Below are 91,636 nucleotides of genomic sequence, written 5' to 3'. Positions count from 1 at the left end.
TCAATTTCATCGCCAGCCCCGGGGCCAACGTACAGGGTCGTATCCGTGTTCCGGGCGACAAATCCATTTCCCACCGCCCAGCCTTGCAGCACAAGAAACCCAAGATCCTGGGCACCCAGACCGCCGTGGTCACCGGCCCCGCAGGTGAAGATATCCACTGCGACGCCCAGGGCCGCATCAAGGTGCAGTTCCACTGGGACCGCGAAGGCCAGGCCGACGCCCACACCAGCTGCTGGCTGCGGGTGGCCAGCAGCTGGGCCGGCAACCAGTGGGGCAGCATCGCCATCCCGCGTATCGGCATGGAAGTGCTGGTCAGCTTCCTGGAAGGCGACCCGGATCAGCCGCTGGTCAGCGGCTGCCTGTACAACAGCGCCCATCCGGTGCCCTACGAACTGCCAGCCCACAAGACCCGCAGCCTGTTCAAGAGCCAGAGCAGCCCCGGCGGGGAGGGCTTCAACGAACTGCGTATCGAAGACCGGGCCGGCGAGGAACAGATCTTCATCCATGCCCAGCGCGACTGGGACCAGAACATCCAGCACGACCAGAAAATCCGGGTCGGCAACGAACGTCATGAGCGTATCGAAGCCAACCGCTACACCGAAAACCTGGCCGAGGAGCACCACACCACCCACGCCGACCGCAGGACCGAGATCAAATCCGACGACCACTTGACCGTCGGCAACAACCAGCACATCAAGCTCGGCACTGCCCACCTGAGTGAAGCCGGTCGCGAAATCCACCTCAAAGCCGGACAGAAAATGGTCATCGAAGCCGGCAGTGAACTCACCCTCACTGCCGGCGGAAGCTTTGTCTGCATTACCCCTGGGGGAATCAATCTGGTCGGCCCAGCCGTCAAGCTGAACGCTGGAGGTAGCCCGGGGAAGGGGGCGGGCGCGGCACCGTTAGGGGCCGAAAGAACAACAATCTTCGACGCCGCTATGGCGGGAAGAACGTTGATTTCTGCAATACCGAATCAGTCAATGGAGCCAGTCACTGAAGAGCGTGAACAATTCCTGATCGCTGACGTGTGGGGCGACCCTGATTGGAGTTCCCGAATTGAAGTGATTGAGCCGGAGAACAAGGAATGACTGACTTTGTTGATGAGTCGCTGGAGCACGGAGTACGCAAACGTGCCGAGTATCGCAGCTCCCAGAATGCCACCATGGTACTCAACATTCCCCGTACTGATGGCGGCATGCTGCAGTTGCCGGTTGAATCCAACATGCGCAGTCATCAGGAAGAACAGGAGATACAACAGAACACCTTCATTACCATTGTTCCTCTGGGACGGCTGCCTGGACGCGATGGCTTGGGTGACTCGCCGCGTGGTAGCACTTTGCGGGAAGGGTATCTGTATATTTTCTGGCGCAATAAGCTGTGGCGCGAATTACATAGCGACGGTAAAGGTGGGTTCTCCGATGTGGACGTCGCCGATTGGCGTGAACGAGCCAGTGCAGAGATGGCGGGAGCGATGCGTCCGGCGGTAGGAGTAAAACAACATACGCTGGTGCTTCCAGCCATGTTGCAAGGCGCCCACGTGGCCGACGATGTCTGTCTTGCCTATAGCGAAATGCCGTGGCCATGGAAATACATAGAATGGCTGGAGGGGAGCCCGGCGCGTATTCACGCCCGTACCCAGACGCTGCGCCCGGCTTGGGCCGCTGCTGTGATTGATCCCCAGCATTGGCAGCCCAGCCAGACCGTTCCTGCCTTTCAGCTCACGCAGAACACACGGGGCTTGTGCGCACGGGATCTGCATCTGGAGACACTGCTCGAAGATCCTTACCAGCTTACCCACACGCTTGCCGAGCTGCCTGCAGATTGTCTACTACGTCAATTGCACCAACGCAAGCAGGAGCTGGCATCCAACACGGGGGAGTCCACCCCCGAGCCGTTACCTGGAATTGCCGGCTTCAGTGACACGCTGAGTGAATACAAGCTGCGCGGTTATCCGCGCCTTGTTGGTTTTATTCTGAGCGATCCGCTGTTCACTGTGCGACATGCCGTTGCCCAATCACGTCTGGCGGCGGAGCACTTGCAACTGTTGAATGCACTGGTTCCTTACCAACCCTACGGACATTATGCTGAGCTTTTATATCAGGGTGCTTACGCTCCCAACGGGCCGCTGACGTCATATTCCCATCACATCGACCGTCAGGCCTTGCGTGCCGCCAACCTGCATGATGAGCGCAAGCGCGCTCGGGACTACCTGGCGTTGCTACAACGGAGAGTGCTGGAGCTGCTCCGGCATGAAATGGCCGTGGTTTACCGTGACTGGCAGTTTTGTGAAGACGAGTTGTTACTCGAGCCTTATGCACTGCTAGTGGAAATGCTCGAATTGCTTAACCGCTCGCCAGCAGCCTGTGATCCACGCTGTGTGGATAGGCCAGATACCCGTCTGGCAACTGATACGCTGGAGCAGGCTAAGCGATTGGTGGCTGGTACCGATCCGATCAGTCAGGCGCTTTTCCGGGTGCAGAACGATGGTGCTTTGGTAACTCTGGCGGCACTCGAGGCTTTGCAGGAACAGGGGGACGCAGATCCAGCGAAAATGGGGTTAAGCACTTTGTCGCTGCTGAGTTTCTCGTCTGCCAGTCAAAGCCTGTCAGCGGCGCTCGATGAGGTCATCAACCATGTGGCTATCGTCAGCGCTGGTGTGGTCAAGCGCCTGGCGCAAAGTGATTCGGTAACTCAGGTCGAGTTACACCGGCATTTCGCACCGACGCTTAACCTGGCCAACCGGCTGCATACTCAGGCGGCGAACCTGCGATTCATGCCTCAGGGCGAGGCGCTAGCAAAAAACATGGTGGTATTGGGAGTTCACGGAGGCGGGTACAGTTTTGGCTTGAGTGCAGCTGAGCGTCAGACGTTGACGCGGCAGAATTACCTGTATGCCAATCTCGAGAGTAAAGGCGGCCGGACTGTGGCTACCAGCAGCGGCAAGGCCGCGGAACGCATGGGGTTTGCCAGCCGTGAGTTGGGTAAAATCATGGTGGTGGCGGCGGAAGCCAATGATCCCTTGATCGATGAGTATCGGCAATGGCGTCAGGGTGCGGTACGTCAACAGGCATTGAATGCGGTGTCACGTAGCGCGGTATTGCCGGGTATTGCGACGGCGGCAGCGTTGGTGAGCTTGTATGTAAACGTCCATGAGACCATTACCAGTAAAAATGGTCGTGACTTGGCAGATGACGTTAAAGCCGGGATAGCTTTTACGGACTTGGTTGTTGCCGCGAATAATCTGTCTCTAAGGATTCTGAACAACATTAATGGTCAGTCTGTTTGGCATGTTTTCTGGGAAAAAGGGCGTTTTCAGACCTCTGGCTTCTGGGCAAAAAACCTTGTAGAGCGCACCGGAAGTAGCTGGCTAAATTGGACAAGAGTTGGCTCCACTGCCGCGCTAGGGTTGAACGCTTTGCTATTTGCTTGGGACTCGGGACGGGCATTCAGAATAGGTGATGATGCGGCAGGGCTGGGTAACCTCGTGGCCATGAGTGGTGCCGGGATGTGGGCCCTTTATACTGTTGGTCTGTTAGCTAGCCCTTGGGCGCTAGCTATTGGTTTGGCTTTGGTTATCGGTGGGGCATCAGGTGCTGCAATACTGCGTGCGGGGCAGGTGGAGCAAGCCATAATGCACGGCCCTTTTGGCAAGGCGCGCCGTCTACCTCATATGGACAACCCGCTAACAGCCTACCAACAACTGCTTGGCAGCATGGGCCAATCCAGGGTAACAATCGAACGTATGGCTGACTGGTGGAGTAGCGCCAACACGCGGGATCAGATAGCACTGAATCTGGCGCGAGGGGAAGCTAGGATCACGTTGTCACCGAGCGACTGGGTGGTGGAACTCTATTGTCCGCTGCTGAGCCAGTTCGAGGATGGTAGGTATATACAGCTGCAGGCAAGGGAAGTGCAGCGCACCAGGTCCCATTCTAGTGGTTGGAATTACAGTTACCGCCGTGTGCAAGGTATCCGTTTGAACGCGGTGGTACTGGATGCCAATCGTCTACTATTCGTATTGCCAAGCGCGTTTGATTTGCCTGGTGCAGGTGATTATCTGCGTCTACACCAGACCTTTGAACATGGTTTGCGTATTTTCGCCCAATTCCAATTGGGCGAGCCCGGTTGTAGAGTCGGTGATGCCTTTCCCGGTTACGGGCATATTGTTCTTCCGCAACCGGAACCCCGCGAATGGCAAGCGTATTCACCCTCTGATCGTCCGGCGGAGCGTAATACATCCTACCCCTATTGGCTGATTGAACAGTCCGAATTTTTTAAAGCATGAATAGCGAAGAATCCAAGTATTACAGCAGCTCCGCCTATCGCAGCAATGCGATACCTACGCAGCCGCCGCATCGCTGGCAGGAAGAAGGACAGCGGGGTGAACTGCGCCGTATACCACTGAAATGGGGAAGCTATGTCTATAGCGAACCCTGGCAGTTGCTTGATATGCAACTGCAACCTGAGGCGCGTTTCTTGTTGGATGAGGCTGGCGAAGACAAGTGTTACCTTACCCATAAGATATGGCGTTTCGAAAACAGCAATAAGTTACTGATGCTACACCCGTATCTAAAATACATCGCCATTCTTTTTGGTCCATGGATTTGGTGGCTGATTGCGCTTGCTTCTTTGAGTGAAGCTCTTCTGAGTATAAATATTCAGTTTCAGAATATAGTTCGTGGTATTTTTTTTCCGCTATGCATGGTCACATTAATTGGCCTCAGCTTCTGGCATATCGGTTCCGAACCCCCCAGGTACAAACGCTACTTCATCCAGGCTGGACTAACCGGCGGTATTGCGCTGCTCGGTGTGATCATCGCCTATCCTGCCCCGGAAGCCATCACCGCCCTCTGGTGCATTGGCGGCATGCTGCTGAGCATCTTCATGGGCTTTATTGGTTGGGACTTCCTGTTCGATCGCTATCTTCGGTGGTCTCAGCACGACGGTAGTGGCTTCAATCGGCAGACTGGGATGGTGACTTTCCACCGTCGCTTTGCCGGTACTTTCAGTGCCCCTTTCTATGAGTTCGATGCGAGCCTGGAGTACCGGCCCGGCCCTCATGGCAGTGGCGGCTTTTCGCTCTGGCTGCATCATCGCTATGCTTATGGGGAGCTGTTTCTGGGTGGCAAGTTGCATGGACTGGATATGGCTCAGGAGGAGGCCATGGCGTTATGGGATACCCTGCAGCGCTATATGGATGTGACCCAGCCGCTGCCCGATCTGCCGATCCTGGAGCAGTTCCGCCATCTGGACCCGACTACCGCCGAACATGACCGCAAGGTCGGGCGTGATCCGCAGACATGGCGCAAGACTACCTACAGGCGCTGGTCACGCTTGGAGCGTCCGGAGCTGACCAGGCGCCATCGTGAGATGAAGTGGCAGCAGCAGCCGTGCATCCTGCGGGCGAAGATCGATCCGAGTCTGAACAGGCAGGACTACTATGCGATGCAGGAGGCCAAGGGTATCGTCATGCAGGGGTGAAAGGGTTGGCTGGGGCCTGCATGAAAATGGGCAAGCCCCTTTCTGAGCTGCGATCACTACATCAGCTAGGCTCAATTGCTCAGCCCGAGATAGCCGCCAACGCCTGTTCCAGCCGGCCAACTGCCCCGTCGATATCACGCAGCTTGTCCAGCCCGAACAGGCCGATACGGAAGCTCTTGAAGCCTTCCGGCTCATCGCACATCAGGGGCACGCCGCTTGCGGTCTGCAGGCCTTGCGCGCCGAAGGCGCTGCCGCTGTGGATGGCATCGTCGTCGGTATGGCTCACGACCACGCCGGGTGCCTGGAAGCCGGGGGCGGCGACGCTGGCAAAGCCCTTGCTCTCGAGCAGCGAGCGCACTGCCTTGCCGAGCGCCAGCTGCTCCTGCTTGAGCTTGCCGAAGCCGTACTCACGCATGTCCAACATGGTGTCGCGGAATTTTTTCAGCGCATCGGTGGGCAGGGTGGCATGGTAGGCGTGGCCGCCGTTTTCATAGGCGCGCATGATCTGCAGCCATTTCTTCAGGTCGCAGGCAAAGCTGTTGCTGGTGGTCTGCTCGACGCGTTCCAGCGCCCGGGCGCTGAGCATCACCAGTGCACAGGAGGGGGAGGCACTCCAGCCCTTCTGCGGGGCGCTGATGAGGATGTCCACCCGGCAGTCGCGCATGTCGACCCATAGAGTGCCGGAGGCTACACAGTCGAGTACGAACAGTCCACCCACCGCCTGGACTGCTTCACCGACGGCACGCAGGTAATCGTCGGGCAGCAGGATGCCGGAGGCGGTTTCCACATGGGGGGCGAATACCAGGGCGGGTTTCTGCGCGTGAATGGCTGCCACTACTTCCTCGATCGGCGCCGGAGCGAAGGAGGCCTGCGCGGTATCGGAGGTCGGCCTGGCCTTGAGCACGATTTCCTCGGCGGGCAGTTCGGTAGCGGCGAAGATCTGCGACCAGCGGTAGCTGAACCAGCCATTGCGCAGCACCATGCAGCGTTGATCACGGGCAAACTGCCGGGCAACCGCTTCCATGCCGTAGGTCCCGCCACCTGGCACCAGGGCGACGCCGTCGGCACCATATACCTCGCGCAGGGTGGCGGATATGTCGCGCATCACCTGTTGAAACTCGGCGGACATGTGGTTCAGCGAGCGATCGGTGAAGACGACGGAATATTCGAACAGGCCGTCAGGGTCGATGGTGGGAACCAGGCTGGACACGGGCAATTCTCCTTGGCAGGAAGGGTCGCCGGCAAAGCCGGCGGATTATAGAACCCTATCCCAATACTGGCCGATTGCAAGTGCCGGTCATTCCCGGGTCAGATGGAAGAAGAAGTCGGCAGGCTTGCCCTTGATGTCGCCGAGGCCGATAACCACATCCTCATTGACCTTGCGAAAGTAGTCCATGATCGGCTGGCTGTCATAGATCAGCGCGGCGGATGCCTTGCCATCAAACTCGATATGGCGCATCTGTGCCGCGCCGAGCCGATCATAGGTGACCACCTCGCCATCGGCATTGGTCACCAGCAGCGGCTCGACGTCGGTGAGGGAGGTGAAACGCTTGCCATACCAGTTGATCGGGTCGGGCTCGGCGCCGCCGTCGAACTTGCCGCCTTTCCAGGTGCCGACCATGAAGTCGGTATCCACCGGTTCAAGCTGCTTGAACAGCGGCATCAGGGTCTCTGCCGAATAGGCTTTACCGCTGGCGATCATCTCCAGCCATTGTTGTTCCACATCGCTGGCCAGGCTCTGGCCGGCGATCAGGCTTGTCAGGCCGAAGGCGGCCAGGGTTCGGGGTAGAATCCGCATCTTGTTCATCCTCATGATGATGTTGGAGTACGGACAGTCGGATCAACCGGTGCACAGGTCCCAGCAAGCGTCACGGGCGGCGGCTATGTCCTCCTCGGTCAGACTGATATGCCCATCACGCTCGGACTTGATCAGGTTGACGAAAGCGCCCCACACCAGCGCCATCAACACCTCGGCGCGGATGTCGCTGCGGAACACGCCGCGGTACTGCAGCGTGCGGTACTGCGCGACCACCGGTGCCAGTGCCTCATGCTCCAGGGTGCGGCTGGCTTCATCCAGATAGGGACGATGGTCCTGCAGCTCCATGAAGCGGTAGGCCTCCGGCGCCTGGCGGGTAAACAGCACCATGCGCTGCCACAGTTCGGCGAACAGCTCGCGGGGCGGCCGCTGCAGATCGAGGTCCTGGTACAGGCGCTGGTTCATCGCCAGCTTCTGCTCGCGAAACAGCTCATTGACCAGCAGCTCCTTGCTTGCGAAGTAGCGATAGATGGTCCCCGTGCCGACATTGGCCTGCTGCGCCACCACCGGCATGGGTACGCCATTCACGCCACCCTCGGCAAATACCTTGAGTGCGGCGCGCAGGATGGCGCTGCGCTTGTCCTTGATCCTTGGCCGGACGGCTTTCACCGGGGCCTGTGCTTGGTTGTTGGCGGTCTTGGAATGATTGTTCATTGCTGCATTCTAACCGCTTCCGACTGTCTGTACAGAGCTTCGTGTTTCAGGTGTAGAAAGTCTGGTATGGCTGGAAGATAGAGATATCGGTGCCGCTCATGTTGTGGTCCTCTGTTATTGTTTTACCAAAGAATGAATGTTCATTCACATTTGTAGGGTAACGCCATGCAGGCAGGATTGCCAAGCGGAAAGTGCGGAGCGGAAGAAATCCACAGGAGCCCGTGTCGGTTGGGCCCCTGTGCCAGGTCAGCGGGGCTGGTCGCCCGCGGTGGCCTTCCAGCGCGGCTGCTCCTCATCCGGCGGCGGCATGCGACTGCGGCGGTCGGCCCGCCGGGCGACGAGCCAGATCAGCAGGGTGAGCAGCGACACGGCCAGCAGGATGATACTGGCAATGGCATTGATCTCGGGCTTGACCCCCAGGCGCACCGCGGAAAAGATCTCCATCGGCAGGGTGGTCGAACCGGGCCCGGAGACGAAGCTGGCCAGTACCAGGTCATCCAGCGACAGGGTGAAGGACAGCAGCCAGCCGGCGACGATCGAGGGTGCGATCATCGGTACGGTGATCTGCAGGAAGGTCTTCCACGGCGGGGCGCCCAGATCCAGGGCTGCCTCCTCGATCGACTGGTCCAGTTCACCCAGACGGCTGCTGACGACGATGGCGACATAGGCTACCGAGAAGGTGGTATGCGCAATCCAGATGGTCAACATGCCGCGGTCGAATACCACCCCGAGCAGTGATTCGAGTATCTGTGCCAGCGCCACGAACAGCAATAGCAGGGACAGGCCGGTAATCACCTCGGGCATCACCAGCGGCGCGGTGACCATGCCGGAGAACAGCGTGCGGCCGCGAAAGCGGCTGATGCGGGTCATGGCGAAGGCGGCCAGGGTGCCTAGCGCCACCGCGGCGGTGGCGGTATAGAAGGCGATCTGCAGGCTGCGTTTGACGGCATTCATCAGCTGGGTATTGTCCAGCAGGCCGACGTACCAGTGGACCGACCAGCCACCCCACACCGTGACCAGGCGTGAGGCGTTGAACGAGTAGATCACCAGGATCACCATCGGCAGGTAGATGAACAGCAGGCCCAGCCACAGCACTACGCTGGAGAAGTCGGGACGCCTCATGCTTTCTTCTCCATTTCCCGGGCCTGGTTGTAATGGAACAGGGTGATCGGAATCAGCAGCAGCGCCAGCATGACGATGGCCAGCGCGGAGGCCACCGGCCAGTCGCGGTTGTTGAAGAACTCCTGCCACAGTACCTTGCCGATCATCAGCGTTTCCGGGCCGCCGAGCAGTTCCGGGACGACGAACTCGCCGACTACCGGAATGAACACCAGCATGGAGCCGGCGATGATACCGGAGCGGGACAGCGGCACGGTCACCTTCCAGAATGCCTGGATACGCCCAGCGCCCAGGTCCAGCGCTGCCTCCAGCAGGGTCTGGTCGTGCTTGACCAGGTTCGCGTACAACGGCAGGACCATGAATGGCAGATAGGCATAGACCACGCCGATATACACCGCGGTATCGGTATTGAGAATCTGCAGCGGCGTATCGATCAGCCCCAGCGATTGCAGCATCGAGTTGAGCAGGCCGTTGCTGCTGAGAATACCCATCCAGGCGTAGACCCGGATCAGGATCGCGGTCCAGGTCGGCATCATGATCAGCAGCAGATAGATCAGCTGGCGTTCACGCGGGGCGCGGGCGATGGCGTAGGCCATCGGGTAGCCGAGCGCCAGGCATACCAGGGTGGCCACCAGGGCGATCTTCAGCGAGCCGAGGTAGGCGGCCACATACAGGCTGTCCTGGGTCAGGAAGATGTAGTTGCCCATGTTCAGGACAACCGTCAGCGCCTGCTCGGCGTACTGGAAGATCGGCTCGTAGGGCGGGATGGCGATGGCCGCCTGGGAGAAGCTGATCTTCAGTACGATGGCGAAGGGCAACAGGAAGAACAGCAGCATCCACAGGTAGGGGATGCTGATTACCAGGGCTTTGCCGCTGGGCAGGCGCAGGCGTTTTCTCATGTCGGTAGTACCACGCCGCCGTCGTCATCCCAACTGACGTAGACCTGGTCCTCCCAGGTCGGGCGCGGCAGCCGGCGTTCGGAGTTGGCGAAGAAGGCCTGCACCATCTTGCCGCTGTCGAGCTTGATGTAATACACCGAATGGCCGCCGAGGTAGGCGATGTCATGCACCACGCCGTGGGCCCAGTTGTAGGGCTGCTCGGGCTGCTCTGTGGTGACGAAGACCTTTTCCGGGCGCAGGGCGTAGATGGCGCTCTTGTCCTGGGCGCGGGTAGTAACGCCGTGGCCGACGTAGATCTGCCGGTCCAGCTGTGGGCACTGGATCATCGCGTGGTCTTCCATGTCGGCGACGATCTCGCCCTCGAAGATGTTCACGCTGCCGACGAACTCGGCGACATGCCGGCTGACCGGGCTTTCGTAGATATCCACCGGGGTGCCGACCTGGACGATCCAGCCCTGGTCCATGATGGCGATGCGCTGGGCCATGGTCATGGCCTCTTCCTGGTCGTGGGTGACCACGATGCAGGTCACGCCGACCCGCTCGATGATTTCCACGAGTTCCAACTGCATCTGCGAGCGCAGTTTCTTGTCCAGCGCGCCCATGGGCTCATCGAGCAGCAGCAGTTTGGGGCGCTTGGCCAGGGAGCGGGCCAGGGCCACGCGCTGGCGCTGGCCACCGGACAGCTGATGCGGCTTGCGCTTGGCGTACTTGCTCATCTGCACCAGCTTGAGCATTTCTGCCACGCGCTCGGCGATTTCGCTGCGGCTCAGCTTGTCCTGCTTCAGGCCGAAGGCGATGTTCTGTTCCACGGTCATGTGCGGGAAAAGCGCATAGGACTGGAACATCATGTTGATCGGCCGCTTGTGCGGCGGCAGGTCGGTAATATTCTGGCCGTCGAGCAAGACCCGGCCTTCACTGGGCTTTTCGAAGCCGGCCAGAATCCGCAGCAGGGTGGATTTGCCCGAGCCGGAGCCGCCCAAGAGGGCGAAGATCTCGCCCCGGTTGATGGTGAGGGTTACGTCATCCACGGCCAGAGCGTCATCAAACTGTTTGCTGATGCGCTCGATCTTGACGAATTCGACCGGTTCGTTCTTGGCCATGGCCTGTTTCATGGCCCCTGCTGCGCCCACCATAGACTATCCCCTCTGATCAGATATCCAATACCGGTCATTGCGAGTCGCGCAGCGACGCGGCAATCCATCAACACCCGGCCCGACGCTGGATGGCCAGTCCCGTGGATTGCCGCGCCCTTCGGGCTCGCAATGACGGCGTTTTGCTTCAGCAATGACGGTGCTTGCTTCAGCGTCCCGATTTGATCCTGTTCCAGGCGCGGGTGATGATCCGTTGAGATGCCAGCGGACGCGGTTTGGCCACAAACAATTTGGCCATGACTTCCTCTGTGGGATAGATCGCCGGGTCGTTCAGCACCTCCGGGTCGACAAACTCGTTGGCCGCCAGGTTGGGGTTGGCGTAGGCCACATAATCGGTGATCGGCGCAACCACTTCAGGGCGCAGTATGTAGTTGATGAAAGTGTGCGCGTTGTCGGCGTTCGGCGCACCTTTGGGAATGGCCATCATATCGAACCACAGCTGGGTACCTTCGCTGGGGATGCTGTAGCCGATATTCACTCCATTCTTCGCTTCATCAGCCCGGTCGGCGGCCTGGAATACGTCACCGGAAAAGCCCACAGCGACGCAGATCTCGCCGTTGGCCAGGTCGGAGATATAGCGTGAGGAGTGGAAGTAGGTCACATGCCCACGCACGCTCATCAGCAGCTCCTCGGCCTTTTTCAGGTCGTCGGCGCTGTTGCTGTTGGGGTCCAGGCCCAGGTATTGCAGGGCCGAGGTCAGCATGTCGTCACCGGAATCGAGCATGGAAATACCGCAACTGGCCAGCTTGGCGGCAACCTCCGGCTTGAATACCAGATCCCAGGAGTCCAGCGGGGCGTCATCACCGAGGATGGCCTGCACCTTGTCGATGTTGTAGCCGATACCGTTGGTGCCCCACATGTAGGGAATCGAGTACTCGCTGCCCGGGTCGATGCTTTCCATCTCGTCCATCAGATCGGGGTTGAGGTTCTTCATGTTCGGCAGCTTGCTGTGGTCCAGCTTCTGGTAAACGCCGGCCTCGATCTGCTTGGTCAGGAAGTGGTTGGACGGTACGACTATGTCGAAGCCGGAGCGGCCGGTGAGCAGCTTGGCATCCAGTACCTCGTTGGAGTCGTATACATCATAGGTCACCTTGATGCCGGTTTCCTTCTCGAAATTGGCGATGGTGTCCTCGGCGATATAGTCCGACCAGTTGTAGATTTTCAACTGTCCGGCAGCCTGCGCTGCGCCAGCGAACAGTCCGGTCACTGCCAAAGCCAGCAACGTCTTGTGCATTGTCGGTTTCATGCTCTGTCTCCTGTTACAGACGCCGTCCCTGGGGCTGGACCGGTCTGTTCTGTCATTGGCCGGACGCGCCAGCCGCCATCGGTTGATCGATCAACGCCCGGAGGTGATCCGGGTTCCGCTTTGCTACGAACGCTCCCTGTCGGCAGGCAGTTCGGCCAGCCGGGATAGTGTATGCAAGGTCTCTGCGCACGGATAGAGCACGCGGCGGCCTAGATCAATTCCTGCGCCGCCATGTTCAGGCTGCGCCAGGCCTTCTCGAACAGTTCATCGATCTCCTCCGGCTGAATGATCAGGGGAGGTGACATGATCATGCTGTCACCCACCGCACGCATAACCACCCCGTTGCTGATGCACAGGTCGCGGCACAGGGAGCCGGCAGCACCCTTGCCCGGGAAACGCTCGCGGCTGGCCTTGTCACGCACCAGCTCGAAGGCGCCGAGCATGCCAACACCGCGCACCTGGCCAACCAGCGGATGCTCCGCCAGCGCGGCGATCCTGTTCTGCAGATAGGGTGCGGCTTCGTTACGAGCATAGTCGACGATGTGCTCGTCGCGCAGGATACGCAGGTTTTCCAGACCGACCGCTGCCGCCACCGGGTGACCGGAATAGGTATAGCCATGGAAGAACTCGCCGCCACTCTCGATCAGGCAGGAGGCCACGCGTTCACCGACGATCACTCCGCCCATCGGCAGGTAGCCGGAGGTCATGCCCTTGGCGATCGGCATCAGATCCGGCTGCAGGTTGTAGTACTGGCTGCCGAACCATTCGCCGGTACGCCCGAAACCGCAGATCACCTCGTCGACCACCAGCAGGATGCCGTACTTGTCGACGATGCGCTTGATTTCGGGCCAGTAGGTCGGCGGCGGAACGATCACCCCGCCGGCACCCTGGATCGGCTCGGCGATGAAGGCGGCAGCCTTGTCGGTGCCGACCTGCAGGATCTTCTCCTCCAGCTGGCGCGCCGCCCACAGGCCGAATTCGTTCTCGCTCATGTCGCCGCCTTCGCCGTACCAGTACGGCTGGGGGATATGCACTATGCCGGGGATCGGCAGGTCGCCCTGCTCGTGCATGGCGCTCATGCCGCCGAGGCTGGCGCCGGCGACGGTGGAGCCGTGGTAGCCATTGATGCGGCCGATCACCACTTTCTTCTGCGGCTGGCCCTGCAGGTCCCAGTAGCGGCGCACCATGCGCAGTACGGTGTCGTTGGCCTCGGAACCGGAGCCGGTGAAGAACACATGGTTCATGTGCGCCGGCGCCTGCTCGGCTATCGCGCTGGCCAGCTGCACCGCCGGTGGGTGGGTGCACTGGAAGAAGCTGTTGTAATAGGGCAGCTCCAGCATCTGCCGGTAGGCGGCATCGGCCAGCTCGGTACGGCCATAGCCGATGTTGACGCACCACAGCCCGGCCATGCCGTCGAGCAGGCGATTGCCGTCACTGTCCCACAGATACACCCCTGAAGCGCGCTCGATGATGCGCGCGCCCCGGCTGCCCAGATCCTTGTGATCGGTAAAGGGATGCAGATAGTGGGCTGCGTCCAGTGCCTGCAGTTCAGCTGTGGTGGGTTTGCCTGCTCTGGTCATGGTCGGTACTCCTGTGATCCGCTGTGTTACCGATGGGCGCGCGGCCCGGCGCTATACGCTCAGCAATAGAAACTCCCGTTCCCAGGAACTGATGACGCGCTTGTAGTTCTCGTTTTCCACCCGCTTGACCGCGATATAGCCGCGGCAGAATTTCTCGCCCAACACCTCCTGCACATCCTGGCACTGTTCCATGCGCTCCAAAGCCGACTCCAGCGAGAACGGCAAGCGCAGGTTGCGCCGTTCGTAGGCGCGGCCCTCTACCGGAGCGGTGGGGGCGATACGGTTGATCATGCCCAGGTAGCCACACAGCAGGCTGGCGGCGATGGCGATATAGGGGTTGGCATCGGCGCCCGGCAAGCGGTTCTCCAGGCGCATGTTCTGCGGGCTGGAGTCGGGTACGCGCAGTCCGGCGGTGCGGTTTTCCAGCCCCCACTCGACGTTGACCGGCGCCGAGGTGTCCGGCAGGAAACGACGGAATGAGTTCACGTTGGGCGCGAACAGCGGCAATACATCCGGGATATAGCGCTGCAGGCCGCCGATATGGTGCAGGAACAGCTCGCTCATGCTGCCGTCCGGGTTGGAAAAGATATTCTCCCCGGTTTTGACGTCGACGATGCTCTGGTGCAGGTGCATGGCGCTGCCTGGCTCGTTGGTGATCGGCTTGGCCATGAAGGTGGCAGCCACATCATGCTTGAGCGCCGCCTCGCGCATGGTGCGCTTGAACACCAGGACCTGGTCGGCCAGGTGCAGCGGATCGCCATGGCGGAAGTTGATCTCCATCTGCGCGGTGCCTTCCTCGTGGATCAGGGTATCCAGATCCAGGCCCTGGGCCTCGCACCAGTCATACATGTCCTCGAACAGCGGATCGAACTCGTTGGCAGCATCGATGGAGAACGACTGGCGTCCGGTTTCCTGGCGTCCGGAACGACCGACCGGTGGTTGCAGGGGCAGATCCGGGTCGTCGTTGCGCTTGGTCAGGTAGAACTCCATCTCCGGAGCCACCAATGGCTTCCAGCCTTTTTCGGCATACAGCCGCAGGATCTTCTTCAGCATGTTGCGCGGCGACATCTCGATCGGCTCGCCCTGCTTGTCGTAGCAGTCGTGGATGATCTGCGCGGTGGGCTCTATGGCCCAGGGCACCAGATAGATACCGTCGTCATCCGGCTTGCAGATCATGTCGATGTCCGCTGGGTCCAGCAGGTCGTAATAGATGTCGTCATCCACGTAATCGCCGGTGACCGATTGCAGCAGGATGCTTTCGGGCAGGCGCATGCCCTTTTCCGACATGAACTTGGCGGTCGGTGCGATCTTGCCCCGGGCGATGCCCGTAAGGTCACTGACCATGCATTCGACCTCGGTGATTCTGTGTTCCTTGAGAAAGGCTTCAATCTTGTTCATACAGTCCTCTTGGGCCGGGCCATGTGCGCCCGGCAGGCGTCACCAAACGCCTTGAATATACGCAGGTAGAACGGGTTTTCCATTACCTTCCACTCCGGGTGCCATTGCACACCAAGAGCGAAGCCGCTGGCCGCGGTAACGGAAAAGGCCTCGATGAGTCCGTCGGGCGCCGTCGCTTCGGGCTGCAGACCGGGGGCCAGACGATCGACGCCCTGGGTATGCAGGGAGTTGACCTGTGCCGAGCTGCAGCCGCTGACGCGGTCGAGCAGTCCTCCAGGTTCGATGCGTACCCCATGTGCGGGGCCATATTGCACATCCACCGGCTGGCTGGTGTCTTCCCGGTGTTCAATAAAGCCGGGCACGTCATGCAGCCGCTGGTGCAGGCTGCCGCCAAAGGCCACATTCATTTCCTGAAAACCGCGGCACAGGCCCAGCACCGGCACGCCACGTTCGATGGCGGCGCGGATCAGCGGCAGGGTAGTGGCGTCGCGCTGGGGGTCGTGGAGGGTGCCGGGTGCGCTGGCGGGCCCGGCATAATGATGCGGCTCGACGTTGGATGGCGAGCCGGTGAACAGCAGGCCGTCGAGGGTGTCCAGCAGTTGATCGGGTGGCAACTGCGCACCCAGCGCCGGGATCAGCAATGGTAGCCCATCGGCTCCCTGCAGTACGCCGAGAATGTACTTCTCACCGGCCATGTGAAACGGATGGGGGCCGAAGGTGGTGGTACAGCAGGAAATGCCGATCAACGGCTTGCGGGTCTCGGGCATGATGGCGTCTGCGCGGGTAGCGGCTTGCAAAGTGTATTGTTCAATTTTTCATACAATAGCAACAAAAAATACTAACCACAAAATGATGATGATCTGATGATGGCAAGGGTGGGGATACACCTTCGCAAGGTCGTCGCAATGGTCATAGAGGGTGCGCTGCGCCCTGTTTTGGGGCGCTTGGGGTTCTATTGACTCACCGGGGCCTTTCGGATTTACTCTCAGACAAGAGAGACATGATTGATATATTTTACAAATAACAGGTGAAGAACATGCCCTCCCCAGCCGATGTCACGGGCGTCGGTACCGAGCCCGCCAAGGTCATTACCATTGACGCTGCCGATACTGTTGCAGCTCCCGTCTCAGTACGGGAAGCCGAAACCTTTCTTGCTGCCTATCCCGAGGTTCACTTCATCGATCTGCTGATCGCCGACATGAACGGCATCGTCCGCGGCAAGCGGATCGACCGCTCAGCGCTGGTCAAGGCCTTCGAGCGCGGTATCGCCCTGCCGGCATCGGTATTCGCCCTGAATATCCAGGGCACTACCGTGGAGGAAACCGGCCTCGGTGTGGAAATTGGCGATGCCGACCGCATCTGCCTGCCGATCCCCGGTACGTTGTGCATGGAGCCCTGGCAGAAGCGCCCGACCGGGCAGCTGCTGATGACCATGTACGAACTGGACCGCAAGACGCCGTTCTTTGCCGACCCGCGCTATGTCTTGCAGCGGGTGGTCGAGCGTTTCACCGAGCTGGGCCTCAAGCCGGTGTCGGCCTTCGAGCTGGAGTTCTTCCTGATTGACCAGGAAAACATCACCGGCCGCCCACAGCCGCCGCGCTCACCGATCTCCGGCAAGCGTCCCAACTCGGTGCAGGTCTACTCCATGGATGACCTGGACGAATACGCTGAATTTCTCGAGGACGTCATCGAAGCTGCCCACGAGCAGGGCATCCCCGCTGACGCCATCGTCGCCGAATCGGCCCCCGGCCAGTTCGAAGTCAACCTCCACCACGTCGATGATCCGGTCAAGGCCTGCGACTACAGCGTGCTGCTCAAGCGGGTGATCAAGAGCGTCGCCTACGACCATGAGATGGATACCACCTTCATGGCCAAGCCCTATCACGACCAGGCGGGCAACGGCATGCATGTGCATATCAGCCTGGAGCGCGACGGCCAGAACACCTTCGCCCCGAATGCCGATGGCGAGCTGTCCGAGACCCTGCGCTGGGCCATCGGCGGATTGCTGGAAACGTTGCCGCAGTACATGGCCTTCCTGTGTCCCAACGTCAACTCCTACCGCCGTTTCAGTCCGGGCTTCTTCGTGCCCTGTGCACCCACCTGGGGCATCGACAACCGTACTGTGGCGGTGCGCGTGCCGGGCGGTGAGCCGGAGGCCATGCGCATCGAACACCGCCTCGGCGGCGCCGATGCCAACCCCTACCTGTTGATGGCGGCATTGCTGTCGGCCGTCCACTACGGCATCAGCAACCGCATCGAGCCGCCACCGATGACCGAGGGCAACGCCTACGAACAGCATGAGCCGTCGCTGCCGACCAACCTGCGCGATGCGTTGCGCGAACTGGAAGGCTCGGCGGTGATGAAGGAATACATCGGCGAGGAATACCTCGATGTCTTCGTGCTGTGCAAGGAGAGCGAGATGGAGGAGTTCGAGCGGACCATCTCGGATCTGGAGTACATGTGGTACCTGCACACGGTGTAGCGGCTAGGGCACTACCTGGCTTGTCTGGCTATTAAAGTTGCGCCGATAACTGGACGGTGAGGTTCCCAGTTGCGCTGCAAACTGTTGACGCAGCGCCAGCGGCGTGCCGAAGCCGGCCTCTGCAGTAATGAGCTCGATCGACAGATCGGTGGTCTCCAGCAATTGCTGGGCTCTGGCGACCCGCTCGGTATTCAGCCATTTGCTCACCGTGGTACCGGTGGCCTCGCGGAAGCGGCGAGTGAAGGTGCGCCGACTCATTTTCGCCACCTCGGCGAGCGCATCGACTGACAGCGTTTGCGACAGGTTCTCGCGAGCCCATTCCAATACGCCGGGCAAGCGATCGTCATTCGCGCAGCGGGGCAGTGGCCGTTCGATGTACTGCGCCTGGCCACCGGCCCGGTGCGGTGGTGTGACTAACAACCGGGCGACGTGATTGGCCGCCTCGGAACCGTGGCGCTCGCGCAGCAGATGCAGGCAGCAATCGATGGCGGCCACCGTGCCGGCGGAGGTGATGATGTTGCCATCGGCGACATACAGCACATCGGGCCGAAACAGGGTGTGAGGGAAGCTCTGGGCAAACATCTCGCGCGCTACCCAGTGGGTGGTGGCCTCCCGTCCGTCCAGCAGGCCCGCATGGCCGAGAGCGAAAGCGCCCAGACACAAACCCACAATCAGCTTGCCTTGCTCATTGGCCTGTCGCAATGCGGCGGTCAGCTCGGGGGATGTCGGTTCTCCAGCATCACTCCAGGCCGGAACGATGATGATATCGGCGTCCGCCATGACATCGAGGCCATGGGGTACCTCAATTATCACGCCCTGGTCGCTGCGAATCTGACCGGGCATCTGCGCGCAATACAGTACTTCATAGCGAGCCAGAGCGGGGCCATCACTCGCACCGAAGACCATACCGGGGACAGAGAGGTGGAACAGGCTCACGCCCTCAAAAGTCAGGATAACCACACGGATGACAGACATTGCATGCCTCGAGGCTGAAGGAGAAGCGCTGGACGAACCCTATCCTGCCCAAAATTAACGTATGTATGGATTCGGGTCAAAATTAAGGTAGCGAGTACCAGAAGAGGAATGGCCCATTTATAACTAATATTGTCATTCAGGCCACTTTAAACAGGGATGGGTCAAGCCGACAATAGCGGCTCACTTTCATTGGCTATTCCCAGGAGATGCACATGACCATGAAAACCCTTGCCAGCTCGCTCGCCGTGGCGCTGAGTCTGAGCATCGCTGCGACCTTTGCCCAAGCACAGCCTGCTAGCGTTGACGCCACCGCACCCGCTGCTACCGAGGCAGTGCAGCTGCAACAGATCCGCAATGCCACAGTGAAGATTACCTACGGTGACACCACTTTCCTGGTCGACCCGATGCTGGCGAAAAAAGGCACCTACCCCGGCTTCGAAGGCACCTATCGCAGCAACCTGCGTAACCCGCTGGTAGATCTGCCGATGTCCGAGAAAGAAGTCCTGGCTGGTATCGACGCCGTGATCGTCACCCATACCCATTTGGACCACTGGGATGATGCGGCACAGGAGTTGTTGCCGAAGGACATCCCGCTTTTTGTACAGAACCTGGCTGATGCATTGATGATCCGTGGGCAGGGTTTTACCAATGTTCGCGTTCTTTCCAGGGCCGAGTTCAATGGAGTGACCCTTAGTCAGGTTGGCGGTCAGCATGGCACTGACGAAATGTATGCTGTTGCGGAACTCGCTACTGCACTTGGAGAGGCCATGGGTGTGGTGTTCCAATCACCTGGTTACGACACACTGTACCTGGTGGGCGACACCATCTGGCGTGATGAAGTCGATATGGCGCTTGAGGACTACGGCCCGCAGATCGTCTTGATCAACGCAGGCTATGCGATGATGAATGGGTTTGATGGCTCCATCATCATGGGCAAGGAAGATGTGCTGCGCGCATCCCAGGCAGCTCCGGATGCGACCATCGTTGCCACGCACATGGATGCCATCAACCACATGGCTCTGACCCGCGAAGAGCTGCGCGAGTATGTGCAGGAACAGGGCATCGCAGATCGTGTCGAGATTCCTGAAGACGGTGCGACGCTCAACTTCTGAATGCTGAGCCCTGAATATAGAGCCAGGCTGCTGTTACCACAGCGGCCTGGCTTTTTGCGTTTGCAGATTAGCGGCCTGGCTTTTTGCGTTTGCAGATTAGCGGCCTTGACGCCTCTCTCAGTTAGCAGTGGCTTCCTGCATTCTGCTGCGCTTTCCTCGTGTGGCCACCCAGCACAGGATGGAACCCACACAGACCATGGCCGCGCCCTGCCAGAACGATAGCGATAGCGGTGTTTGCAATACCAATGCCGCCAGCGCCGCCGAGATCACCGGAATGAAATACGAAGCGCCGGCGAGCACGGTGACGTTGCCGTGCAGAATGCCGACGTTCCAGGCTGCGTAACCAAAACCCATTGCGGCCGCAGCCAGCACCAGGTAGACGATGGCCTGCAGGCTGAAGTGCATTGGCTCGCCGCCGATAAACAGGTACTTCAGCCACAGCACCAGCGCAGTGAGCATGAAGAACAGGGTGATGCCATTGTTACCCTCGGAAATCCGCGCGGTTACCGTGCAGTAAGGGGTCCAGATAAGTGCGCCGCTAAAGGCCAGTCCATAGCTCCGCGGGTTGTCCTGGATATTTGCCAGCATGCTCGGCAGATGCAGCCCCTCGTCACCGCCCAGCACCCAGCAGATACCGAGAATGGCCAGAACAAAGCCGGGTATCAGGATCAGCAGGTTGGCTCGTTGCCTATTGAACAGGATGGCAGCGGCCATGACGAAGGCCGGCCACAGGTAGTTCACCATGCCGACCTCGATGGCCTGCCTGCTGGAGTTGGCATAGCCGATGGACAGGGCCAGGCACAGCTCATAGGTCACGAACAGCAGACTACCCCAGAACAGATAGCGTTTGGGGAATCGACTGACCCGGGTGGGACCCACGGAAAACAATAGAAAAACAGCTGCCACGGTATAGATCATGGCCGCGCCACCGGTCGCGCCCAGGTGTTCGCTTACACCCCGAATGAGCCCCACGATCGAGCTCCATAGCAGGATGGCGATCAAACCTATCAGGGTGGCGTTGTTGCGGGTCATGACTTTCCATCAGGGTTGAGGAAACAGCGGCAGAGCAGAATGGCCAGTCGCAGGGGAGGATGTCAAACTCAAGGCATGCCTGGAACGCACGGGTTTATCGGTGCGATTCGGAGTCAGTGTCATTGTTCTTGTCGAGTCGGGAGGAGAGAGTCATCGTAGCCAAGTTGAATGCGCCCGCTGCTTCGGGCTGGTGGCAGCGTCTGCGTTACTGGCGGGAAGATCGCCAGCTACGCCGACTAGCGGTTACCTCCGCGCAATGGCATGCCGCACTGGGCGACTGGACGGTGTATCAGCGCTACCCGCTGGAGCAGCAACAGCGCATCCAGCAACTGGCCCTGCGCCTGCTGCTGCGCAAGCATCTGGTCGCCATCAATGATGCTGAACTGGACGACCGGCTGCGCCTGCGCATCGCGGGGATGGCCGCCGTTCCGGTGCTGGAGCTGGGCCTGGACTGGTATGACGGCTGGCGGACGCTGATTCTGTATGACGGGCCCTTCGTTGCCGAGCATAGCTGGGAAGATGAGTTCGGTATTGTCCATCAGGAAGTCAGCGAGCGCAGTGGCGAAGCCTGGGAGCGCGGGCCGGTGGTGTTGTCGCTGGAGGATGTCTGGCATTCGGGGCAGGGCGACGGCTACAACGTGGTCATTCATGAGCTGGCGCATACCCTGGATATGCGTGATGCGTCGGCCAACGGTGCGCCACCCTTGCATGCGGGTATGGATGCTGCTGCCTGGAAGCAGGATATGCAGGCGGCCTGGGATGATCTGGCCAGACGCGCCGAGCAGGGCGAGCCGCTGCCGGTGGATGAGTACGCGCTGGAAGACCCGGCGGAGTTCTTCGCGGTGCTGTCGGAAACCTTCTTCGAGCAGCCCGAGCCGCTGCAGGCCGCCTGGCCTGGGGTATATCGGCATCTGGCGGACTTCTATCGGCAGGACCTGCTGCAGTCATAAGGGGCTCGGGGTGTAGCGCGCCTGCGCTACGCCTGCAAAGTCGCAGTGGGTGCGTAGCTTGTCGGCGAGCAGGGGCTCGCCAACCCGGGTTGCACCCGTCGGTAGCGCGATTTCACTCGCCTTTACTCTGCATCAACTCGATCAACGCCCGGATCACCTTGGGCAGCGCCTGCAGATCCCGTACCAGAATGCTGCGCTCGCGTACCCGCCAGGGTTCGTCCAGTTCGATCACCGACAGGCTCATGGTGCGCTGGTGGCGGCGGGCCGAGGAGTCCGGCAGCACAGCTATGCCCACACCCGCTTCGACCATCCGGCACATGGCTTCGAAGCTGTAGACCTTGATGCGCATGTTCAGGCTGTGCCCATGCAGCGCCACCTGTTCCTGCAGGAAGCGCAGCAGGGTGGTGCCCTCGTGCATGCTGATATGCGGGTAGCCCAGGGTGTCGAGCAGCTTGAGGCTCTGGCGGCTGGCCAGCGGATGATCCAGCGGGGTGGCCAGCACCAGGCGGTCGGTGCTGAAGCGGATCACCTGTAGGTTCTGGGCTTCGACCGGCCCGGCGATGATGCCCAGGTCGGTGGAGCCATCCAGCACCCCGCGCACGATATCCCGGCTCAGGCGCTCCTGCAGATCCACCGTTACCCCCGGCCGTTCGGCGAGAAAACCAGCCAGCACATCAGGCAGGAACTCGGTGGCGGCGGTGGTGTTGGCGAAGATGCGGATATGCCCGGCGGCCTCGGCACCGTATTCGGTGAACTCGCTTTTCATGTAATCCACCTGGCGCATGATCAGTCGCGCATGCTGCAGAAACAGCTGACCTGCGGGAGTCAGCTCGACGCCGCGGCTGTCACGGTACAACAGCCGGCTGCCAAAGCTGGTCTCCAGGCTCTTGATCCGCACGCTGGCTGCCGCCGGGGAGATGAAGGCCTTGCGCGCGCCCTGGGTCAGGCTGGGCGATTCGGCGATGTGGATGAACAGGCGAAGGTCGGATAAATCGAAATGCATGGATAACTGTTTTCCGCGTGGATACTGGCGTCCGGGTTGGCGTTAATCAGAACCGAACGCACCCTTGCTGAAATGCAGATTCACAGATCGCCGGCTCCTTGGCAAGGTTGCGACACAACAACGCAGCCACGGGGATGCATACCGATGAGCGATACTGCACTGTCCGCCTGGGTCGGGCGCAGCGAAGATATCCATGACCACCTGAGCCTGAACCTGATTCAGCGCATTGCCGCCACCTTCGGCGAGGCGGCGCCACAACCGGGCGAGCCCCTGCCGCCCCTGTGGCAGTGGTGCTTCTTCCAGCCGGCGGTGGCCGAGTCCGGTCTGGGTGGTGATGGGCATCCGGCCCGGGGCGGGTTCCTGCCGCCGGCGGACAACCGCAACCGCATGTGGGCCGGTGGCCGCGTGGAATTCCATCAGCCGCTACGGGTGGGTGCCGAGGCCAAGCGCGTGTCCACCATCCTCAAGATCGAGGAAAAGGCCGGCCGCACTGGCTCGCTGCTGTTCGTCACCGTGCAGCACGATTATCTGCAGGACGACCTACTGGCGATCCGCGAGGAGCAGGATATTGTCTATCGCGAGCCGAGCCCGCCCAAGCTGTCCGCCGGCGTGGCCTTGCCGGAGGCCGACTGGCAGGAGCCGGTCACGCCCACCCCGACCCTGTTGTTCCGCTATTCCGCGGTGACCTTCAATGGCCACCGTATCCACTATGACTGGCCCTATGTCACCGAGACCGAAGGTTACCCGGGCCTGGTGGTCCACGGCCCGTTGATGGCCACACTGAATCTGCGCGCCTTCTGCCGGGCCAACCCCGAGGCCCGCCTGCGGCGCTTCGCCTACCGCGGACTGCGGCCGCTGATCGCGCCGCAGCCCTTCGTGGCCGGTGGCCGCATTGTCGAGCCGGGCAAGGCCGAGCTGTGGACCGGCAATGCCGACGGCATGGCGCAGCAGGCTGACGTGCAGTTCGACTGAGCATTCAAGCAACCGTGATGACCAGCTGCGGCGCGGGCTGCCGCTGATGAGAGGAACCGAGATGAATCCGTACCTGAATGACGAATACAACGCCATCCGCGAGGGTGTGCGCGCCCTGTGTGCCGAGTTCGACGGCGAATACTGGCGCAAGATCGACGAGGCCAAGGGCTTCCCCGAGGCCTTCGTCAGCGCCCTGACCCAGGCCGGCTGGCTGTCGGCGATGATTCCCGAACAGTACGGCGGTTCCGGCCTGGGCCTGGCCGAGGCCTCGATCATCCTCGAGGAGGTCAATCGCTGCGGTGGCAACTCCGGCACCGTGCACGGCCAGATGTACAACATGTTCACCCTGCTGCGTAACGGTAGCGACGAGCAGAAGAGCTTCTACCTGCCCAAACTGGCCAGCGGCGAGCTGCGCCTGCAGTCGATGGGCGTGACCGAGCCGACCACCGGCACCGACACCACCAAGATCAAGACCACGGCGGTGAAGCAGGGCGACAAGTATGTGATCAACGGCCAGAAGGTGTGGATCTCGCGTATCCAGCACTCCGACCTGATGATCCTGCTGGCGCGCACCACGCCGCTGGCCGAGGTGCAGCGCAAGGCCGATGGCATGTCGATCTTCCTGGTCGATCTGCGCGAGGCCATCGGCAACGGCATGACCGTGCAGCCGATCGCCAACATGGTCAACCACGAGACCAACGAGCTGTTCTTCGACAATCTGGAAATTCCCGCCAGCAGCCTGATTGGCGAAGAGGGCAAGGGCTTCCGCTACATCCTCGACGGCCTGAATGCCGAACGCACGCTGATCGCTGCTGAATGTATCGGTGACGGCCACTGGTTCACCCAGAAATCCACCGAGTATGCCAGGGACCGGGTGGTGTTCGGTCGGCCGATCGGCCAGAACCAGGGTGTGCAGTTCCCGATTGCCGAGGCGCATATCGAGATCGAGGCGGCCGACCTGATGCGCTGGCGCGCCTGTGAGGAATACGACGCCGGACGCAACGCCGGCGCGGCGGCGAACATGGCCAAGTACCTGGCGGCCAAGGCGTCCTGGGAAGCGGCCAACGCCTGCCTGCAGACCCATGGCGGCTTCGGCTTCGCCAACGAATACGACGTCGAGCGCAAGTTCCGCGAGACCCGGCTGTATCAGGTGGCACCGATCTCCACCAACCTGATCCTGTCCTATGTCTCCGAGCACATTCTCGATCTGCCGCGCAGCTTCTGATCGTCTCCGGGCAACTACAAGGAAAACAGCATGAGTCAGCATACCCAGGCACTTACCGAGTTTCTTGCCGGCCTGAGCTACGAGCAACTGCCCGAGGCCGTGGTGCGTCGTACCGAAGAGTTGTTCCTCGACTGGCTGGCCTCGGCACTGGCCGCCCAGGGCGCGCACCCGATCCCGCTGTTCGAGCGTTATGCCGAGCGCATGGGGCCGGCCAGTGGCAAGGCGCAGATCCTGGTCAATGGTCGTTCCAGCTCGGCCTACTTTGCCGCGCTGGTCAACGCTGCCAGCTCGCACCTGGTCGAGCAGGATGACCTGCACAACAGCTCGGTACTGCACCCGGCCACGGTGGTATTCCCCGCCGCGCTGGCCGCCGCCCAGGACTTGGGCAAGAGCGGGCGCGAACTGATTCTGGCCTCGGTGGCCGGCTACGAGGCAGGTATCCGCATCGGTGAATTCCTTGGCCGCTCGCACTACCGCATCTTCCACACCACTGCGACCGTCGGCACCCTGGCCGCCGCCGTGGCCGTGGGCAAGCTGCTGGACTTCGACCAACAGCAGTTCACCAACCTGCTCGGCAGTGCCGGGACCCAGGCCGCCGGCTTGTGGGAGTTCCTTCGCGATGCGGCGGATTCCAAGCAGTTGCACACCGCCAAGGCCGCTGCCGATGGCCTGCTGGCCGCCTACCTGACCGCTGATGGTCTGAGTGGTGCGCAGAACATTCTGGAAGGGGAGCAGGGCATGGCCGCGGGCATGTCCAGCGATGCCGATCCGAGCAAGCTGTCCGACCGGCTGGGCAGCCGTTGGGCGCTGCCGGAAACGTCGTTCAAGTTCCACGCTTCCTGCCGGCACACCCACCCGGCGGCCGATGCGCTGCTGCAGCTGATGCAGCGCGAGCAGCTGCAGGCCGAGGAAATTGCCGGCGTGGTGACCCGCGTGCACCAGGGCGCGATTGATGTGCTGGGCCGGGTGGTGGTGCCGCAGACGGTACACCAGGCCAAGTTCTCCATGGGCACGGTGCTGGGCCTGATCGCCATCTACGGCAAGGCCGGGCTGCCGGAGTTCGAGCAGCACAGCCTGACCGATGCGCGCATCGGAGTGTTCCGCGAGAAAGTCGAGATGCAACTGGATCCGGAAGTGGACGGCGCCTATCCGCAGCGCTGGCTGGGTCGGGTGGTGGTCAGTACCACCGATGGTCGCACCCTGCATGACAGCATCGATGAGCCCAAGGGCGATCCGGGCAACACCCTGAGCCGCGCCGAGCTGGAGGACAAGTTCCGCCGGTTGGTGGCGTTCTCCGGTGCCTGCGATGAGCCGCAGGCCAGCCGCTTTATCGAGCAGGTCTGGAGCCTGCATGCGCTGGATGATCTCAATACATTGGTCGGCGTTGCGCCGCGGGAGAGCCGCGCATGAACAAGGTGACAGACAAGCCCCGTCCACTGGACGGCATCACCGTGGTCAGTCTGGAGCACGCGATTGCCGCGCCGTTCTGCACCCGTCAGTTGGCCGATCTGGGCGCGCGGGTGATCAAGGTCGAGCGTCCTGGCTCCGGCGATTTCGCCCGGGGTTACGACGAGCGGGTCAGCGGCCTGGCCTCGCACTTCGTCTGGACCAACCGCTCCAAGGAGAGCCTGACCCTGGACGTCAAGCAGCCGGGCGCCGATCAGGTGCTGGAGCGCCTGCTGGCCCAGGCCGACGTGCTGGTACAGAACCTGGCACCGGGCGCAGCGGCGCGCATGGGGCTGTCCTTCGAGGCGCTGCATGCGCGTTTTCCGCAGCTGATCGTGTGCGATATTTCCGGCTACGGCGAGGGCGGCCCCTACGAACAGAAGAAGGCCTATGACCTGCTGATCCAGAGCGAGGGCGGTTTCCTGTCGGTCACTGGCGGACCCGGTGACGACGACATGGCCAAGGCCGGCTGTTCGATCGCCGATATCGCCGCCGGCATGTATGCCTATACCGGGGTGCTCTCGGCGCTGATGCTGCGCGACAAGACCGGGGTCGGCAGCCGGGTCGATGTATCCATGCTGGAAAGCCTGGTGGAATGGATGGGCTTCCCACTGTACTACGCCTATCAGGGCGCGACGCCGCCACCGCGTGCCGGTGCCGCGCACGCCACCATCTACCCCTATGGTCCGTTCCCTGCCGGCGACGGCAAGTCGGTGATGCTCGGTCTGCAGAACGAGCGCGAGTGGCAGGCGTTCTGCGACAAGGTTCTGCTGCAGCCGCAGCTGGCCAGCGACGAACGCTTTGCCAGCAACTCCCGACGCTCGGAAAACCGCGCGGAACTGCGCGCCATCATCGTCGAGGCGTTTGCCGCGCTGAGCTCCGATGAGGTGATTGCCCGCCTGGATGCCGCGCCGATCGCCAATGCCCATGTCAACGACATGGCCAGCGTCTGGGCCCACCCGCAGCTCAAGGCGCGCCAGCGCTGGGTCGAGGTGGACAGCCCTGCGGGCATGCTGCCGGCGCTGCTGCCACCGGGTCGCAATGCCGCCTTCGAACCGCGGATGGATGCGGTGCCGGGGCTCGGCGAGCATACCGACAGCCTGCTGGCCGAACTGGGCTATGCGGCGGGCGATATCCAGCACTTGCGCCAGCAGGGGGCGGTATGAACGCATCCATCATCCGCAGCGCGCTGTTCGTTCCGGCGACCCGTCCCGAGCGCATCCCCAAGGCCCTGGCCAGCGGCGCCGACGCGGTCATCGTCGACCTGGAGGACGCCGTGGCGGACAACCTCAAGGCCGAGGCGCGGGCCAATCTGGATTCCTTTCTGGCCAGCCATCCCGACGCCCGGGTACTGGTGCGCATCAACGCTCCGCAGCACCCGCAGCAGGCGGCCGATATCGAACTGTGCGCTCGCTACGCCGGTGTCGCCGGCGTGCTGCTGCCCAAGGTGGAAACCGCCGAGCAGGTCGCCGCGGTCGCGGCCTGCGGCAAGCCGGTGTGGCCGATCATCGAGAGCGCCCTGGGGCTGCAGGCATTGCCGAGCATCGCCGCCGCCGACGGCGTCGAGCGCCTGAGCTTCGGTGCGCTGGACCTGGGCCTGGATCTGGGGCTGGCCAGTGGCACGGCCGCCGCCGGGCGGATTCTCGACCAGGCGCGCTACGCCATCCTGCTGCACAGCACCCTGGCGCAGCTGGCCCCGCCGCTGGACAGCGTGTTTCCCGACATCGGCAATACCCAGGGCCTGGCCCAGGTGGTGAGCGATGCCCGGGACATGGGCTTTGGCGGTCTGCTGTGCATTCATCCCCGCCAGGTGGCGGTGGTGCACGACACCCTGATGCCCGACAGCCAGGAGCTGGACTGGGCGCAGCGGGTGCTGGCTGCCGGGGCCAGCGGTGAAGGGGTCTTCGTGGTCGATGGGCAGATGGTCGATGCACCGGTGATCGGCCATGCCCGGCGTCTGTTGCAGCGGGCGGGCCAGCCTGTGGGCTGAGAGCTGCGGCCACCGCCAAGCCGGTCAAGTGAAAACGAGCGATACCAGAAACATAACAACAAGAGGTTACCAACCCATGTTCAAGCACCTACTCAAGGCACTGCTCTGCGCCTTGCCACTGTTCGCCGGACTGGCTCAGGCTGACAGCCCGGTGGTCATCAAGTTCGCCCATGTGGTGGCGGACAACACACCCAAGGGGCAGGGCGCCCTGCTGTTCAAGAAGCTGGCCGAGGAACGTCTGCCGGGGCGGGTCAGGGTCGAGGTCTATCCCAACTCATCACTGTTCGGCGATGGCAAGGAAATGGATGCGCTGGTGATGGGTGACGTACACATGCTGGCACCGTCGCTGTCGAAGTTCGAGCATTATGCCAAGGCGCTGCAGGTGTATGACCTGCCGTTCCTGTTCGATGACCTGGCGGCGGTGGACCGTTTCCAGCAGGGGGAGCATGGCCAGCAGCTGCTGCGCTCCATGGAGCACCACAATATTCTCGGCCTGGCCTATTGGCACAACGGCATGCGCCAGATGTCCGCCAACAAACCCCTGCAGGAGCCTCGTGATGCCCGCGGTCTGAAGTTCCGGGTGCAGGCATCGGCGGTGCTCGATGAGCAATTCAAGGTGTTGCGCTCGATCCCGCGCAAGATGAGTTTCGCCGAGGTCTACCAGGGGCTGCAGACCGGCGTGGTCAATGGCACCGAGAACACCTGGTCCAACTACGAAAGCCAGAAGGTGCATGAGGTGCAGAAGTACATCACCGAGTCCGATCATGGCGTGATCGACTACATGGTGATTACCAATGCGCGTTTCTGGAACCGCCTGCCCGAGGATATCCGCAGCGAGCTGGAACAGGTCATGGCCGAGGTTACCGTCGAGGTGAATCGCCAGGCCGAAGAGCTCAACGAGCTGTCCCGCCAGCGCATCCTCGCCGCCGGCACCACCGAGATCATCAACCTGACCCCCGAGCAGCGCGCCCTCTGGCGCGAGGCGATGCAGCCGGTATGGCAGAAATTCGCCAGGCATATCGGTGACGAGCTGATCGCCGCGGCGCAAGCCAGCAACCCCTGAAGACATTCTGGCGCAGCCGGCAGTGATGCCGGCTGCGGGCTTTCCGTTTCCATTTTCCGGAGTAACCACCATGCACGCACTGCGTCTGGCCTGGGACCACATCGAGGAGGGCATCATCGTCCTGCTGCTGTCGGTCATGACCCTGGTGACCTTTGTCTACGTCATCATCAACAACCTGTACAACGTGTTCTTCATCATCGGTGACCAGTTCGAGGGCAGCAGCGAGGGCATCACCGCCTTCTTCTACGGCATCGGCGACTTCATCATCGGCCTTGCCCAGGACATGACCTGGGGCAATGCCCTGGGCAAGGCGCTGTTCGCCTGGCTGATCTTCTTCGGTCTGGCCTACGGCGTGCGCACCGCCGGGCATATCGGTGTCGATGCGCTGGTCAAGTTGACCAGCCAGCGCACCCAGTGGGTCATCGGCATCATCGCCTGCCTGATCTGCCTGGGGTACGCCGGGCTGCTCAGCGTCGCTAGCTTCGACTGGGTCTCCGCACTGCTCGGCACCGCCGTGCATGCCGAGGACCTGGACCAGTTCGGCATTCGCCAGTGGCATATCGCGCTGGTCGTGCCGCTGGGCTTCGCCATGATGTTCATCCGTTTTGTTGAAATCCTGATCCGTATCCTGCGTCACGAACAGACTGGCCTGGGCCTGGCTGACGAGGCCGCTGATGCCATCAAGCTGGCCGAGGAAGAGGAGCGCCACCAATGACCATTCTGTTCCTGTTCGTCGCCCTGTTCGCGCTGATGCTGATCGGCGTGCCGGTCGCCGTATCCCTCGGCCTGGCAGGCTCGCTCACCATCATCCTGTTCAGTCCCGACTCGGTAGGCTCGCTGGCGATCAAGCTGTTCGAAACCTCCGAGCACTACACCCTGATGGCGATTCCGTTCTTCCTGCTGGCGGGGGCCTTCATGACCACCGGCGGTGTGGCGCGGCGGTTGATCGACTTCGCCAATGCCAGTGTCGGGCATATCCGTGGTGGTCTGGCGATCGGTGCGGTGATGGCCTGCATGCTGTTCGCGGCGCTGTCCGGTTCTTCCCCGGCCACGGTGGCGGCGGTCGGCTCGATCGCCATTGCCGGCATGGTGCGCTCAGGCTATCCCCAGGCCTTCGGTGCCGGCATCGTGTGTAACGCCGGTACCCTCGGCATCCTGATTCCGCCGTCCATCGTCATGGTGGTATACGCAGCGGCTACCGAGCAGTCGGTGGGCAAGCTGTTCATGGCCGGGGTGATTCCGGGCCTGATGCTGGGATTGGCGTTGATGGTGGCGATCTACATCATCGCCGTGAAGAAGAACCTGCCGGCCTTGCCCAGAGCCAGCTTCCGCCAGTGGTTGTCCACCGGACACAAGGCCATGTGGGGACTGTCGCTGATGATCATCATCCTTGGCGGTATCTACTCGGGCATGTTCACGCCCACCGAGGCGGCTGCGGTGGCGGCAGTCTATGCCTGGTTCGTCGCGGTATTCATCTACAAGGACATGACCCTGCGCGAATGCCCCAAGGTGATTCTCGAGGCGGGCAAGCTGAGCATCATGCTGATGTTCATCATCGCCAACGCCATGCTGTTCGCCCACGTGCTGACCACCGAACAGATCCCCCAGGCCATCACCGCCTGGGTCACCGCCATGGAGCTGTCGCCCTGGATGTTCCTGCTGGTGGTCAACATAGTGCTGCTGATCGCCGGTGCCTTCATGGAGCCCTCGGCGATCATCCTGATCCTGGCGCCGATCCTGTTCCCGATCGCCATGCAGCTGGGCATCGACCCGATCCACCTGGGCATCATCATGGTGGTGAACATGGAGATCGGCCTGATCACCCCGCCAGTGGGCCTGAACCTGTTCGTCACCTCGGCGGTGACCGGCATGCCGGTGACCTCGGTCATGCGCGCCGCTGCGCCCTGGCTGATGTTGCTGCTGTGCTTCCTGGTGTTGATCACCTATGTGCCGGCGATTTCTCTGGCGCTGCCGGGATGGCTGGGGATGTAGATATAGAGGTCAAGTATGTCATCTGTTCCAAGGGCGGGTTGATTTCATTTATAGTATCGACTTGATGCGTTCCGCTTTTTTGTCTATGTCTTGTAGGGCCGGGAAAAATCTTCCCGGCTCGCTGATTACAAGAACAATGAGGCAGAACATGACAACCAACAATGCACTTCGCAGCGCGGCGGGACGCTTGCCGCTGCTGCTTGCCATCCTTGCCCTGGCAGCCAGCCAGACCGGTTGCTTTGACGGAGGCGGCGGTAGCAGCAAGCGCCACGACACCCGCACCGGGGTATTTGTCGACAGTCCGGTTTCCGGTTTGCGTTATGCGACCGATAGCCAGGATGGGGTGACCGACAGTCAGGGCACCTTCGAATATCGACACAACGAAACCGTCGCCTTCTATCTGGGCGATCTGAAACTGGGGGAAGCGAACGGAGCGGAGGTGATCACACCACTGGATCTGGTCGCGGATGCCGACGATCACACCGATGAGACAGTGACCAATATCGCCGTCTTGCTGCAGACCCTGGATCAGGATGGCAATGTCAGCAATGGGATCACCATTACCCCCGAGATAGCCGAACGGGTGTCCGACTACGCGGACCGTCTGGCCTTCGACATGGATTACGCCGCCTTCAGCGCGTCATTGGCCGATTTGCTGGCGGATCTGAACAGCGCCGAGCCACCGCTGTTCACCGATACCTTCCCCGGCCCGCGAGCAGTGGTGGCCGAGGCGGAGGCACAGGAGCATCTGGGCCGTGCCATTGCGCCGCAGAAGGTGGTCGATACCGAATACGGCAAACTGTCGGGCTTCCAGCATCCGGACGGTACCTGGGCCTGGTATGGGGTGCCCTATGCCAAGCCCCCAGTGGGCGAGCTGCGCTGGAAACCGCCAGTCAAGCCAGAGGCCTGGGAGGGCGTGCGCTGGGCCACCGGCTGGGCTGACCAGTCGGCACAGAACCCGGCCTATGCCGCTTTCGGTGAAGGGGGGATGAGTGAGGACAGCCTGTACCTGAACATCACCGTGCCGGATGGGCATGATGGCGAGAAACTGCCGGTGATGGTCTGGTTCCATGGGGGCGGCTTCGCCATCCTCACCGGCAACACCAAGGCCTTCAACAACACCTCCCTGCCGCAGGAAGGCGTCGTGGTGGTCACGGTCAACCACCGTCTCGGGCCGTTCGGCTATATGGCGCATCCGGCACTGACCGCCGAGTCGCCGGACAGCACCTCGGGCAACTACGGGCAACTGGACCTCATCGCGGCGCTGGAGTGGGTGCGTGACAACATCGCCGGCTTCGGCGGCGACCCGGATAATGTCACCATCTTTGGTGAGTCCGGTGGCGGCGGCAAGGTACTGTCATTGATCAACTCACCCATGGCCAGCGGGCTGTTCCACAAGGCCATAGTGCAGAGCGGCATGGCCGGGCCCGATGATCAACTGATGCCGATCAAGAACCTGCTGGCGGCGGAAGAGGCCGATGGCGTCGCTGTTGCCGAAGCGCTCCAGGTGCAGGATGCCGAGGACGTCGCCGCGGCATTGCGCGCCGTTCCCTGGCCTGAATTGGCGGCCGTGGCGGACAGCACCGGTCGGCTATTCTCGCCGAACGTGGATGGTATTTACATGCTGGGCGGCATCCGCGAGAGTTTTGAGGCCGGGGCACACAATGATGTACCGGTCATCGCTGGTGCCAACCAGGGCGATACACCTGGCCTGATCGATGGCCTCAAGTGGTACATGCCGTGGATGGCTGATAACAACGCGTCGGCGGTCTTCACCTATGTATTCGATCATCTGCCGGACAACTGGTCGAGCCAGGGCGCGCTGGCCTATCACGGTGCCGAGCTGGTGTACGTATTCGACTATCCGGACAGCTTCCTGTCCCATTACCTGCTGGGGCTGACCGGCCTGCAGGACCCGGTGGGGGGAGATACGCCGACACCGGAAGGCTTCTTCATGAACCACCCGGGCTGGAACCCGAATGATGAGGCGGTAACCGACAACATGCGTGCCATGTGGGCCAACTTTGCCCGTAGCGGTGACCCTTCCATCGAGGACTTCGAGTGGCCGGCGTATACCTCGGAGAACGACACTTACATACGCATTGCCCAGAGTCTGACCATGGAAACGGGCCTGGAGGAGGCGTTCCCGGAATCGGATTAAGCTGTTGGATGCACGCGTATGGAGCTGGAGCGCCGTGTCATACTGACACGGCGTTTCTTATTCTGCCTTCATTTCCTATTGCACTGAACGATTTCATATTGCACTGCTGACCGAGCAGCCATGTCGATCCACTGTTGTCGAAGCCACACTTCCTAAAGGCTGGAGTCGATTTGTCCACACTTGGCCGCCTTATTGCATTGGTATCCGGAACAACAATAAGTAGGCGCTTCCGAGGAAAGCCAGAGCGCCGGGAAGGAGACATCATGACATACCGTATCAAGGTCATCATCCCGATCCCCATGGATCAGGCCGGTGCAATGAATCGTGCTTCGCAGTTACCTGACAGTTTGATCCTGCCTGGCTTTCATCCCGAGTTTGTCCCGGTAGCTCGCGGAGCCTCGCTGGCTGATAGTGCCTATGACGTCCTGCTGATGGATTTCTCGGTGGTCGAGGCGGGCATACGTGCCCAGGATGAAGGTTATAGTGCGGTATGTATTGATACCGTCAGCGACTCCGGGCTGGCTGCCCTGCGTTCCCGTCTGGATATTCCGGTAATCGCGCCAGGTATGTCGGCGTTCTATATGGCCTGCATGCTGGGCAAGAAGTTCAGCGTCATCACCATGTGGGATGAGTGGTTCCCCCTGTATGAAAAAACCCTGACCGAGTACCGCTTGTGGGATCGTGTGGCATCACTGCGCTCGATCGATACCCGGCCAGATCTCAAGGAGCTGCTTGGTGGCAAGGAAGATGTGGTGTTTGCCAAGCTGGAGGCGGAGGCGCGCAAGGCCATGGACGAAGATGGCGCGGATGTCATCGTCCTTGGCTCGACCACCATGCACCAGTCCCACGCTTACCTGACTGAGCGATTGCCGATTCCGGTAATCAATCCAGGCCAGGTGGCCTACAAACTCTGTGAATTGATGTTGAGCCTGGGGTTGAGCCACAGCCGCAAAGCCTACCCTGCGCCGGAAAACCCGAATGATGCGGCCTATCACGCATTCGTTAACTGACAATAATAATCAGGAGAGTGACATGACCCGTTTGACCCGCGAACAACTGACCGAGCTGGCGACCCTTTCATACTTCGGTAATGTTGATAAGAAGAATATGCAGCAAGTGCTGGACTGCTGTCATGAAGATGTCGAGTTCACCATTCAGACCGACAACCTTACTCACAGTGGCCATGTTGGTGTGCGCAAGATGTTCGAGAACCTGTTTTCCGGTTATGAAGAGATCTGGCATGGCGACTTTGAAGTGGCGGCCGATGAAACTACACAGACTGTCTGTGCACGATTCAATGTTTATCTCAAGGATTATCAGGGTAACGAAACCCGTCTGCGAAACTGCAACTTCTGGTATGTCGAAGAAGGCAAGTTTCGCCGGGTATTCGTTTTCATGAGTGGTGAGAATGTACTGCGCTGATCTTCACCTATGACAACGGGTCGCTCAGGTGGAGGCAACGATAGCCCCTGAGTCCTGGCGACCCCCTGCCTGATGCAAAAGAATAACAAAGGATAAGGCAAGATGACCCAACCCAGACAACCAGGGGAGCTCCGCTATCCCTCGATTTTCTCGCCCCTGAAAATCGGCAACGTCACGATTCGCAACCGCTTGATGCAGACTGCGCATGCCAAGGGTTTTGCCTCGGCGGACGGCCTGACCAATGACCGTGATATCCACTACCAGGCCGAGCGTGCCAAGGGTGGCATTGGCCTGATCGTGACCGGCGCGCGGCATGTCCATCCGCAGTCCACCGGGCCGAATCGCTCCCTGGCGCGGGGTGATCGCAAGGAAATGATCGAGCGTGATGCGCAGATGGTGCAGGCGGTGCATGCCTTTGGCGGCCGCATTTTCGCTCAACTGATCCACTTCGGCCCACAGGGGCGTAGCGGTGCCCTCGATGACTACCGTCTGCTCATGGGGCCGTCCACCATGAAGTCGCCGGCCTACAACGAGTGGGCCAAGGAAATCACCCAGGCCGAGATGGAAGAGGTCTCGGACTACTTTGCCCTGGCCGCCAGCAATGCCAAGGCGGCTGGCTTCGATGGCGTGGAGCTGCACTATTCCCATGGCTATCTGCACCAGCAGTTCCTGTCCTTTGTCTACAACAAGCGCACCGATGAGTACGGCGGCAGCCTGGACAATATCGTACGTTTCCCGATCGAGACCATGCGCCGGGTACGTGATGCGGTTGGGCCGGATTTTGTGGTTGGCATCCGCGTTTCCCTGGATGAGTGCACGGTCGACGGGATGCAGGCCGATACCGCCATCGATATGACCCGCAAGATGGTGGAGACCGGTTTGATCGACTACGTCAGTGCCACGGCTGGTACCTACGCAGCGCATGCGGATCAGATTCCGCCGGGCGACTATCCGGAAAACTGGCTGGTGGAGGATGGCGCCCGGTTGCGCGCGGCGCTACGGCAGGTCAGTGATATTCCCGTTTTCATTGTCGGTCACATCGTTGACCCGGCCAAGGCCGAGGCCCTGGTCGCCGAAGGTGCCACCGATATGGTGGCCATGACCCGCAGCCAGATAGCCGATCCCGAGTTCTGCAACAAGCTGCTCGAAGGCCGCGAGGACGAGATCACCCACTGCATCCGTTGCAACCAGGCCTGCATTGCCCGCCTGATGGCGGGCAATGCCATCTCCTGTGTGGTCAACCCGGCAGCCGGGCGCGAGCAGCGTTTCGGCCTGCATACGCTGCAGGAGACTGAACGGCCAGCGAACTGGTTGGTGGTCGGCGGCGGCCCGGCAGGCATGAAGGCCGCACTGACCCTGCGCCAGCGTGGTCACCGGGTCACACTGGTGGAGCGTGGCGAGCAGCTTGGCGGGCAGACGCTGCTCGCCGCCCAGTTGCCACGTCGGCAGAAGTTCGGCTTTATCGCACGCGATCTGGAGCGCCAGTTGCGCAAGGCCGGGGTGGAGATTTGCCTGAATACCGGGCTGGATGCCGAGGCCATCATGGGCTGGGGCGCTGATGGCGTGATTCTGGCCACCGGCTCGACTCCCTTGAAGACCGCGTTTACCTCGACCCGGCCGGCAGTGGATCGAGTGCCGGGCACGGAGCAGGACAATGTGCTCAGCGTCATCGAGGTACTGCAGGCACCGGAGCGGGTCGGCAAGCGGGTGGTGCTGTTCGACGAGGATGGTGGGCGTTATGCCCTGGGAACCGCGGAATTCCTGCTTGACCGTGGCCATGAAGTCCATCTGGTCAGTCGTTTTACCGCACTGGCACCGAACCTGGCGCTCACTCTGGATCTGCCGGTGAATTATCGGCATGTCTTCGCCAAGGGGCTGCGTTACACGATCAATAGCTGGGTTCGGCGCATAGAGGGTGAGCGCGCCCAGTTGCTCAACCTGTTTACCGACGAGGACAGCGAGGTGCTGGAGGCGGATAGCTTCGTCATCGCCGCCGGGCACCAGCCGGAGGATGCACTCTACCGCCAGTTGCAGGGGCGGGTCGCCCGGCTGTATTGCATCGGTGATGCCAACCTGCCGCGCCCGCTGCAGGACAGTATCTACGAGGGCATGCTGGCCGGTCGTGAGCTGCTGGGCGATCCGGCGCGCTTTATCGAGCAAGGCGAGCTGGAAGGCTTCGGTGCAGACTGGCGCAGCGCCATGGGCGCCCCGCAGGCCTGATCAACCATAACAAGATATCGGGCCAGCGCTGGCGCGCTGGATCCGGAGGATAATCTGATGACCGTCGAGCGCTATCCCCACCTGTTTTCGCCGCTGAAGATCGGCAACATCACGGTGCGCAACCGCATCATGCAGTCGGCCCACGCCATGGCCTTCAACTCGCCTGAAGGCCTGACCACCGATCGCGATGTCTATTACCATGCCGCCCGGGCCAAGGGTGGCATTGGTCTGATGATCACCGGCAACCGCCTGATCCATCCCACCTCCAATACCTTCTGCCGTGGTTACTCCTATGGTTACCGTCCCGAGATGGTCGAACGTGACCGTGCGCTGACCGATGTGGTGCATGGTTTCGGTTCCCATATCTTTGCCCAGCTCAACCACTTCGGGGTGATGGGCGAGACCCATGCCATGGACGACTACCGCGTGCTGTGGTCGGCATCCAACATCAAGTCGCCCGTCTTTGGTGAAATGGCCAAGGCCATGGAGCGTAGCGACATGGATGAGGTGATCGACGGCTGGGTGCTGTCGGCTGACTATTCGAAGCAGGCAGGGTTCGATGGCGTCGAGGTGCACCTGGCGCACAGTTACCTGTTGCATCAGTTCATTTCACCGCTGTTCAACAAGCGCAACGATGAATATGGCGGTAGCTTCGAGAATCGCATGCGCTTTCCGCTCGAAGTGATACGGGCAGTGCGTGAGCGGGTTGGGCCGGATTTTGTGGTCGGCATTCGTCTGTCCATGGACGAGATGGTGCCCGGCGGCATGGAAATCGGGGACTGGATCGAGGTCGCACGCACGGTCGAGGCCACGGGGGATATCGATTACATCATGGCCACTGCGGGAGTGTACCAGTCCGCCACCTACATCATGCCGCCATACGATGTACCCAATGGCTGGCTGGTCGACCCGGTTGCGCGGCTGAAGCGGGCGGTACAGATCCCGGTATTCTGTGTCTCCGGTATCGGCAGCGCCGGTGAGGCAGAGGCGATCCTGGCGCGTGATGGGGCGGATATGGTGGCCATGACCCGTGCCCAGATCGCTGACCCGGAGTTCGCCGTCAAGACCGCGGAAGGCCGGGAAGATGAGATCTATCACTGCCTGCGCTGCAACCAGGGCTGTGTCTCGCGACTGTTCCATGGCACTTCCATGACCTGCCAGATCAACCCGGCTACCGGCCGCGAGGAAGTGTTCGGTCCGCAGACACTGGAACTGGCCCCGATCAGGAAGCACTGGGTGGTGATAGGCGGTGGGCCCGCGGGCATGAAAGCAGCGGAAGGGCTGGCCAAGCGCGGCCATCAGGTGACCCTGCTGGAGAAAGGTGCCGAGCTGGGTGGCCAGGTCAATCATATTATCCGACTGCCGCGGCGGGATTCCTTTGCCTGGATAACCGAGGATCTGAAGGTCCACATGGCCAAGCACGGCGTCCAGATCAAACTCAACTGCGAGGCCGATGTCGAGATGATCCAGGCATTGAATCCGCACGGGGTCATCGTCGCTACCGGTTCGTTACCTGATCGCAGCGGCTACTCCGACATCAACCCGTTGGTGGACAAGGTGCCAGGCCTGGACAGCGGCAGGGTACTGACTGCGCTGGATGTGCTGGCGCACCCGGAAAAAGTCGGCAAGCGCGTGCTGGTACTGGATGAGGAGGGCAACCGCTATTCCGCCGGCATTACCGAGCTGCTGGTGGACAACGGCCACCAGGTTCATGTGCTGACGCGCTGGAATGCGCTGTTCCATCGCCTGGGAACCACCCTGGATCAGCCGGTGGTCTACGCCAATCTGTTCAGCCAGGGGCTGACCTATACCCTCAATGCCTGGGTCAGCCAGGTGCGTGACAGTGAGGTTGACATATTCAACCTGTATACCGGTGACGAGGAAACATTATCGGGTTTCGACAATATCGTCCTGGCGGTGCGCCACCTTCCCCAGGATGCGCTGTACCACCAGTTGAAGGCGGCTTTGCCGAACGTCCACCGGGTTGGCGATGCGGTTGTTCCGCGCAAGACCGATCATGCGATCTTCGAAGGATTTCTGGCTGGCCGGGAAATTTTCGATAACTGGAAACGCTATATCGAGCCGGGCTCCATCGAGCAGTTCAGTGGCCCGATGGAGATGGCTAGATTCATGTAAAGACTGCTCCGCCAGTAGGCGTTGCCGGCACCTCCGGGTGCCGGCTTTTTTTTGCCCGCCAGAAACCTGCCAGGCCCCGCGCATGCGCCACATAACCGGGTTGGATTCCACGCTTTTGTTCAATGTGAAACTGGTATTTCAAGTTGCAATCGGGGCGCTTCAGTTTATGCGATCGGGGTGCGTTGGCTGTTTATTTATACCTTATAAAACAACTGGTTATGTGTTCTTAAGGTGGTTGGCAAGGTACTTGCTATCAAGTCTGTAGAACTCAATAAGTATAAAGAGAAAAAACCATGAGCAAACCTTTAGAGGGAATTCGCATCCTCGATCTGACGCATATGTTGTCCGGCCCTTACGCCGGGATGCTTCTGGCGGACCTCGGGGCCGAGACGATCAAAGTTGAACCTCTTGCGGGTGAAGGTACGCGGGCGTTGCTGGCTGGTGATCCGAGGCACTCATTCAAAGGCATGGGGGCCTATTTCCTTACGCTCAATCGTAACAAGCAGAGCGTCTGCATCGACTTGAAAAGCGAGCAGGGTCTGGCGGTGTTCCATGATCTGGTACGTCAGGCGGATGTCGTTCTGGATAACTTCAGCGCCGGTGTGCCGAAGAAGCTGAAGATCGATTTTGAACACCTCAAGCACATCAACCCGCGCATCATTACCTGCTCGGTATCCGGCTTTGGGCAGGATGGGCCCAACTATCTGCGGCCCGCCTTCGATCAGGTGGTCCAGGGCATAGGCGGCGGCATGTCGATCACCGGTCTGGATGCGAATACGCCCATGCGTGCCGGTATACCCATTGGTGACCTGGGCGGTGGCATGTTTGCGGTCATGGGCGTATTGGCTGCGCTGCAGGCCCGGCACAGCAAGGGCCACGGCCAGCATGTGGATATCAGCATGCTCGATTGCCAGGTCAGCATGCTGAACTACATGGCGACCATGCACCTGCTCAGTGGCGAGAACCCGGAGCCTTTAGGTAACGGTCACTTCGTGCACGTGCCCTACAACACCTACGCCACTTCCGACGGCTTCATTGTCATCGCGGTCATCTTCGACAGTTTCTGGGACAACCTGGTAGGGCTGTTGGATGTCGAGCAGCTCAAGGACCCCAAATACAAGACCCAGCCGGTGCGCCTGGCCAACAAGGCGTTGATCGACGGCATTCTCAATGAAGTACTGCAGACCAACACCACCGCCTATTGGGTTGAACAGCTGACCGCGGTGCGGGTGCCCTGTGGCCCGGTCAATCGCTTCAGCGAGGCGCTGGCCGATCCGCAGGTACGCCATCGGCAGATGGTGGTGGATGTACCTCACCCCTTGGGTGGCAGTGTCGAGGCGCCTGGCAACCCGATCAAACTCAGTGCCGATAGCGCCGATACCTACACCGCGCCGCCCCTGCTGGGCCAGCACACCGACAGGGTCCTGCAGCAGATTCTGGGCTATGACGCAGCGCGCATCGCCGAACTGAAACAACAGAAGGCGGTGGGCTGACCATGAGAGATGTCGTCAAGATCAACGAGGTAGGGCCCCGCGATGGCCTGCAGAGCCAGGGTCGGACGCTGAGCCTGGAGCAGCGGCTGCACATGATCGAGGTGTTGCTGCAGGCCGGTATCCGCGCGGTTGAAATGGGCAGCTTCGTATCACCCAGAGCGGTGCCGCAAATGGCCGGCACTGGCGAGCTGTTTGCACGCCTGCCAATGCGCAACGAGGTCGATTACTCGGCGCTGGTCCCCAACCTGAAAGGTTATCAACTGGCTTGCGAAGCCGGCGTAGGCTCGGTTGCCGTGGTGCTGTCGGCAACCGAAACCATGAACCAGCGCAACATCAACATGAGTCTGGCCCAGGCCACCGAGATCGGTGCCGAGCTGATGCAGCGGGCACGGGCTGACGGGTTGAATGCGCGGGCCTATGTTGCCGTCGCCTTTGAATGTCCCTTCGAGGGTGTCACGCCGCCAGCGGTGGTACATGAGCTGACGCAGCGGATGCTGGATGCCGGGGCAGACACGGTGATCATTGCCGACACCATAGGCGCCGCCAATCCGGCTGGCGTGCAGCGGGTACTGCAGCCGCTGGCGCCATGGTGCCAGGCGGACCGGATTTCCTGTCACTTCCACGATACCCGGGGCATGGCGCTGGCCAACGTACTGGCGGCGCTGCAATGCGGTGTACGGGAGTTCGACAGTTCCATCGGCGGCCTGGGTGGTTGCCCCTTTTCACCGGGGGCGACCGGCAACCTGGCCACCGAAGACCTGGTGCTGATGCTGGATGCCATGGGCTATCGCACCGGTATTGACCCCCTGGCGCTGGTGGCAGCGGTGCATCAGGTGCAGCAACTGACCGGTGGCCAACTGGGTGGCCACTCTTTCCGTTGGCTTGAGCGCCAGTGGCACAAGCAGCAGGAGGCTCGCAATGTTTAGTTTTCTTGGGGGATGGCTGGCGCGCCTGGCGCCATGGATGGTGATCGGCGGCTTGGCCTACGCCGCGGTATTCATCAAGCCTTCGGTCGATCCGGTACCGCTGGATCAGCCGCTGCTGGAACGTCGGGATGCCTTCTTTGACGGCGCCGTGCTGGATCAGAACATCTGGGTGGTAGGCCAGAACGGCGCCCTGCTGACCAGTGAAGATGCAGGGCGCAGCTGGATTCGCGAAGAGCTGCCGCAACGCAGCAACCTGCAGTCCATTGCCGTATCGCCCATGGGCCAGAAGGTGGTGGTGGGCAATCAGGGGCAGGTCTGGACCCGGGTGCTGGACGGCCCCTGGCAGCATCTCGAACTGCAGGTATCGGAGCTGGCCGGCAAGCTGCAGAGCGTCAAGTTCCTTGATGGCGAGTTCTGGGTGGTGGGCGAGATGGGGGCCTTGTTCCGCGGCTCCGAGCAGGCCACTGATTGGCAGGCGCTGGGGCTGGACGAAGACATCAACCTGAATGCCATCAGCGCGGGCGTGGATGACGATCTATGGATCGCCGCCGAGTTTGGCCGCCTGCTGCGCAGCCAGGATCGTGGCCGCACCTGGAGTGTGCAGGAGCTGGGCAGCGAAAGCCTGCGGGCAGTCTATTTTCGCGGCACCACGGGCATGGCGGTAGGTAACCGCGGCCAGGCGTTCATCAGTCATGACGGTGGCGACAACTGGAGACTGGTACCGCCTTTCACCAGTGAGCATCTGTTCGATGTGGTGGAGCGCGACGGTCAGTGGCTGGTGACCGGAGCTCGGGGAGCCCTGTTCAGAAGTGAAGACCCTCAACGCCAGTGGCATGCCTGGGCACCGGCAGGACTGGATATGAGCTATCACAACCGCCTGTTGGCAACTGACGATGGTGTGGTGCTGATCGGGCAGCAGCTTGGGCTGTTGCATGGGGACCAACTGCAAATCTGGCCCGGAGAACAATAATCATGAATTACCTTGCAACTCGCACCGCGCGTCTGAGCGCCTGGGCCATCCGCCATCGCCTTGTGGTGCTGGTCGTGGTCGGCATCATCACCCTGGGCTTTGCACTGGCACTGAGTGGGCTGGATATCCGCACACGTTTCAGTGACATGGTTCCCCATGATCATCCCTACGTAAAAGTGCACCAGAAATACCAGGACAGTTTTGCCGCCAGCAACCGGGTCACCATCCTGGTCAAAGCCCGGGAAGGCGACATCTTCCGCCAGGAGATTCTCAGGGAGATCCAGCGCATTACGGTTGGTCTGCAACAGGTGCAAGGGGTCAATCCCATGCAGATTACCTCGCTGGCCTCGAAGAAGCTCAAGCGCGTCAACGCCTCCAGCGAAGGCATCGAAACCCGGCCGCTGATGTGGCCAGACCTGCCGACAACAGCGGAGCAGATGCGGGACTTGCGCCAGGCGGTACTGAACAATCCGCTGGTATATGGCCTGTTTGTCGATCGGGACCTGAGCTCTGCGCTGATCCAGGTGGACTTCTACGATCACCTGGTGGACTACAGCACCATCTTTCCGCAGATCCAGGGGCTGCTGGATGCCTCGCCGGTGGCGGATCAGGTGAGCCTGCACCTGGTGGGTGAGCCGATCCTGTATGGCTGGGTGTCGCACTACCTGGACGAGACGGTCAGCATCGCCGTTCTGTCGCTGATGGCCATGCTGGTGCTGCTGTTCGTATTCGCCCGCACCTGGCGCGGCACCATACTGCCGCTGATCGCCGGTGTGGTGGCGGCGGTCTGGGCGCTGGGGATCGGCACCTTGCTGGGCTACAACTTCGACCCCCTGGTCATCGTCGTTGCCTTCATCATCACGGCCCGGGCTTTCTCCCATTCGGTGCAGATGATCACCCGCTTTGACGATCTGATACTGAATGGCGAGCTGGACGCCCGCAAGGCGGCCGAGCAGACCATGCGTGAGCTGTTCCGTCCGAGCATGCTGGGGCTGTACGCCGATGCCGGCGCGATCCTCTGCGTGATCATCACGCCCATCCCGCTGCTGCACAAGGTCGCCATCGTTGGTGCCATCTGGGTGATGAGCATCACGGTCTCGGCGGTGTTTCTTACCCCGGTATTGCTGTCGTACATCCGCCATCCGCAGGGCTATGCACACCCCTTCAACCTGGATGGGTTCATGCGGGCCATCCTGTCGGGAGCCAAGTGGGTAGTGCGCACCCGTGCCCGGTACTGGGTTGGGCCGATCACGCTGGTGCTGCTGGCCGGTTTCATGTTCGAAGCCACCAAGGTCAACGTGGGGGATGCCAGCGATGGCTCGCCGATCCTCTGGCAGAACTCGCAGTTCAACCGTGACAGTGCCTTGATCAACCAGCTGTATCCCGGTTCCGAGCAGATGTTCGTGGTGCTCGAAGGCGGGGAGCTGGACGCGATGAAACGCCCCGAAGTGCTGGACTGGATGCTGCGCTTCTCGCGCTATATGGAGCGTCAACCGGAGATCGGCGGTGCGGTATCGCTGGCCGATATCGTCATCGACATCCGGCGCAATCTCTACGAGGGCAATCCGCGCTACGGCGAGCTGGGGGCCAGCAGTATGGAGAATGGCGAACTGATCAGCTTCTACATGCAGGGGGCCGACCCGGATGACCTGAACCAGTTTGTCGATGTGGTATTCAACAACGCTTCGGTAACCCTGTTCTTCCGTGACCACAAGGGCGACACCCTGCGCAAGGCGACCCACTACGCCAACCAGTTCATCGCCGAAAACCCGCTGGAGGGCGTTGAGGTCAAGCTGTTCGGTGGCGTGCTGGGGATTATCGCGGCGGTCAACGAGATTCTGTTGAATGACCAGATCGCGGCAACCGCCCTGGCCTTCCTGGTGGTGGTGCTCTGTTGCCTGGTGGTGTACCGCTCCTCGGTCAGCGGGATCTTCTTCATCATTCCGGTATTGATCTCCAACGTGGTGACCTTCGCCTTCATGGCCTGGCAGGGGATCGGCATGAGCATCAGTACCCTGCCAGTGGTGGCGCTGGGCATAGGCCTGGGGGTGGATTACGCCTTCTATATCGTCGACTCGATGAAGGAGTACCTGGAGAAACACCCTGAAGCTGATCACCTGGATGCGGTACTGCAGTCCCTTGGTTCGGCGGGCCGTGGGGTGGTGCTGACCGCCTTCACGCTGGCCGCCGGCGTACTGTTCTGGTCCTTTTCATCACTGCGTTTTCAGGCGGAGATGGGCATGTTGATCGGCCTGTGGCTGGCCGTGTCAGCGTTGACCTCCCTCTTCGTCATGCCTTCGCTTGCGCTGGTGTTCAAACCTGACTTCATCTTTGGCGCCAGCCAGTCGAACCACGCCCCATCAGAGGGCAACCTCACCAACCTGAATACATCGGGAAATGAATATGAGCGCGTATAACAAGACAAAATCGAGCGCCATGCGAACCTCTCTTGCCTGTGCGGTCTTGGCAGCGAGTATGGGAGCGCATGATCTGGCTAGGGCTGACGCTGGCTTTTTCGAGGACTGGGAGTTCAGCGGCTACATTCGCGAACACCTGTCGTGGAACCTCGAGAATCCCTACGTCATGGATACGCGGGATCCAAACGGGCTGGTTGGCGCCGAGCGTCGGGGCAATTACCGGTATGACCTGTCCATGGCCCGAACCATCCTCAAACTCAACATGTACAAGGAGCTGGGCAATTCGCAGTTGTATATTTCCGGCCGCGTTGCCCGGGAAGTGGAGACCGACTACCTGAAGGATCTGCAGCGCGCCATGGATCGCAACGCGGCGTCGGATCTATTCAGCAATCGCACCAAGTCCGCTGTGAACCTGATGGACGATGTGTACAACAGCGAAGAGATTCGCGAGTTCTGGTGGCAGACCGACGTACGGCCTAGCACCTCGCTGAAACTGGGTAAACAGCAGGTGGTCTGGGGCGAAACCGACTTCTTCCAGTCGCTGGACGTCATCCACGGTTATGACAATCGTATCCGCTCCTTCCTGGAGCCGGAGAACGAGGACTCGCGCAAGTCGCTGTGGATGGTCAACGTCATTGAGCGTTTCGATAGCCTGAATGGCAGCCTGCAACTGCTGTACATCCCCGGCCGAATGAATCGGGCGCGTGATCGCGGCAACAGCTTCGACCTGGAAGGTGGGCGCTGGGCCAATAACCCGAACAAGGGCATCACCTTCGAGTCGGCCACCTTCGGTGCGGATGTGCCATACAACTTCAATCATAAAGAAGCTGATATGGACGATCCGTCCTACGGCCTGCGCTGGAAGAGCATGGTCGGGGAGTGGGAATACTCGCTGGGCTGGTTCCATGGTCCGTCGTTGAACCCGGTGATCAACCCCAACCCGAACAACCCCCTGGGTGTGGGCGACGCGGCCAGTGGCCGCCGCTTCGAGGGTGCCTACAAGGGTGACTACCGCTCCGACCCGAACTCCACGGTGGGCGAACTGATCTTCCCGTTCGTGGACGTGTTCGGTGTCACCGCCAACCGCTATGTCGAGTCGCTTGATGCGGTGTTCTCAACCGAAATTTCCTACATCCCCAACGCGCCGTACAACGTCGGTATTCAAGCGGGAGAGGTCGGTGGTTGCGCGTTCTTCCCGGGTTTCTGCGGCATCATCGAGAAAGATGTGGTCAAGACCATGTTGCGCATGGACAAGCAGCTGAGCCTGCAGCGCTATCTCAGGACCAGCCGTCCGTCGTTCTTCTCGGTGCAGCTGTTCAATACCTGGATCACCAACTTCGATCGTGATGACGAGATAGTCAACTCGGCCGGCTTCAGCGGTCGTACCAAGGAGCATTCCACCATCGCCACGGCCATTCTGGCTACCAACTATGACAACGACCGTATCAACCCGTCGCTGGCGCTGGGGACCGACCTGAGCTACGGCGGTAGCTTCGTGATTCCGAGTGTCGAGCTTGCCTATGGCAATCACTGGAGAATACGTGCCGAAGCGGACATCTTCTTCGATGATCAGCGGCAGAAGCGTGCACTGCAGGGGTTCAACAATACCAACCTGTTCGGTTATTTCGCCGGCAACGACCAGTTGTCGCTGCGCATTACCTATCAGTTCTGATCGGGAGATAACAATAATGAAACTCACCATACATCGACTGACGGCCGCTCTGGCGCTGACGCTGTCCGCCTCCCTGGTTGCCCAGGCAGCGGAGCTGGCTCCAGGCACCGTCATCAATAAGCAGAGTCTTGAGCAACACCTGAGCGACAGCTTCGAAGGCCACAGCATAGACAGTTTGCTGACCGAGCGAATGAAACTGTTGATCCAGAATGAAGGCTTGAGCCTGAGGCTCAAGGCATCCGAACCGGTTGTGCTGGGCAGGGACTACCTGGCGGCAACCCAGGAGAACGCCGGCAAGGCGGTATACAACCCCGACACCCGTGTGGTTGAAGGCTGGGTGGCGGGTATACCGTTTCCCAATGTCAGCGAGGATGACCCGGATGCGGCTGCCAAACTGATCTGGAATCATCACTACGCACAGCCGATCAAGAACATGCAGGACTACCCGAACTTCGGTTACCTGTTCCTCAACGATAAGGTGGGCCTGGAGCGGCGCCAGCAATGGGCATTCAAGCGCTACTTCCTGAAGGGGCGCCTGGGTACCGACCAGGTGGTCGAGGGTGATGGCAGTATCCTCACCAAGACGCTGTTGTATGCCACCTACCCCAACGATATCCGGGGCCTGGGGTTGTTCACCATTCGCTATGACTCGCCCAAGCTGGAGGATTCATGGGCCTATGTGAAGTCCGTACGGCGCACCCGTCGTCTCTCGGGTGGTACCTGGATGGATCCGATCGGGGGCACCGACCAGCTCAATGATGATATCGAGATCTTCAATGCCCACCCGACCTGGTATCCGGAGTACAAGCTGCTGGGCAAACGTTGGATCCTGGCTGTAGCCAACTCCACCGGGGATACATGGAACCAGAAGGCCTCCGGCAATGCCGAGTTTCCTGTGGTCGACCTGGACAACTGGCCACACTGGAACCCCAACGATCATTGGGAACCCCGCGAGGTCTGGGTCGTGGAGGCGACCACGCCGCCGGAGCACCCCTACAGCAAGAAAGTCATGTATATGGATGTGGAGTTCCCGCGTTTCTACCAGGCTGAGGCCTATGATCGCCAGGGCCAGTTCTGGAAATGGATGAACTATCACCTCAAGACCATCAAGACCGAGGACGGTGATGTCGGTATTGTTTCGGCTGCGGGTTTCACCATCGACTACCAGCGGCGTCATGGCACGGTGTTCGTCCTCGGTGGTCCGCGTTTGAATACGCCCGGGATCACCGCCGACGATATCGCTCTACGTGAGCTGGAAAGGGCTGCACGTTAATCTGGCCGCCGGGGTGCGGGCACCCCGGTTTCCATGGCGCAACATAATTCCAATAAAAGTGCTGGAGGCAACATGAGTTTTCGTTTGGGTGCAGACGTGGGCGGGACCTTCACCGACCTGCTTCTTATCAATGATGCAACCGGCGACAGTTTTACCGCAAAGGTACCTTCGACACCGCACAATCCCTCGATTGCGGTGCTCCAGGGAATAGAAAAACTGTGTCGGATCTCCGGGGTCGAGCCCTCGGATATCCGCTCGGTCATGCACGGTACCACCGTCGCTACCAATGCCATCCTGACCCGTCGTGGTGCCAAGGTTGGTCTGGTAACCACCAAGGGCTACAAGCAGGTACTGCATATCGCCCGCTCCTTCGTACCGGGCGGCCTGGGCGGCTGGGTCACCTTCAACAAGGGGGAACTGCTGGCACCGCTGGAATGGACGGTCGAGGCCGATGAGCGGATCGACGCTCAGGGTAATGTGGTGCGCGAGCTCGATCGCCAGGCCATGATCGAGGAGCTGCAGCGGCTCAGGAAAACCGGTATCGAAGCGCTGACCATCAGCCTGGTGAACGCCTATGCCAGCGATGTGCACGAGCGGGCCATCTATGAGCTGGCGCAGCAGGTGATGCCGGGCATTCCGGTCTCGCTGTCCTCCGAGGTGGTGCCGGAAATGCAGGAGTACGAGCGTACCGAAACCACCGTGGTCAACAGCTATGTGCGTCCGCAGGTCGCGGCCTACATGGAGCACCTGCAGAGCGAGCTGGTCAAGCGCCTGCGCCCGGATGTGCAACTGTCGATCCTGCGTTCCGACGGTGGCCTGGCCACCAGCCAGTCGGCTGCAGCGACGCCGGTCAACATGCTGCTGTCCGGGCCGGCCGGCGGTGTGGCGGGGGCTATCTGGTTCTGCTCCCGCGGTGGCTTCAGCAAGGTGCTGACCTTCGATGTCGGCGGCACGTCCACGGATGTGGCGCTGATCGACAACAACCAGGCGCGCATTCGTCGGGAGACGCGGGTAGGGGATGTGTCGGTGCGCGCCCCATCGGTGGATGTACGCACGGTGGGTGCCGGCGGTGGCTCCATTGCCTCCGTTCCCGAACTGACCAAAGCGCTGCGCGTCGGCCCGGAAAGCGCAGGGGCGGTGCCGGGACCGGCGGCCTATGACCGTGGCGGTGAAGACGCCACGGTGACCGACGCCAACGTGGTGCTGGGCTATCTGCCGGCCGAACAGAAGCTGGGTGGTGATTTTCAGGTGCGCAGGGACCTGGCCACCGCTGCGGTGCAGAAGATCGCCGATGCCATGGGAGTGTCGCTGTACGACGCCGCCGAGGGCATCGTGCGCATCGCCACCGAGCACATGTACGGTGCACTGCGCCTGATCAGCGTCGAGCAGGGCTACGACCCGCGTGATTTTGCGCTCTGTGGTTTCGGCGGTGCAGGCCCGTTGCATGCCAATGCCATGGGCATTCTGATGAACTCCTGGCCGGTCATCGTACCGCCTGCGCCGGGGGTGCTCTGTGCCTATGGCGATGCAACGACCCGGGTCAAGGACGAAGCGTCCCGTTCACTGGTCAAGCGCATCAGCGAGCTTGAAAAGGAAGAGGTGCTGCAAACCCTGCAGCAACTGGGCGATACCGTGCGCGGTTCGCTGGCATCGCAGGGCGTGCCGGCCGAACTGCAACAGCTGACCTGGCAGGCAGACGTGCGGTATCAGGGGCAGGCCCTGCTGCTGACGCTGGATATCGAGCTCCAGGCGCTACAGGAGCAGGGATTGGCGGCGATCACCAGCGCCTTCGACGCCGAACACGAACAGCTGTTCACCTTTGCCCTGAGCGAGGCGCATGAACTGGTCAACCTGCGGGCCATCGCCCGTTCGCCACGCCCGGAGATCACCGAGCGGGTATTTGCAACCGAGGGCGTCAGCCTGCAGGACGCGGCGACCGGAACCTCGACCATCTATGTTTCCGGTGAAGAGCACCAGGCCACCCTGTACCAGCGTCAGCGCCTGGCTCCGGGGCTGGTGGTGCCCGGTCCTGCCATCGTCATGGAGATGGACTCGACCACCGTCCTATTTCCCGGTTACGAAGCCGCTGTCGATCATGTCGGCAACCTATTGATTCGCCCCCAGGGTCAGGAGTAACAACAATGGTTGCGAAAATAAAACAGACCAACAACACCCCGTTCCAGCGTATCGACGTGGACAACATCACCATCGATATTGTCGAGAACGCGCTGGCCAACGCCCGCAAGGAAATGGACGCGGTACTGTTCCGTACCGCCATGAGTCCGGGCATCCGCGAGCAGGGCGATGCCTTCCCGATGATCGCCACATCCGAGGGCAAGATGATCGTCGGACAGTTCGGCTCCTTCATCACCGGTTTCCTCGACAGCTATGAGGGCGAGATCGAAGAAGGGGACATCTTCCTGACCAATGACCCCTATCTGTGCAACGGCGCCGTCAGCCATCTGCCGGACTGGCTGGTGCTCATGCCGATCTTCAAGGATGGGCGGATCATCAACTATGCTGCCATGTTCGGGCATATGTCCGATGTGGGTGGCAAGGTTCCCGGCAGTCTGCCGACCAATGCCAGCACCATCTGGGAAGAAGGTATTCGCATTCCCCCGGTCAAGCTGTATCGCCGCGGTGAAATGAACAGCGACATGCTCGATGTCATTCTGCACAACGTGCGCATGCCGCGCTGGAACCGCTCCGACCTGAATGCCATCGTCGCCGCCTGCCGTACCGCGGGCAGGCGCTGCGTCGAACTGGCCGAGCGCTTCGGCGATGACGCCTTCTACAGTGCCCAGCAGGAAATGCTCGACCGTACCTACCGGGCCATGCGCGAGGTCATCACCCGGGTGGTGCCTGAGCAGCGTCAGGAGTTCGAAGACTATATCTGTGATGACGGTGCCGGGCTGGGACCATACACCCTGCGTTGCGCGCTGTGGCGGGAAGGGGACAAGGCGATCTTCGACTTCGAGGGTACCGACCCGCAGGCTCCTTCCTCGGTCAACTTCTATGTCAACGAAGAGATGTTCAAGATCTTCTTCGGCGCCTTGACCATCAGTCTCTATGATCCGGCGATTCTGCTCAACGATGGTTTCTATGACCTGGTCGAAGTGCGTATTCCCCAGGGTTCGATCCTCAAGCCGAACTTCCCGGCGGCGCTGTCCTGTCGCACGCATCTGCTTGGCCGCATCTTCGACATGATGGGCGGACTGCTCGGCCAGGGCACGCCGGAAGCCATGAACGCGGCCGGTTTTTCCGACTCGCCGCACTTCATGTACTCCGGTTATGACCAGAAAGGCGAGTGGTTCCAGCTGTTCCAGATCGGCTTTGGCGGCATTCCCGGGCGGCCGGTGGGCGATGGACCGGATGGCCACTCGCTGTGGCCTGGCTTTACCAACGTACCCAATGAATTCGTCGAGGCCTACTTCCCGCTGCGTATCGAAACCTACGAGACGCTGGCCGACTCCGGTGGCGCGGGGCTGCACCGGGGCGGCAACGGTCTGCGCGTGGCCTATCGGTTGCTGGTCGACGGGGATGTCTCCATCCATGACGATCGCTGGTTGACCTATCCCTGGGGCGTCAACGGCGGGTCGCCGGGTGAGCGCAGTCGCAAGGAGCTGCTGCGGGCCGATGGCAGCCGGCAGATATTGCCGGCCAAGTGCGACAACATTCAGGTCAAGGCTGGTGATCTGCTGCTGTTCGATACCTGGGGCGGTGGCGGTTGGGGTGACCCCCTGGCGCGTGACCCGGCACTGGTGCTGCGCGATGTGCGCAAGGGCCTGGTCAGCATTGACGGCGCTCGCCGCTATGGCGTGGTGATCGTCGATGATGCCGTCGAAACCCAGGCCACCGCAGGCCTGCGCGAGCAGATGGCCGCCGCGCGTGGCGAACTTCAGCTGTTTGATCGTGGTGGCACGCTGGATCAGCTCAAGGCGCGCTGCCTTGAGGAAACCGGCCTGCCGGCACCGGTTACCCCATCCTGGAATTGAGGTGTGGCATGGCTCTGGATTCCCGTTCCCTGACCCCAGCCCAGCGCTATGCGCTGGTGCTGGTTGACCTGACCGTGGGTTTTACCGATCCACAACGCAGCCCGCTGGCCAGTGCCTGTGACGCTGTGGTGGCGGCCAATGCCCAGCTGCTTGAGGCGTTTCGCCGGCGCGGCTGGCCAGTGTTCTTCACCACCGTGGCCTATGACGATCCGGCGCAGGCCCGTGTATTTCGCGAAAAATTGCCGGTACTGGATGTGCTGCAGGCAGGTTCACCCTTGGTGGAAATCGATCCGCGGCTGGAGCCCGGGCCGGATGAGCCGGTGATCGTGAAGTTCTGGGCCAGCGCCTTCTTCGGCACCAACCTGGCGGAGCTGATCCGCCAGGCCGGGGCTGATGGTGTGATGGTCACCGGCCTGACCACCAGTGGTTGCGTGCGTGCCACTGCGGTGGATGCATTGCAGCACGACTTCCGGGTGCTGATTCCCGAGCAGGCCACCGGGGATCGCGATGCGCAGGCGCATGCCGCCAACCTCAGGGACTTGAATATCAAGTATGCGGACGTTCGCAGCGTGGAGGAGTGCCTTGCGCTGCTTGGCTAGCGTGCTGTCGCTCTGCTTGAGCGCCTGCGCCTCCCAGCCCGGCGGTGTCGCACCGCCGGAGTTGCCCCGGCAGTCGCCGCTGTGTGAGCAGTATGTCGCCGCCTGGGTAGGGCATTTCAAGGCCAACGTCGCACGCCTTGATGGTGTACAGCGCGAGGTATCAGGTACTGAGCTGGATCGCAGCAGACAGGCACTTGAACTGGCTGATATCGACGAGCGGAGCTGCAGGCGCCCTTTATGCATCATCCAGCCCCAAGCGGGAGGGCGGCTGGATAGTTACTGCGGCTACCGTGTCGCCAACGGTACCACTGAAGCGCTGTATCGCTGGATACCCTGGACGCCTCACCATCGCTGAAGACGCGCGATACCGTTGATAATTGATTGTCTCGAGGTACATATGGGAGCACAAACGCTCTATGACAAACTCTGGGAGCGGCACCGGGTCGCGGAGATGCCGGATGGCTCGGCTCTGCTGTATATCGATCGCCATCTGTTGCACGAGGTAACCTCGCCCCAGGCATTTTCCAACCTGCGCCTGGCGGGTCGACAGCCCTGGCGGCTCGATACCAGCCTGGCGACACCGGATCACAACGTGCCGACGCTCAGCCGCGAACAGGGCATTGGCGGCGTCGCCGATCCCATCGCCCGGCGGCAGATCGCGGCATTGGAGCGCAACAGCCGGGACTTCGAGATTCCCCTGTTTGCGCTGGATGACGCGCGGCAGGGCATAGTCCACATCGTCGGGCCAGAGCAGGGTTTTACCCTGCCGGGGGTGACCCTGGTGTGTGGTGATTCCCACACCGCCACCCACGGTGCTTTTGCTGCGCTGGCCCATGGCATCGGCAGCAGCGAAGTCGAACATGTACTGGCGACCCAGACGCTGCGCAGCCGCAAGCTGAAGAACTTCCGTATCCAGGTCAATGGCCGGCTGGCGCCGGGGATTACCGCCAAGGACCTGGCCTTGTACATCATCGGGCATATTGGTGCCGCCGGTGGCAGTGGTCATGCCCTGGAATTCTCTGGCACGGCGATCGAGGCCCTGAGCATGGAAGGGCGGATGACGCTGTGCAACATGAGCATCGAGGCGGGCGCCCGGGTCGGGCTGGTGGCCTACGATGAGGTCACCGAGCGATACGTCAGGGGGCGGCCCATGGCGCCTGCGGGCGAGACCTGGCAAAAGGCGATACAGAACTGGCGCAGTACCTTGCACTCCGATGCGGGTGCGCCGTTCGACAAGGTCGTCGAACTCGACGCCGAGGATGTACAGCCGCAGGTCACCTGGGGGACCTCTCCGGACATGGTGGTGCCGATTGACGGTCGTGTTCCCAGCGATGCACAGGCACGCGATGCCCTGCAACGGCTGGATTGGGAGCGTGCCCGTGCCTACATGGGGCTGGAACCGGAACAGCCGCTGGCTGGACTACCCGTGGATCGCGTATTCATCGGTTCCTGTACCAACGCCCGCATCGAGGACCTTCGCGCGGCTGTCTCGGTGCTGCGTAATCATCGGGTACATGCTCGCGTTCGCCAGGCGCTGGTGGTGCCGGGTTCCGGGCTGGTGCGGCTGCAGGCCGAGCGTGAGGGGCTGGACCGCATCTTCAAGGCGGCGGGGTTCGAGTGGCGCGCGCCGGGTTGCTCCATGTGTCTGGGCATGAATGCGGATCGCCTCAACCCGGGCGAACGTTGTGCCGCCACTTCCAATCGCAACTTCGAAGGGCGTCAGGGCAAGGGCGGGCGCACCCATCTGATGTCCCCGGCCATGGCCGCCGCTGCCGCAGTGGCCGGGGAACTGGTCGACTTCAGGAGCCTTTGAGCCATGCAGCCTTTGATCAAGCATACGGGCATCATCATTCCGCTGAACCGGGCCAACATGGATACCGACATGTTATTGCCCAAGCAGTATCTGAAGAGCCTGGACTCCCATGGTTTCGGTCCCTTCCTGTTCGACGACGAGCGCTACCTGGATCCGGGAGAGATCGATACCCCGCTGGCATCACGGCGGGAAAATCCCGACTTCATTCTCAACCGGGAGCCTTATCGACAGGGTAGCGTGGTGCTGGCCCAGGCCAATTTCGGCTGCGGCTCCAGCCGTGAACATGCGGTCTGGGCATTGCGGGATTTTGGTGTGAGGGTCATCATCGCACCCAGCTTCGGCGATATCTTTACCAACAACTGTTTCAATAACGGCCTGCTGCCGCTGAGATTGCCGCAGGCCGACATCGACCAGTTGTTCGTCCTGGCACAGGCCGATCCCGGGTTGCAGGCGCAGGTGGACTTGACGGAAAAGACGCTGCGAGTCGGCAGTCTCCGTTGGTTCTTCGAGCTTGAGGAGGGGCGGCGTCAGCATCTGCTCAGCGGGCTGGACGAAATTGGCGAGACCTTGCAGTATGCTGAGCAGATCAGGGAACACGAGGCTGGAAGACTGCTGGCGGAACCCTGGATCTTTCGTTCCTGAGCGCTCCACTGTCCCTTATAACAATAAAAGAGGTCAGAACGTGGAATTTGCCAATGCGGAGCTTGAACGGGTCAGGGTGTGCCTGATCGGCAACTCGAAGCTGAGCAGACTGGTGCACAGTCTCATACCTGAATTCGAGGCGCTGGCCAGCATCACCATCATTGACAACATTTTCAATGATGCGGTGCGCGCCGCCCGGGACCTGATCGAACGCCAGGCGGTGGATGTCTTCATCAGCGCCGGTGCCAATGCCTTTTATCTGAACGACACCTTGCCGATGCCGGTACTGGCCTTGAAGGTGGAGCAAACGGATCTGGTCCAGGCGGTCATCACCGCCCGGCGGATCTCCTCGCGGATCCTGTTGATGACCTATGAGCGACAGGAGACCAACATTGAACTGCTCGGCCTGTTCGAGGGGCTTGAGCTGTCTCATCACACCTACAGCACCGCAGAACATGCCAAGGAGATCTTCCACAACCTGCGTGACCAGGGGTTTGGCGTGGTTATTGGCTCCAGCTACGCCTGTGACCTGGCCCAGCAGTGGGGGCTGGAGTCGGTACTGCTGTACTCGCGGGAGTCCTGCCGTAACCTGGTACGCAAGGCGATACGTTATGCCGGCGAACACAAACGCCAACAGCAGCAGCATGCGCTGGTGCAGTTTCTGATGGAGCAGACGCCCAACGCGCAGATACTGACCAACCGCGAGGGCGGGCTGGTATCGTGGAATGCTGGCGCCAGCAGTCTGGTTCCGTCACTCAACCGTCGGCGCCGGCTGGAGGGGCTGTTTGATAGCCGGGTGCTGGAGGCTGAGAGTATCAGCGCTGAGGGGCTGCTGCTGGGTGAGCGCCTGTGCAGCCTGAGCAAGCAGCCGTTCGAGGTCGATGGTGAGCGTGTGGGCTATCTCTACCATGTCGTGCCCAGTCCGGTGGCCGTACCGAGTGGTGACAATCGCCGGTTGGTCTACCAGTCTGGCCGTATGGCGGACGTGCAGAACCAGCTGCTGGTGTATGGGGCCACTCCCGGTACGGTGCTGATTCGGGGTGAGACAGGTACCGGCAAGGAGCTTGCCGCCCGCCAGGCGCATCAGGCCAGTGCCAATGCCGATGGGCCCTTTGTCGCCATCAACTGCGCAGCGATTCCGGCGGAGCTGTTTGAATCCGAGCTGTTCGGCTACGCCGAGGGTGCCTTTACCAGCGCCAAGAGTGGTGGCAAGTCGGGCCTGCTCGAAAGCGCAAACGGCGGTACCTTTTTCATGGACGAGATCAACTCGCTGCCCCTGGCCCAGCAGGCCAAGCTACTCAGGGTCCTGCAGGAGCGTGAAGTCTCGCCGGTCGGCTCACGCCGCTCCATCGCGCTGAATATCAAGTTCGTCGCGGCCGCCAACGTGGACCTGATGGAGGAGGTGCGCGCCGGGCGTTTCCGGGAGGATCTGTATTACCGCATCAGCACCTTCCAGGTGCATATTCCGCCGCTGCGCGAGCGCCCGGAAGACATTCCGCTGCTGACCGAGTTCCTCATGCGCAACGAGTCGCTGCGCTACGGTATCGAGGTGGCGGTGGATGAGTTGGTCAAGGGCGTTTCCCCGATTTTTCGCCGTTACCGCTGGCCTGGCAACGTGCGGGAATTGGAGAACTACGTTGAACGCCTGATCGTTTCGCTGAAACTGTACGGCAACTGTGAACTGCTGATCGAGTCGTTGCCCAGAATTCTGCCCGAACTGTACGAGCAACCGCCGACGGAGCCGCGCGGCGGGCATCTGCACAACATCGAACAGGAGGAAATCGTCAAGGCACTGCAGATGTTCGGTGGCAACAAGGGACAGGCCGCGGAGTATCTCGGCATCAGCCAGACCACACTGTGGCGGCGGCTCAAGCGTATACGCGGCGGTGAGGAAGAGCTGTAACGCGTCTGCGCTCGGCCATTCATGCGCTACCTGCGCCGCGTATGGCGATGGCCTCGATCTCGAACATCAGTTGCGGTAATGCCAGCGCCTTTACTTCGACAATGCTGTCGGCTGGATAGGGCGGGGTAAAGTAGCGCCGCCGCAGCTCCACCACATCGGGAAAATACTGCATGTCGGTCACGAAGATGGTGACCTTGACCACATCCTTCAGACTGGCGTGCGCGGCCTTGAGAATCGCCTGCAGGTTGTCAAACGCAGCCTCGGCCTGCAGCCGAAAGTTGCCCTCCCCAACAATGTCGCCCTGATCATTCAGGGCTGCCTGCCCGGATACGAAGATCCACTCGCCAACGGCTATTGCCTGGGACAGGGCAAAGGACTCAAACGGATCAGGTTGGGTATGTATACGTTGCATCACGGAACCCCCTCAGCGAATGTCACTGATATCGGAGCAAGAAACGAGCCAGCTGCCGACGCCCTGCATTGGCGGTATCCACCGGCAGCTGGACTACGTCATGGCACAGCCTGGCCACTGCAATATGCAAGAAACGCCTTCATCCTGAACTGGACCCCGGCTCAGGATTGCAGTCGCCCGCGGCGGTACTGGCGGCACCGGTGTTGCTGGGGTGGGTTGGCATCCATATTGCTGAGTAAGACAGTAAGCCAGTGCCATGGCGTCTTTATCATCTGCGGCCAGGTTCAGAGCGCACCACGTTGGCAAGCTGCATGGAGAGGGAGCGATATGAATCGGTTATGGATCATGGCGGCGCTGCCGCCGCTGGTCTGGGGCAGCACCTACCTGGTAACCACCGAGTGGCTACCGCCGGATCGACCGCTGACGGCGGCGGTATTGCGGATTCTGCCCGTAGGACTGGTAATGGTACTGCTCACCCGGTATGTACCAGCGCGGCGTGATTGGCTCAGGCTGCTGGTGGTGAGCGCACTCTGCATGTCGTTGTTGCACTGGCCATTATTTGTCAGCGCCTACCGGTTGCCGGGTGGGCTGGCTGCCCTGCTGATCTGTACCCAGCCACTGTTGGTGGTGGGGTTCGGTTGGCTATTATTCCGCCAGCGTACCGCCCTGCAAACGTTGTCAGGGGTAGTGCTGGGGCTGGTCGGTGTGGCGCTGGTACTGGTATCGCCCAGTCGCCTGGTCTGGGATGGCATCGGCGTGCTGGCGGCTACCGTGGCGGCGCTCAGCATGGCGCTGGGCACACTGTTGGTTAAACGCTGGCAGATGCCCATTCCACTGCTGGCCTTTACCGGATGGCAGTTGTTGCTGGGTGGACTGCTGCTGTTTCCCTTGATGCTGTGGTATGAAGGGTTGCCGCCGCCGCTGAGTTCCAGTGAGTTGGGTGGTTATCTCTATCTGGCGGTGCTCGGCACGGCGCTGCCCTATCTGCTGTGGTTTCGTGCCCTGCGGGGACTGGACCCGGTATTCATCTCGATTCTGCTGTTGCTCAGCCCGGTGTCCGCGTTGGCACTGGGTTACTGGTTTCTGGGTCAGAGTTTGACTGGTTGGCAGTGGTTGGGCGCAGGCTGTGTATTTGCCGGGATAGTGCTCAGCCAGTGGCGTTTCAGAGCGCGATGAGAGTGCTGGGAGGGAAGCGATGGCGGAGTGCATGGGTTATGCTCTGATACATCATTCACCTGCCGGAGAACGCCATGTCCCGCCTCGTTACCGTCGCCGCCACCCAGATGAGCTGCAGCTGGGATCGCCAGGCCAATATCGCCAAGGCCGAACAGCTGGTACGCCAGGCTGCCGCCAAGGGGGCGCAGATCATCCTGATCCAGGAGCTGTTCGAGACGCCCTATTTCTGCCAGAAGCCCAATCCTGAATACCTGCAGCTGGCGACCGCGGTGGAGGACAATCCGGCTATCGCACACTTCCAGAAAATCGCCAGGGAGTTGCAGGTGGTATTGCCGATCAGCTTCTTCGAGCTGTCCGGGCGGGCGCGTTTCAACAGCATTGCCATCATCGATGCCGACGGTCGCAATCTGGGCGTGTATCGCAAGAGCCATATCCCCGATGGGCCGGGGTATCACGAGAAATACTATTTCAATCCCGGTGATACCGGTTTCAAGGTGTGGAATACCCGGTATGCGCGTATCGGCGTGGGTATCTGCTGGGATCAGTGGTTCCCGGAAAGCGCCCGGGCGATGGCCCTGCAGGGGGCGGAGATCCTGTTCTATCCTACCGCCATCGGCAGCGAGCCGCATGACGCTTCGATCACCTCCAGGGGTCACTGGCAGCGGGTGCAGCAGGGCCATGCCGGTGCCAACCTGATGCCGCTGGTAGCCAGTAACCGAGTCGGTCGGGAGGAGCAGGACGGTTATGACATCACCTTCTATGGTGCGTCCTTCATTGCCGACCAGTTCGGTGAAAAGGTACAGGAGGCCAATGCTTCCGATGAAACGGTACTGGTGCAACAGTTCGACCTGGACCAACTGGAACATGTCCGCAGTGCCTGGGGCGTATTCCGTGACCGTCGGCCAAACCTGTATGGCCCGTTGAAAACCCTGGATGGTTCGCTGGAGTCCTGATTCATGTACACCCTGCACAGCACCCCCCGCGCCGACGGCTATGCCATGCCCGCCGAGTGGACGCAGCACAGTCAGACCTGGATGCTCTGGCCGGAGCGCCCGGATAACTGGCGCCTGGGCGCCAAACCGGCGCAGGCCGCCTTTGCCGAGGTGGCCAGGGCCATTGCCGGCTTCGAGCCGGTGACCGTGGGCGTGTCGGCGGCGCAGTATGCCAATGCCAGCCTGCAACTGGACCACCCGGCGATCCGCGTGGTGGAGATCAGCAGCGACGACGCCTGGGTACGGGATACCGGGCCGACCTTCGTCAGCAATGGTCAGGGTGGGCTGCGTGGCGTGGACTGGACCTTCAATGCCTGGGGCGGCTTCGATGGCGGACTCTATTGGCCATGGAACCGGGACGATCAGGTGGCGGACAAGATCCTCGGCCTGGAGCGCTGTCCGCGCTACCGTACCGACGGCTTCGTGCTGGAAGGCGGAGCCATCCATGTGGATGGCGAAGGCACCCTGATCACTACCGAGGAATGCCTGCTCAACCCCAACCGCAATCCGCACCTGCAGCGCCATGAAGTCGAACGGATGCTGATGGATTATCTGGGCGTTGAATGCATCATCTGGCTGCCGGAAGGCTTGTACAACGATGAAACCGATGGGCATGTGGACAACTTCTGCTGTTTCGTCCGGCCCGGCGAAGTGCTGCTGGCCTGGACCGATGACCCGGAAGACCCCAACCATGCTCGCTGTCAGGCGGCGCTGACGGTGCTGGAGCAGGCCACCGATGCCCAGGGCCGGCAATTGACCGTGCACCGCATGCCGATACCCGGACCGATCCATGCCAGCGCAGAGGAATGCGCGGGGGTGGATCAGGTACCCGGCAGCCAGCCGCGTACCCCGTTAATCCGGCTGGCCGGTTCCTACGTCAATTTTCTCATCGTCAATGGCGGCATCATCGCTCCCTCGTTCGACGACCCGCAGGATGCCCAGGCCCAGTCGGTCCTCGAGTCGCTGTTTCCCGAGCGCCGGGTGGTGATGGTGCCGGGGCGGGAAATTCTGCTGGGCGGCGGCAATATCCACTGCATCACCCAGCAGCAGCCAGCGGGCTAGCCCCTTGGGGTGTAGCGCGCCCGCGCTACGCCTGTGGGTTGATTGGTCGCTTCAAGCTGCTGCCCAAGCGGCAAGAATCGGACTATAGTCTTCCCCCCTTATCGAGCACAAAAGGACACCCCATGCACTTTGCTCATCGTGCCGTTGCCTTGCCGCTGGCCGGACTTGCGATCCTGTTGTCTGGCTGCAACGAGCCTGCCACCTCTACCTCTGCCGCACCGGTGCGCGACATGCCGGCCAGTCTGGCCGGAGAGCTGACCAGCCAGAGTGATGTCAATCTCAACGATGGTTCGCGCACGCAGAGCTTCGCGCTGCAACTGCAGGCCGGTACCCTGTATCGGGTCAGCAGCAGCGGTGCGCTGCAGCAACCGACATTGCTGTTGCTGTCCGAGGACAGCCGTCTGATCAGCGGCCCGCGTGCCGAGCAGCTCTATCTGCAGCCGGAGCAGGATGGCATCTACCGCCTGGCGGTCAGTGGCAGCAACGCCAGCGACTTCGGTCCGTTCCGCCTGGAACTGAGCACCGCTGAAGTCACCAGTGATGGTGAGCTGGAGCCGGGGGCGGAGATCCTGGGTCGCCTGCAGTCCAACGGTGGCAAGGGCGGCAACCGCTATACCCTGACAATCGCGGAGCAGGGGCTGTACGAGCTGGTGCTGCGTTCCACCGAATTCGACACGGTATTGAAACTGCGGGGCCCGGGGCTCAACCGCACGGATGACGACGGTGCCGGCGGGACCGATTCACGCCTGCTGACCCAGCTGCAGGAGGGGAGTTACCAGGTGATTGCCGGGGGGATCGATACCGCCGATGAAGGGATCTACAGCCTGAGTTTCAAGCGTTGGGAGATGCCTGAGGGTATTTCCCTCAGCGATGGTGACCAACTGCCGCTGGGCGAAGAGCGGACCGGTATGCTCACCGGCCATCCGCAGACCTACACGCTGGCAATCGAGCAGGCCGGTCTGCTGCAACTGAGCATGCGCTCGGATGATTTCGACAGTCTGCTGGAGCTGAACGGGCAGGGTATCAACACCCGTGACGATGACAGCGGTGGTGATCGGGATGCGCTGATCAGTGTGGCGGTCGAGCCGGGCAGCTACCGGGTCAAGGCGGCGCAACTGGATGGTGTGGACGGGATGTTCACCCTGTCTGCCGAGCTGACCCAGGTTGCCATGCTGGGTGACGGCATCGCCGCCGGTGAAACCCGGGTGGGCCGCCTGATGAGCGGGCAGCCGACCAGCACACAGCTGAGCATCAGCGAGGCCGGGCTGTACCGTATCACCCTGCGCTCATCGCAGTTCGACGCACTACTCGGGCTGCAGGGTGCCGGGCTGGAGGAGCAGGATGATGACAGCGCCGGCGGTACCGATGCCCAGCTCGAGCTATGGCTGGATGCCGGCGACTACCAGTTGAGCAGCGGCAGCTATGGCGACGAGGGTGCCGGCAGCTTCGTCCTGTCGGTCAGCGCTGCGCTCTGAGCTTCGTCCTGTGCCAGCTCGTCCAGCTGGCACAGGGTACAGCTGCCGTCATCCGGGTGGCTGCTTTCCACATAGCGCACCCGCCGCCGTGCCGAGCTGCGGTCGGCACTGACGCGGTAGCGGGGGCGCGGGTCGGAGTCGGGCATGGTGTTGGCCGAGCGCTCAGCCTGCCAGCAGGTCGCGTCCGCGCTGCACCGCGGCCAGCACCTGATTGGGAGCGGTGCCGCCGATATGGTCGCGGGCATTCACCGAGCCTTCCAGGGTCAGCACCTCGAACACGTCCTGCTCGATCTGGTCGCTGAAGCGGCGCAGTTCCTCCAGGCTCATCTCGGCCAGGTCCTTGCCGCTGTCCACCCCGTATTTCACCGCATGGCCGACGATCTCGTGGCAGTCGCGGAACGGCAGGCCCTTGCGCACCAGGTAGTCGGCCAGATCGGTGGCGGTGGAGAAGCCGCGGCGGGCGGCTTCACGCATCACTTCCACACGGGGCTTGATCGCCGGGATCATGTCGGCGAAGGCACGCAGGCTGTCACGCAGGGTGTCGGCGGCGTCGAACAGCGGCTCCTTGTCTTCCTGGTTGTCCTTGTTGTAGGCCAGCGGCTGGCTCTTCATCAGGGTCAGCAGGCCCATCAGGTGACCGTACACGCGGCCGGACTTGCCGCGCACCAGTTCCGGCACGTCGGGGTTCTTCTTCTGCGGCATGATCGAGGAGCCAGTGCAGAAGCGGTCGGGCAGTTCGATGAAGTTGAACTGGGCGCTGGTCCACAGCACCAGCTCCTCGGAGAAGCGTGACAGGTGCATCATCGCCAGCGAGGCGGCGGCGCAGAATTCGATGGCGAAGTCGCGGTCGGATACGCCATCCAGCGAGTTGCCGGATACCGCATCGAAGCCCAGCAGCTCGCAGGTCAGGTTGCGGTCGATCGGGTAGGTGGTGCCGGCCAGCGCGGCGCTGCCCAGGGGCATGCGGTTGACCCGCTTGCGGCAGTCGAGCAGACGCTCGCGGTCGCGGCAGAGCATTTCGAACCAGGCCAGCAGATGGTGGCCGAAGGTCACCGGCTGGGCGGTCTGCAGGTGGGTGAAGCCGGGCATGATCACTGCCGCGTGCTGCTCGGCCTGTTCCAGCAGGCCGCGCTGCAGGCGCTCCAGCTCGGCGACGATGATGTCGATCTCTTCACGCAGCCACAGACGGATATCGGTAGCCACCTGGTCGTTACGCGAGCGGCCGGTGTGCAGCTTCTTGCCGGTGATGCCGATGCGGTCGGTGAGGCGTGCCTCGATGTTCATGTGCACGTCTTCCAGATCGACCCGCCAGGCAAACTGACCGGCCTCGATCTCGGCGCGGATGGCGTTCAGGCCATCAATGATGCTGTCGCGCTCGGCTTCGGTGAGCACGCCGACCTTGGTCAGCATGCTGGCATGGGCAATCGAGCCCTGGATGTCATGCTTGTACAGGCGCTTGTCAAAATCGACCGAGGCAGTGAAACGGGCGACGAAGGCGTCCACCGGTTCGCTGAAACGGCCACCCCAGGATTGGTTGGTAGTCTGATCTTGGCTCATGTCTCGGATCGTTCCGCAGCTGTGATGTGAAAAGGCGCATAGCATAGCATTTCACGCTTGCACGAGGGCGCCCGGCTGGCGGACACTGCGCGGATGAAGAATGGATTCTGGTCATTGTTGAGCAAGCCCCAGGCAGGGGAGGACTTCTTCCTCCCGGACCTGTGCTCGCCCGTTGCGGTGTTCACCCTGGTGGTGCTGGCCGAGCTGATGGTGCTGGTCTGGGTGCTGGCGCAGCCGGTGGCCGAGGGCTTCGACTGGCTGCAGCTGGCGATGGCCTCGCTGTTCGTGCAATGGATAGTGCTGCTGTCCGCCGCTCTGCTGTGCCGCCTGCGCAACTGGATGCGCCGTCGCCCGCTGGGGCTGGCGATTGCCTGCTGTTATGCGGTGGTGGTGGGGCTGGCGCTGCTGTTCACCGTGCTTGCCGACTGGGTGCTGTACCAGGGCATGGCCGGCACCCCGCCGCTGCACACCGAGCAGTTGCTGCGCCATGGCCTGATCGCGCTGATCATGACCAGCATGCTGCTGCGCTACTTCTACCTGCAGCAGCAATGGCAATCGCAGAACCAGGCAGCATTGCAGGCGCGCCTGCAGTCGCTGCAATCACGTATCCGCCCGCACTTCCTGTTCAACAGCCTCAACAGCATCGTCAGCCTGATCGGCACGCAGCCGGACAAGGCGGAAAATGCCGTGCTGGATCTGTCCGACCTGTTTCGCGCCAACCTCGCCGACGCCGATGCGGTGGCTACCTGGGGGGAGGAGTACCGTCTGTGCCGGGGTTACCTGCGCATCGAACAGTACCGTCTGGGCGAGCGCCTGCAGGTGCAGTGGCAGGTCGACGGGCTGCCGGACAACCTGCCGTTTCCCCTGCTGACGCTGCAGCCATTGCTGGAGAATGCCATTCTGCATGGTCTGCAGCCATGCATTGCCGGCGGCGACATCCAGGTCAGCGGACATTACCGTGCGGGGCGCGTTGAACTGCTGGTCTCCAATAGTTGTCCACAGCAATCGGAGCACCAGGGAGCCAGCATGGCACTGAACAATATCCGCGCACGCCTGGCCGCCCTGTTCGGCCCGGCGGCCCAGGTCGAGGCGTGGCAGGACGGGCCGCGCTACTTCAGCAGGCTGGTCTATCCTTGTAAGCAACCGTCCACTTAACGCACAGGAAGTCATTCAGGCATGAAAGTACTTATCGCCGATGATGAACCTCTTGCCCGGGAGCGCCTGGCCAGGCTGGTCTCCGCCTTGCCGGGCTACACCGTGCTGCCGGACATGGCAGCCAACGGGCAGGAGGTGCTGGAACTGGTTGAAAAACTGCACCCGGACATCGTGTTGCTGGATATCCGCATGCCGGGCATGGATGGGCTGCAGGCGGCGGCACGGTTGTGCGAGATGACCGACGCGCCGGCGGTGGTGTTCTGCACCGCCCATGGCGAATATGCGCTGGAGGCCTTCGCCGTCAGCGCGGTCGGCTATCTGCTCAAGCCGGTGCGCAGCGAGGATCTGGCCGAGGCTCTGGGCAAGGCGCAGAAGCTCAATCGCCTGCAGCTGGCCAGCCTCGGCAAGGCCGGCATCGTCACCGAAACGCAGCAGGCGCGCAGCCATATCAGTGCGCGCACCCGCAAGGGAGTGGAACTGGTGCCGATCGAGGATGTGCTGTATTTCGTTGCCGATCACAAGTATGTGACATTGCGTCACAGTGCCGGCGAGCTACTGCTGGATGAACCCTTGAAGGCGCTGGAGGATGAGTTCGGCGAGCACTTCGTGCGCATCCACCGCAACGCGCTGGTGGCGCGCAACCGCATAGGACGGCTGCAGCGCAGCTCCATGGGGCATTTTCACCTGCACCTCAAGGGGCTACCGGAGGAGACCCTGACGGTCAGCCGCCGTCATGTACCGGGATTGCGCAAGTTGATGGAAGAACTCTGATATGGGTCCGCGTGGATGATAACCGGGGCATCGCGTATCATGCCCGTTGGTACAGGACGAGAATCCCATGAGTCGACATCTGCGAATTGCCACCCGCAAGAGCGCATTGGCCCTGTGGCAGGCCGAATATGTAAAAGCGCGCCTTGAGCAACTGCACCCGGACCTGACCGTCAGCCTGGTGCCCATGGTCAGCCGCGGCGACAAGCTGCTGGACGCACCGCTGGCCAAGATCGGTGGCAAGGGCCTGTTCGTCAAGGAGCTGGAAGCCGCGCTGCTGGCCAACGAAGCCGATCTGGCGGTGCATTCCATGAAGGACGTGCCCATGCAGTTCCCCGAGGGGCTCGGGCTGTATGTCATCTGCGAGCGGGAAGACCCGCGTGACGCCTTCGTTTCCAACCGTTTCGAATCCATCGACGTGCTGCCGCAGGGCAGTGTGGTCGGCACCTCCAGCCTGCGCCGCCAGGCCCAGCTGATGGCCCGCCGCCCGGACCTGCAGATCCGCTTCCTGCGCGGTAACGTCAATACCCGTCTGGCCAAGCTGGACGCCGGTGAGTACGACGCCATCATCCTCGCCGCCGCCGGGCTCAAGCGCCTGGGTTTCGACGACCGCATCCGCAGCGCCATCGCCCCCGAGCTGAGTCTGCCGGCGGGCGGGCAGGGCGCGGTCGGTATCGAGTGTCGCAGTGATGACACCGAACTGCACGCGCTGCTGGCACCGCTGAACGATCTGGACAGCGCCCTGCGGGTACGCGCCGAGCGTGCGCTGAACAATCACCTGAACGGCGGCTGCCAGGTGCCGATCGCCTGCTATGCCGAACGCAGCAATGGCGAAATCTGGCTGCGCGGGCTGGTCGGCGACCCGGATGGCCAGCGGCTGATCACCGCCGAGGCGCGTGGTCCCGAGTCGCAGCCCGAGCAACTGGGCGTCGCGGTGGCCGAGGATCTGCTGCGCCAGGGCGCGCAGCAGATCCTCGATGCCGTGTACCGGGAGGCGGACGGCCAGTGAGCGATGTGCTGCTGACGCGCTCGGAGGAGGATAATCGCCGTCTGGCTGCGCGTCTGCAGCAACAGGGCATCGCCGCGCGCAGTCTGCCCCTGCTGCAGATCGAGCCGCAGCCGGAGACGCCGCAGCAGCGCAGCCTGATACTGGAGTTGGATCGTTATCATGCGGTGATGGTGGTCAGCCCCATCGCCGCACGCCTGGGGCTGGAGCGGCTGGACCAGTACTGGCCGCAACCGCCGCTGGGTATCGAATGGTTTGCCGTTGGCGGCGGGACCGCCGCGGTGCTGGAAGAATACGGACTGCCGGTGCAGATCCCGCTGGACGGCCAGGACAGCGAAGCGCTGTTGCGCTTGCCGGCCTGGCAGCGGCTGCTGGGCCTGCCCGATCTGCGGGTGCTGATCTGGCGCGGTGAGGGTGGGCGCGAGCATCTGGCTGGAACCATACGCCGGGCCGGCGGCCGGGTCGATCTGCTGGAATTGTATCGGCGCGCCATGCCGGAAGCACTGGCGCAGCAGCTGGCCGCCGCTGCGACCGATGGCTGCCGCGGCATAGTGATACTCAGTGGCCAGGCACTGCAGCATTGGCAGTGCGCGGCTGGAACAGCATGGGAACAGCAGCGCCACTGGCGCTGCTGGGTCCCGGGGGAGCGGGTCGCCACCCTGGCGCAGCAATTGGGCTGCACCGATGTGGTGTCCTGCCAGGGCGCCGACGACAACAGCGTACTGGCTGCGGTCGCCGCGCACCCGCTCACGCCATAAGGGGAAACGCGTGGAACCGACAAAAGACAACAATCAAGGCGCCAACCCGCCATCCGCAGAAGCGCTGGCGACACCGGCAGCCGAGCAGTCCAGTGACAAGCGTACCGACAAGGCTGCAGGGAATACCGGCACCCCTCCGCCCCGGGTGCCCCCCGGGAAGAAGAAAGGCGGTGGCGGCGGGCGCGGTGTCGCCGTTCTGGCCTTGCTGGTCGCCGCTGCGGCGCTGGGTCTGTCCGGCTGGCAGTGGTACCAGGCGCAGCAGCACAGCCAGGCGTACCAGCAGCAACTGGAAAACCGCCTTACCGAACTGACCAATAGCCAGCGTCAGGGCCAGCGCAGCGCCGAGCAGCGCCTGCAAGGCCTGCCGGTGGCCGAGGAGTGGCAGCAACTGCAGCGCCTGACCGCTGACCTGCAACGCAGCCAGCAGGCACTCAGCCAGCGCCTGGATACGCTGCAGGGCGATGCGCGGGCGGACTGGAAGCTGGCCGAGGCCGAGTACATGCTGCGGTTGGCTTCGCTGCGCCTGCTGGCGGCCCAGGATGTGGCCTCGGCGCGGGAGTTGCTGGAGGCAGTGGACGACATCCTGCAGGCCCAGCCCGATAGCGGGGTGTTTGCCGTACGCGAGCAGTTGGCGCGTTACCAGACCCAGATAGAGGCGCTGCCGCTGGTTGACCGCTCCGGATTGTTCCTCAAACTGGCTGCATTGCATGACCAGGTGGCCGAGCTGGTGGCGCTGCCGGTGCCGGTGTTCGACCCGGATGAGGTCACGCCGGAGGAGGAATTCGAGGATCGTCTGGCCCGGCGCACCCGTGGCGAGCGCATGCTGATGCGCCTGGAGCGCTATGTACGCGTCGACTTCCAGCGCGGCAAGGTAATCACGCCATTGCTCGACGAGGCGGAAATGCAGCGCGTCCGGCGCACTCTGCAGCTGACTCTGGAGCAGGCCCAGTGGGCGGTGCTGCGCGGTGAGGGCGAAATCTACCGCGACAGCCTGGAGCGTGCCGGCGGTATGCTCGAACAGTTCTTCGAGCTGGACAATCCGCAGGTACGCGCCATGCAGAACCGCCTGGTGCAACTGGCCGCTGAGCGGGTCAGCGTTACCGCGCCGGACCTGGCTCCGCTGCAACAGGGGTTGGCGGCCTACATCCAGAGTCGCAAGAGCCCTGCCGCCAGTGGGGAGAGCTCCGATGAGTAAGAGCTATGTAGCGGTGCTGGTGGTGCTGCTGATCGCTGCCCTGCTGGGCATGGCGGTGGCGGAGGATCCAGGCTACCTGCTGATCGCCTGGCGCAACATATCGGTGGAAACCAGCATCTGGGTCGGTCTGGCCCTGCTGCTGGCGCTGTGGCTGTTGCTGGCGTTGCTGCGAGCCGTGGTGCGGGTGATCAACGCCTCCAGCCGCCGGGTCAACCCCTGGTCACGGCACAACCGCGCGCGGCGTGCCAACCAGGTCACCACCCGTGGCCTGCTGGAGTTTGCCGAAGGGCACTGGGCCAACAGCCTGCGTCTGCTGCGCCGCGCCGCGCCGCATGCCGACCAGCCGCTGATCAACTACCTGGCTGCCGCCCGTGCCGCGCATGAGATAGAGGATTATCGCGAGGCCGATAATCTGCTGCGTGAAGCCTATGAAACCACGCCCAATGCCGATGTCGCCATCGCCGTGACCCAGGCGCAGTTGCAGATCGCCCGCGGCCAGCTGGAACAGGCCCTGGCGACCCTCACCCGGGTGCGCAAGGAGCATCCCAAGCATCTGTACGCACTCAAGCTGATGGGGCAGTTGTATCTGCGTCTGGAGGACTGGGAGCGGCTCGAACAGTTGCTGCCGGAACTGCGTCGCCATCATCTGTACAACGAGGCCGATCAGCAGGCATTGGAGCGTCAGGTCTATGTTGCCTTGCTGACCCAGGCCGCCCAGCGCGCCCAGGGTCTCGAGGCAGGTTCGGCCAACCCGGTCAGCAATGTCTGGGAGAGGGTGCCCAAGCCGCTCCGGCAGGACGTCGCGCTGATCGAGACCTATGCGTTGCAGTTGCGGGCATCCGGTGCCGAGGTGCATGCCGAGAAGGTATTGCGCGAAGCCCTGTCGCATTTCTACAGCGATCGGCTGGTGCATATCTACGGTCTGGTACGCGGCGCCGACCCGGCCCGCCAGCTGGATACCGCCGAGCGCTGGCTGGCCGATCACCCGCATGATGCGACCTTGCTGCTGGCACTGGGGCGGCTGGCGCTGCGTAACAGTCTGTGGGGCAAGGCGCGGGAGTACCTGGAAGCCAGCTTCGCCAGCCGCCGTGATATCCAGACCTGCGCCGAGTTGGTGCGTCTGCTGGAGCACATGGGCGAGCACCAGGCCAGCCAGCAGGTATTGCGTCAGGGGTTCGCGCTGATGGTGCATGACCTGCCGCAGTTGCCGCAGCCGCGCGCGTCTGGGGTGTAGCGCCCCCGCGCTACGCCTGCGCGGCTTGATACTGACGGCGAGGCCGTGTCGTCGAGCGGGGGCTCGACAACCCGAAAACGCGGCTCAGGCAGAGTCGTTGGAAATGTCCGCGCGCGGCGCATAGGCGAACACATCCGAATGGATCTGCTGCTCCACGGCGCCAGCGGCCAGCAGCGCATCCAGCGTGGCATAGACCATCGCCGGTGAGCCGCACAGGTAGAAATCGTAATCGGCCAGGTTGGCCAGATCCTCGCACACCGCCTCGGACAGCATGCCCTGGCGGCCATCCCAGTCCGGTACGTCGCTGACCACCTGATGCAGGTACAGGTTGGGCTGCTGTTGCCAGTGCGCCCAATGCGGTGCCTGGTAGAAGTCCACGGGCTGGCGTACGCCCCAGTACAGGTGCAGGGGCAACTGGAAGCCTTCATGCAGGCAGTGTTGGGTCAGGCTCTGCATCTGCGCCAGGCCGGTGCCGGCGGCGATCAGTACCAGCGGCCGCTCGGGCAGGCGTGGCAGGCTGCAGTCGCCCAGCGGTGCCTTGATACGCACCATGCGCTGCTGGCGGATATGTTCCACCAACGCCAGGGTATTCTGCTCGCGGACCAGGATATGCAATTCCAGAACCCGTCCCTCATGCGGGGCGGAGGCGATGGAAAACGCTGACAGCTCCCCATCGAAGCGCTCCAGCAGCAGATACTGGCCAGCGTGATAGCGCAGCGGCTTGCCGGCCGGGGGGCGCAGCAGGACGCGGCAGACATCACCGCCGATATCCTGAATCTCGATCAACTGGCAGGCGAGGGTACGCAGGGGCAGTTCATCCGGTGCGAGCACGTCTTCCCAGAGCAGCTCGCAATCCTCCAGCGGCTCGGCGATACAGGTGAACAGCTCGCCACTGCGCCGCTCGGTACCATGCTGCAGCACCCGGCCGCTGATCAGGTTGGCAGCGCAGATATGGCAGTTGCCATTGCGACAGCTCTGCGGCGCATCGAAGCCCAGACGCCGGGCGGCGTCGATGATGCGCTCGCCGGGCAGCAGCTCGATCACATGCCCGGAAGGCTGCAGGGTGACTTTCATCAATCGATTCCCAGTTCGGACCAGATGGCATCTATGCGCTGTTTCACCGCCGGGTCCTGCTCGATGGCGGTACCCCATTCCCGGGTGGTCTCGCCATGCCACTTGTTGGTCGCATCCAGACCCATCTTGCTGCCCAGGCCGGAGACCGGCGAGGCGAAATCCAGGTAGTCGATCGGGGTGTTGTCGATCATCACGGTGTCGCGCTTGGGGTCCATGCGGGTGGTGATAGCCCAGATCACGTCGTTCCAGTCGCGCACGTTGATGTCATCGTCGACCACGATCACGAACTTGGTGTACATGAACTGGCGCAGGAAGCTCCACACGCCAAGCATCACCCGTTTGGCATGGCCGGGGTACTGCTTCTTCATCGACACCACCGCCATGCGGTAGGAGCAGCCCTCGGGCGGCAGGTAGAAGTCGGTGATCTCCGGGAACTGCTTCTGCAGGATGGGCACGAACACCTCGTTCAGCGCCACGCCGAGTACCGCAGGTTCATCCGGCGGACGGCCGGTATAGGTGCTGTGGTAGATCGGCTTTTCGCGCTGGGTGATGCGCTCGACGGTGAATACCGGGAAGCTGTCCACCTCGTTGTAGTAGCCGGTGTGATCGCCGAACGGGCCTTCGTCGGCCATCTCGCCGGGGTGGATCACCCCCTCCAGCACGATCTCGGCACCGGCCGGCACCTGCAGCTCGGAGCCGCGGCACTTGACCAGCTCGGTACGCTGGCCGCGCAGCAGGCCGGCAAAGGCGTATTCGGACAGGGTGTCGGGCACCGGTGTCACCGCGCCGAGGATGGTCGCCGGGTCGGCGCCCAGTGCCACCGCTACCGGGAAGGGCTCGCCAGGGTGCTTTTCACACCACTCGCGAAAATCCAGGGCGCCACCGCGGTGGCTGAGCCAGCGCATGATCACCTTGTTGCGGCCGATCACCTGCTGGCGATAGATGCCCAGGTTCTGCCGGTCCTTGTTCGGACCGCGGGTGACCACCAGGCCCCAGGTGATCAGCGGTCCGGCATCGCCGGGCCAACAGGTCTGCACCGGGATCTGCGACAGGTCGACGTCATCACCTTCGATCACGGTGGCCTGGCAGGGCGCATCGCGCACCACCTTGGGCGCCATGGAGATGACCTTCTTCACCAGCGGCAGCTTGGACCAGGCATCCTTCAGGCCCTTGGGCGGATCAGGTTCCTTCAGGTAGGCCAGCAGCTTGCCGATCTCGCGCAGCTCGCTGACGTCATTGGCGCCCATGCCCAGCGCCACGCGCTCGGGTGTGCCGAACAGGTTGCCGAGCACCGGCATGTCGAACCCGGTGGGGTTTTCGAACAGCAGTGCGGGACCGCCCTTGCGCAGGGTGCGGTCGCAGATTTCGGTCATTTCCAGCACGGGGGAGACGGGTGTCTGGATGCGCTTCAATTCACCGCGCTGTTCCAGGCCCTTGATGAAATCGCGGAGATCGGAATATTGCATGGCAGCTTCAAGCCTCAAGCTTCAAGCGGCAAGCTGATGGATACCCAGCCGCCGCCCGTGAATGGGGTGTGGAATGCGGCATCCGACTGCTGGGGGTGCTGCAGGCAGTGGAACTGCGGCAAGCCCGCGAGGCCGGCTTACCGCTTGCAACGTACCGCTTCCAGCTGGTCAGTTCTTGCTGCGCTTCATCGACAGGAAGAACTCGTCGTTGGTCTTGGTATCCTTCAGACGGTCGAGGAGGAATTCGATGGCGGCAATTTCATCCATGGAGTGCAGGATCTTGCGCAGGATCCACATGCGCTGCAGTTCGTCCTCGCTGGTCAGCAACTCTTCGCGGCGGGTGCCGGAGCGGTTGATGTTGATGGCCGGGAATACACGCTTCTCGGCAATCTTGCGATCCAGATGGATCTCCATGTTGCCGGTACCCTTGAATTCCTCGTAGATCACCTCGTCCATCTTCGAGCCGGTATCGACCAGCGCGGTGGCGATGATGGTCAGGCTGCCGCCTTCCTCGATGTTACGTGCAGCACCGAAGAAACGCTTGGGCTTTTCCAGGGCATGGGCATCGACACCACCGGTCAGTACCTTGCCGGAGCTGGGGATCACGGTGTTGTAGGCGCGCGCCAGGCGGGTGATGGAGTCGAGCAGGATGATCACATCCTTCTTGTGCTCGACCAGGCGCTTGGCCTTCTCGATCACCATCTCGGCGACCTGCACGTGACGGCTCGGCGGCTCGTCGAAGGTCGAGGCGACCACTTCACCGCGTACGGTGCGCTGCATCTCGGTCACTTCTTCCGGACGCTCGTCGATCAGCAGTACGATCAGATGGCACTCGGGGTTGTTGCGCGCGATGTTGGACGCCACGTTCTGCAGCATCAATGTCTTACCGGCCTTCGGCGGCGCCACCAGCAGGCCCCGCTGACCCTTACCGATCGGTGCACACAGATCGATGATGCGCGCCATGAGGTCTTCGGTGGAGCCGTTGCCAGCTTCCATCACCAGGCGGTCATCGGGGAACAGGGGGGTGAGGTTTTCGAACAGGATCTTGTTCTTGGTGTTTTCCGGCCGGTCGAAGTTGATCGAGTCGACCTTCAGCAGCGCGAAGTAGCGTTCGCCATCCTTCGGTGGGCGGATCTTGCCGGAAATGGTATCACCGGTACGCAGGTTGAAGCGGCGGATCTGGCTGGGGGAAACATAGATATCATCGGGTCCGGCCAGGTAGGAAGAGTCAGCCGAGCGGAGGAAACCGAAACCATCCTGCAGAATTTCCAGTACGCCGTCGCCGTGTATGTCTTCACCGCCTTTGGCGTGCTTCTTCAGGATGCCGAAGATCACATCCTGCTTGCGCGATCGGCCCATGTTCTCCAGGCCCATCTGGTCGGCGATTTCCAGCAGTTCGGTTATAGGTTTTTGCTTGAGTTCAGTCAGGTTCATAGGTTCGGTGAGTTGTGGTGTCTTTCGGCAGGACGGGTTAGTAACAGCCGCCATGTGGGTATGGGGCGATGGTTTGGCAAGTAGGGAAGCCAGTTGCCGCAGGGTGCGACAGGGAGTTGGAAAGCAAATCTAGCACCGCTGCGCGGCGCCGTCTACATCTGTGACCAAGAAAATGCATCCCCAGCGGGCTGGGGATGCATCAGATATCAGATATTGCTGTCGAGAAACGCCGCCAGCTGGGACTTGGACAGGGCGCCCACCTTGGTGGCTTCGACATTGCCGTCCTTGAACAGCATCAGGGTGGGAATGCCGCGGACACCGTACTTTGGCGGGGTTTCGGTATTCTCGTCGATGTTCAGCTTGCAGATCTTGAGCTTGCCTTCGTAGTCGCGGGCAATGTCATCCAGGACCGGGGCTATCATCTTGCACGGGCCACACCATTCAGCCCAGTAGTCGACCAGGACAGGGCCGTCGGCCTTCAGCACTTCAGCTTCGAAGCTGCCGTCGGTGACATGCACGATCAAATCACTCATGAGTTTCTCCACGGAAAAGGTTCGCTAGATGCAGATGGGACGGATGATAGCATCCCCCTGCGCAAGTGTGAAACGCGCGATAAACCGGCATTCGATCGCGCAATTTGTCGCACGAGGCGGACACTGGCGGCCCAGGGGGGTAGAATTCCCGCACGACAGATAGGGGAAGTGCATGGCGCAGACAGAACACACGGATTTTCCGCTGGTGGCGACCATAGACCTGGGGTCCAACAGTTTCCACATGGTGCTGGCTCGGGTGGACCACGGTGAGATACGGATACTCGAACGGCTCGGCGAGAAAGTGCAACTGGCGGCGGGCCTGGATGAGCAGGACAACCTCAGCGAGGAAGCCATGCAGCGGGGCCTGGATTGCCTGCGGCGCTTTGCCCAGCTGATCAATGGCCTGCCCGCCGGAGCGGTGCGTATCGTGGCGACCAATACGCTGCGCGTGGCGCGCAACCGCGCGGTATTCATCCAGCAGGCCAAGCAGATCATCGGCCACCGCGTGGAGGTGATTTCCGGGCGTGAAGAGGCCCGGCTGATCTACCTGGGGGTGGCCCATACCCTGGCCGACGACGACGGCAAACGGCTGGTGGTGGACATCGGCGGCGGCAGTACCGAGTTCATCATCGGCGAGCGCTTCGAGTCCTTGCTGCGCGAGAGCCTGCATATCGGCTGCGTGTCCTTTGGCCGGCAGTTCTTCCCCGATGGGCGCATTTCCGCCTCACGCTATGCCCAGGCCTATACCGCCGCCCGGCTGGAGCTGATGCAGATCGAGCAGGGCATCCAGCGCCTGGGCTGGCAGGAAGCGGTGGGCGCATCCGGCACCATCCGCAGCATCGGCCAGTGCATCCGCAGTGCCGGCCTGGGCAATGGCGAGATCACTCGTGAGGGCGTGCAATGGCTCAAGCGCAAGGTGCTCAAGGCCGGCCATGTGGACAAGCTGAACCTGTCCGGGCTCAAGACCGAGCGGCGGGCGGTATTGCCCTCCGGACTGGCCATTCTCGAAGCGCTGTTCGACGCACTCAATGTGCAGTGCATGACGCATTCCGAGGGGGCGCTGCGTGAGGGCGTGCTCTACGAACTGCTCGGCCGGCAGCAGCATGAGGATGTGCGCGAGCGCACCCTGTCGGCGCTGGCCGAGCGCAGCCATGTCGATCAGGAACAGGCGGCCCGGGTCGAGCACAAGGCGCTGAGCCTGCTGCAGCGGGTGGCCGAGCCCTGGGGGCTGACCGACAGCAAGCAGGCCGATCTGCTGCGCTGGGCCGCGCGGGTGCACGAGGTGGGGCTGGACATCGCCCACAGCCAGTATCACAAGCACGGTGCCTATCTGATCGAGCATGCCGACCTGCCGGGGTTTTCCCGTCAGGAGCAGCAATCGATGGCGCTGCTGGTCCGCGGCCACCGGCGCAACCTGCCCGGCGAGGAGCGCATGGCCGAACTCGGTGAGGACGGCCCACCGCTGCGCCGGCTGTGCATGCTGCTGCGGCTGGCCATCCTCTATCACCATATCCGCGGCTATCAGGAGATGCCGGAGCTGGAAGCCGAGGCCGATGAGCAGGGCATGACGCTGCGCTTCCCGCCGGGCTGGCTGGAGGAAAACCCACTGACCCAGGCTGATTTCGCCCAGGAAGCGCAATACTGGGCGAAGATCGGTTACAGGTTGACGGTACGCTGAGGTGAACTGGCCAGTTTCTCCAGCAGCGTGCCCTGCGCGCTGCGGGGGTTCTGGTTGCCGGTCGGCGTGCTGCGCAGGTAACTGCCGTCGGGCTGCAGTATCCAGGCGTGGGTATTGTCGCTGAGGTGTACCTGCAGCTCCTGCTTGGCGCGCGTGACCAGTTTCTTGCCTTCCAGCGGGAAGCAGGTCTCGACGCGCTTGTCGAGGTTGCGCTCCATCATGTCCGCACTGGACATCCACACCTGCTCCTGCCCCTCGTGCAGGAAATAGTACACCCGGCTGTGCTCGAGGAAGCGCCCGATCACCGAGCGTACGCTGATATTGTGCGACACCCCCGGAATGCCGGGGCGCAGGCAGCACATGCCGCGGATGATCAGGTCGACCTTGACCCCGGCCTGGGAGGCCTTGTACAGCGCCTTGATGATCTTGGCGTCGGTCAGCGCGTTGGCCTTGGCGATGATGTGCGCCGGCTTGCCGGCCTGGGCCGCCAGGGTCTCGCGGTTGATCAGCTCGAGCAGGCGCCGCTTCAGCGTGAAGGGGGCCTGCAACAACTTCTTCATGCGCTGGGCCTTGCCCATGCCGATCAACTGGTTGAACAGCTTGTGCACGTCCTCGGTCATGGCCAAATCCGAGGTCAGGATGCTGTAGTCGGTGTACAGGCGCGCATTGCCAGCATGGTAGTTGCCGGTGCCCATATGCACGTAGCGGCGCAGGTCGTTATCCTCGCGGCGCAGGATCAGCATCATCTTGGCGTGGGTCTTGAAGCCGACCACGCCGTAGATCACTACCGCACCGGCCTGCTGCAGGCGGCTGGCCAGCTGCAGGTTGGACTCCTCGTCGAAGCGCGCACGCAGTTCGATCACCACGGTGACTTCCTTGCCGTTGCGCGCCGCCTCGACCAGCGCATTGACGATCTCCGAGTTGGCTCCGGTACGGTACAGCGTCTGCTTGATCGCCAGCACGTTGGTGTCCTGGGCTGCCTGACGCAGCAGGTCCACCACCGGGCTGAAGGACTCATAGGGATGCAGCAGCAGAATGTCCTGCTTGCGGATGGCCTGGAACAGGTTGTCGGCGCTGGACAGCAGTTTGGGAATGCCCGGGCTGAACGGCGGAAACTGCAGCTCGGGATGGTTGTCCAGGCCGGTGATGGAAAACAGTCGGGTCAGGTTGACCGGCCCGTTGACCTCGTACAGCTCCGATTCGCTCAGGCCGAACTGCTTGAGCAGAAACTCCGCCAGCGGCTTGGGACAGTTGTCGGCCACCTCCAGGCGCACCGCATCGCCATAGCGGCGTGACAGCAGCTCGCCGCGCAGGGCGCGGGCCAGATCGTCGACCTCGTCGGGATCGACGATCAGATCGGCGTTGCGGGTCAGGCGGAACTGGTAGCAGCCGAGCACCTTCATGCCGGGGAACAGGTCGTCGGCATGGGCGTGGATCATTGACGACAGGAACACGAAGTTGTCACCGTCATCGCACAGCTCATCGGGGATGCGGATCAGCCGCGGCAACGAGCGTGGTGCCGGAATGATCGCCAGGCCGCTATCCCGGCCGAAGGCGTCGATGCCCTCGAGCTGGACGATGAAGTTCAGGCTCTTGTTCACCAGCAGCGGGAACGGGTGGGTCGGGTCCAGGCCGATCGGGCTGATGATCGGTGCGATCTCGTTGCGGAAGAAGCGCCGCACCCACAAGGTCTGCTTGTAGGTCCACTGCCGCCGCCGAACGAAGCGGATCTTCTCCCTGGCCAGTGCCGGCAGCAGGATATCGTTGAGGATCGAATACTGACGATTCACCTGCTGGTGGGCGAGCTCGCTGATCTTGCTCAACACCTGCTGGGGTTGCAGGCCATCCGGGCCGGTCTGCTCGCGGGCGAAGGTGATCTGCTTCTTCAGCCCTGCCACGCGGATCTCGAAGAACTCATCCAGGTTGCTGGAGAAGATCAGCAGGAACTTGAGCCGTTCCAGCAGCGGATAGGACTCGTCCAGTGCCTGCTCCAGCACGCGGATATTGAATTGCAGCTGTGACAGCTCGCGATGGATATACAGCTCGGGCGCATCCAGCGTCGGCACCGGGATTTCGACCGGCTCCGGCGCGGCGACAACGGCCGGTACGGCGGACACCTGGTTGCGGGTTGCGGCAGGACTGTCATCCGGCTGCGTGGTGGAAGTATCGATGTGCAGTTCAGGCGCGTTGTCAGTGTCCCGCATGGTGTCCTCTAGGGGGCAGTAAGCCCTGATTACCCCCGCCCGCGCAGTTGCCGGGCGGCGTGTTTTGCATAATAGGTGAGAATGGCGTCGGCGCCGGCCCGCTTGATCACCGTTAACGATTCCATGATCACCGCCTCGCTGAGCCAGCCATTGGCGATCGCTGCCTGGTGCATGGCGTATTCGCCGCTGACCTGGTAGACGAAGGTGGGTACCTTGTGTACATCCTTGACCCGACGCACGATGTCCAGATAGGGCATGCCCGGCTTGACCATCACCATGTCGGCACCTTCGGACAGGTCCTGGGCCACTTCATGCAGGGCCTCGTCACTGTTGGCCGGGTCCATCTGGTAGGTGGCCTTGTCGGCCTTGCCGAGGTTGCCTGCCGAGCCGACGGCATCGCGGAACGGGCCATAGTAGGCACTGGCGTACTTGGCCGAATAGGCCAGGATCCGCGTGTTGATATGCCCTGCGGCCTCCAGTGCCGTGCGGATCGCACCGATGCGTCCGTCCATCATGTCCGACGGTGCCACCACGTCGGCGCCGGCATCGGCGTGTGACAGGGCCTGCTTGACCAGGGCCTCGACGGTGATGTCGTTCAGCACATAGCCGTGCTCATCGATAATGCCGTCCTGGCCATGGGTTGTGAAGGGGTCCAGGGCGACATCGGTGATCACCCCCAGCTCCGGGAAATGCTGTTTCAGGGCGCGGACGGCGCGCTGGGCGAGACCCTCCGGGTTCCATGCTTCGGCTGCGTCCAGCGATTTGGCCGTGGCCGGAGTCACCGGGAACAGCGCCACCGCTGGAATGCCCAGCTCGACCAACTCCGCGGCTTCTTCCAGCAGCAGGTCGATGGACAGCCGCTCGATACCTGGCATGGATGCCACCGCCTCGCGTTGCTGGCTGCCTTCGAGCACGAATACCGGATAGATCAGGTCATCGGTACTCAGGCGACTTTCGCGCATCAGGCGGCGGGAAAAGTCATCCTTGCGCGAGCGGCGCATGCGGGACAGGGGAAAGGGGCGATTGGCGGGTTGAAAATTCACTGTGGCTCCCAGGGTGTCGGACACCGGTCTGAGTGGTGGAACGGAAGACCGGGGGCTCCGGCGGCGTTGGGGTGAACGGAGGACGTTGCTCCAGCCCGGCGAATGCCCAGGCCTTCCTTATACGTCGAGATTATGACGGAATTGAGACAGTAAACGTAGGGCCATCTTGTCGCGCAGGCCGGCATCAGCCTCGCAGCACACCTCGACACGGTTGCGGCCCAGTGCCTTGGCCCGGTACAGCGCGGCATCGGCGGCGGCTACCAGGGCGGTATAGTCATGCCCGTAGAGGTCGGAACCAGCCACGCCCAGGCTGATGCTGAGCGCCACCGGCTGGTCGGAGATGCTGTCGGTATGGCTGTTGACCGCCAGGCGGATGCGCTCGGCCACCTCGCCAGCGTCGCGCACGTCGAGGCCGGGCAGTAACAGTACGAACTCCTCGCCGCCGAAGCGCCCCAGCAGGTCGCCGGCGCGCATGTGCAGGCGAATGCGGGTCACCAGATGGCAGAGCACGGCGTCGCCGGTCTGGTGGCCGAATTCATCGTTGATGCGCTTGAAGTGATCGGCGTCGACCATGATCAAGGTCGCCGGCAGCCCCCGCTGCAGGGTGGCGTCCAGCAATCCCTGGGCCTGGTCGTGCATGCTGCGGCGATTCAGAGTGCCGGTCAGTGCATCATGCTCGGACAGTTGCTGCAGGGCCATGATGGTACGGTAGTGGGTCATCAGGATGAAACCACCGGCCATGCCGATCTGTGCCATCATCACCCCCAGCAAGGTGGTATTGTGCAGCGCACGGCTGGTAGCGGCATAATCCTGCAGCAGACCCTGGAAGCCGGCAACGGCGCGCAACAACAGACCCATGCCACTGAGCAGCATGATGCCGCCAGTGAACCAGTAGGCGCGATGCAGTGGCGCGAGGGCCGGCACCAGCAGTTCCCGGGCAGAGAGCAGGCACAGCGCACCCAGGCAGATAGCGGTGATGGTCAGGCGGGCCGCGGCGCTGTCCTGTACGTAATGCAGGTGCCCGAGCACCAGCATGACCAGCAGCGCAGCCAGGATCGGCCCGGCCTGCGGCTGGTTGAGCCCCTTGAAGGCGCGCACGCCGAGCCAGATGACACCCAGGCCCAATACCATCAGCCCAGTGGCCAGAATCTGCGAGATGCTGTGGTGCAACAGACCCTGGCTGATGTTCAATACCAGGCCCATGGTCAGGGCGAGGTTGCCCAGCGCCCAGTGCCGCAGGCCCTTCTCGCTGCCCGAATGCCAGGCAGCCATGATCAGCACCAGGGTCATGCCGAGGGTGACCAGCACCAGCGCGAGGGCCAGGGAAAATGTATTCAGCTCGGTTTGCATATGGCGGGGTCCATCCTCGTCCGGCTGCGCGGACTGGCACCAGTTCTCCTGCGTGACCAGTGAGACTAATGCGCCCGTACTACAGATTAAAGCGCAACCTGTGCAGGATGTGCGGAGGTTGGCAGAACCTTCATGGCCTTGCGCCGCTATGGGGCTGCAGGCCGCGGCGGGTGTGATGAAGAGAGGTGTTTATGGGTAATTGGCAGCGTGTGCTGCTGGTGTCTCTGGCGATGGTCTGGGCGGCGGGGCTGGCCTGGGCCTGGTGGTGGTTCGATGGTCGGCATGCCACGACCTTCGAGCGGCCGGCGTATTTCCAGGGAGCGGGTGTCCAGGGACCCTTCTCGCCGGGGCAGATCCAGGTGGTGCATGTATGGCAAGCCGATTGCCCATGCAATGCCGGGCATGAAGCCTACATCAGTGAGATGACGCAACGCTTCAGCGCCCAGGGTGTACGCTTTGCACGGGCTGGCAGCCTGCCGGGTGGTCGCGGCGACATTCTCACCGAGCTGCCGCATTGGCTATTGCCCGGGGAATGGGTCGACTGGCCGGGCGGCCCCTCGGTGGCTATCTGGGATGCCCAGGGGCAATTGGCCTATGTTGGTCCTTACAGTGATGGGGCCAGCTGCAACAAGGACAGCAGCTTCGTCGAGCCGGTGCTGCAGGCACTGCTACAGGGGCGGGCGGTGAACATTACCCGCCAGGATACATTGGCCTGCCTGTGCGAGCTGGATGATCAGGCGTTCGGGCGCAAGAGTGCTGGATTGCCGCGCCCTTCGGGCTCGCAATGACGCAGGGGGCAGAATGAATACTGTGCGGTCAGGTGTGGCTGAACGGTCATTGCGAGCCCGAAGGGCGCGGCAATCCACGGAGCCATGACGGCTACTTGCCCAGCCCCCGGGCCAGCAGGCGGTCCAGGGCATTGGCGAAGGCCTGCTTGTCCTTGTCGCTGTAGGGGGCCGGACCGCTGCGTCCGGCCAGACCTGCACCGCGCAGCTCGTCCATCAGATTGCGCACGGCCAGACGTTCGCCGATGCTGCCCTTGTCGTAGATCTCGCCCCGCGGGTTGATCGCGGTGATACTGCGCCTTACCAGTCCATCCGCCAGGGGAATATCCGCAGTCACTACCAGGTCACCGGGTTGCGCATGCTCGATGATGTAATGGTCGGCTTCATCCGCGCCGCCGGGTACCACTACCTGGCGGACGCCGGGCGCCGCCGCCAGGCCCAGCGGGCTGTTGGCCACCAGCACCAGTTGCAGTTGCCGGCGCTGGGCGGCGCGCAGCATGATCTCGCGTACCGGGCGGGGGCAGGCGTCGGCGTCGATCCACAGGGTCATGATGGTCTCCTCAGGCTTCGGACAGCTGCGCCTGCAACTGCTCCAGCGCTTCGTGGGCTTCGAGCCACTGCATTTCCAGCTCATCGATACGCTGGCGGCAGGCAGCCTGGTCGGCCAGCAACTGCTTGAGGCGATCGCGCTGGGCATCGCTGTACAGCGCGTTATCGGCCAGGGCAGCCTCGATGCCGGCCATCTGCTGCTGGGCGCTGTCCAACTGCTGTTCCAGCCGGTCGGCGGTCTTCTTCAGTGGTGCCAGACGCTGGCGCTGTTCGGCGGCCAGGCGGCGCTGGGCCCTGGCGTCGACCTTGGGACCGGCGCTGGTCGCCTCGCTGCCAGCGGCCAGACTGGCCTGCTGCTGGCGGAACTGGGCGAGCCAGCGGGTATAGCTGTCCAGGTCCTGTTCATAGCTGCTCAGCTTGCCATCGGCCACCAGCCACAGCTCATCGGTGGTATCGCGGATCAATGCCCGGTCGTGGGATACCAGCAGCATGGCGCCTTCGAAGTTCTGCAGCGCCATGGTCAGGGCATGGCGCATCTCCATGTCCAGATGGTTGGTGGGTTCGTCGAGCAGCAACAGGTTGGGCTTCTGCCAGGCGATCAGTGCCAGTGCCAGACGCGCCTTCTCGCCACCGGAGAAGTGCAGTACCGGCTCCTCGGCGCGGCTGCCATGAAAATCGAAGCCGCCAAGGAAATTGCGCAGCTCCTGCTCACGCACCTGTGGCGCCAGGCGCGCCAGATGCAGCAGCGGGCTGGCCTGCGGATCGAGGCTGTCGAGCTGGTGCTGCGCGAAATAGCCGATCGCCAGATGCTCGCCGGTGTTCAGCTCGCCGCCGATCAATGGCAGGGTACCGGCCAGGGTCTTGATCAGGGTGGACTTGCCGGCGCCGTTGGGGCCGAGTACGCCGATACGGGCTCCCGGCGCCAGCTGCAGCTTGACGTCCCGCAGCACCGCCGAGCCGTTGTAGCCGAGCACGCCCTCACGCAGGTCGAGCAGCGGATCGGACTGATTGTCGGCCTCGCGGAAGCTGAAGTTGAATGGCGAGTCGATATGTGCCGGGCTCAGCAGCTCCATGCGTTCCAGCGCCTTGAGCCGGCTCTGCGCCTGGCGTGCCTTGGTCGCCTGGGCGCGGAACCGGGCAATGTACTTCTGCATGTGCTCGCGCTGGGCCTGCTGCTTGTCGAACGCCGCCTGCTGCTGGCTCAGGCGCTCGGCCCGGGTCCGTTCGAACTGGCTGTAGCCACCGCGATACAGTGTCAGCTTGCGTGACTCCACATGCACGATATGCTCGACCACCGCATCCAGGAAGTCGCGGTCGTGGGAAATCAACAGCAAGGTACCCTGGTAACTGCGCAGCCATTCCTCCAGCCACAGGATGGCGTCCAGGTCCAGGTGGTTGGTCGGCTCGTCGAGCAGCAACAGGTCGGAGGGGCACATCAGGGCCTGGGCCAGGTTCAGACGCATCCGCCAGCCACCGGAGAAGTCGCCGACGCGGGTTTCGCACTGGGCCGAGCTGAAACCCAGTCCGGCCAGCAGGGTGCGTGCCCGGCTGTCGGCGCTGAAGCCATCATGGGCTTCCAGTTCAGCATACAGAGTGCCAAGCTGGGCAGCGTCCTGCTGCTGTTCGGCAGCGGCCAGACGCTGCTGGATCTGCCGCAGGCGCTGATCGCCATCCAGCACATAATCCACGGCGATCCGCTGCAGGTCATCGATTTCCTGACGCATGTGGGCGATGCGCCAGTCCGGCGGCAATGAGCAATCGCCGGCGTCGGGCGTCAGTTCGCCGCGCAGCAGGGCGAACAGGCTGGATTTGCCGGCACCGTTGGTGCCGAGCAGGCCGGCTTTCTGGCCCGGGTGCAGGGTCAGGCTGGCGTTGTCCAGCAGACGCAACGGGCCGCGTTGCAGGGTCAGGGAGTCGATCTTTATCATGGCGCGGAGTATATCAGTGTCAAAAGGAGAAGCGATGACTGGGTTGAGCGATTATGCCGGCTGGCTGTACGCCCGGCCCGGCATGCAGACGTTGCTGCTGGGCCTGCAGGACGAGGCCGGCCAGGATGTATTGCTGCTGCTCACGGCCTGCTGGCTGGGGCAGCGCAAGGTGCCGGCCGATGCCCAGTTGTGGCGATCACTGCAGGCGCTCCAGGCACCCTGGCGGCAGCAGGTGATCGAGCCGCTGCGTCAGGTGCGCCGGACCCTGGCGACTGATCAGCAAGCGGCGGCGCTGTATGCCCGGGTCAAGGAATGCGAGCTGGCCGCCGAGTGGCATCAGTTGGAACGTCTTGAACGGTTGTGTCTGCAGCTGGATAGCAGCCCAGCGGAGACGCCACTGGACTGCACCCGGGCGCACCTGGCGATGTGCTGCGACGGGTTGCAGGACCTGCGGCTGGAGTCACTGGTCAGCGCTGCGACCGGGGCAGGGCAGATGCTCGGGGAATGAAGGCAGTGGAAGGCCGGGTTCCATCCCGGCCAGCGGCGTATCAGGTGGGTACGCGGGGGCGAGGTCGGGTCAGACCTCGGTCTCGGCCGGAGCAGGCGGGGCAGCCGGTTTCCTGCTGCGTGAGCGCCGCTGCGGCGGGCGCTTGGCGGGCTTGCTCGCCGCTGCCGGGTCATTGCGTTTTTCAATGGCCTGGGTGACCTGCAGGTCGATACGATCCAGCCCCTTGGCCAGCCGCAGGGTCTGGCGCACATCGCTCTGCAATTGTCGGATGTAGTCCTGGGCATCGCTGCGCGACTGGCTCAGGGCGGCCATCTCGGCTGTCAGTTCGTCTACCTTGCTGCGCAGTTTGTCCGCCGGCTTGCCGCTGGCTTCGGTGTCGGCCTCCGCAAGTTTCTGCTGTGCCTGGTCGAGCTTGTCCTGCAGCTTGGCATGTTCGCGATCGAGCTTGTCCAGCGCCTTCTGGGCATCGGTTTCCGCCTGGCTGCAGGCCTCGGCCAGATGCTCGTTGAGCGTGCGCGTCAGTACCTGCAGCAGGTGGAGCGGTGTCTGTACCCGGGCGGTTTGCTTGTCTTCGGTTTTACCAGTCACGGATCACTCCATCGTCTCGGTAACGCAATGATTGCTGCGATAGGCGTTGTGTAGCACTTCGATCAGACAGTCTTCCAGTTCAAAGCGCTCGAGCAGCAGACCGCCCATCTTCAGCAGGCGTGAATGCATGACATCTTCCTTGAGCACGCGGGTGTTCTGCGCGCCGTAATAGTCGTTGAAGATGACCGCGAACTGGGTGATCGTCTCGATGCGTGGCATCACCTGCGCCATCAGGTCCAGGGCGCGTTCGTCGCCGGCTTCCTCGGCGCCGCGTACCAGTTGCTCATAGACGGAAAAATGCCCTGCCGACACATAATCGAGCAGGGCACTGCAGAAATTGTTGAGATATTGCCGGGTACTGATGGCCGGGTCTGTGCGGTCACGCAGGGCGGTGTAATGATCCACGAGCACCTGGCGTTCAGCCAGCCAGCGGTCGATGAGCTTGTCTACTCCGCCCCAGCGTTCCTGAGCTGTTTTGCACTTTTCCAGCATGATCCACCTCTTCTTGCCTTGTGAGCCGGGATTGGGATAGCTGTTCCCGTGGAGGCAACAGAATAGGCTAGTCCGTGCTGTGGTATCAAGCATGGTGACCGGCAGGGTGGATCAGTCCTCGCGGCGCAGCAGTTGCACCAGTCCGAACAGGGCGAAGCCGATGAATGCCAGCAGGGTGCACTCGGCGATGCTCAGGCCAAGGAAGGTCCAGGTCACCTTGGCGCAGTCGGCGGTACCGCTGAACAGCAGGGTAAGCATTTCCATCATCGGCAGCACATCGATCATGTAGTCGAGGCTGGGCAGGCAGGACGGCAACTGGTCGGCGGGCTGATGCTGCAGCCAGATCTGCCGGCTGGCGGTGGCACCGCCGAAGACGGCCAGCAGAGTAACGCCGACGGCATAGGCACGGGCAGCGCGGCTGCGCTTGCGGCCGGGCCTGGGCTGGGGGTTGTGCAATACCGCTGCCAGGCAGGTGAGGCCGATGAGGAGGAAGGCGAAACGCTGCACGATGCACAGCGGGCAGGGCTGCAGCCCCATCACATATTCCATGTAGTACGCCGCAGCCAGCAGCAGAACGCAGGCGATAAAGGCAAACAGGTACAGCGGGCGTGAAGCAGGCAGGGTCATGCGTACATCCATTGGCCGGGAGAGCGGTCGAATACCTTAGTTGATGCAAAGGGAGGCTGACAAGCACCAACCGATGGACACTCGGCCGCTCCTATTCCCGAACGGCTTCTTCCAAACTCCGTCATCCTCGGCGCAGGCCGAGGATGACGGAGTTTCGGGTAGGCCCCCTCAGGCCTCGGCGGTCTCGGCGACGCGGCGCTGCTCGGCCTGGGCGAACAGGGCATCGAAGTTGACCGGTGCCATCATCAGGGGAGGGAAGCTGCCGCGCAGCACCAGGTTGTCGATGGCTTCACGGGCATAGGGGAACAGGATGTTCGGGCAGAAGGCGCCGAGGGTGTGGCGCATGCCGCCCTCATCCAGTCCGTTGATGGCGAAGATGCCGGCCTGCTGCACTTCGGCGATGAAGGTGACGTCTTCCTCGCCATTGGTCACGGTGGCGGACAGGCTCAGCACCACTTCATAGATGCCATCCTGCAACTGGGTATGCCGGGTATTGAGGTCCAGATTGACCTGGGGGTTCCACTGGCTCTGGAATACCGCCGGTGCTTTCGGCGACTCGAAGGAGAGGTCCTTGACGTAGATGCGCTGCAGGTTGAACTGCACCTGCGGCTGGTTGCCCTGTGCGCCATTGGCGGTTGCGTTGCTCTGTTGCTCGTCGGCCATGTTCGGTCCTTGTTGGTTCCAGTGGTCTTGTGATCGCAGGCATTCAGCCTGCCAGCATTGTATCCAGTTTGCCAGAGCGTTCCAGTGCTATCAGATCATCGCAGCCGCCGACATGGGTGTCGCCGATCCAGATCTGTGGCACCGAGGTGCGGCCCGCCAGGCGCGCCATTTCCGCGCGCACGTCGGGTCTGCCGTCAACGTTGATTTCGTTGTACCTGGCGCCCTTGCTGCCAAGCAGTTGTTTGGCACGAATGCAGAACGGGCAGTAGTTGCTGCTGTAGATGGTGATGTCAGCCATGTCATTTAACCAGGGGCAGGTTGTCCGAGCGCCAGCCGCCGATGCCATGTGCCAGCCGGTTTACCTGCTTGTAGCCTGCGGCCTTGAGTTGCTTGGAACTGGGCCCGGCATTCTGGCCATTGGCGCATACCAGAATGATGGGCTTGTCCTTGTGCTTCTCCAGTTCGACCATGCGCGTGGCGAAACTGTCCAACGGAATATTGATCGAGTCGACGATATGGCCAGCGGCGTAGTCTTTCTTCGGACGTATATCCACCACCAGGGCATGCTCGCGGTTGATCAATGCCGTGGCCTGCTGGGTGGTGATGGCTTTGCCGGCCTTGCGGCCTTCGGTGATGATCAACAGCGCAAGTACCACCAGAAAGGCGGTGGTAAGCCAATAATGGTTGCCTATGAATTCGATAAGGTGCTGTAGAAACTGCATGGATGTATGCTTCCGGAACCGTTGAAGCCCGCCAGTATACACAGCCCGGCCATGTGGCAGAACCTCCGCCATGCATGACATGCCGGTGCCGGGCAAGTAAACTGGCGGCAGCACGCCTGCCGCGGCACGGCAGCGCATTCCCTTGCCTCTTCTATACAGTGAGTTAATCGGATGACAGTAGCTCCCAAACCCGTGGTATTGATGATTCTGGATGGCTTCGGATACAGCGAGTCGCCCGAATCCAATGCCATCATGGCCGCCAACACCCCCGTCTGGGACCGTCTGTGGGCGAACGCACCGCGTACGTTGGTGTCCGGTTCGGGCATGGATGTCGGCCTGCCGGACGGGCAGATGGGTAATTCCGAGGTCGGCCACATGAACCTGGGTGCCGGGCGCGTGGTGTATCAGGACTTCACCCGGGTCACCAAGGCCATCGCCGACGGCGAGTTCTTCGACAATGCCATCATCTGCCAGGCGGTCGACCAGGCGGTGCAGGCTGGCCGTGCCGTGCATATCATGGGGCTGCTGTCGCCGGGTGGGGTGCATAGCCATGAGGAGCAACTGGTCGCCATGGTCGAGCTGGCCGCGCGCCGCGGTGCCGAGCAGATTCATGTGCATGCCTTTCTCGATGGTCGCGATACACCACCGAAAAGCGCCGCCCCGTCGCTGGCGTTGCTCGAACAGGCCTACCAGCGCCTGGGCAAGGGTCGCACTGCCTCGCTCATCGGTCGCTATTTCGCCATGGATCGGGACAATCGCTGGGAGCGGGTCGAAGCCGCCTACAACCTGATCACCGAAGGCCAGGGGGAGTTTCGTGCCGCCACCGCCGAGGCTGGCCTGGAAGCTGCCTACGCCCGCGGTGAAAGCGATGAATTCGTCAAGGCCACGGTAATCGGCGAGCCGGTGCGGGTGGAAGATGGCGATGCGGTGGTGTTCATGAACTTCCGTGCCGACCGTGCCCGCGAGCTGACCCGCGCCTTCGTACAGCCGGACTTCGCCGGCTTTGCCCGCCAGCGCCCGCTGCACATGGCCGGTTACGTGATGCTCACCCAGTATGCGGCGGATATTCCGGCACCATGCGCCTTCCCGCCCTCATCCCTGGACAACGTGCTGGGCGAATACCTGGCCAGTCAGGGCAAGACCCAGCTGCGCATCGCCGAAACCGAAAAGTACGCCCACGTCACCTTCTTCTTCTCCGGGGGCCGCGAGGAGCCGTTCGAGGGTGAAGAGCGCATCCTGATTCCCTCGCCCAAGGTCGCTACCTATGACCTGCAGCCGGAGATGAGTGCGCCGGAAGTGACCGACCGCATTGTCGAGGCGATCGAGCAGCAGCGTTACGATGCCATCATCGTCAACTACGCCAACGGCGACATGGTCGGTCATACCGGCGTGTTCGACGCCGCGGTCAAGGCGGTGGAATGCCTGGACCATTGCATCGGTCGTATCGAGACGGCCCTGGCCAAGGTCGGCGGCGAAGCGCTGATCACCGCCGATCATGGCAACGTCGAGCAGATGGCCGACAGCAGCACCGGCCAGGCCCACACCGCGCACACCTGCGAGCCGGTCCCCTTCGTCTATGTCGGGCCACGCAAGGTGAGCATGCGCGATGGCGGCATTCTCTCCGATGTGGCACCCACCATGCTGACCCTGCTCGGGTTGGCGCAGCCGGCCGAGATGACCGGCCGCTCGATCCTCACCTTGCATGCCTGAGCCGCGGCCCATGCGTCTGTGCCGGGGGATCGGCAGGTCACGCGCAGTGGCCCGTTGCGCCGCTGCGCTGCTGTCTGTGCTACTGGCCGTGGGGGCGCTGCCGGCATCGGCGCAGCAACCGGCCGACGCCACGGCGGCGCGTGCCGAGCTGAAGCAGACCGAGCAGGAAATCGGCCGTCTGAAGAAGCTGCTGGGTACGCTCAAGCAGGAGATGTCCGGCCTGGAGGGCGAGCTCAAGAAAAGCGAGAGCGAGATCGGCCGTCTGCGCCGGGAAAGCGGTGAGATCGAACAGCAGATACAGGAAGGCGAAACCCGTCTGCAGGACCTGCGCCAGCAGGCCGAACAGCTGCAGGCGGCACTCGAAGCCCAGCAGGAACAGATTGCCAGACAGGTGCGTGCAGCCTACATGGCTGGACGCCAGGACTATCTGAAAATGGTCTTGAATCAGGACGATCCGGCGCGGGTGGCACGCATGCTGAGGTATTACGGTGACGTGAACCGGGCGCGGGTGGAGGAAATCTCGCGCTATACCCAGACCATCGAGCAGATCCGCACCGCCAGCTCACAGATCGCCGAGCAGCAGAGTACGCTGCAGCGGGACCGCCAGACCCTGGCGTCGCGTCAGCGCGAGATGCAGGCCGAGCAGGACAAACGTACCGAGGTGCTGGCCAGCCTGCGTGGCCGCAGCCAAACGCAACAGCAGCAGATCAGCAGTCGTGAGGCCGAGCGCGCGGAGCTGGCGGCCCTGATCAAGAAACTCGACGAGGCCATCACCAGCATTCCGACGCCGGCCGGCAGCCTGCCGTTCGCCCAGGCCAAGGGCAAGCTGCCGCTGCCGGTCCAGGGGCAGCTCAAGGCGCGCTTTGGCAGCCAGCGCGGCTCTGACTCCCGACTCAAGTGGGACGGCTTGCTGATCGGTGCCCGCGAGGGCGCCCAGGTGCATGCGATCCATGGCGGCCGGGTGGTGTTCGCCGACTGGCTGCGGGGCTCCGGCCTGCTGCTGATCCTCGACCACGGCAACGGCTACCTGAGCCTGTACGGGCATAACCAGAGCCTGCTGCGCGAAGTCGGCAGCTGGGTGCAGCCGGGGGAGGCCATCGCCACAGTCGGTAGTAGTGGCGGGCAGGGTGAGGCGGCGCTGTATTTCTCCATCCGCCATCGGGGCCAACCACTCGACCCGGCCGCCTGGTGTATGCTTTCCAGCTGAGAATGCTTTGAAAAATCCGCTGCCCTCGGTCATGCTGCCGGGGTCGGCTGGCGTTTCGCTGCGGCGGAGCTGCCGATATGCTGCTGCATCCTGTTCCGAGTGGGGAGAGTTTTGATGACCGCTGTGCGTAAATTGTCCGTCGCCTGCCTGAGTCTGGTATTCGGCATCCTTCCCCTGCAGGCTCAGGACAGGGATGCGGCGCCGCTGCCCCTCAATGAATTGCGTACCTTCACCGAGGTGCTGGAGCGTATCCGCACCTCTTATGTCGAGCCGGTGGACGATGCCACCCTGCTGGAGAATGCCATTCGCGGCATGCTCGAAGGGCTGGACCCGCATTCGGCCTACCTCGAACCGGAAGCCTTCCAGGGGCTGCAGGACACCACCACCGGACAGTTCGGCGGGCTTGGCCTGGAAGTCGGGCAGGAGGATGGCTTCATCAAGGTCATCTCGCCGATCGATGACACACCGGCCTCCCGTGCCGGAATCGAGCCGGGTGATCTGATCGTCAAGATCGACGACCATCCGGTCAAGGGCATGAGTCTGATGGATGCCGTGGAAAGGATGCGCGGACCGGCCGGTTCGAAGATTACCCTGACCCTGGTGCGCGGCACCGGCCGACCCTTCGATGTCGAACTCGAGCGGGCGGTGATCAAGGTCAGGAGCGTACGTACCGAAACCCTCGAACCGGGCTACGCCTACCTGCGCATCACCCAGTTCCAGAACAATACCGGTGACGAAGTACGCCGCAGCCTGAAAAGCCTGAGCGAGAAGGGCGAGGTCAAGGGGCTGGTAATGGACCTGCGCAACAACCCCGGCGGTGTGCTGCAGTCCGCCGTGGAAGTGGCCGATGCCTTCCTCAGCGATGGCCTGATCGTCTACACCAAGGGGCGTCTGGCCAACAGCGAGCTGCGCTTCAACGCCACCGCGGCCAACCCAGGCAAGGACATTCCGCTGGTGGTGCTGATCAATGGTGGTTCGGCGTCCGCTTCGGAGATCGTCGCCGGTGCCCTGCAGGATCGTGGTCGGGCGGTGATCATGGGTACCGACAGCTTCGGCA

79 protein-coding genes (1 of these 79 running past the window's edge) are annotated in these 91,636 nt (G+C 62.2%); 48 read left to right on the top strand and 31 right to left on the bottom strand.

Going from position 1 to position 91,636, the window contains the following annotated elements:
* The 3 genes from tssI to CQ007_RS19205 all read left to right on the top strand — a co-directional run.
* Window positions 1-1,088: type VI secretion system tip protein TssI/VgrG (tssI, locus tag CQ007_RS11880; protein ID WP_146114578.1), on the top strand; the 1,088-nt coding region annotated here is incomplete at its 5' end.
* Window positions 1,085-4,285: a toxin VasX gene (locus CQ007_RS11875; RefSeq protein ID WP_105646037.1), complete on the top strand. Its 3,201-nt coding sequence runs from the start codon at window positions 1,085-1,087 to the stop codon at window positions 4,283-4,285. The genes tssI and CQ007_RS11875, both read left to right, overlap by 4 nt.
* Window positions 4,282-5,481 (top strand): hypothetical protein, encoded by a 1,200-nt coding sequence (locus CQ007_RS19205; RefSeq protein WP_256582275.1) that lies wholly within the window; start codon window positions 4,282-4,284, stop codon window positions 5,479-5,481. The genes CQ007_RS11875 and CQ007_RS19205 overlap by 4 nt, the downstream gene beginning before the upstream one ends.
* A gap of 79 nt (window positions 5,482-5,560) precedes the next feature.
* Here the strand turns inward: CQ007_RS19205 and CQ007_RS11865 are convergent, their stop codons facing one another.
* The 10 genes from CQ007_RS11865 to CQ007_RS11820 form a co-directional block, all read right to left on the bottom strand.
* Window positions 5,561-6,691: an aminotransferase class V-fold PLP-dependent enzyme gene (locus CQ007_RS11865; RefSeq protein ID WP_105646036.1), complete on the bottom strand. Its 1,131-nt coding sequence runs from the start codon at window positions 6,689-6,691 to the stop codon at window positions 5,561-5,563.
* A gap of 87 nt (window positions 6,692-6,778) precedes the next feature.
* Window positions 6,779-7,279, bottom strand: a complete 501-nt coding sequence (locus tag CQ007_RS11860) for a DUF4334 domain-containing protein (protein ID WP_158256765.1) — start codon at window positions 7,277-7,279, stop codon at window positions 6,779-6,781.
* A 42-nt stretch (window positions 7,280-7,321) separates the two neighbouring features.
* A complete protein-coding gene (locus CQ007_RS11855; RefSeq protein ID WP_105646034.1) occupies window positions 7,322-7,951 on the bottom strand; it encodes a TetR/AcrR family transcriptional regulator in 630 nt (209 codons plus the stop codon).
* A gap of 246 nt (window positions 7,952-8,197) precedes the next feature.
* A complete protein-coding gene (locus tag CQ007_RS11850) occupies window positions 8,198-9,073 on the bottom strand; it encodes an ABC transporter permease subunit (RefSeq protein ID WP_105646033.1) in 876 nt (291 codons plus the stop codon).
* Window positions 9,070-9,969, bottom strand: coding sequence for an ABC transporter permease subunit (locus CQ007_RS11845; protein ID WP_105646032.1), 900 nt, complete (start codon window positions 9,967-9,969; stop codon window positions 9,070-9,072). Before CQ007_RS11845 ends, CQ007_RS11850 begins: the two co-directional genes overlap by 4 nt.
* The gene (locus tag CQ007_RS11840; protein WP_105646031.1) at window positions 9,966-11,102 is read right to left on the bottom strand and encodes an ABC transporter ATP-binding protein; all 1,137 of its coding nucleotides are present in this window, start codon (window positions 11,100-11,102) and stop codon (window positions 9,966-9,968) included. The genes CQ007_RS11845 and CQ007_RS11840 overlap by 4 nt, the downstream gene beginning before the upstream one ends.
* 166 nt (window positions 11,103-11,268) lie before the next feature.
* On the bottom strand, window positions 11,269-12,366 hold the full coding sequence (locus CQ007_RS11835) for a polyamine ABC transporter substrate-binding protein (RefSeq protein WP_105646030.1): 1,098 nt from the start codon (window positions 12,364-12,366) through the stop codon (window positions 11,269-11,271).
* Between the two features lie 209 nt (window positions 12,367-12,575).
* Window positions 12,576-13,946: an aspartate aminotransferase family protein gene (locus CQ007_RS11830; protein ID WP_105646029.1), complete on the bottom strand. Its 1,371-nt coding sequence runs from the start codon at window positions 13,944-13,946 to the stop codon at window positions 12,576-12,578.
* Window positions 13,947-13,997: 51 nt separating this feature from the next.
* On the bottom strand, window positions 13,998-15,344 hold the full coding sequence (locus CQ007_RS11825; protein WP_105646028.1) for a glutamine synthetase family protein: 1,347 nt from the start codon (window positions 15,342-15,344) through the stop codon (window positions 13,998-14,000).
* Window positions 15,341-16,111, bottom strand: coding sequence for a gamma-glutamyl-gamma-aminobutyrate hydrolase family protein (locus tag CQ007_RS11820; protein WP_105646049.1), 771 nt, complete (start codon window positions 16,109-16,111; stop codon window positions 15,341-15,343). Before CQ007_RS11820 ends, CQ007_RS11825 begins: the two co-directional genes overlap by 4 nt.
* A gap of 269 nt (window positions 16,112-16,380) precedes the next feature.
* Here CQ007_RS11820 and CQ007_RS11815 point away from each other — a divergent pair, with 269 nt between their 5' ends.
* Window positions 16,381-17,826 (top strand): glutamine synthetase family protein, encoded by a 1,446-nt coding sequence (locus CQ007_RS11815; protein ID WP_105646027.1) that lies wholly within the window; start codon window positions 16,381-16,383, stop codon window positions 17,824-17,826.
* A 3-nt stretch (window positions 17,827-17,829) separates the two neighbouring features.
* Here the strand turns inward: CQ007_RS11815 and CQ007_RS11810 are convergent, their stop codons facing one another.
* Window positions 17,830-18,801, bottom strand: a complete 972-nt coding sequence (locus CQ007_RS11810; protein WP_105646026.1) for a GlxA family transcriptional regulator — start codon at window positions 18,799-18,801, stop codon at window positions 17,830-17,832.
* 212 nt (window positions 18,802-19,013) lie between these two features.
* On the opposite strand from CQ007_RS11810, the gene CQ007_RS11805 reads away from it, so the two are divergent.
* Window positions 19,014-19,913: an MBL fold metallo-hydrolase gene (locus tag CQ007_RS11805; RefSeq protein WP_105646025.1), complete on the top strand. Its 900-nt coding sequence runs from the start codon at window positions 19,014-19,016 to the stop codon at window positions 19,911-19,913.
* 117 nt (window positions 19,914-20,030) lie between these two features.
* Here the strand turns inward: CQ007_RS11805 and yddG are convergent, their stop codons facing one another.
* Window positions 20,031-20,945 carry an aromatic amino acid DMT transporter YddG gene (gene yddG / locus CQ007_RS11800; protein ID WP_105646024.1) on the bottom strand — a complete coding sequence of 305 codons (915 nt, stop codon included), beginning with the start codon at window positions 20,943-20,945 and terminating at the stop codon, window positions 20,031-20,033.
* A 122-nt stretch (window positions 20,946-21,067) separates the two neighbouring features.
* On the opposite strand from yddG, the gene CQ007_RS11795 reads away from it, so the two are divergent.
* A complete protein-coding gene (locus tag CQ007_RS11795; RefSeq protein ID WP_218278872.1) occupies window positions 21,068-21,895 on the top strand; it encodes a zinc-dependent peptidase in 828 nt (275 codons plus the stop codon).
* Window positions 21,896-22,007: 112 nt separating this feature from the next.
* Here the strand turns inward: CQ007_RS11795 and CQ007_RS11790 are convergent, their stop codons facing one another.
* On the bottom strand, window positions 22,008-22,898 hold the full coding sequence (locus tag CQ007_RS11790; RefSeq protein ID WP_105646022.1) for a LysR family transcriptional regulator: 891 nt from the start codon (window positions 22,896-22,898) through the stop codon (window positions 22,008-22,010).
* Between the two features lie 144 nt (window positions 22,899-23,042).
* Here CQ007_RS11790 and CQ007_RS11785 point away from each other — a divergent pair, with 144 nt between their 5' ends.
* From CQ007_RS11785 to CQ007_RS11660, 26 genes are all read left to right on the top strand, one after another.
* Window positions 23,043-23,870 (top strand): MaoC family dehydratase N-terminal domain-containing protein, encoded by an 828-nt coding sequence (locus CQ007_RS11785; protein ID WP_105646021.1) that lies wholly within the window; start codon window positions 23,043-23,045, stop codon window positions 23,868-23,870.
* Window positions 23,871-23,931: 61 nt separating this feature from the next.
* On the top strand, window positions 23,932-25,095 hold the full coding sequence (locus CQ007_RS11780) for an acyl-CoA dehydrogenase family protein (protein WP_105646020.1): 1,164 nt from the start codon (window positions 23,932-23,934) through the stop codon (window positions 25,093-25,095).
* 30 nt (window positions 25,096-25,125) lie between these two features.
* Window positions 25,126-26,505, top strand: a complete 1,380-nt coding sequence (locus CQ007_RS11775; protein ID WP_105646019.1) for an MmgE/PrpD family protein — start codon at window positions 25,126-25,128, stop codon at window positions 26,503-26,505.
* Window positions 26,502-27,707, top strand: a complete 1,206-nt coding sequence (locus CQ007_RS11770; protein ID WP_105646018.1) for a CaiB/BaiF CoA-transferase family protein — start codon at window positions 26,502-26,504, stop codon at window positions 27,705-27,707. The genes CQ007_RS11775 and CQ007_RS11770 overlap by 4 nt, the downstream gene beginning before the upstream one ends.
* On the top strand, window positions 27,704-28,531 hold the full coding sequence (locus tag CQ007_RS11765) for a CoA ester lyase (protein ID WP_105646017.1): 828 nt from the start codon (window positions 27,704-27,706) through the stop codon (window positions 28,529-28,531). Before CQ007_RS11770 ends, CQ007_RS11765 begins: the two co-directional genes overlap by 4 nt.
* A 76-nt stretch (window positions 28,532-28,607) precedes the next feature.
* Window positions 28,608-29,594 carry a TRAP transporter substrate-binding protein gene (locus CQ007_RS11760; protein ID WP_105646016.1) on the top strand — a complete coding sequence of 329 codons (987 nt, stop codon included), beginning with the start codon at window positions 28,608-28,610 and terminating at the stop codon, window positions 29,592-29,594.
* Window positions 29,595-29,664: 70 nt separating this feature from the next.
* Window positions 29,665-30,309 carry a TRAP transporter small permease gene (locus CQ007_RS11755; RefSeq protein WP_105646015.1) on the top strand — a complete coding sequence of 215 codons (645 nt, stop codon included), beginning with the start codon at window positions 29,665-29,667 and terminating at the stop codon, window positions 30,307-30,309.
* Window positions 30,306-31,586, top strand: coding sequence for a C4-dicarboxylate TRAP transporter large permease protein DctM (dctM, locus tag CQ007_RS11750; protein ID WP_105646014.1), 1,281 nt, complete (start codon window positions 30,306-30,308; stop codon window positions 31,584-31,586). The genes CQ007_RS11755 and dctM overlap by 4 nt, the downstream gene beginning before the upstream one ends.
* Before the next feature lie 148 nt (window positions 31,587-31,734).
* Window positions 31,735-33,747 carry a carboxylesterase/lipase family protein gene (locus CQ007_RS11745; protein ID WP_158256764.1) on the top strand — a complete coding sequence of 671 codons (2,013 nt, stop codon included), beginning with the start codon at window positions 31,735-31,737 and terminating at the stop codon, window positions 33,745-33,747.
* Between the two features lie 263 nt (window positions 33,748-34,010).
* Window positions 34,011-34,757, top strand: coding sequence for an aspartate/glutamate racemase family protein (locus CQ007_RS11740; RefSeq protein WP_105646012.1), 747 nt, complete (start codon window positions 34,011-34,013; stop codon window positions 34,755-34,757).
* A gap of 22 nt (window positions 34,758-34,779) precedes the next feature.
* Entirely contained in the window at window positions 34,780-35,169 is a 390-nt protein-coding gene (locus CQ007_RS11735) for a nuclear transport factor 2 family protein (RefSeq protein WP_158256763.1), read from the top strand.
* A 102-nt stretch (window positions 35,170-35,271) separates the two neighbouring features.
* On the top strand, window positions 35,272-37,389 hold the full coding sequence (locus tag CQ007_RS11730) for an FAD-dependent oxidoreductase (RefSeq protein ID WP_105646010.1): 2,118 nt from the start codon (window positions 35,272-35,274) through the stop codon (window positions 37,387-37,389).
* A 57-nt stretch (window positions 37,390-37,446) separates the two neighbouring features.
* Window positions 37,447-39,525 carry an NAD(P)-binding protein gene (locus CQ007_RS11725; RefSeq protein ID WP_105646009.1) on the top strand — a complete coding sequence of 693 codons (2,079 nt, stop codon included), beginning with the start codon at window positions 37,447-37,449 and terminating at the stop codon, window positions 39,523-39,525.
* A 293-nt stretch (window positions 39,526-39,818) separates the two neighbouring features.
* Window positions 39,819-41,018: a CaiB/BaiF CoA-transferase family protein gene (locus CQ007_RS11720; protein WP_105646008.1), complete on the top strand. Its 1,200-nt coding sequence runs from the start codon at window positions 39,819-39,821 to the stop codon at window positions 41,016-41,018.
* Window positions 41,019-41,020: 2 nt separating this feature from the next.
* Window positions 41,021-41,944 carry a hydroxymethylglutaryl-CoA lyase gene (locus CQ007_RS11715; protein ID WP_105646007.1) on the top strand — a complete coding sequence of 308 codons (924 nt, stop codon included), beginning with the start codon at window positions 41,021-41,023 and terminating at the stop codon, window positions 41,942-41,944.
* Entirely contained in the window at window positions 41,937-42,914 is a 978-nt protein-coding gene (locus tag CQ007_RS11710) for a YCF48-related protein (RefSeq protein WP_105646006.1), read from the top strand. The genes CQ007_RS11715 and CQ007_RS11710 overlap by 8 nt, the downstream gene beginning before the upstream one ends.
* 2 nt (window positions 42,915-42,916) lie before the next feature.
* Window positions 42,917-45,331, top strand: coding sequence for an RND family transporter (locus CQ007_RS11705; RefSeq protein WP_105646005.1), 2,415 nt, complete (start codon window positions 42,917-42,919; stop codon window positions 45,329-45,331).
* Entirely contained in the window at window positions 45,312-47,003 is a 1,692-nt protein-coding gene (locus tag CQ007_RS11700) for a DUF1302 family protein (RefSeq protein WP_371919825.1), read from the top strand. Before CQ007_RS11705 ends, CQ007_RS11700 begins: the two co-directional genes overlap by 20 nt.
* 16 nt (window positions 47,004-47,019) lie before the next feature.
* Window positions 47,020-48,276: a DUF1329 domain-containing protein gene (locus CQ007_RS11695; protein WP_105646003.1), complete on the top strand. Its 1,257-nt coding sequence runs from the start codon at window positions 47,020-47,022 to the stop codon at window positions 48,274-48,276.
* Window positions 48,277-48,348: 72 nt separating this feature from the next.
* On the top strand, window positions 48,349-50,412 hold the full coding sequence (locus tag CQ007_RS11690; protein ID WP_105646002.1) for a hydantoinase/oxoprolinase family protein: 2,064 nt from the start codon (window positions 48,349-48,351) through the stop codon (window positions 50,410-50,412).
* A 5-nt stretch (window positions 50,413-50,417) separates the two neighbouring features.
* A complete protein-coding gene (locus tag CQ007_RS11685; RefSeq protein WP_105646001.1) occupies window positions 50,418-52,271 on the top strand; it encodes a hydantoinase B/oxoprolinase family protein in 1,854 nt (617 codons plus the stop codon).
* An 8-nt stretch (window positions 52,272-52,279) separates the two neighbouring features.
* Window positions 52,280-52,870 carry an isochorismatase family protein gene (locus tag CQ007_RS11680; RefSeq protein WP_105646000.1) on the top strand — a complete coding sequence of 197 codons (591 nt, stop codon included), beginning with the start codon at window positions 52,280-52,282 and terminating at the stop codon, window positions 52,868-52,870.
* Entirely contained in the window at window positions 52,854-53,225 is a 372-nt protein-coding gene (locus CQ007_RS11675) for a hypothetical protein (protein WP_146114577.1), read from the top strand. The genes CQ007_RS11680 and CQ007_RS11675 overlap by 17 nt, the downstream gene beginning before the upstream one ends.
* 42 nt (window positions 53,226-53,267) lie before the next feature.
* Window positions 53,268-54,683: a 3-isopropylmalate dehydratase large subunit gene (gene leuC, locus CQ007_RS11670; protein ID WP_105645998.1), complete on the top strand. Its 1,416-nt coding sequence runs from the start codon at window positions 53,268-53,270 to the stop codon at window positions 54,681-54,683.
* A 3-nt stretch (window positions 54,684-54,686) separates the two neighbouring features.
* Entirely contained in the window at window positions 54,687-55,325 is a 639-nt protein-coding gene (gene leuD, locus CQ007_RS11665; RefSeq protein WP_105645997.1) for a 3-isopropylmalate dehydratase small subunit, read from the top strand.
* A 40-nt stretch (window positions 55,326-55,365) separates the two neighbouring features.
* Window positions 55,366-57,228: a sigma 54-interacting transcriptional regulator gene (locus CQ007_RS11660; protein ID WP_105645996.1), complete on the top strand. Its 1,863-nt coding sequence runs from the start codon at window positions 55,366-55,368 to the stop codon at window positions 57,226-57,228.
* A gap of 19 nt (window positions 57,229-57,247) precedes the next feature.
* Here CQ007_RS11660 and CQ007_RS11655 read toward each other — a convergent pair whose 3' ends face one another.
* Window positions 57,248-57,640, bottom strand: coding sequence for a RidA family protein (locus CQ007_RS11655; RefSeq protein ID WP_105645995.1), 393 nt, complete (start codon window positions 57,638-57,640; stop codon window positions 57,248-57,250).
* 327 nt (window positions 57,641-57,967) lie between these two features.
* Between CQ007_RS11655 and CQ007_RS11650 the strand changes: the two genes are divergently transcribed.
* The 4 genes from CQ007_RS11650 (at window position 57,968) to CQ007_RS11635 (ending at window position 62,345) form a co-directional block, all read left to right on the top strand.
* The gene (locus CQ007_RS11650; RefSeq protein ID WP_105645994.1) at window positions 57,968-58,816 is read left to right on the top strand and encodes an EamA family transporter; all 849 of its coding nucleotides are present in this window, start codon (window positions 57,968-57,970) and stop codon (window positions 58,814-58,816) included.
* Between the two features lie 74 nt (window positions 58,817-58,890).
* Entirely contained in the window at window positions 58,891-59,769 is an 879-nt protein-coding gene (gene aguB / locus CQ007_RS11645) for an N-carbamoylputrescine amidase (protein WP_105645993.1), read from the top strand.
* A 3-nt stretch (window positions 59,770-59,772) separates the two neighbouring features.
* On the top strand, window positions 59,773-60,870 hold the full coding sequence (gene aguA / locus CQ007_RS11640; RefSeq protein ID WP_105645992.1) for an agmatine deiminase: 1,098 nt from the start codon (window positions 59,773-59,775) through the stop codon (window positions 60,868-60,870).
* Window positions 60,871-60,992: 122 nt separating this feature from the next.
* Entirely contained in the window at window positions 60,993-62,345 is a 1,353-nt protein-coding gene (locus tag CQ007_RS11635; RefSeq protein WP_105645991.1) for a hypothetical protein, read from the top strand.
* Here the strand turns inward: CQ007_RS11635 and CQ007_RS11630 are convergent.
* Together CQ007_RS11630 and argH are read right to left on the bottom strand one after the other, a co-directional pair.
* A complete protein-coding gene (locus tag CQ007_RS11630; RefSeq protein ID WP_105645990.1) occupies window positions 62,291-62,491 on the bottom strand; it encodes a hypothetical protein in 201 nt (66 codons plus the stop codon). The genes CQ007_RS11635 and CQ007_RS11630 overlap by 55 nt on opposite strands.
* A gap of 16 nt (window positions 62,492-62,507) precedes the next feature.
* Window positions 62,508-63,902: an argininosuccinate lyase gene (gene argH / locus CQ007_RS11625; protein ID WP_105645989.1), complete on the bottom strand. Its 1,395-nt coding sequence runs from the start codon at window positions 63,900-63,902 to the stop codon at window positions 62,508-62,510.
* A 93-nt stretch (window positions 63,903-63,995) separates the two neighbouring features.
* Between argH and CQ007_RS11620 the strand changes: the two genes are divergently transcribed.
* From CQ007_RS11620 to CQ007_RS11595, 6 genes are all read left to right on the top strand, one after another.
* Window positions 63,996-65,057 carry a sensor histidine kinase gene (locus tag CQ007_RS11620; RefSeq protein WP_105645988.1) on the top strand — a complete coding sequence of 354 codons (1,062 nt, stop codon included), beginning with the start codon at window positions 63,996-63,998 and terminating at the stop codon, window positions 65,055-65,057.
* A gap of 21 nt (window positions 65,058-65,078) precedes the next feature.
* Window positions 65,079-65,828 carry a LytTR family DNA-binding domain-containing protein gene (locus CQ007_RS11615; RefSeq protein WP_105645987.1) on the top strand — a complete coding sequence of 250 codons (750 nt, stop codon included), beginning with the start codon at window positions 65,079-65,081 and terminating at the stop codon, window positions 65,826-65,828.
* Window positions 65,829-65,895: 67 nt separating this feature from the next.
* Window positions 65,896-66,834: a hydroxymethylbilane synthase gene (hemC, locus tag CQ007_RS11610; RefSeq protein ID WP_105645986.1), complete on the top strand. Its 939-nt coding sequence runs from the start codon at window positions 65,896-65,898 to the stop codon at window positions 66,832-66,834.
* Window positions 66,831-67,589 (top strand): uroporphyrinogen-III synthase, encoded by a 759-nt coding sequence (locus tag CQ007_RS11605; protein WP_105645985.1) that lies wholly within the window; start codon window positions 66,831-66,833, stop codon window positions 67,587-67,589. Before hemC ends, CQ007_RS11605 begins: the two co-directional genes overlap by 4 nt.
* Before the next feature lie 10 nt (window positions 67,590-67,599).
* Window positions 67,600-68,784 carry a uroporphyrinogen-III C-methyltransferase gene (locus CQ007_RS11600; protein ID WP_158256762.1) on the top strand — a complete coding sequence of 395 codons (1,185 nt, stop codon included), beginning with the start codon at window positions 67,600-67,602 and terminating at the stop codon, window positions 68,782-68,784.
* Window positions 68,777-70,018 (top strand): heme biosynthesis HemY N-terminal domain-containing protein, encoded by a 1,242-nt coding sequence (locus CQ007_RS11595; RefSeq protein WP_105645983.1) that lies wholly within the window; start codon window positions 68,777-68,779, stop codon window positions 70,016-70,018. The genes CQ007_RS11600 and CQ007_RS11595 overlap by 8 nt, the downstream gene beginning before the upstream one ends.
* Before the next feature lie 84 nt (window positions 70,019-70,102).
* On the opposite strand, the gene CQ007_RS11590 is transcribed toward CQ007_RS11595, so the two are convergent.
* The 4 genes from CQ007_RS11590 to trxA all read right to left on the bottom strand — a co-directional run bounded on the left by CQ007_RS11590 (window position 70,103) and on the right by trxA (window position 74,525).
* Window positions 70,103-71,092 (bottom strand): 2Fe-2S iron-sulfur cluster-binding protein, encoded by a 990-nt coding sequence (locus CQ007_RS11590; RefSeq protein WP_105645982.1) that lies wholly within the window; start codon window positions 71,090-71,092, stop codon window positions 70,103-70,105.
* Window positions 71,092-72,558 (bottom strand): 4-hydroxy-3-polyprenylbenzoate decarboxylase, encoded by a 1,467-nt coding sequence (gene ubiD / locus CQ007_RS11585; protein ID WP_105645981.1) that lies wholly within the window; start codon window positions 72,556-72,558, stop codon window positions 71,092-71,094. The genes CQ007_RS11590 and ubiD overlap by 1 nt, the downstream gene beginning before the upstream one ends.
* Before the next feature lie 168 nt (window positions 72,559-72,726).
* Entirely contained in the window at window positions 72,727-73,992 is a 1,266-nt protein-coding gene (gene rho / locus CQ007_RS11580; protein ID WP_105645980.1) for a transcription termination factor Rho, read from the bottom strand.
* A 206-nt stretch (window positions 73,993-74,198) separates the two neighbouring features.
* Complete coding sequence (gene trxA / locus CQ007_RS11575; RefSeq protein WP_105645979.1) at window positions 74,199-74,525, bottom strand: thioredoxin TrxA; 327 nt, start codon at window positions 74,523-74,525, stop codon at window positions 74,199-74,201.
* Window positions 74,526-74,697: 172 nt separating this feature from the next.
* Between trxA and ppx the strand changes: the two genes are divergently transcribed.
* Entirely contained in the window at window positions 74,698-76,203 is a 1,506-nt protein-coding gene (ppx, locus tag CQ007_RS11570; RefSeq protein ID WP_105645978.1) for an exopolyphosphatase, read from the top strand.
* Here ppx and ppk1 read toward each other — a convergent pair.
* From ppk1 to CQ007_RS11555, 3 genes are all read right to left on the bottom strand, one after another.
* Window positions 76,182-78,407, bottom strand: coding sequence for a polyphosphate kinase 1 (gene ppk1 / locus CQ007_RS11565; RefSeq protein ID WP_105645977.1), 2,226 nt, complete (start codon window positions 78,405-78,407; stop codon window positions 76,182-76,184). The two genes, ppx and ppk1, sit on opposite strands and share 22 nt — an antisense overlap.
* A gap of 29 nt (window positions 78,408-78,436) precedes the next feature.
* A complete protein-coding gene (gene hemB / locus CQ007_RS11560; protein ID WP_105646048.1) occupies window positions 78,437-79,450 on the bottom strand; it encodes a porphobilinogen synthase in 1,014 nt (337 codons plus the stop codon).
* A 117-nt stretch (window positions 79,451-79,567) separates the two neighbouring features.
* Window positions 79,568-80,800 (bottom strand): GGDEF domain-containing protein, encoded by a 1,233-nt coding sequence (locus CQ007_RS11555; RefSeq protein ID WP_105645976.1) that lies wholly within the window; start codon window positions 80,798-80,800, stop codon window positions 79,568-79,570.
* Window positions 80,801-80,991: 191 nt separating this feature from the next.
* Here CQ007_RS11555 and CQ007_RS11550 point away from each other — a divergent pair, with 191 nt between their 5' ends.
* Window positions 80,992-81,588 (top strand): DUF6436 domain-containing protein, encoded by a 597-nt coding sequence (locus CQ007_RS11550; RefSeq protein WP_105645975.1) that lies wholly within the window; start codon window positions 80,992-80,994, stop codon window positions 81,586-81,588.
* 91 nt (window positions 81,589-81,679) lie between these two features.
* Here the strand turns inward: CQ007_RS11550 and CQ007_RS11545 are convergent, their stop codons facing one another.
* Window positions 81,680-82,135 carry a YaiI/YqxD family protein gene (locus CQ007_RS11545; RefSeq protein WP_105645974.1) on the bottom strand — a complete coding sequence of 152 codons (456 nt, stop codon included), beginning with the start codon at window positions 82,133-82,135 and terminating at the stop codon, window positions 81,680-81,682.
* A gap of 10 nt (window positions 82,136-82,145) precedes the next feature.
* Window positions 82,146-84,062 carry an ATP-binding cassette domain-containing protein gene (locus CQ007_RS11540; RefSeq protein ID WP_105645973.1) on the bottom strand — a complete coding sequence of 639 codons (1,917 nt, stop codon included), beginning with the start codon at window positions 84,060-84,062 and terminating at the stop codon, window positions 82,146-82,148.
* Between the two features lie 34 nt (window positions 84,063-84,096).
* On the opposite strand from CQ007_RS11540, the gene CQ007_RS11535 reads away from it, so the two are divergent.
* Entirely contained in the window at window positions 84,097-84,570 is a 474-nt protein-coding gene (locus CQ007_RS11535; protein ID WP_158256761.1) for a TIGR02444 family protein, read from the top strand.
* 69 nt (window positions 84,571-84,639) lie between these two features.
* Here the strand turns inward: CQ007_RS11535 and CQ007_RS11530 are convergent, their stop codons facing one another.
* The 6 genes from CQ007_RS11530 to CQ007_RS11505 form a co-directional block, all read right to left on the bottom strand.
* On the bottom strand, window positions 84,640-85,158 hold the full coding sequence (locus tag CQ007_RS11530) for an AlgP family protein (RefSeq protein ID WP_105645971.1): 519 nt from the start codon (window positions 85,156-85,158) through the stop codon (window positions 84,640-84,642).
* A gap of 3 nt (window positions 85,159-85,161) precedes the next feature.
* Window positions 85,162-85,650, bottom strand: coding sequence for a sigma D regulator (rsd, locus tag CQ007_RS11525; protein WP_105645970.1), 489 nt, complete (start codon window positions 85,648-85,650; stop codon window positions 85,162-85,164).
* Window positions 85,651-85,761: 111 nt separating this feature from the next.
* Window positions 85,762-86,277, bottom strand: coding sequence for a disulfide bond formation protein B (locus CQ007_RS11520; protein WP_105645969.1), 516 nt, complete (start codon window positions 86,275-86,277; stop codon window positions 85,762-85,764).
* A gap of 168 nt (window positions 86,278-86,445) precedes the next feature.
* Window positions 86,446-86,940, bottom strand: coding sequence for a protein-export chaperone SecB (gene secB / locus CQ007_RS11515; protein ID WP_105645968.1), 495 nt, complete (start codon window positions 86,938-86,940; stop codon window positions 86,446-86,448).
* 43 nt (window positions 86,941-86,983) lie between these two features.
* The gene (gene grxC / locus CQ007_RS11510) at window positions 86,984-87,238 is read right to left on the bottom strand and encodes a glutaredoxin 3 (protein ID WP_105645967.1); all 255 of its coding nucleotides are present in this window, start codon (window positions 87,236-87,238) and stop codon (window positions 86,984-86,986) included.
* 1 nt (window position 87,239) lies between these two features.
* Complete coding sequence (locus CQ007_RS11505; RefSeq protein WP_105645966.1) at window positions 87,240-87,662, bottom strand: rhodanese-like domain-containing protein; 423 nt, start codon at window positions 87,660-87,662, stop codon at window positions 87,240-87,242.
* Window positions 87,663-87,833: 171 nt separating this feature from the next.
* On the opposite strand from CQ007_RS11505, the gene gpmI reads away from it, so the two are divergent.
* From gpmI to CQ007_RS11490, 3 genes are all read left to right on the top strand, one after another.
* Window positions 87,834-89,372, top strand: a complete 1,539-nt coding sequence (gene gpmI, locus CQ007_RS11500) for a 2,3-bisphosphoglycerate-independent phosphoglycerate mutase (protein ID WP_105645965.1) — start codon at window positions 87,834-87,836, stop codon at window positions 89,370-89,372.
* Between the two features lie 10 nt (window positions 89,373-89,382).
* On the top strand, window positions 89,383-90,579 hold the full coding sequence (locus tag CQ007_RS11495; RefSeq protein ID WP_105645964.1) for a murein hydrolase activator EnvC: 1,197 nt from the start codon (window positions 89,383-89,385) through the stop codon (window positions 90,577-90,579).
* 114 nt (window positions 90,580-90,693) lie between these two features.
* Window positions 90,694-91,636: the 5' portion of a S41 family peptidase gene (locus CQ007_RS11490; RefSeq protein WP_105645963.1), read on the top strand. 329 nt of this gene lie beyond the right edge of the window; only the first 943 of its 1,272 coding nucleotides appear in the window; it begins with the start codon at window positions 90,694-90,696; its stop codon lies off the right edge, out of view.

This window comes from Pseudomonas sp. MYb185 (assembly GCF_002979975.1).
In the GTDB taxonomy this organism is placed as follows: Bacteria; Pseudomonadota; Gammaproteobacteria; order Pseudomonadales; family Pseudomonadaceae; genus Halopseudomonas.
The sequence above is the reverse complement of the archived record's forward strand: the minus strand, read 5'-3'. Positions and strand labels throughout refer to the sequence as shown.

Excerpts from the sequence above, each read along its gene's own strand:
- CQ007_RS11875 (WP_105646037.1), top strand. The coding sequence starts at position 1,085 with ATGACTGACTTTGTTGATGAGTCGCTGGAGCACGGAGTACGCAAACGT.
- CQ007_RS19205 (WP_256582275.1), top strand. The coding sequence starts at position 4,282 with ATGAATAGCGAAGAATCCAAGTATTACAGCAGCTCCGCCTATCGCAGC.
- CQ007_RS11860 (WP_158256765.1), bottom strand. The coding sequence starts at position 7,279 with ATGCGGATTCTACCCCGAACCCTGGCCGCCTTCGGCCTGACAAGCCTG.
- CQ007_RS11855 (WP_105646034.1), bottom strand. The coding sequence starts at position 7,951 with ATGAACAATCATTCCAAGACCGCCAACAACCAAGCACAGGCCCCGGTG.
- CQ007_RS11850 (WP_105646033.1), bottom strand. The coding sequence starts at position 9,073 with ATGAGGCGTCCCGACTTCTCCAGCGTAGTGCTGTGGCTGGGCCTGCTG.
- CQ007_RS11845 (WP_105646032.1), bottom strand. The coding sequence starts at position 9,969 with ATGAGAAAACGCCTGCGCCTGCCCAGCGGCAAAGCCCTGGTAATCAGC.
- CQ007_RS11840 (WP_105646031.1), bottom strand. The coding sequence starts at position 11,102 with ATGGTGGGCGCAGCAGGGGCCATGAAACAGGCCATGGCCAAGAACGAA.
- CQ007_RS11835 (WP_105646030.1), bottom strand. The coding sequence starts at position 12,366 with ATGAAACCGACAATGCACAAGACGTTGCTGGCTTTGGCAGTGACCGGA.
- CQ007_RS11830 (WP_105646029.1), bottom strand. The coding sequence starts at position 13,946 with ATGACCAGAGCAGGCAAACCCACCACAGCTGAACTGCAGGCACTGGAC.
- CQ007_RS11825 (WP_105646028.1), bottom strand. The coding sequence starts at position 15,344 with ATGAACAAGATTGAAGCCTTTCTCAAGGAACACAGAATCACCGAGGTC.
- CQ007_RS11820 (WP_105646049.1), bottom strand. The coding sequence starts at position 16,111 with ATGCCCGAGACCCGCAAGCCGTTGATCGGCATTTCCTGCTGTACCACC.
- CQ007_RS11815 (WP_105646027.1), top strand. The coding sequence starts at position 16,381 with ATGCCCTCCCCAGCCGATGTCACGGGCGTCGGTACCGAGCCCGCCAAG.
- CQ007_RS11810 (WP_105646026.1), bottom strand. The coding sequence starts at position 18,801 with ATGTCTGTCATCCGTGTGGTTATCCTGACTTTTGAGGGCGTGAGCCTG.
- CQ007_RS11805 (WP_105646025.1), top strand. The coding sequence starts at position 19,014 with ATGACCATGAAAACCCTTGCCAGCTCGCTCGCCGTGGCGCTGAGTCTG.
- yddG (WP_105646024.1), bottom strand. The coding sequence starts at position 20,945 with ATGACCCGCAACAACGCCACCCTGATAGGTTTGATCGCCATCCTGCTA.
- CQ007_RS11790 (WP_105646022.1), bottom strand. The coding sequence starts at position 22,898 with ATGCATTTCGATTTATCCGACCTTCGCCTGTTCATCCACATCGCCGAA.
- CQ007_RS11785 (WP_105646021.1), top strand. The coding sequence starts at position 23,043 with ATGAGCGATACTGCACTGTCCGCCTGGGTCGGGCGCAGCGAAGATATC.
- CQ007_RS11780 (WP_105646020.1), top strand. The coding sequence starts at position 23,932 with ATGAATCCGTACCTGAATGACGAATACAACGCCATCCGCGAGGGTGTG.
- CQ007_RS11775 (WP_105646019.1), top strand. The coding sequence starts at position 25,126 with ATGAGTCAGCATACCCAGGCACTTACCGAGTTTCTTGCCGGCCTGAGC.
- CQ007_RS11770 (WP_105646018.1), top strand. The coding sequence starts at position 26,502 with ATGAACAAGGTGACAGACAAGCCCCGTCCACTGGACGGCATCACCGTG.
- CQ007_RS11765 (WP_105646017.1), top strand. The coding sequence starts at position 27,704 with ATGAACGCATCCATCATCCGCAGCGCGCTGTTCGTTCCGGCGACCCGT.
- CQ007_RS11760 (WP_105646016.1), top strand. The coding sequence starts at position 28,608 with ATGTTCAAGCACCTACTCAAGGCACTGCTCTGCGCCTTGCCACTGTTC.
- CQ007_RS11755 (WP_105646015.1), top strand. The coding sequence starts at position 29,665 with ATGCACGCACTGCGTCTGGCCTGGGACCACATCGAGGAGGGCATCATC.
- dctM (WP_105646014.1), top strand. The coding sequence starts at position 30,306 with ATGACCATTCTGTTCCTGTTCGTCGCCCTGTTCGCGCTGATGCTGATC.
- CQ007_RS11745 (WP_158256764.1), top strand. The coding sequence starts at position 31,735 with ATGACAACCAACAATGCACTTCGCAGCGCGGCGGGACGCTTGCCGCTG.
- CQ007_RS11740 (WP_105646012.1), top strand. The coding sequence starts at position 34,011 with ATGACATACCGTATCAAGGTCATCATCCCGATCCCCATGGATCAGGCC.
- CQ007_RS11735 (WP_158256763.1), top strand. The coding sequence starts at position 34,780 with ATGACCCGTTTGACCCGCGAACAACTGACCGAGCTGGCGACCCTTTCA.
- CQ007_RS11730 (WP_105646010.1), top strand. The coding sequence starts at position 35,272 with ATGACCCAACCCAGACAACCAGGGGAGCTCCGCTATCCCTCGATTTTC.
- CQ007_RS11725 (WP_105646009.1), top strand. The coding sequence starts at position 37,447 with ATGACCGTCGAGCGCTATCCCCACCTGTTTTCGCCGCTGAAGATCGGC.
- CQ007_RS11720 (WP_105646008.1), top strand. The coding sequence starts at position 39,819 with ATGAGCAAACCTTTAGAGGGAATTCGCATCCTCGATCTGACGCATATG.
- CQ007_RS11715 (WP_105646007.1), top strand. The coding sequence starts at position 41,021 with ATGAGAGATGTCGTCAAGATCAACGAGGTAGGGCCCCGCGATGGCCTG.
- CQ007_RS11710 (WP_105646006.1), top strand. The coding sequence starts at position 41,937 with ATGTTTAGTTTTCTTGGGGGATGGCTGGCGCGCCTGGCGCCATGGATG.
- CQ007_RS11705 (WP_105646005.1), top strand. The coding sequence starts at position 42,917 with ATGAATTACCTTGCAACTCGCACCGCGCGTCTGAGCGCCTGGGCCATC.
- CQ007_RS11700 (WP_371919825.1), top strand. The coding sequence starts at position 45,312 with ATGAATATGAGCGCGTATAACAAGACAAAATCGAGCGCCATGCGAACC.
- CQ007_RS11695 (WP_105646003.1), top strand. The coding sequence starts at position 47,020 with ATGAAACTCACCATACATCGACTGACGGCCGCTCTGGCGCTGACGCTG.
- CQ007_RS11690 (WP_105646002.1), top strand. The coding sequence starts at position 48,349 with ATGAGTTTTCGTTTGGGTGCAGACGTGGGCGGGACCTTCACCGACCTG.
- CQ007_RS11685 (WP_105646001.1), top strand. The coding sequence starts at position 50,418 with ATGGTTGCGAAAATAAAACAGACCAACAACACCCCGTTCCAGCGTATC.
- CQ007_RS11680 (WP_105646000.1), top strand. The coding sequence starts at position 52,280 with ATGGCTCTGGATTCCCGTTCCCTGACCCCAGCCCAGCGCTATGCGCTG.
- leuC (WP_105645998.1), top strand. The coding sequence starts at position 53,268 with ATGGGAGCACAAACGCTCTATGACAAACTCTGGGAGCGGCACCGGGTC.
- leuD (WP_105645997.1), top strand. The coding sequence starts at position 54,687 with ATGCAGCCTTTGATCAAGCATACGGGCATCATCATTCCGCTGAACCGG.
- CQ007_RS11655 (WP_105645995.1), bottom strand. The coding sequence starts at position 57,640 with ATGCAACGTATACATACCCAACCTGATCCGTTTGAGTCCTTTGCCCTG.
- CQ007_RS11650 (WP_105645994.1), top strand. The coding sequence starts at position 57,968 with ATGAATCGGTTATGGATCATGGCGGCGCTGCCGCCGCTGGTCTGGGGC.
- aguB (WP_105645993.1), top strand. The coding sequence starts at position 58,891 with ATGTCCCGCCTCGTTACCGTCGCCGCCACCCAGATGAGCTGCAGCTGG.
- aguA (WP_105645992.1), top strand. The coding sequence starts at position 59,773 with ATGTACACCCTGCACAGCACCCCCCGCGCCGACGGCTATGCCATGCCC.
- CQ007_RS11635 (WP_105645991.1), top strand. The coding sequence starts at position 60,993 with ATGCACTTTGCTCATCGTGCCGTTGCCTTGCCGCTGGCCGGACTTGCG.
- CQ007_RS11630 (WP_105645990.1), bottom strand. The coding sequence starts at position 62,491 with ATGCCCGACTCCGACCCGCGCCCCCGCTACCGCGTCAGTGCCGACCGC.
- argH (WP_105645989.1), bottom strand. The coding sequence starts at position 63,902 with ATGAGCCAAGATCAGACTACCAACCAATCCTGGGGTGGCCGTTTCAGC.
- CQ007_RS11620 (WP_105645988.1), top strand. The coding sequence starts at position 63,996 with ATGAAGAATGGATTCTGGTCATTGTTGAGCAAGCCCCAGGCAGGGGAG.
- CQ007_RS11615 (WP_105645987.1), top strand. The coding sequence starts at position 65,079 with ATGAAAGTACTTATCGCCGATGATGAACCTCTTGCCCGGGAGCGCCTG.
- hemC (WP_105645986.1), top strand. The coding sequence starts at position 65,896 with ATGAGTCGACATCTGCGAATTGCCACCCGCAAGAGCGCATTGGCCCTG.
- CQ007_RS11595 (WP_105645983.1), top strand. The coding sequence starts at position 68,777 with ATGAGTAAGAGCTATGTAGCGGTGCTGGTGGTGCTGCTGATCGCTGCC.
- CQ007_RS11590 (WP_105645982.1), bottom strand. The coding sequence starts at position 71,092 with ATGAAAGTCACCCTGCAGCCTTCCGGGCATGTGATCGAGCTGCTGCCC.
- ubiD (WP_105645981.1), bottom strand. The coding sequence starts at position 72,558 with ATGCAATATTCCGATCTCCGCGATTTCATCAAGGGCCTGGAACAGCGC.
- rho (WP_105645980.1), bottom strand. The coding sequence starts at position 73,992 with ATGAACCTGACTGAACTCAAGCAAAAACCTATAACCGAACTGCTGGAA.
- trxA (WP_105645979.1), bottom strand. The coding sequence starts at position 74,525 with ATGAGTGATTTGATCGTGCATGTCACCGACGGCAGCTTCGAAGCTGAA.
- ppx (WP_105645978.1), top strand. The coding sequence starts at position 74,698 with ATGGCGCAGACAGAACACACGGATTTTCCGCTGGTGGCGACCATAGAC.
- ppk1 (WP_105645977.1), bottom strand. The coding sequence starts at position 78,407 with ATGCGGGACACTGACAACGCGCCTGAACTGCACATCGATACTTCCACC.
- CQ007_RS11555 (WP_105645976.1), bottom strand. The coding sequence starts at position 80,800 with ATGCAAACCGAGCTGAATACATTTTCCCTGGCCCTCGCGCTGGTGCTG.
- CQ007_RS11550 (WP_105645975.1), top strand. The coding sequence starts at position 80,992 with ATGGGTAATTGGCAGCGTGTGCTGCTGGTGTCTCTGGCGATGGTCTGG.
- CQ007_RS11545 (WP_105645974.1), bottom strand. The coding sequence starts at position 82,135 with ATGACCCTGTGGATCGACGCCGACGCCTGCCCCCGCCCGGTACGCGAG.
- CQ007_RS11540 (WP_105645973.1), bottom strand. The coding sequence starts at position 84,062 with ATGATAAAGATCGACTCCCTGACCCTGCAACGCGGCCCGTTGCGTCTG.
- CQ007_RS11535 (WP_158256761.1), top strand. The coding sequence starts at position 84,097 with ATGACTGGGTTGAGCGATTATGCCGGCTGGCTGTACGCCCGGCCCGGC.
- rsd (WP_105645970.1), bottom strand. The coding sequence starts at position 85,650 with ATGCTGGAAAAGTGCAAAACAGCTCAGGAACGCTGGGGCGGAGTAGAC.
- CQ007_RS11520 (WP_105645969.1), bottom strand. The coding sequence starts at position 86,277 with ATGACCCTGCCTGCTTCACGCCCGCTGTACCTGTTTGCCTTTATCGCC.
- secB (WP_105645968.1), bottom strand. The coding sequence starts at position 86,940 with ATGGCCGACGAGCAACAGAGCAACGCAACCGCCAATGGCGCACAGGGC.
- grxC (WP_105645967.1), bottom strand. The coding sequence starts at position 87,238 with ATGGCTGACATCACCATCTACAGCAGCAACTACTGCCCGTTCTGCATT.
- CQ007_RS11505 (WP_105645966.1), bottom strand. The coding sequence starts at position 87,662 with ATGCAGTTTCTACAGCACCTTATCGAATTCATAGGCAACCATTATTGG.
- gpmI (WP_105645965.1), top strand. The coding sequence starts at position 87,834 with ATGACAGTAGCTCCCAAACCCGTGGTATTGATGATTCTGGATGGCTTC.
- CQ007_RS11495 (WP_105645964.1), top strand. The coding sequence starts at position 89,383 with ATGCGTCTGTGCCGGGGGATCGGCAGGTCACGCGCAGTGGCCCGTTGC.